The sequence below is a fragment of the Sphingobium abikonense NBRC 16140 genome, from assembly GCF_001598335.1.
GTDB classification, from domain to species: domain Bacteria; phylum Pseudomonadota; class Alphaproteobacteria; order Sphingomonadales; family Sphingomonadaceae; genus Sphingobium; species Sphingobium abikonense.
This window is the reverse complement of record NZ_BCYT01000004.1, coordinates 57017-169367: the sequence shown is the minus strand read 5'-3', so window position 1 is coordinate 169367 and position 112351 is coordinate 57017. Positions and strand designations below refer to the sequence as shown.

The window sequence follows — 112351 nt, the reverse complement described above, 5'->3', positions numbered from 1 at the left end:
CTCTTCCGCACCCCGATAGGCCTCCTGCCAGCGCGCGCTCCAATATTTCAGGTCATGCAAATCGATTCGCTCGCCCGAAACGGCGCAGAGCACAAACTGCCCCGGCCGAACGATCGCGAAATCCGCCGCATCATATTCCAGCACAGCCAGGCCGGGCACGTCGCCGATCATCGGACTCAATCGCCCGTCAGGATGCGGTCAACCAACTGCTTGACGGTCGGAACGAAGCCGTTGGAATAAAAGGGGTCCTGCTTAAATTTGTAAGCGGCATGACCGGCAAACAGCAGGTTCTTGTCCAGATCACCGCCATGAACCGATTCCTGGAGCGACTTTTGAATGCAGAAACTGCGTGGATCAGCCAAGCGACCGGTCGAGTTGGTTTCGCTGTCCATCCAGCTGGAAAAGGCGCACTGGCTGAGGCAACCCATACAGTCGGTCTGATCCTTGCGAATTTCCGCCTTTTCTTCTTCCGTCACGAACACCAGCGTATTGTCGGGCGTCTTGAGCGCGGACGTGAAGCCGGCGCCGAACCATTGGCGCGCCCGCTGGAGATCGCCCAGTGTCACCCAGAAATTCTTGCCCTTCACGCCGACATCAAGCTGATGCGTGTGATCGCCAGCCTGTTCGGTGCTGAACGGTATCTGCCGTTCGGACCGTGCTTCGAGCGAGCGGAGGAAAGGGTTGCGGATGGCCGAGCTGTAGAAGCCGGTCGGCGAAAATTTGTGGAGCAGAACGTCGCCCGGCTCCAGTTGCAACAACCGGTCCTTCCATTCTTGGGGAATGGGACTTTCCTGCGTCAGCAACGGCCGCGTGCCGAACTGGAACATGATGGAGCCGAGTTCAGGATTGTCGATCCAGTCGTTCCAGTCCTTGAGCGCCCAGACGCCCCCGGCCATGACGATGGGCACGTCGTCCGAAATGCCGCCTTCGCGCATGGTGTCGCGCAGCGCCTTGACGCGAGGATAGGGATCCTGCGGCGCGCGGGGATCTTCAGCGTTCGACAGGCCATTATGGCCACCCGCCAGCCACGGGTCTTCATAAACCACCGCCGCCAGCCATTCCGACGCCTTGGAATAAGCGCGCTTCCACAGCGCGCGGAAGGCGCGACCCGACGACACGATGGGGAGGTAGGATACGCCATAGGAGGCCGCGATTTCGGACAGCTTATAGGGCATGCCCGCGCCGCAGGTGACACCCGCGACCATGCCGCGCGTCTTTTCCAGCACGCCATGCAGCACGCGCTGCGCTCCGCCCATTTCCCACAGGACGTTGATATTGATTGCGCCCTTACCGCCTGCAATCTCGAACGCGCGCTTCACCTGCTCGACCGCGCCGTCGATCGCATAGGCGATCAATTCCTCATGCCGGTCGCGCCGGGTGCGGCCATGGTAGATTTGGGGGATGATGTTGCCGAAACTGTCATAGCTGTCGGCGTTGACCGCTGACACTGTTCCGATGCCGCCGGCGGCCGCCCATGCGCCCGAACTGGCGTGGTTGGACACGGCAACACCCTTGCCGCCTTCGACCAGCGGCCAGACTTCGCGGCCGCCATAGACGATGGGCTTCAACCCCTTGAACAACGACATCTCCTGCACATGCGCCCGGTTCATGACCGGGTAAAAGCGACCTTATAGCAGCATCGGCTGCCCATGACGAATTTCGCGCGCCCTAGCGCAAAATCATGGGGCTGGCCAGAGCTTCGCCGTAGAGAGACGCATAAGCATTTACCATGGTTTCCTCGGCGAAATCGCGGGCGGCGCGCGCCTGATTGGCGGCGCCCAGACGGCCACGCAAGCCGGCATCCGCAGCCAGTTGCCCCAGGGCGTGGGAAAGAGCTTGCTCGTCGCCTACGACGAAGGGGCGATTTTCCGGCGCGACCATGTTGGCGACGTCGCCCACATCCATCGAAGCGGCAGGCAGGCCAGCGGCCATTGCCTCCACCAGCGAAATCGGAAATTGCTCGCTGTCCGACGACAAGGCGAACATGTCGAACAAGCCGACAAAGCGCCACGGGCGGTCCAGAAAGCCGGCCATGTGCATGTCTTGCAGCCCATGTGCCTCTGCTTCGGCAAGGATCGCCGCTCGTTCCGGCCCTTCGCCCACGACCACCAGTTGCAGCCGGTCCTTATGCGCGGCGACCGCGCGGACAAGGCGGGGGATATTCTTTACCGCCCGCAATCCGGCAAGCGTGCCGACCAGCAGTTTTCCGGGCGTTCGCACCAGACCGGGGATCGCATCCGTCATGGGCGGGGCCGTGTAGCGCGCCACGTCTATGCCGTTGCGGATGAGGTGCAGCCTGTCGGCAGGCTGGCGCCACACCGTGCGGGCAATGCCCTCCAGCACCACGGACGGCACCACCAGGCCATAAGCACGCTGTAGCGCGATGCGGCGGAACAGGTTGCGCTTGGTCTTCAGCCCTTCTGCCTCGTCCGCGTTGAAGCCATCTTCGTGGTGGATGAGCGGCGGCAGCCCCTTGGCCGTGCCGCCGCCAAGCCGATGCGCCATCCCCGCATCCATCGCCCCCCAATTATAGGTGAGGACAAGATCAAAGCCTTTGAGGAAGGCGCGAATCTCGCGATAGCGGGCAAGGCCCGGCTTGCCTGCGAAGGATGGGCCATCGGGATAGGTGACATCGATTCCTGGATCGATCGCGTCGCGCGCCCCCATGGCGGATGGATCGGCGCTCATGATGCTGTGGCGCGCCTTGGCGCCCCAGATGTTCATCAATCGCGTGGCGCGCGCTTCCTTGCCGCCCAGGGAAAAACTGCCATGGACATGGAGGATGTGCGGTCGTTCAGCCACGCAGCACCCGGTCGAGCAGCCGGTCGATCGCCGCGACACTGTCCGGTTCGTCCAGCGCCGGCGCATGACCCACATCGGGCACGGTGACGAGTTCAGCGCTTGAGCCGATGTCGCGCGCCATGCGAAGCGCATTGTCCGCACTCAGCAAATCGGACCGCTCACCGCGCAGCAACAGAGTGGGGATGCCGGCGAAGGCGGGCATGACCGGCCACATATCCACGCCGGCCTCACTGCCCATCGCGCGAATGGGTTCGGCGATCTTCATGTCATAGTCCAGCACGATGCGCCCGCCGCTGTTGAGGCGATAGAGGCGCTTGGCCATGGCGATCCATTGTTCCAGGCCATAGCCGGGGTAAACGTCGCCGTTGGAATCCGCGAGCGCGCGAGCGGCATGGACCCAGGTGGGATGGGACTGGCCGACGCCGACATAGGAACGGATGCGGTCCAGCCCCGCCGGGTCGAGCGCCGGGCCGACATCATTGAGCAGCGCGCCCGCAAGCCATTCGCGATGGGTGGCGGCGATCAGCATGGTCAGGAGGCCGCCCAGTGACGTTCCGATCGCGACAAATCGCGTAATCGCCAGGTCCGCGAGCAGGCGGCTGATATCCTGAAGATAGGTCAGCGGCACATAGCTCATCGCGTCCTTGGCATAGGCGCTTTCCGCACGGCCACGCATGTCGGGGCAGATGAGCCGCCACTGGCCGGCCAGACGCTCGGCCAGCGGCTCAAAATCCCGCGCATTGCGCGTCAGGCCGGGCAGGCAGAGCAAAGGCGGGCGACCATCATCGTCCCCGGCCCTGATATAATCCCGATAATGGAGCCGCAGCCCGTCGGGTGACCACCAATATCCATCCGTATAGCCGGTCAAACTTGATCCTTCCGCCCTGACACCCCCATATCGCCGCATGAGCCAGACGCCGCAAGCCGCCAAATATCGTCCCGCGACCCAAATCGACGCGTTGATGCCCGATATCGCCGATCCGGTGGCCGCCGCCGACTTTCCGCAGACGATCCTGCGCTACCGCAATGACCGGGCGGCGGCGGACGTCGGATTGGATTATCTGTCAGATGATGCCTGGATAGCGCATTTCGGTCGCTTCGCGCCGCTGGAAGACAGCCTGCCAAGGCCGTTGGCGATGCGCTATCATGGGCATCAGTTCCGCCATTATAATCCCGACATCGGCGATGGCCGCGGTTTCCTGTTCGCCCAGTTGCGCGACGGATATGGCAGATTGCTTGACCTTGGCACCAAAGGATCGGGGCAAACGCCCTATAGCCGCTTTGGCGACGGACGGCTGACGCTGAAGGGTGGCGTGCGCGAGATTTTGGCCACGGAAATGTTGGAGGCGCTGGGCGTGGATACGTCCCGCACGCTGTCCATCATCGAGACGGGCGAGGCATTGGAGCGCAATGATGAGCCATCGCCGACACGTGGCGCCGTCATGGTGCGCCTCAGCCATTCGCATATCCGCATCGGCACGTTCCAGCGGGCGGCATATCTGGATGACAAGGCGCTGCTGGAAAGATTGACCGACTATGCGCTGCGGCATCTTTACGACGAAGCGCCGGGCACCGATCCTGCCGCCCAGTTGCTCGGCCGGGTTGTCGAACGGACAGCCGATCTGGCGGCGAGCTATATGGTGGCGGGCTTTGTCCACGGCGTGCTCAATAGCGACAATATCAACGTCACGGGGGAAAGTTTCGACTATGGCCCCTGGCGCTTCGCCCCATATTGGGACCCGGCCTTTACCGCCGCCTATTTCGACCATGGCGGACTATATGCCTTTGGCCGGCAGGCCGAAGCCATCCATTGGGATGTGGCGCAATTGGCCGTGTCGCTCCGGGCGATCACAGAGACAGAGCCGCTTGTCGCGCAACTGGAACGTTTCCCCGACCTCTATGGCGCTGCGGTCCAGCGGCGTTTCTGCTGGCGGCTTGGCGTGAAGGAAAGCGCCCAGTCCGGATCGATGATCGAGGCAGCCGTCCGCGGGATGACGCAAACCGGCACGTCGATCGACCAATTCTTCCATGATTGGCGCGGCGGCATATCGGCGCGCCCCGCCCACTATGACGACGCGGCATGGGGGCCGTTCCGGGACAGCATCGCCCTGTGCGAGCCGGAACCAGACGCGCGGACTCATGATTATTGGCGGGATGCACAGCCATGCTCCATGCACATCGATGAAGTTGAGGCAATCTGGAGCGCGATCGACCAGCATGATGACTGGGAACCGCTGCATCATAAGGTGGCCGCCATCCGTCGCATGGGCGCGGCGCATGGTTAAGTGGCGGTGGCGTGACCATGTCACCCTCTCATTTCATTAACCAATTTCCGGCATAGCCTTCACCAAATGGTCGCGTCGCTTACCTCCCATGAACCCGCCACAGGCGTCCTGCTCTGGCAAGGACAGACGGGCGATGTCGAAGCGGAAGTCGCTGCGGCGCGCGCGGCCTGGCCCCGATGGGCGGCGCAACCCATCGCCTATCGCATCGAAACGCTGCGTCGCTTCGTCAATGTCGTGCGGCGGGAAGAAGATGCGCTGGCGGACCTGATCGCGCGCGAAACCGGCAAGCCGCTCTGGGATGCCCGGGACGAAGTCGCAGCCCTGATGGGCAAGGTCGACATCAGCGTTGCGGCCTATTCGGACCGCACGGGGCAACGCCGGCTGGAAGCCAATATGGGCGCCCGCCAGTCGGTGCGGCACAAGCCTCATGGCGTGATGGCGGTATTGGGGCCTTACAACGCCCCCGCACATCTGCCAGCCGCGCATATCATCCCCGCGCTGCTCGCGGGCAATGCCGTTGTATTCAAACCTTCCGAGCGGACCCCGGCCGTGGGCGAGATGCTGGTGCGATTGCTGCACGAAGCGGGAATTCCCGCCGGCGCGATGCGGTTGCTGCAAGGCGGCGCCGACATTGGGAAGGCGCTGACAGCCCATGGCGATGTCGGCGGAATATTATTCACCGGATCGGCACAGACCGGGATCGCCATCAACCGGCAATTTGCCGCGCAACCTGCCAAGATCCTGGCTCTCGAAATGGGCGGCAACAACCCCATATTGGTGTGGGACACGCCAGAAATCCCGGCTGCTGCCGCCATTGTCGTGCAGTCCGCCTTCCTGACGAGCGGGCAACGATGTACGGCCGCCAGTCGCCTGATCGTGCGCGACGGCATTGCCGACACGCTGATCGCCGAAGTCAAGAAACTGGCCGATCGGCTGATCGTTGATCATCCCCATGCGACCCCCACGCCCTATATGGGACCGGTCATCGACAATCAGGTCGCGGACGGGCTGACCGAAAGCTTCTTGTGGCTGATGAGCAATGGCGGTCGCCCGATCAAGCATATGGTGCGCACCCGGCCCGGCCTCCCCTTCCTCAGCCCCGCGATCATCGATGTGACGAACATGAAGGAACGGCCTGACGTCGAACTGTTCGGCCCCTTGTTGCAGGTCATTCGCGTGGCGGATTTCGGCGAGGCGATCGCCGAGGCGAACAACAGCCGCTATGGACTGGCCGCGTCACTGGTCGGCGGATCGCCGGACCAATATAATCAATTCTGGTCCAATGTTCGCGCGGGGTTGATCCACTGGAATCGCCCGACAAATGGCGCTGCGTCCAACGCGCCGTTCGGGGGTGTCGGCATTTCCGGCAACCATCGGCCAGGCGCCTATTATGCCGCGGATTATTGCGCCTACCCCGTCGTGTCGGCGGAACTGGAAAAGCCCCGCGCCTCGATCGGCGTGGGCCTTAAGGACATAGACGTCAGCGCGATGGGCGACTGACGCGGTCGCTGGCGCAAAAACATTTCCTAATCCCCTGCATATCCATTCTGAATTGAAGTGCGGCGGGGCATTGGCCATCTGCAATGACATGGATGACAATATTCCCGCTACCGTCTTTCTGGTCGGCGCGGGTCCGGGCGATCCGGACCTGCTGACGATCAAGGCCGCGCGCCTGATCGGCGAGGCCGATGTCATCGTGCATGACGGGTTGGTGTCGGACGCCATATTGGCGCTGGCGTCGCCGGATGCCGACTATATTTCGGTCGCCAAGCAACGCAGCCGCCATTCCATGCCACAAGATGCGATCAACGCCTTGCTCGTCGAACTGGCGCGTGAAGGACGCAGGGTAGTGCGGTTGAAGGGAGGCGATCCCTTCATCTTCGGTCGAGGCGGCGAGGAAGTCGATGCCTGCCGTACAGCGGGCGTTCCGGTCGAAGTCGTCCCAGGCATCAGCGCAGCCATTGGCAGCGCGGCGCAGGCGCAGCTTCCCCTTACCCATCGCGCCGCGTCGAGCGCCGTCACCTTTGTCGCCGGGCAGTGCAAGGGCCTGTCGGACCAGGACTGGTCGGGACTGGCGGGAACCGGGCGCACGCTTGTCATCTATATGGGCGTAGCGACGGCTGCAGACATTGCCGAAAAGTTGATGGCGGACGGCGTTTCGCCTGCCCTGCCCGTGGCCGTGCTGGAAAATGGCACCCGCCCCGAAATGCGGACATTGCGGACTTTATTGGCCGACCTGGGCGACATGGTGGAGCGGGAAAAGGTTGTCAGCCCGGCGCTGATCGTGGTCGGCGACGTGGCGGCGCATGCGCTGGCGCAGGACATGCTGAACCGCGCCCAAGCACTGACGGTTATAGAACAGGGTCGGACCACCGGCGGGAAAAGGGTAGAATGAAGATATTGACGGGTAATGATCTGGTCAGCGGCGACGTCATCTGGTGGGCGGGCGATGGCTGGTCGCGGCAGGTTGGCGACAGCGTCGATGTCGGCCAGTCCGGTGACGACCTTGCCCGGACGGAGGAGGCGGCCCTGCGCGTCGTGGGCGCTTATGTGATCGACGCGACCGTGACCGAAGACGGGGTGCGCCCCGCGCATATCAAGGATCGCATTCGCGCGCTTGGCCCGACGGTGCGGCCTGACCTGACCCTGAAACCTAACGACGCCGATACCGGCAATTGGGTGATTTGAACCATGTATCGTTATGACAGCTATGACCAGTCCATGGTGGACGCGCGGGTGGAGGAATTTCGCGATCAGGTGCAGCGCCGGCTGTCTGGCGCCCTGACCGAGGACCAGTTCAAGCCGCTGCGCCTGATGAACGGCCTCTATCTGCAACTCCACGCCTATATGCTGCGGGTTGCCATCCCCTATGGCACGCTGTCGGCCAGGCAGATGCGCAAGCTGGGCGAGATCGCGGCGAAGTATGACCGAGGCTATGGCCATTTCACCACGCGCCAGAATCTGCAATATAACTGGATCAAGCTGGCGGATGCGCCCGACATCCTCGCCGAATTGGCGAGCGTCGAAATGCACGCCATCCAGACCAGCGGCAATTGCATCCGCAATATTTCTTCGGACCAATATGCCGGCGTGTCGCCGGACGAAGTGACGGACCCCCGCCCCTGGGCCGAATTGCTGCGCCAATGGTCGAGCTTCCATCCTGAATTCACCTATCTGCCGCGCAAGTTCAAGATCGCGGTGATCGCGTCGGACGAGGACCGAGCGGCCATGCGACTGCATGACATCGGGCTGAAGCTGGTCGAGCGCGACGGGCGCATCGGCGCGGAAGTCTATGCCGGCGGCGGCATGGGCCGCACGCCCATGGTCGCGCCGCTGATCCGCGATTTTGTTTCGGAAGACGAGATCGTCTCCTATCTGGAGGCCTGCCTGCGCGTCTACAATCGCTATGGCCGCCGCGACAACAAATATAAGGCGCGGATCAAGATCCTGGTCCATGAACTGGGCGTCGAGGAATATAAGCGGCAGGTGGAGGAAGAGTTTGCGCATATGCGCACGCTCGGCCTCAATCCCCCGGTCGAAGAACTGGATCGCATCCGCGCCTTCTTCGCTCCGCCAGCCTATGAAAGCGACCTGAGCGAAGACATCGATCGCAGCGATCCGGCCTTCGCCCTGTGGGTCGACCGGCAAGTGGCGGCGCACAAGGCGCCTAGCTATGCCATCGTCAATATCAGTCTGAAGCCGTTGACCGGTATTCCGGGCGACGCGTCGGCCGAGCAAATCGAATTGGTCGCGTCGCTGGCTGACCAGTATAGCCTGGATGAAATCCGCGTCACCCATGCGCAGAACCTAGTCTTGCCGCATGTGAAGAAAGCGGACCTGTACGCCATCTGGCAGAAGCTGGACGAGGCGGGCCTTGCCGAGGCCAATCTCGACCTCATCACTGATATCATCGCCTGCCCCGGCCTGGATTATTGCGCGCTCGCCAATGCCCGGTCGATCCCGCTAGCACAGAAAATCGCGCAGCGGTTCGCCAATGCCGAGCGGCAGGCGGAACTGGGCGAATTGAAGCTCAAGATTTCGGGCTGCATCAACGCCTGTGGCCATCATCATGCGGGGCATATCGGTATATTGGGCGTCGACCGGAAGGGCGTGGAGAATTTCCAGCTGCTTCTGGGCGGTTCGGGTGCCGGCGATGCATCACTGGGGCAGATTACCGGGCCGGGTTTTTCCGAAGATGGCGTCGTCGATGCGATCGAGAAGGTGACGGACATTTATCTGGCAGAGCGGACGCAAGGCGAACGCTTCCTCGATACCTATCGCCGCATCGGCATGAAGCCCTTCAAGGAGGCGATCTATGGTTGAATTCCTGTCCTTCCGTGAGGATGACGCCACGCAGGAACCGACCGTGACGGTCGAAGCCTTCACCGGCCAGTCCAACTCCACCGCGGTGCGGATCGAGGCAAGCGAGGATGCGCGCGAATTGCTGCCGCATCTCGGCAGGCTTTCGCTGGTGGAAGTGAACTTCCCCGCTTTTGGCGATGGGCGCGGCTATTCCGCCGCGCGCATCCTGCGCGAAGCAGGCTATGGGGGGGAACTGCGTGCGGTAGGCGATGTGCTGGTCGATCAGATCGTCGCCATGCGCCGCTGCGGCTTTGACAGTTTTCACCCCGCCAAAGCGCTGGATGACGCAGCGGTCGAACGCGCGCTCACCCGTTACGCCAACGCGTACCAGAAATCGGTCGATGGCCGTGCGCCCATCTGGGCAAAGCGGCATCCGGAGAATCTAGATGGCTGAACCTGCTCGTCATATCGACATTATCGACGCGCGCCCTGCCTTCACGCAGGCCGATGCCGACGCGCTCAATACACGGTTTGAAGGTGTCGATACGCTGTCGATGCTGAAAATGGTGTTTGCCGAAGGTCTTGCCGGCCATGTCGCGGTCGTCTCCTCCTTCGGGACGGAAAGCGCTGTTCTGCTCGATCTGGTAGCCAGGGCGGACCGGACCGTGCCGGTGATCTTCGTCGATACGCTCAAGATGTTCGCGGAAACGCTGAACTATCGCGACACCCTCATCAAGCGGCTGGGCTTTACCGACAGCCGAACCGTCGCGCCGCTGCCCGAGGTCATCGCCGCCAAGGATGAGACCGGCCTGCGCTGGTCCTATGATCCCGACGGCTGCTGCGACATTCGCAAGGTCGAGCCGATGAAGCGCGCCAAGGATGGTCTCGACGCGTGGATTTCCGGCCGCAAGGCCTTTCAGTCCGTCACTCGCCAGAACCTGCCCCGGTTCGAGGTCGAGGATGGCCGATTGAAGATCAATCCGCTGGGCGACTGGAGCAAGACCGACCTGGAAGCCTATTTTGCCGAGCGCAACCTGCCCCGACACCCGCTGGAGGCGCAGGGCTATCTATCGATCGGTTGCGAACCCTGCACGTCCAAGGTGCTGCCGGGCGAAGACCCGCGCGCGGGGCGCTGGCGCGGCTGGGACAAGGTGGAATGCGGCATCCATTCGCCGGTATCGCCGATCCCGGCGCCCGTGGCCGATCCGGACGATCCGGCAAACATGCCGGTCTTCTAAGGCGGCAGTTCGATGCACCGCAGGAAAAGGTCGCCATTGGCGGCCTTTTTCTTCCGCGCGTCTGCCGGCTTAAATCCAGATTTGCGTCGATGCGTCTCGCTGCGACGAAGGCGCCCTATCCCGCCGCCTTGACGATGTCCGCCCATGCCTCTTCGGTAATGACTTCGATACCAAGCGCCGTCGCCTGTTTAAGCTTGGCCCCTGCTCCCGGCCCGGCCACTACCAAGTCGGTCTTGGCGCTGACCGATCCGGCCGCCTTTGCGCCCAACCGCTCGGCCTGCGCCTTGGCCTCGTCTCGGCTCATCGTCTCCAGCTTGCCGGTGAACACCACCGTCTTGCCGGTGACGGCGCTGGCGGTGGTTTCGACGATATAGTCGGTGGGCGATACTTCCGAGAGCAGGTCGTCCCATGCCGCGACATTATGCGGTTCGTGGAAGAAATCCGCGAGCGCATGACCGACGGCCGCGCCGACATTTTCGACGCCGATATGTTCGGCAATCGCCTTGTCCCTTTTCGCCTGCGTCTCATGGTCCTGATCGCGCAAGGTGATGATGTCCTGCGCCAGCGCGCGGATCGCCGGGAGGGTCGTATAACGCTTCATCAGGTCGCGCGCCGTCACCGCGCCGACATGACGAATGCCCAGGCCAAAGAGCAGGCGGGCACTATCGGGCTGGCGCTTGGCCTCGATCGCGGCGAGGAGATTGTCGACCGATTTCTCTTTCCAGCCTTCACGACCGAGCAACTCCGCGCGATGGTCCTTGAGGCGGAAAATATCCGCCGGTTCGGCAATCCAGCCGAGATCGAGAAATTCCTGGATCGTCTTTTCGCCCAGCCCCTCAATGTCGAGCGCCCCGCGGCTGACGAAGTGGCGGAGGCGCTCGAAACGCTGCGCCGGGCAGATAAGGCCGCCGGTGCAGCGGATGTCGACCTCCCCCTCCTCGCGCACCGCTTCCGATCCGCAGACGGGGCAATGATCGGGATAGACGAAGGGCGGGCGATCCTCGTCCCGCGTCAGATTCTCCACCACCTGTGGAATGACGTCGCCGGCGCGCTGGACGATGATGCGGTCGCCGGGGCGGACACCAAGACGGGCAATCTCGTCGGCATTGTGCAGCGTGACGTTGGAGACGACGACTCCGCCAACGGTGACGGGTGTGAGACGCCCTACCGGCGTAAGCTTGCCGGTGCGGCCGACCTGGATGTCTATCGCCTCAAGCGTGGTCTGCGCACGTTCGGCCGGGAATTTATGCGCGATCGCCCAGCGTGGCGCTTTCGCGACGAAACCCAGCCGTTGCTGCCAGTCGAGGCGGTCGACCTTGTAGACCACGCCGTCAATGTCGAACGGCAGGTCGGCGCGGCGGCGTTCGATGTCTCGATAATGGGCGAGTATGGCGTCGAGCGTGTCGACGCAAACCAGCATATCCGACACCGGCACGCCCCAGCCCGCGATCGCCTGCATGACGCCAAGTTGCGTGTCGGCGGGCAGCGCGCTGTGCGCCCCCCATCCATGGGCGAGGAAGCGCAGCGGGCGGGCGGCGGTCACGGCCGCGTCCTTCTGGCGCAGCGAACCTGCGGCGGCGTTGCGGGGGTTGGCGAACTGGCGCGCCTTTTCGGGGTCTTCGGCGTCGGCGATGAGGCGCTCGTTCAAGGCCACGAAATCACCCTTGGCCATATAGACCTCCCCGCGAATCTCGAACAGGTCGGGAATGTCGGTACCGGCCAGTCGCTCGGGAATATCGCCGATGGTGCGGACATTGGCGGTGACGTCCTCGCCAGTTGTCCCGTCCCCGCGCGTGGCGGCCAGCACTAGTTCGCCCTTCTCATAGCGCAGCGAGCAGGACAGGCCGTCGATCTTCGGCTCGGCAGTGACCGCCACCGGCGCATCGTCTGACAGCGCCAGAAAGCGGCGAACACGCGCGACGAAGTCAGCAATATCCTCGTCCGAAAACCCGTTGTCGAGGCTCATCATGCGGACGGCGTGTGGCACCTTCTTCAATGTCGACGTCGCGGCCGCACCGATCTGCGCGTTAGGCGAATCCGCGCGGATCAGGTGCGGGAAGGCAGCTTCGAGCGCGTTGTTCTCGCGGATCAGCGCATCATAGTCCGCATCGCTAATCTCCGGCGCGTCCAGATCATGATAGAGCCGGTTATGCCGCGCGACCTCCTTGGCGAGGCGCATCAGGCGGTTGGCGGCTTCAGCTTCGGCAAGGGTCGCGGGGTCGTTCATCGGGCTGCCTTAGCGTTAGTCGGGCGCACACGGAAGCACGCGGCGGCGCGGCCCTACATCTTCTCCTTGATGCCCGTTCGGACAAGCCACCAATTGACGGGATAGGCTGTGCAAAATCCAGCGAGCATGGAGAGTTGCATGAGAAACCAGAATTCCGGGCTCGCGACTGGGGCTAACCCACCATAAGCGTGCCGGAACCACAGGAATTGTCCCGCGGCCATGACACCATACATGCCGACCTGCCAACTGGTGATCGAGGCTGCGTCCGCCTTCACCGCTTGTACTATGGCTGTGCCAACGGACAGGTCCCGCATCGGCTTGATCGTGCAATATTGAAATAGCACGCCGATCAGAAAGGCCAGGAGATAATCGAATATCCAGACGGCAAAGAGCTTTTCAGCGAAAAGCGTCCGCCAGCCAAACCATAGAGCAACACCGGGAAAAACGAAGGCAACCCATTCAGCGATGATGTCGCCCAGCGTACACCCTGCCCCGCAATGGCTTGCTCCCTTGGCCACAGCCACCGCCATAGGCGTATCGCGTTCCGCATCACCCGCCCGCCGAGCCGCCTTCAGGTAGAAGCAAAGCCAGATCACGCTGCCGAACAGCGCTGTCAGCGGCCACACCCAATTCATGATGGCCATTTTCTGCGGCCGCCGCATGATATCAGCCAGGATGGCCACCGCGCACATAATTGCAAGGGTTAACGAAGCAATGGAAAGCCCATGCAGCCAATCTGGAAAGTGCGCTGGCGCCATGATGTGTCAACGGCGACGAACCCAACTGTTTCCATGGAAATGATCTAGGCCCGCTCCAGCAACCGCTCGGCCTGCGCCCGCGCTTCCGCGGTGATTTCGGCGCCGGAGAGCATCCGGGCGATTTCCTCGCGGCGTTCGGTGTCGTCCAGCGCGTGGACGCCGGTGCGGGTGACGGTGCCGTTGCTCGACTTGGCGATGAGCATATGACCCGCGCCGCGCGCCGCGACCTGCGGGCTGTGGGTGACGACGAGAATCTGGTTGCTTTGCGCAAGCCGGGAAAGCCGCTCGCCAATTGCATCGGCCACCGCGCCGCCCACGCCCCGGTCGATTTCGTCGAAGATCAGCGTATCCGCCCCGCCCCGCTCGGCTAGCGCGACCTTGAGTGCCAGGATGAAGCGGGAGAGTTCGCCGCCCGATGCGATCTTGGCCAATGGAGCAAAGGGCGCGCCGGGGTTCGTGGAGATTTCAAACTCGACGCGGTCCATGCCCTGGGCGCTCCATTGCCCTTCGTCCAACGGAGCGACGACGGTGCGGAAACGCGCGGCATCGAGCTTGAGCGGCGCCAATTCCCCTACGACTGCTGCGTCGAGGCGCCCTGCCGCCAACTGACGCTCCGCAGACAGCGCCTGCGCGGCGGACCGATAGGCGTCCGCTTTGGCGACAACAGCCTTTTCCAGTGCCGCGATATGCTCCTCGCCGACCTCAATCGCCGCAAGCTTTTCCGCCATGTCATCGCGCAGCGCGGCGAGATCGTCAGGTTGCACCTGATGCTTGCGGGCAAGGCCGCGCAGATCGAACAGGCGGGTTTCGATGGCATCGAGACGGGCCGGATCAAAACTCAATGCCTCGGCGGCTTCCGCAAGCCGATCCTCCGCCTCCCCCGCCTCGACAACCGCACGATCGAGGGATTCCAGCACGGCGGCGAGCAGCGGCTCTTCCCCCGCGATCCGATCCAGCCGACGCGCAGCCTGCCGCAATAAGGCAAGGCCGCCGTCCGACCCCGTCAGGCATTCATTAATCGTCGCCAGATCGTCGGTCAGGCGCGCGCCCCTCTGCATGGCGGCGCGTTCTTCGGCCAGGGTCGCTTCTTCACCGGGTTGCGGCGCGAAGGCGCGCAGCTCCTCCACCGCGTGGGTCAGATAATCCCGATCCCGCGCGGCGGAGTCCACCGTTTCGCACGCCTGGCTCAATGCATTGGCAGCGGCGCGCCAGTCAGCATGCGCTTTCGCCACGGCGGCGGCGTCGCATCGGCCATAGGTGTCGAGCATGGCGCGATGACCGCGCGGATTGAGCAGGCCCCGGTCATCATGCTGGCCATGAATTTCCACCAGCGACGCACCCAGGTCACGCAACAGAGCGGCCGAGCAGGGCTGGTCATTGATGAACGCCCGGCTGCCGCCGTCGGCCTTCACCATGCGGCGAATGAGCAGCGGTTCGCCCGGCTCCATATCGATGCCGTTTTCCGCTAATAGAGCGGCGGCCGGATGATCGGGCGCGGGCGGGTTGAAGGCCGCGATGACGCTTGCCTGATGCTCGCCCGCACGGACAAGCCCGCTATCGGCGCGCGCGCCAAGGGCCAGGCCGAGCGAGTCGAGCAGGATCGACTTGCCCGCGCCGGTTTCGCCGGTCAGCACGGAAAGGCCAGCGCCAAACTCCAAGTCCAGCGCCTCGATCAGCACGACGTTGCGGATCGCTAGGCTTGTCAGCATGACGTGGTCCTACCCGTCAATGCACAAAAGGGGAACAGGGAAAGCGGCAGCTCAGGCCGCGCCGCCATGTTCCTGCATCAGCTTGTAGCTGCGCTCATACCATTTGGTGCCCGGATAATTGCGGCCGAGCACGGCGGCGGCCTTTTGCGCTTCGGTCGGGATGCCCAGCGACAGATAGGATTCGACCAGGCGCTCCAGTGCTTCGGGCGTATGGGTCGTGGTCTGATATTTGTCGATGACCGTGCGGAACCGCAGCGTGGCGGCAAGCCACTGGCCGCGCCGCTGATAGAAACGACCAACCTCCATTTCCTTGCCGGCCAGATGGTCGTTGACCAGATCGACCTTCAATCGCGCATCGGCGGCATAACGGGTCTGGGGATAGCGACGGATCAGTTCGCCGAGCGAATCAAGCGCCTGCTGCGTGATCTTCTGATCGCGGGTGACGTCGGCGATCTGCTCATAATAGCAGATGGCGATCAGATAATAAGCGTAAGGCGCATCCTTGTTGCCGGTGTGAATCGACAGGAAGCGCTGCGCCGCCGAAATGGATTCGGCATAATCGCGGTTCATATAGTAGCTGAACGCCGACATAAGCTGCGCGCGGCGCGCCCAGGGTGAATAGGGATGCTGACGCTCCACCTCATCGAACAGCGCAGCCGCCAGCTTATACTGGCCGCGATCAAGACGATCCTTGCCGCTATTATATAATGTCGACACGTCGCGGGCGACATAGAGCGTGTCCGCCTTGTTCTTCGATGTCGAACAGCCGGTCAGGACGGGCGAGGCGATCAGGACCAGAGCGGTGGCCGCGCCGATGCGCGTCAGGGTTTTCGTCAGCATGCGGCGGGTCATAGCCGAGCGACGCGCCGCCGCCAAGCGCCAGAATGGTGCGCCCTCTTCAACAGGTCGCAGCCAGTGGCAGGTCCAAGCGCGCGATGGTGCCGCCCGTTGCGGCGGGCTGTAGCGCGAAGCGGCCGCCAAGCTGCGTCGCCAAGGCATTGGCGATGCGCAGACCCAATGACTGCCCCGCAATCGCGTCGAAATCTTGCGGAACGCCCTTGCCATTGTCCATGATGCGTAGCGTGAGTTCGCCATCTGCGCTCTCCAACGTCACATGGATAATGCCGGGCCGGTCAGGCAGACCATGTTCGATCGCATTGCTGACCGATTCCGCCACGACCAAAGCCAGGGGCACCGTGACATCCGATGCCAGGACCAAGGCTTCCGGCGCAGACACCTGAACATTGACATCGCTGCGGCCCGATGCGTCCAGAATGTCAGCGGTCAGGGTATGAAGAAAGGCGTTCATGTCCTGCCCGCGCCCCGACGGATCATAGAGGGCGCGACTGATCCTACCGATCAAGGCCAGCCGGGCCGAGGCATCGTCCAACGCACGCCGCGCCACGTCATGATCGACATGCCGCCGCTGGAGCGACAGCATCGCCGCGACCACCTGAAGATTATTGGACACGCGATGTTGCAACTCGCGAAACAGCAACTCGCGATTTTCCGCCAGCGCGCGGCTGCGTTCGCGCTCCACCGCAAGGTTGAAATTGGCGCGTTGCATGAAATGGATGAGGATGATGTCCACCGTGACGACGCCGATATAGAATAGCATGGCCGTCGCCACCGCCGGATTCAGGGTAAAACTGTGGATCGGATTGATGAAGAAATACCAGGAGGCAAAACCCCCGATCGTGGCCCCGAAAATTCCCGGCCGAACACCGAACAGGAAGGAGGACAGGATGACAGCCGGGAAGAAGGTTACGAACGGATAGCCCTGCGGCAGCAAGGGTTCCGCCGCAAAACGCAGCATTAGCCCCGCCGCGCAGAAGAGGAAGGTCAGCAGATAGGCATATACCGGTCGATCGAGGACAAGCGGCAGGCGTTCGACAAAGCGCTCGTTGCTCCGCTGCATGATGATCCCCGTTTGGCTTGTCGGCACAATATCGAATCCTTACGGAAGCGCATTGATTGAGATCAGTCAATCGCTTCCTTCACCAAAAAAGGCGTCCGAAACCGGACGCCTTCTTCAGTTGCAAAGCGTCCCTTTTCAGGGACAGCCTATCAGTCCTGGGTCAGGAAGTCGGGCAGGCCGGCGCTGGAGCCGTCATCATCGCCCTTGCCGCCGCCTTCGCCGCGGGGTCCACGATCCCGGCGCGGGCCACGGTCGCCGCGACCACCACGGTCACCACCGCGATCGCGACGGTTGCGATCACCACGGCCCTCGCCCCGGTCACCACGCGGCTCGCGCGGCTCACGGGCGGGACGGGTGTCTTCCAGTTCCTCGCCGGTTTCCTGATCGACGACGCGCATCGACAGGCGAACCTTGCCACGCGGGTCGATTTCGAGAACCTTGACCTTCACTTCCTGGCCTTCCGACACGACGTCGGTGGGCTTTTCCACGCGCTCATTCTTCATTTCGGACACGTGGACGAGACCGTCCTTGCCACCCATGAAGTTCACGAACGCGCCAAAATCGACGATGTTGACGACCTTGCCTGTGTAGATTTTGCCGACTTCGGCTTCCTCGACGATGCCGAGAATCCACTTCTTGGCGGCTTCGATCTGGGCCGTGTCGGACGAGCTGATCTTGATGATGCCTTCGTCGTCGATGTCGACCTTCGCACCGGTTTCCGCAACGATCTCACGGATGACCTTGCCGCCCGTGCCGATGACGTCGCGGATCTTCGACTTGTCGATCTGGATCGTCTCGATGCGGGGCGCGTGCGCCGACAATTCGGTGCGGGTCGAGGACAGCGCCTTGCTCATTTCACCCAGGATATGGGCGCGGCCTTCCTTCGCCTGACGCAGCGCGACTTCAAAGATCTCCTGCGTGATGCCGGCGACCTTGATGTCCATCTGCATGGTGGTGATGCCGTTTTCCGTGCCGGCGACCTTGAAGTCCATGTCGCCCAGATGATCCTCGTCGCCCAGGATGTCGCTGATGACCGCGTAGTCCTTGCCTTCCAAGATCAGGCCCATGGCAATACCCGACACCGGACGCTTCAAGGGAACGCCCGCGTCCATCATTGAGAGCGAACCGCCGCAGACGGTCGCCATCGAGGATGAGCCGTTGGACTCGGTGATGTCGGAGAGAACGCGGATCGTGTAGGGGAACTCGTCCTTGCTGGGCAGCACGGGGTGCAGCGCGCGCCAAGCGAGCTTGCCATGCCCCACTTCGCGACGACCCGGCGCGCCGAAGCGGCCGACTTCACCGACCGAATAGGGCGGGAAGTTATAGTGCAGCATGAAGTTTTCATAGTGCAGCCCGGTGAGGCCGTCGATCATCTGCTCGGCGTCCTTGGTGCCGAGCGTGGTGGTGCAGATCGCCTGCGTTTCGCCGCGGGTAAACAGCGCCGAACCATGGGTGCGCGGCAGGAAGCCGACCATCGCCTCGATCGGACGGATCTGCGTCGTGGTGCGGCCGTCGATGCGCTGCCCGTCCTTGAGGATGGCGGTACGCACGATTTCGGCTTCCAGTTTCTTGGTCAGCTTGATGCCGGCCATGACAGTCTGGGCGTCCAGTTCTTCCTCAGCGAAGAAGGCCTTCGCCTTGGCGCGCGCTTCGTTGAGCGCATTGGAGCGCGCCGACTTGTCGGTCAGCTTGTAAGCAGCGGCAATATCCTTGCCAATGAGCTTGGTCAGCTTCTTCTTGAGACCGCCAAGATCATCCTGCGCGGCCATTTCCCACGGGTCCTTGGCTGCCTGCTCGGCAAGGTCGATGATCGCGTTGACGACCTTCTTGGACGCGTCATGCGCAAACATGACAGCGCCCAGCATGACGTCTTCCGACAATTCCTTGGCTTCGGATTCGACCATCATCACTGCGTTGCCGGTGGCGGCGACGACCAGGTCGAGTTCGCCTTCCTTCACCTCTTCCAGCGACGGGTTCAGCTGATATTCGCCATCCTTGTAGCCGACGCGCGCGGCACCGATCGGCCCCATGAAGGGCACGCCCGACAGCGTCAGCGCAGCCGAGGCGGCGATCATCGCGACGATGTCGGGCTCGCTTTCGCCGTCAAAGCTCAGCACCTGGGCAATGACGTTGATTTCGTTGTAGAAACCTTCGGGGAAGAGCGGGCGGATCGGGCGGTCGATCAGGCGGGAAACCAGCGTTTCCTTTTCCGTCGCGCCGCGTTCGCGCTTGAAAAAGCCGCCGGGGATGCGGCCGGCAGCGGAATATTTTTCCTGATAATGGACGGTGAGCGGGAAGAAGTCCTGCCCGTCCTTCACCGACTTGGCGGCGGTCACGGCGCACAGCACCACCGTCTCACCATAGGTCGCCAGCACGGCGGCATCGGCCTGACGCGCAATGCGACCGGTTTCGAGAGTCAGGGTCTTGCCTGCCAGCTCGATCGAAACTTTCTTTACATCAAACATGCTTTTTCCTTCGCCCGCCATGGCCCTATTGCCCGGCGGGGCCTCATCTGCGGGCTAACCGGCCCGCTGCGGTGTCGGAGCATCGTGTGGCTCCGTGTTCGGGGATCGCACCGGATTGCGCGATCTCCCTCTTGCATGCCCCTGCCACAGGAAGGGGCGAAATCCCGGAATCGGAAACGGCCCCGCGGGGGGCCGTTCCTTTGTATAGCAGACTTACTTGCGCAGGCCCAGCTTTGCGATGAGGTCGCTGTAGCGGCCTTCATCCTTCTTCTTGAGATAATCCAGCAGCGAACGACGCTTGTTGACCAGCATCAGCAGGCCGCGACGGCTGTGGTTATCCTTGTGATGACCCTTGAAATGCTCGGTCAGGTTCGAAATGCGTTCCGACAGGATCGCAACCTGGACTTCGGGCGAACCGGTGTCGCCTTCGGCGCGGGCATGTTCCTTGATCAGCGCTTCCTTGCGCTCTGCAGTGATCGACATCGGGCTTCCTTTCGTATCTAGAGATTGAAGCCGCGCACCACCCGGATGTCCGGGCCACTGGACTCCACCAGCGCGATGGGCGTTTCGCCCAGCATGGCCAGCAGGAGACCGGTGTGCGGTTTCCCGATCAGCATCTTCCCCTGACGGAGAGCCAATGCTTCATCGGGACTGACGGAAAGGGCCGGGATGTCGTCCAGCCCCGCCGTCAACGGCAGCATATACTGGCCGATGCCGTGCCCCGTAGCAGCGTCATTCAAAATGTCCAGCGAAATTGCCGAATCCAGCGTGAACGGCCCGGCCTTTACCCGGCGCAGCATGGTGACATGGCCGACCGTGCCGAGCGCCAGCGCGATATCGCGGGCGAGAGAACGGATATAAGTACCTTTGGAAACATGGGCGCGAAACGTGAATTTGTCCAGATACTCCGCGCCTCCGCATCTCGGCGCGAACCCGTTTTTTCCGCGCGGAGGCGCGGAGGCGCGGAGAGAATATATAGTGACACTTCGCGTCTTCATCTCCACCGCCTCCCCTTTGCGGGCGAGATCATAAGCGCGCTGGCCGTCGATCAGGATGGCGCTGTAGGCGGGCGGGATCTGTTCGATCGGGCCGGTGAAACGGGGCAGGATCGCCTCCACCTCCGACCATGTCGGGCGATGGTCGCTCTTCGCAATCACCTTCCCTTCCAGGTCGAGCGTATCGGTCTGGACGCCGAAAGCGACAGTGAAATCGTAGATCTTGTCGCTGTCGAGCATGCGCCCGGCAAGCTTGGTCGCTTCGCCAATCGCGATCGGCAGAACGCCTGTCGCCAGCGGATCGAGCGTACCGCCATGGCCGACCTTCCACTTGCCCGCCCCACTTTGGCGCAGGACGCGCTTGACCGCGCTGACCGCCTGGGTCGAGCCAAGGCCATGGGGTTTGTCGAGAATGATCCAGCCGTGCATGGCGGCCGCCCTTATCTGCCTGATATTGTCCTGTCAGCCTTTAATCCGCTAACGCCTGAGGCATGACGATAGACCTGATCTGCCTCGATGCCGACGATACGCTCTGGCACAATATGCGCCACTTCAACGCGACCGAGGACGCGCTGCTCGACATGCTGCGCCCCTTCGCGCAGGCGCAGGTCACGCGTGAGCGGCTGATTGCGTGCGAAACTCGCAACCTCCCGCTCTACGGCTATGGCGCGAAGGGCTTTACGCTTTCGATGATCGAAACCGCCGTCGAACTTGCCGGTGACGCGGTGACTGGCGCGATGATCGAAAGGATATTGGCCGCTGGTCGCGCGCTGCTGGCGCATCCGGTCGAGCTGTTCGACGGGGTCGAGGATACGCTGCGCGCGCTGGCGACTAAGGCGCCTCTGGTGCTGGTTACAAAGGGCGACCTTTTGCATCAGGAAAGCAAGCTCGCGGCGTCGGGCCTGGGCGACCTGTTTTCCGGCATAGAGATTGTCAGCGACAAGAAAGCGGACACATTCCGGGCGTTGTTCGACCGGCATGGCATCACCGCGGATCGGGCCATCATGGCTGGCGATTCGATGCGGTCCGATATTCTTCCTGCGCTGGAGGCGGGAGCATGGGCGGCCTTCATTCCGCAAGACGGCGCCTGGTCGCATGAAATAGCGGCCGCGCCCGACACGCACCCGCGTTTCGTGCAATTGGAGCGGCTTGGCCAGCTACCCGATTGGATCGCAACGTTGCGCTGACGATCAGCCGTTGAGCGCGGCCAGGAAATGCCGGCGACACAGCGCGACATAACGGTCATTGCCGCCAATGTCAGTCTGATCCCCGTGCTGGATCGCCCTGCCCTGCGTATCGACGCGCAGGTTCATCGTCGCCTTGCGCCCGCAGTCGCACACGGTCTTGATCTCTGTGAGCGTGTCGGCAAGGCCAAGAAGATGCGCGCTCCCTTCGAACAGGTCACCGCGAAAATCGGTGCGTAGGCCATAACAGAGCACCGGAATGCCCAAGGCATCGGCGACCGCCGCCAGCTGCCACACCTGATCACGGGTCAGGAACTGCGCTTCGTCCACCAGAACGCAGGACAGCGGCGTCGCTTCATGCTGGCGCGCAACCGCCGCGTAAAGATCGACCCCCGGTTCAAACAGGCGCGCCTGCGCCTCCAATCCGATGCGCGATGCGATACGACCGCTGCCATAACGGGTGTCGACAGCGGCGGTCCACAGCATCGTCGCCATGCCGCGCTCGCGATAGTTGAAGTCGGATTGCAAAAGGGTGGTCGATTTCCCCGCATTCATCGAACTATAGTAGAAATAAAGCTTCGCCATGGCCGCGGGTTTAGCGGATCGTGGGCGCTACGCCAGCCAGGAAGCGGACGAGGGCGTCGGCCAGCGCGATTCGCTTGTCGGAAAAACTATGGTCGGTGGGCCAGACCATCAGCCGCGCCGACGGATTGGCGCCTTGGGCGTCGGCGGCAGCCTTGCGCGCCATGTCGCCGATACCGCGTTCTGCGCCGATGATGCTGAGCGGCCGGCGGCCATAGCCGGCCAGGCGGCGGCCCAGGTCGAACTTGCTTGCATCCGCCTTGATCTCGCCGGTCAGGCTTTCATAGCTTGCACCCGCAAGAGGCGGCAGGTCGCTTTCCACTTCTGCCTTCCAGGCTGCTTCGCCATCGGGAGTCGCGAGCGTCGCGACTGTCTGCGCCGGGTCCCATGGGTCGATCAGGAACAGGCCCGCGACATGCGGCTCTGCTGCCGCCGCATCCGCCGCCATGAAACCGCCCATGCTGTGTCCGGCCACCACGATCGCGCTGGTATCAATGCGATAGCGGGCGACGTTGGCTGGCTGTTGCAGGAATTGAAGCGCGGTAAAGGCATCTTCCGACGCATGGTTGAAGGAAAATACGCCGGGACTGCCCCAGCTGCCGCGATAATGGAGCGTCAGCACGTTCCAGCCCGCACGGCGCGCTGCCTGCGCCAGATCGAGATTCTGCTCGTTGCCCGGAAATCCGTGCAGCAGCAATAAGGTTGGGTGCAGCCCGCCGCCCTGCGCGGTATACATCACTGCATTCATCGCCCCATCCCGTGCGGGAATGACAAAGACGCTCATGCCGGCGGGATGCGTGGCGTCAGGCTTGGGATCGGTCGTGACAGCGGGGTGAATGGCGGCATCGCGCGCCTGCGCATGACCCATGCCAGCCACCAAGATGGCAGCTGCCGTTGCCAAGGCCATCATCTTCATACGCCATCCCCTGTTCCTGCCTGACAAAACGACAGTAGCGACAGGAAGCCGTCACGTCGAAGCTATTCCGAGTCCTCCTGCGGCGCATCCAGATCGCGCGCGACCTTGGGATCGCGCAGCAGCTTGTCGATATGGCTGCCCTCGTCGAAACTTTCGTCCGCCAGGAATTTGAGCCTGGCGGCATATTTCAGGCGGATGCGATGCGCGACTTCGCGCTGGAGATAGGCGGTGTTGGTGCGCAATGCCTTGAGCACCGCGTCTTCATCCTGACCCAGCAGCGACTTGATGAATACGGTTGCATGACGCAGGTCCGGCGACATGCGCACTTCGGTTACGCTGACGACATGGCTGGCGAGCACGTCATCATGCACGTCGCCGCGTTGCAGGATTTCGGACAGGACATGGCGCACTTGCTCGCCGACGCGAAGCAAGCGAACCGACGGTCCTTCGTTCTGCTGTTGAACCATGATCTAAAAAACCTCCTCCCTCCCGGCGGAGGGAGGGGCTTTTCCTACAGTTACAGCGTGCGCTGGCGTTCCTCGACTTCAAACAACTCGAGCATGTCGCCCGCCTTGATGTCGTTGGTGTCCTGCAGCACCGCGCCGCATTCCATGCCGGCGCGCACTTCGGAGACATCGTCCTTGAAGCGACGCAGCGAGGCGATGTTGGTGCGCGACACGATGACATCGTCGCGGGTAAGGCGCGCGGCCAGACCCTTGCGGATGATGCCGTCGAGGACGAGCAGGCCAGCGGCCTTGTCCTTCTTGCCCGCCGGGAACACCTGAAGCACCTCGGCACGGCCGACGACCGTTTCGATGCGCTCGGGCGCCAGCTGGCCTGCCATTTCGCCGCGGACTTCCTCAAGGAGGTCGTAGATCACGTCATAATAGCGGAGCGAGATTTTCTCGCGCTCGGCCAGTTGACGCGCCTTGGCGTTGGGACGGACGTTGAAGCCGATCAGCGGCGCGCGGCTGGCGGCGGCCAGCGTAACGTCGCTTTCGGTGATCGCGCCGACGCCCGAATGCAGGATGCGGACCTTGATCTCGTCGGTCGAAATCTTGTTGAGCGAGGAAACGATCGCTTCGACCGAGCCCTGCACGTCGCCCTTCACCACCACCGGATATTCGATAACCTGGGTGTTGAGCGCAGAGAACATATGTTCAAAGCTGGTCGGCGCGGCGGTCGTGCGCTTCTTGGTCGCCTGTTCCTGACGATAGGCGGCCACTTCACGGGCGCGGGCTTCATTTTCGACGACCGTCATCTGATCGCCCGCCATCGGAACGCCCGACAGGCCCAGCACCTCGACAGGGGTCGAAGGACCGGCGGATTTCACCTGCTGGCCCTGGTCGTTGATCATGGCGCGCACCTTGCCGCTTTCGGCGCCGACGACGAAGGTGTCGCCGACCTTGAGCGTGCCGCGACGGACAAGGATGGTGGCGACGGCGCCGCGTCCCTTGTCCAGTTGCGCCTCGACCACCGTACCTTCGGCATCGCGGTCAGGATTGGCGGACAGTTCGAGCAATTCGGCCTGAAGCAGAATCTTGTCGATCAGGGTGTCCAGACCGGTCTTCTTGAGCGCGGAGACTTCGACGTCCTGCGTCTCGCCGCCCATATCCTCGACGATCACCTCATGCTCCAGAAGGCGCTCGCGCACCTTCTGCGGGTTGGCATCGGGCTTGTCGGTCTTGTTGATCGCCACAATCATCGGCACGCCGGCCGCCTTGGTGTGGTTGATCGCTTCGATCGTCTGCGGCATCAGCCCGTCGTCGGCCGCCACCACAAGGATGACGATGTCGGTGACGTTGGCGCCGCGCGCACGCATCTCCGAGAAAGCCTCGTGACCCGGCGTATCGAGGAAGGTGATGAGATCGCCGCCCTTCGTCTTGATCTGATAGGCGCCGATATGCTGCGTGATCCCGCCGCTTTCGCCCTGCACGACGCTCGTGCCGCGCAGCGCGTCGAGCAGCGAGGTCTTGCCATGATCGACATGGCCCATGATCGTGACGACCGGGGGACGGCTTTTCAGCGTTTCAGGCGCATCTTCTTCGCCCTGCATGCCGATTTCGACGTCGGCGTCAGACACGCGCTGGATGCGGTGGCCGAATTCCTCGACGAGCAGCTCCGCCGTATCCTGATCGATCGGCTGATTGAGCGTGACGGCAGTGCCCATCTTGAACAGGGCCTTGACCAGATCCGCGCCCTTTTCGGCCATGCGGTTGGCGAGTTCCTGCACCGTGATGCTTTCGGGCACGACGACATCGCGCGACTGCTTCTCGCGCGGCTGGCTGCCGCCCGAATAATGGGCGCGGCGTTCTTTCTCACGGGCGCGCTTCAGCGCGGCAAGGCTGCGGGCGCGCGCGCTGTCGTCATCGGCCAGTGCACGGGTGACGGTCAGCTTACCCGACTGGCGACGATTATCGTCGCCCCGCTTGGCGCGCTCGGGCTTAGCCGGCTCGGGTCGCTTGGCCGGCGTAACCGGCGTGAAGCGGCGCGGCGGAGGCATGGTCGACGCCGGAGCAGCGGGTGCGACCGGCGCTGCTTCGGGCGCGGCCTCGGCCGCAGGCGCGGAAGCCTCTGCCTGGGGCTCTTCGGCAGCGGGCTGAGGCGCAGGCTGTGACGCTTCCTCGGCCTCGCGCTGCGATTCCGCTTCGGCGGCGAGGCGATTTTCCTCGGCCCGACGCTTTTCTTCCTCACTGGCGGCCTGGCGCGCGGCATCCTCACGGCGGCGCGCATCCTCCAGCGCGGCCATGCGGGCCTCCTCCGCCTCGCGCAGCAGCTTTTCCTGCAATTCCTTGCGCGACAGCATGGAATTTTGCGCAACCGGGCGGGGCGGCGGCGGCGGCGCGGGCCGTTGCGGCGCGGGCGCGGCGGGCTTGGGATTCGCTTCGGGCGCAGCCGCAGGCGCCGCACCGGTCGTCTCACCGGGCTTGCCCATGGGGACGCGGCGCCGCTTCACTTCAACCACGACCGTATTCTTGCGGCCATGGCTGAACTGCTGCTGCACCTGACCGGATTCGACGGTCCGCTTGATGCCCAGCGGCTTGCGGCCCAGAACCGGCTTGTCTTCCTTGCTGTCACTCATATGTTCGAACTTAACCCTTCACTTCCGCTCCGGCCGGATAGGCCCGCCGGCGCCTTCAATCCTGATGCCCAATCCCGATGCCTAGCCGACGCCCGGCGCGTCGGTGGAGGCAGGCTCCCCATGCGCGGGCGCTTCGGTAGCGCAACCCAGATAGCTTTCCAAGCGGCCGATAGCGCCGCGAAGACGCGCCGCCGCACGCGAGTCGGTAATCGCGATGTGGACGACATTGTCGCGCCCCATTGCCATAGATAGTGCGTCGCGGTCCACAGGCAAGGTGATGCCCGCAAGATCCGTGCCTTCCGCATCCTGGCCGACGCGCAGCGCCTGGTCCAGTTTGCGATTGCCATCGGCCGCCGCATCGGACGCGTGCAACAGCAATCTCACATCGCCCTTGCGGCAGGCGACGTCGATCTTTTCCGACCCCGTCAGCAGCATGGACGCGCGCGCCTCCAGCCCCAGCCGATCCAGCAGCGCCTTGCGCAATCCCTGCTCGATGAGGTCGGGCAGCGTATCGGGTATCTGCAATTCCCCGGTCTTGAAAGCGCGCGCGAGCGCTGCCTTCAGCTTACCCTTGGCCAAGGCGGATTCCAGTTCGGGTCGGCTGACGCCGATCCACGCGCCGCGCCCCGGCGCCTTGGCGCGCAGATCGGGCAAAATCTGTCCCTCCGGCCCGACGGCCAGACGGATGAGCATGGCAGGATCGGCGCGATCGCCGGTCAATATGCATTTGCGTTCGGTCATGGGCGCTCCTCCGCCAGAACGGAAAGCAGGGCAAGTCCAACGCTATGAAATGCGCTTATTCTCTCATCGGGGAGTGTCCGCAACATGGGCGTCCTCCCTGGATAGAGGAACCGCGCGGTCGGCGATCAACTGACCGCCGGCCGCGTAATTTTCAGGAGACACTTCCGAAATGACGATCTGAACGGCAGCCGCCGGCTTCCCCAGCCGCTCGACGAGCGACTGAGTGACGTCGGCAGCAATCGCGGCTTTCTGCTCGCGAGTGGCGCTACCGGCCAGGCGGATGTCGACAAAGGGCATGGGGGTTTCAGGCTTCCTCTTCGAACCAATGCGCACGGGCGGCCATGATGATCTCATTGCCCTGCTCTTCATTGAGACCATAGGCCGACAGGATGCCGCCCTTGTCCTCACTCGTTTCCGACTTACGGCGACGCTGATCGACACGCTTTTTCGCGATCAGTTCGTCGGTGGCAAGATCGGCAAGGTCGTCCAGTGTCTTGATGCCAGCCTTCCCCAGCGTGACGAGCATCGCTTCGGTAAGGTGGGGCATGTCCGCCAGTGCGTCCTCGACGCCCAGCGCCTGACGCTCTTCGCGCGCAGCCGCTTCGCGACGGTCCAGCGCTTCCTGCGCGCGGCTTTGCAGTTCGGCGGCCAGATCCTCGTCAAAGCCTTCGATCGAGGCCAGCTCCTCGACGCTGACATAGGCGACTTCTTCCAGCTCGCCAAAGCCTTCGGCCACCAGAAGCTGCGAGAGGGTTTCGTCGACGTCCAGCTCGTTCTGGAACATTTCGGAACGGGCGACGAATTCCTTCTGACGCTTTTCGCTGGCGTCGGCCTCCGTCATGATGTCGATCGCCTTGCCGGTCAGCTGGCTGGCGAGACGGACATTCTGGCCGCGACGACCGATGGCGAGCGACAGCTGATCGTCGGGAACAACGACCTCGATACGCTCTTCTTCCTCATCGATGACGACGCGGGCGACCTGCGCGGGCTGAAGCGCGTTGACGACGAAGGTCGCGGTGTCTTCCGACCAGGGAATGATGTCGATCTTTTCGCCCTGCATTTCCTGCACGACGGCCTGCACGCGGCTACCCTTCATGCCGACGCAGGCGCCGACGGGGTCGATGCTGCTGTCGCGGCTGATGACGCCGATCTTGGCGCGGCTGCCCGGATCACGCGCCGCGGCCATGATGGTGATGACGCCATCGTAGATTTCGGGAACTTCCTGCGCGAACAGCTTCTTCATGAATTCGGGATGCGCGCGGCTGAGGAAAATCTGCGGCCCGCGATTTTCGCGACGCACGTTCAGCACGACCGAACGGATGCGGTCGCCAACGCGGACGACTTCGCGCGGGATCTGCTGGTCGCGGCGGATGACACCTTCGGCGCGGCCTAGGTTGACGACGACATGGCCGAATTCGACGGACTTGACGACGCCGGTGATGATCTCACCCACGCGGTCCTTATATTCCTCATATTGGCGCTCACGCTCGGCGTCGCGGACCTTCTGGAAGATCACCTGCTTGGCCGACTGCGCGTCGATGCGGCCCAGGTCGATCGCGGGCAGCGGGTCGACGATGAAGTCGCCAATCACCGCGTCCTTCTTCAGCTTTTGCGCCTGCTTCAAGTCGACCTGCTTGAAATAGTCCTCGACCGTTTCGACCACTTCGACGACGCGCCACAGGCGCAGGTCGCCGCTGTCGGGGTCCAGCTTGGCGCGAATGTCGTTTTCCGCGCCATAACGGGCACGCGCGGCGCGCTGGATCGCATCCTCCATCGCCTCGATGACGATGGCCTTGTCGATCATCTTTTCGCTGGCCACCGAATTGGCGATGGCGATCAGTTCGGCCTTGTTGGCGGAAATGGCGTTGGCCATGACTTTATGAACCCTTATTCTTCGGTTTCAAATTCGTCCGCCCCATCGGAGGAGAGCGGCATACTAGCAGCAATCAATGCGTCGGTCAGCAGCAGCTTGGCTTCGTCGACCAGTGCGAAAGGGATTCGGACGGCGCCGGACTTGGCGTCGGTGAAGAGTATCTCCTCCCCGTCCACGCCGTTGACCACACCGCGGAAGCTCTTGTGGCCCGACACGATTTCGCGCGCGGCGATCTTCGCCTCATGCCCGGCCCATTCCTGGAAATCGTGGAGGCGCGTCAACGGCCGGTCGATGCCGGGCGAACTGACTTCCAGACGGTAGGCCTCCTCGATCGGGTCGGCTTCATCCAGCACATCCGAGAGGCGGCGGGAGATGGTGGCGCAATCCTCGATAACCAGCTGTTTGGTCCTGGGATTTTCCGCCATGATCTGCAGCGTATAATCGTCGCCCGACCCGAACAGCTTGATGCGCACAAGGTCAAAGCCCAGGGCCCTTACCTCGGGTTCGATCAAAGCGGTCAATGCGGCGATGTCCGCCATGCGATCTCCAGAAACTATCATGCGCGCTTCCGCGTCGCCGCGAGCATCCGCCCGCGACCCCGACATGTTTGACGATGTAAGGAAGCATTGCTGATATAGGCGGAGCGTCGAATATCTGCAACATTATTCGTGATGGCTCATTCTAGCAGCCATATCGATCGCCCTGTCGACATTGGAGACAATGATGCGCCGCCTTCCGCTTGCTGCCCTGCCCTTCGTCCTGATCGCCTGCTCGGCGGACAATGCAACGGGCCAGAATTCCACCAATTCGGCCGACAAGCCGTTCAAGACATCGATCATCGCCGATTTCGATTCGCCCTGGGCCATGACCTTCCTGCCGGACGGCCGCGCGCTGGTCACGGAAAAGGCGGGAGACATGATCCTGTTCGATCCAAAGAACGGGACGAAAATCCCCGTGTCCGGAATTCCCGCCGTCGACAGCGCCGGTCAAGGCGGGCTGATGGACGTGGTCCTGTCGCCCGAATTCGGGCAGGACAAGACGGTCTATTTCAGCTTTTCCGAAGCCCGCAACGGCGCCAAGGGCGTCGCGCTGGCCAGAGGACAGTTCAATCAGGCGAGCGACGGGACGACGGCGCTGGATGACGTAACGGTGATTTTCCGCGCCAGCCCCTATGTCGAGGGCAATGGCCATTATTCGGGGCGGATCGCCTTTTCACCCGATGGCCAATATCTGTTCTTCACCAATGGCGAACGACAGAAGTTTGATCCAGCGCAGGACCCCAAGGCGACGCTCGGCAAGGTGCTGCGCCTCAATCCCGACGGTACGCCGGCAGCCGGCAACCCGCTCGCCGCGCAGGGATTTGATCCTGCCATCTGGTCCTATGGCCACCGCAATCTGCTGGGGATCGCGTTCGACAAGGGCGGGCGGCTCTGGGAACAGGAAATGGGGCCGAAGGGCGGCGACGAGGTGAACCTGATCAAGCCGGGCCTCAATTATGGCTATCCCAAAGTGTCGAACGGCGACCATTATGATGGCAGACCGATCCCCGATCATGCGCCCGGCGATGGCTTCGAAGCGCCGAAGGTCAGCTGGAACCCGGTCATTTCGCCGGCCGGATTGCTTTACTATTCGGCTGATATGTTCCCGCAATGGAAGAACAGCCTGTTCATAGGCGGCCTGTCCAGCCAAAGCCTGGTGAGGGTCAAGCTGGACGGCGAAAAGGCGTCGAAGGCGGACCAGTGGGACATGGGTGCCCGCATCCGCGAAGTCGAACAGGGGCCGGACGGCGCATTGTGGCTGTTGGAAGATGGCGGCCAGGGATCGCAAGGGCGCATGCTGAAACTGACGCCGACAGGCTAAACAGTTACCCCAGCCGCGGCTGGGGTGACGTTTCGTATCAGACCAACCGGCTCTGCTTGACCGCCGCTTCGATGAAGCTGGCGAAGAGCGGGTGCGGGTCGAAGGGCTTGGACTTGAGTTCCGGATGGAACTGCACACCGACGAACCAGGGATGATCGGGTCGCTCGACGATTTCGGGCAGCGTGCCGTCCGGCGACATACCCGAGAAAATCAGGCCGCCCTTTTCCAGCCGCTCGCGATAGCCCGCATTGACTTCATAGCGGTGGCGATGCCGTTCGCTGATGTCATCGACGCCGTAAATGCCTGCGACCACGCTGTTGCCGGTCAGCTTGGCGGGATAGGCCCCCAGCCGCATCGTGCCGCCCAGATCGGTCTCGGCGGTGCGCTTCTGCAAACCTTCCGCGCTCATCCATTCGGTGATGAGGCCGACGACCGGTTCTGACGTCTCGCCAAATTCGGTGGTGGACGCGTCGGGAATGCCGGCCGTGTTCCGCGCCCCTTCGATGCAGGCCATCTGCATGCCAAGGCAAATGCCGAAGAAGGGCACATTGCGTTCACGCGCGAACTTGACCGATGCGATCTTGCCTTCCGAGCCGCGCACGCCAAAGCCGCCGGGCACGAGAATGCCGTGCATGGGTTCCAGACTGGCCGCAAGGTCGTCGCCCTTCTCGAACAGTTCCGCGTCGATCCACTTGACGTTGACCTTCACCCGGTTGGCAAGGCCGCCATGGTTGAGCGCCTCATAGAGCGATTTGTAGGCGTCGAGCAGGCCGACATATTTGCCGACAACGCCAATCGTCACTTCCCCTTCGGGATTGAGCTGGCGGTCCATGATATCGACCCAACGATCGAGCTTGGGCGGCGGCGCGTCCTGAATACCAAAGGCGCGCAGGACTTCGCGGTCCAGCCCTTCGGCATGATATTGTTCGGGCACCGCATAGATGCTTTTGGCATCACGCGCGGGGATGACCGCTTCGGGGCGGACATTGCAGAAGAGCGCGATCTTCTTGCGCTCGCTGTCGGGCAAAGGATGCTCACAGCGGCACAGCAAAATATCGGGCTGGATGCCAAGCGAGGTGAGGTCGCGCACGCTGCGCTGCGTCGGCTTCGTCTTCAGTTCGCCGGCCGCGGCGATATAAGGCACCAGCGTCACATGGACGAAAATCGACTGGCCACGATCCAGGTCGTTATGCAGCTGGCGAATCGCTTCCATGAAGGGCAGCGATTCGATGTCGCCAACGGTGCCGCCAATTTCGCACAGTACAAAGTCCAGGTCGTCGGTATCGGCCGTCGCGAACGCCTTGATCTCGTCCGTGACGTGCGGGATCACCTGCACCGTCGCGCCCAGATAATCGCCGCGCCGTTCGCGCTGGATGATCGTCTGATAGACGCGCCCCTGCGTCACATTGTCCGACTGGCGCGCGGACACGCCGGTGAACCGCTCATAATGGCCAAGGTCGAGATCCGTCTCCGCCCCGTCGTCGGTGACATAGACTTCGCCATGCTGGTAGGGGCTCATCGTGCCCGGATCGACGTTGAGATAGGGGTCGAATTTCCGGATTCGCACACGGAAACCTCGCGCTTGCAGAAGGGCTGCGAGCGAAGCGGCCATCAGGCCCTTGCCAAGCGAGGAAACCACGCCGCCGGTGATGAAAATATACCGCGTCATGGGAGGAGAGGCTTAGCCTTTCGAAACAACAAAGGGCAAGCGCGCGAATCCACGCGCGCTCAAAAAAAGATCGGAAGATCGGCGGAAGGTTTAGTTGGCGAGCGGAACCGCGTCGTTGGACGCGGGCGCGGACGCCGCATTGGCGGCAGCGCCAGCCAGCGGATCGGTGGTCGTCGGCGCGCTCTGCGTTGCGGGCGCCTGCTTCACCAGCGAGGTATCAATGTCGCTGGGGGCGTGACGCACCGATGCGATCACCGCCATGACGATCGACAACAGCACGAAGATGCTGGCGAGGATCGTGGTCGAGCGCGTCAGGAAATCCGCCGCGCCGCGTGCCGACATAAAACCCGCGGGACTGCCGCCGACGCCCAGGCCACCGCCTTCCGATTTCTGCATCAGGATGACGGTAACCAGCAAGGCGGCGATGATCGCCTGCACGACGAGGAGGAAGGTGAACATGCGACAGGTGTCCGGGACAAGAAAATTGCGTTGGCGGGCACATAGCGACGAAGGCGCGCGGGGGCAACCTGTGAGGGAATCTGCTTACCATCCTCTTGTTTCAAGCGCAGGCGGGAAACGCTGGTAAGGCGCTTCCCGCTTCTCGATTTTGCTCCAAGTAGACGGACCTTATAAGGTCAGGCGGCCGCCTTCATCCGCTGGTCGGCCGCTTCGATGATCGGCGCGAATTTGGCGGCCGATAGGCTTGCGCCGCCGACCAGTCCGCCATCCACATCCGCCAGCCCCATCAGGTCGGCCGCATTGTCGCCATTCATCGACCCGCCATAAAGAATGCGCATCTTGTCAGCCTCCGCACCGATCCGGCTCGCCAGCGCCTTGCGCAAGGCGGCATGCATGGTCGCAACAGCCTCCATGGTCGGGATGCGGCCGGTGCCGATCGCCCAGATCGGCTCATAGGCGACCGCGAGCCAGTCCGCCGCCGCGCCTTCGGGCAGGGAGGCGAGCAACTGATCCGCGACCACCTGTTCGGCGCGACCGGCATCGCGAACGGCCAGCGTTTCGCCGACGCACAGGATGACATTGATGCCCGCCTTGTGCGCAGCCACCGATTTGGCCGCGATGTCGGCATTGGTTTCGCCCCGCGCCTCACGCCGCTCGCTATGACCTGTGATGACCCATGTCGCGCCGGCTTCGGCCAGCATGTCGGCAGACAGCGAGCCGGTATAGGCGCCGCTGATATCCATATGGCAATTTTGCGCACCGATGAAGGCCGCGCCGCGCCGTTCGGACCCCGCCATGATGAGAGTCGCCGGCAGGCAAAGCCCCACTTCGACGTCAGGATGCGCCGCCGCGACACGGCCGATCGCTTCCACTTCATCCAGATGCGCGCGCATCCCGTTCATCTTCCAGTTGCCGACAACCAGCTTGCGCCTGTTCATCCGCCAAGTCCCCTATGTTTATTGCTGCACGCAGCGCCCCCGCACGTCATCGCCGCATCGGGATGCGGCGCCTCCAAGACATGCGCGGGCGCCAGGCAAATGCGATGGACGGGCATCGCGCATTTGTCCAGCCCAAGCCTTGCCGCCGCGCCGTTCCGCCCTTAAAGCGGGCCGCCATACCGCCTGTAGTTCGGACATTTTCATGCTTTCTGTCTTTCGCCGCATCATCCATTCCAAGTTCGGCGCGATCTTCGCGATCCTGTTCCTGGGCGTCATCGCCGCCGCCTTCATCCTGGGCGATGTGACCAGTGGCCAGTTTGGCGGCGCGAGCCTGTCGGGCGGCGGAACAGCGGCCAAGGCCAAGGGATACAAGCTGACCACCGCCGAATTGCAGGACCGGGTGCAGCGCGTGTTTGAAAATGCGCGCCGCTCGAACCCCGAGCTGCAGATCGGCGAATTTTTCGCGCAAGGCGGCGGCGCGCAGGTGTTCGACCAGCTGGTGCAATCACTGGCGCTGCGCGCCTATGCCGATGATCAGGGCATTCATATTTCCAAGCGCCTGGTCGACGCCCAGATTGCGCAGATCCCTGCGTTTCAGGATGCGGCTGGCAATTTCAGCAATGATAATTTCCGCGCCCTCCTGGCGCGCGAGCGGCTGAGCGAACAGGCGTTGCGCGACGATATCAGCCGCGAAATCCTGCAGCGCCAGTTGCTGGCGCCCATCGGCATCGGCGCGCGTCCGTCGGAAAATCTGGTGCTGCCCTATGCCTCGCTGCTGCTCGAAGCGCGGCAGGGCCAGGTTGCCGCCATTCCGGCCGTCGCGTTCCTGGACGACAAGGACCCGACCGACGCGCAGCTGGCTGACTTTTACAAGAAGAACAGCGACCGCTTCACCATCCCCGAACAGCGCCGCATCCGCTATGCCGTGATTGACGCAGACCGTTTCGCGCAGGCCTCGGCGCCGAGCGACGCGGAGATCAGCGCCTACTATAATCAGAACAAGGCGAATTATGCGGCGAGCGAGAACCGCAGTGTCGAACAGCTTGTGCTGCCGACGGAGGCGGGCGCGAAGGCGATCGCCGCGCAGGTGAAGGCGGGCAAGTCCCTGCCGCAGGCGGCCCAGGGCGCCGGCCTGTCGGTATCCTCGCTGGACGCGCAAAGCCGCGCCCAGTTGACCAGCGCGACGAGCAAGGCCGTGGCCGACGCGGTTTTCGCCGCCAAGCAGGGCGAACTGGTCGGGCCAGTGCGTGGTCCGCTTGGCTGGCTGCTGCTGCGCGTGACCGCCGTGCAGGACAAGCCTGCCCGGCCGCTGACCACCGTGCGTGACGAAATCGTCAAGGTGCTGCGCGTGCAGAAGGAAAAGCAGCTGCTTGACGATTTCACCGCCAAGCTGGAGGATCAGATCGCAGATGGCGGGACCTTCGATGAAGTGGCCAAGGATAACGGCCTGACGCTTGAGACCACCCCGCCGCTGCTGGCGACCGGCAAGCAGGTGAAGGACATGGCCTATGTCGCCCCTGCGGATGTTCAGCCGCTGCTTGCCCCGGCTTTCGCCATGAGCGCGGATGATGACGCGCAACTGGTGCCGATCACGCCCGACAAGCGCTATGCGCTGATCGCGCCCGGGCAGATCATCGCCGCGGCCCCGCCGCCGCTGGCCGAGGTCAAGCCGCTGGTGCAGGCGCAATATAAGCTGAATGCCGGCAACCAGAAGGCCAAGGCGCTGGCGGAACAGATCCGCGCCAAGGTGGCGAAGGGCACGAAGCTGGCGGACGCGATCAGCCAGGCGGGCGTCAAGCTGCCCGCGCCGCAGACGCTGGGCGGCCGCCGCGCCGACATCATGCGCGCCGAACAGCGCCCGCCGGCGGAAGTGTCGATCCTGTTCGCCATGGCGGAAAACAGCGTCAAGACGCTGCCGATCAGCGAAGGCCGCGGCTATTTCGTGGTCCAGTTGACCAAGATCGAGCGCGGCGACGCGAAGGACAATCCCCAGTTGCTGGCGCAGGTGCGCGACCAGATGGGTGAGGTGATTGGCCAGGAATATGGCGAGCAGTTCGAACGCGCGGTCGAAAAGGAACTGGGCGTGACGCGGAACCCCAAGGCCGTCGAGCAGGTGCGCGCTGCACTGGCTGCAAACAATAGCGGCGGCCAGTAAATATGGCGGATGGGGGGAATGACGGCATTGCCGCTGCACGCGCGGCCTTATCGCGCGGTGAGTCGGCGCTGATCTGGCGGCGGCAGATTGCGGATACCGACACGCCTATTTCCGCCGCGCTCAAATTGTTCGAACCCGATCGCGGCGATTATCTGCTGGAATCGGTCGAAGGCGGTTCCGTGCGCGGACGACATAGCCTGATCGGCCTTGCCCCTGACCTGGTTTTCAGGGCCAATGGCCAGCAGGCCGAAATCAATCGGCAATGGGCGACGGATCGTGATGCGTTCGTACCGCAAACGGACAGCGCGCTCGACGCGCTACGCGCCCTTGTCGCCGAATGCCGGGCGGAGATGGACCCCGCGCTGCCGCCAGCGCTGGCCTGCCTGGTCGGATATTTTGGTTATGAGACGGTGGGGCTGGTCGAAAAACTGCCCCGTCCGACTCCGAACCCGATCGGTGTGCCCGACATGTTGTTCGTGCGGCCAACGGTAATCCTAGTGTTCGACCGGCTGGCCGACGCCCTCTACATCGTCGCGCCCGTTTGGAGGGGCAGCTTCACTGACGTCGATCGCGCCATCTCCGACGCGCTCGAGCGGATCGACGCGACCGCCGCGCGGCTCGCGGCCCCCATCCCTGCCGACTCGTCCGCAAACGAGATCGCCGATATTGCCGTTACGCCCATCTTGCCCCCCGAACGTTACGCGCAGATGGTGGAAGCGGCGAAGGACTATATCGTCGCCGGGGACATATTTCAGGTCGTGCTGGCGCAACGCTTCACCAGCCCCTTCACCTTGCCGCCGATCGCCCTGTATCGCGCGTTGCGGCGTATCAATCCGTCTCCCTTCCTCTATTATCTCGACCTGCCCGGATTTGCACTGATCGGGTCCAGCCCCGAAATATTGGTGCGCGCGCGCGATGGCGAAGTGACGATCCGTCCGATCGCCGGGACGCGCCCCCGCGGCAAAAATGCGGTCGAGGACGCGGCCAACCGAGAAAGCCTGCTTGCGGACCCCAAGGAGCGGGCCGAGCATCTGATGCTGCTGGACCTGGGCCGAAACGACGTCGGGCGCGTGGCGGCCGCCGGGTCGGTCACGGTGACGGAAAGCTACAGCGTCGAATTTTACAGCCATGTCATGCACATCGTATCCAACGTCGTCGGGCAACTGGCCGATGGCAAGGACGCCATTGATGCGCTGTTCGCCGGATTCCCCGCGGGCACGGTATCGGGCGCGCCCAAGGTGCGGGCTTGCGAGATCATCGCGGAACTGGAACATGAGACGCGTGGCGCCTACGCCGGCGGCGTCGGCTATTTCGGGCCGGACGGCAATATGGACAGTTGCATCGTGCTGCGCACGGCCGTGCTGAAGGACGGCGTCATGCATGTACAGGCGGGCGCGGGGATCGTCGCGGATTCCAACGCCGAATATGAGCAGCGCGAATGCGAAGCGAAAAGCGGGGCGCTATTGGCTGCAGCACGCGAGGCGGTCGCTCTGGCGCGCCAGTGCAACTTCGGGCAATGACCTGTCGTTATCGGCAGGCGCGCCCGCCCATCGCGCCGCGTTCGGCCTGATCGAGGTGAAAATGATCGCGATGCGCGGCGTTATAGTCCGGTGACAGGACGGTCGAGAAAAGATTGCAGGCGCCGTCCCGCACCTCATGCAGAAACGCGGCGTCGTCCCCCTCCCCTTTCCAGTCACCCAGCACGCTGACCTGCCGGCCATCCTTCAACTGAAAGGCCGCAATATCGATCGCGTCGGCGGTTGCGTGTTCGCTGAAATCCCCTTGGCTGCGCCCATAAAGCCGGCGGCAGCTATAGCTGCCAAAATGCCGGATCGACCGGACGGGCTGGCCATAGATACGCTGAGCGGCCGGCTGCACCACTTGCCATTCCCACAGCTTCAAGGCCGCAACCACCGGGCAGGATGGGGCCACAGCGGCCGGGGCCAGCAGGATGGCGTCATCGTCGGCGCGCAGACGCACGGCATCGGCATAGGCGCACTGGTCCGCGCCGCCCGGCTCCAAAGCGACATAATCGACGCCCGCCCGGTCCAGCAGCGCCTTGCAGGCAGCGGCATCCCCGGTCAGCGCGGCCAGCTTGCGCCCGGTGAACAGGCCGATCGGCTGCGCCAGGTCAAGCTCTGTCCAGGGCAAGTCCTGCGGTCGCTGCCGTAGCCAGGCATAGGCCAGCAGCGCCAGGGCAAGCAGACAGCCCATCACAAGGAAAGCGCGCAGCGTCAGGTGCAGTTTTCGCATATCCTAAGCACGCTGAACCCTGTCCGTTGGTTCCGCGGTCACGGGATAGCCCAGATGATCGGGGATACACAGATGCGGCACGCCGTCGCGATCTTCGTGCCAGGGTTGGATCTTCTCGACGGGAAATGCGGCCGCGTGGGAGAGCAAATCGACGAAGTTCCGATGCGCGGCCAGCCGCTCGAGATTGCGGCGGGTCGGGTAGATGACGCGGCCCTTCCCCGCATCGCAGAGCGCCAGCGTATCGGCCGCACTGCTCCAGAACAGGCGGACATTTTCGCTGCTGTCCACCGTCGCAAATTGTCCTTCGGGCGCGCCGGCCAGATAAAAGCGAGCGTCGAACACCCGCGTCGCGTAATCGAATGGCGACGGATGCCAGCGCGCAAAGGGCGTAAGCGCCCCCAGATCAAGGCCCAGATTATGGCGATCCAGCAGATCCCCCAGGAGCGCGCCATCCTGCAATCCATCGCGCAGGCGCAGGATCATCGCCTGGTCCACATCGCCGGTGATGGCGATGGCAAGGCCGGCCTCTTCTATCGTTTCGCGAACGGCGGCAATTCGCGCGGCCGCTTCGTCCAATGGCAGCCCTGTCTCATATCGCGCGGCAAGCAGCTGGTCCGCTTCGTCGACCGCTCCGCCCGGAAAGACCAGCGCGCCGGCCGCGAAGGACATGGTGGAGGCGCGCTCCATCATCAGCAGTTCCGCCGCCTTGCCGGGGCGATCGCGCACGATCACGACCGTAGCCGCCGGCCGGGTCAAAATATCATGGTCTGTCATGGATATGCTCTAGGCCCATAGCCCCAAGCCGGTAAAGTCCTTCCCAACCAGCCCGATTAAGGGGTTGGTGGAGCCTAGGGGGATCGAACCCCTGACCTCGTCATTGCGAACGACGCGCTCTCCCAGCTGAGCTAAGGCCCCTTGAAGGAGCGCTGCCTATAAGCGACCGATTTGAGCCGCGCAATGGTATTTTGCGCAAAATGACGAACCGGCTTTCATGGTGGACCGTGCGCCGAAATGCACTGGTGGCAGGACATTACTCGTCCGTAACGCCCGGAACGTTGGCGTGGGCTGCTCATTGATAGCAGCGACGGCGCCCCCTGCGTCGCCTGATACGCATAAGGAGATAGACCATGGGTTACCAAGGCGGAGGCCGCTACGGTGATGATCGCTATTCCTCCAACTGGGACCGCGGCGAACGCTATCGCGGGCAGCGGGATTATCGACGCGACGACAACTATCGCTATGGCACGCGCGGCCAGTTCGGCGGACCGGACATGCGCCGCCGTCCCGACGACTATGATCCCGAAGAGCGGGGCTTTTTCGATCGCGCGGGTGATGAAGTCCGCAGCTGGTTCGGTGACGAGGAAGCGGAACGTCGCCGCGAATATGACGAATATTATAATCGCCCCTATGGCGACCCGCGCGACCAGTCGAGCCGGATAGGCTTCGCGTCGGCCGGGCGCAGTGATTATCTGCCGGGTCGGGGTTATGCCCCCTATACCAATGAGCGCAGCGGCTTTGGCAGCGAGGATCATGGCTATCGCACCCGCGCCTTCGGCCCGCAGCGCGATCAGAATGCCCATCATGACAGCAACTATCACGCCTGGCGGCAGCAGCGGATCGACGAACTAGACCGTGACTATGCCGAATATCAGCGGGAGAATCGCGATCGCTTCGATAACGAGTTCGGCACTTGGCGGGCACGCCGAGGCGAGCAGCGGCAAGCGGTCACGCAGGTCAAGGAGCATATGGAGGTCGTCGGCAGCGATGGCGAGCATGTCGGCACCGTCGACAAATGCCGGGGCGACCGCATCATCCTGACCAAGAATGACGAGGATGCCGGTGGCGTACACCATTCGATCCCGTCGAGCTGGATCAAGTCGGTGGACGCCACGCGAGTCACCCTCGAAAAAACCGCCGAGCAGACACAGGACGCATGGCGGACGGAGCGCGAGCAAAGCGCAATGTTCGGCGATCGCGCCGAAGGTCTTGACGGCGGCTGGAGCAGCGAAGGCTTTGCCAGCAGCAACAGCGGCTATGGCAACCGCTATCGCTAAGCCAGATTGAATGTGAGGAAAGGCCCGGCGCGATTGCCGGGCCTTTTTCTGTGGTCCGATCACCGGCGGCAATGGGGCCGAAGCGGCTTTGCCCTTGCCCCCAAAGCTGCGATGCCCGACATAGGACCTGTCATGGTTTCCTTTGCCCGATCGCCCGTCACTGCCGTCCTCGGGCCAACCAACACCGGCAAGACGCATCTCGCGGTGGAGCGGATGTGCGGCCATTCCAGCGGAATGATGGGCTTTCCCCTGCGGTTGCTGGCGCGCGAAGTCTATGACCGGGTCGTCGCGATCAAGGGCGAAAAGCTGGTGGCGCTTGTCACGGGCGAAGAGAAAATCATTCCGCCTGGCGCACGCTATTTCCTCTGCACGGCCGAATCCATGCCCATTTCCGGCAGCCGTGGAGCCGGCGCTAAGGAGGATTTCGCTTTCGTGGCGCTGGATGAGGCGCAACTGGGCGCGGACCCTGAACGCGGGCATATTTTCACCGACCGATTGCTGCGCGCGCGCGGTCGGGAAGAAACGATGATCCTGGGGTCGGCCAGCATCAGCCGGGTCGTCAAGGCCCTGATCCCGGACGTGGACATCATCAGCCGCCCGCGTTTTTCGACTTTGAGCTATGCGGGCGCGAAAAAATTATCCCGCCTGCCCCGCCGGTCCGCCATCGTCGCCTTTTCTGCCGAAGAGGTCTACGCCGTCGCCGAAATGCTGCGCCGCTTTCGCGGTGGTGCGGCCGTTGTCATGGGCGCATTGTCGCCCCGCACGCGAAACGCGCAGGTACAGATGTTTCTGAATGGCGACGTCGATTATCTGGTGGCGACCGATGCGATCGGCATGGGATTGAACCTGGATGTGGCGCATGTGGCCTTTGCCTCGCTGCGCAAGTTCGATGGACGGCGAAGCCGACGTCTGACGGTCAGCGAAATGGCGCAGATTGCCGGACGCGCCGGCCGCCATCACAAGGATGGCACATTCGGCAGCCTGGGGCACGAAGATGGCGACGCGGCCTTCACCCCGGAGGAAATAGACGCGATCGAGGCGCATCATTTTCCAGCGGTCGATCACCTCTTCTGGCGCAACGGAACGCCGCGCACGGACCGGCTAGACCATCTGCTGTCCGATCTGGAGCAGAAGCCCGAGCGCCCCGAACTGCGCGCCGCGCCCGAAGCGGTCGACCTTGCCGTTTTGCGACGGCTGGCGGATGATCCGACCGTCATCGAGCGCGCGCGGGGCAAGCGCCAGGTCGAACGGCTGTGGGCGGCCTGCGGCCTGCCCGATTTCCAGAAGCTGGGGGCGGATCATCATGCCCGGTTGGTATCGCGTATCTGGCGTTTCCTGTCAGAAGGCAGCGGCCACATTCCGCGCGACTGGTTCGCGCAACAGGTCGCGCGGCTCGATTCGGTGCAGGGCGACATCGACATATTGTCCGGCCGGATCGCGGCGGCCCGCACCTGGTCCTACATCGCGCACCGCGCCGACTGGCTGGCCCACCCCTCTGAAATGGCCGAGCGCACCCGCGCGCTGGAGGAGAAACTGTCCGATGCGCTCCACGCGGCGCTGACGCAGCGTTTCGTTGATCGAAGAACGTCCGTACTGTTGCGCGACATCGGGCAGAATGCGAGCAATCTGCCCGTTACGGTGGAGAGTGACGGCAGCGTCTGCGTCGATGGGGAAATGATCGGACGACTTGACGGCTTCCGATTCTCGGTCGATCCCGCTACGCGGCATCAGGACCGAAAGATGCTGTTGGCGGCCGCGGAACGGCGCCTTGGAAAGGTATTGCGAGTGAAGGCTGACGAACTGATCGCTGCGACGGATGCGGATTTTGCCCTGCTGGACGAGGCGGGGCAGGCCCCCGGCATTGCCTGGGGTGAAACGCCGGTAGCGATCCTGATGGCCGGCACGACATTGCTAACGCCGGAAATTCGGCTTGATCGCGCTCTTTTGGCGTTGGGCCAGGATGTGCAGAAGCAGATCACCGCGCGACTGTCCACATGGTTCGACGGGCAAAAGCAGAAGCATCTGCTGCCGCTCGTCAAGATGAACGAAAGCGCCGCCGATCCGCAGGTGCCCGCCGTGGTGCGAGCGGTATTTGCGCAACTGGGCGATGCCGGCGGCGTCGTGGCGCGAACTGATCTCGATTCGGCGCTGGGGCATCTAGACAAGGAACAGCGGCATCTGCTGCGCAAGGCCGGCATCGATATCGGTGTTCTCGACATCTATCATCCCGGCCTGCTGAAGCCGGGCGCGGCGCGTTGGCGTTCGGCGCTGCTGGCGGCGCGAATCGCCAAACCCTGCCTGCCGCTGCCGGGGCCAGGGCTGACGCTGATCCCCGCTGGCGAACGTCCCGCGCAGATGGGCGCGCGCATCGCGGGCTTTCGTGGGTTTGGCGACCAGATGCTGCGCATCGACATGGCCGAACGCATGGCGCGCACCGCGCATGAGACCATCGCCAGGAATGAGGCCTTCACGGCGCTCAGCCCGCAGATCGTGTCGCTGGGCCTGAGCGAAGACTCCTTCCTGCAATTGATGCGGGCGGCAGGCTTCCGCCCGGTCGATGCGCCGCCTGCTCCGCCGGTCGAGGACGGGGCGGAGGCGGTCGCGCCCGTCCCGGCCGCGAATTGGGCATTCAAGGGCCGGCAGAAAGCGCGGAGCGACAGGCCGCAGACCCAGCGCGGGCGGGGAGGAAAGCCGGGTGGCGGCAAGCCGCAGCGAGGCGACGGACAGCGCCCGTCCAACAATGGCGGAGGCGCCAGTCCCGCGCCGGTCAATAACGCCTTTGCGGGCCTTGCCGACCTGCTGGGCCGCAATGGCTGACGCGAGCGCAGGCGCCGGTCATGGCCCGAGCTTGCGTATCGACAAATATCTCTGGTTCGTGCGCCTGTCGAAAAGCCGGTCGATCGCGCAAAAGCTAGCCGAAGACGGGCATATGCGCCTGAATGGCCGGCGGATCGACCGCGCTCATGCCCCGGTAAGGGCGGGCGACCTCATCACCTTTCCGCATATCGGCGGCGTGCGCGTCGTGCGCGTACTCGCCCTGCCCGTCCGGCGCGGACCTGCCCCCGAAGCACAATCCTGTTATGAGGAACTGACCATCGGGGGCTAAGGGATCAGCCCGGCGCACTATCCCAGGATGAAGTCGACGCCGGCCTGCGCGTGGATGCTGGTGCAGTCGTAGATGGGCAGGACATTCGCCCTGACATCGACGATCATCTCCAATTCGGTGCAGGCCAGCACGACGGCCTGCACATCCTGTTTGGCAATGTCCGTCAGTTCCGACTTCATGAAACGCTGAGATTCCCGGTTGATCTTGCCTAGCGTCAGTTCCTCGTAGAAGATGCGATCCACCTGCTCCGCCAGCGCCATGTCCGGCGGCAGAAGCGACACGCCATGCGCCACCAAGCGCTGACGATAGAATTTCTCGGTCATGACCCGGCGTGTGCCGATGAGCGCGGCCTTCTCGACCCCGTCGGCCTGCATCGCTTTTCCGACCTCTTCGGCGATGTGAAGGATCGGGATAGAGACGGCCGCCTGTACCTGGTCATAGACCCGGTGCATGGAATTGGCGCAGATGAGCAACGCGCCTGCCCCCGCCCCTTCCAGGCGGCGGGCCGCGTCGATCAATTGCGTGGCCGCGCAGTCCCAGTCGTCGTCGCTGACGCAACTGGCCACCGCTGCGAAATCGAGGCTTTCGATTAGCAGCTGCGCGCTGTGCTGTCCGCCCAATTTGCGCTGAACCAGCTTGTTGATGATCTCATAATAGCGAGCGGTCGACGTCCAGCTAAGGCCGCCGACAAGGCCGAGCTTGCGCATGATGTTCGCTGTCTCCCCCGATTTGGCATGTGACAGCACAGGGTTAGGGGAAGCCACCGCAGCCGGTCAAAGGCTTAATCGCCCCTGGCACGAACGGGCATGGCGCAAAGGGTGAAGCCGCCGGCGCCGACGATGGTGGCGATGACCGCCATGCCGGGTTCATTGAGCAGCAGGGCGATCGCCAGACCGCCCCAGCCGGCAAGGCCCGCCAGTGCAGCGAGCCATCGCTCAACCCCTCGCCTTCCCCCAGACACTGCCCTGCACAGTGGCGCTGCCGCAATCGCCATGGCGGCTCCGATCAGTTCGGCACCTGTCAGCAGCCACCAACTCAAGGACGCCAGCGTGGCGTCATCAGGCCGGAGAATGTCGAAGGCGATAGGATTGCGATCAATGGCGAGCGCTGTCAGCAGCAGGCACAGGCCAATGGGAAGCAGGAGCAGAGCCAATATTGGCAGGACGGACCGGATGGTCGGCCAGCGGACGACCAGATAGCCGATCCCCGCCCCCAGCGCGGCGAGGCTGACCATTTCCGGCAGGTTTACCACATCATGGGTGTAGAGGCTGGCGCCGATCGCCAGCGCCATTCCCCCAATCCCCAGCCGCAGCGCGAGCTCCGATCTTGATCTGACCAGACCCAGGAGCATCAGCAGCGCGGAGCCGACCCAGGCGATTGCCGCAACCCCTGATAACGCCGTCAACCGGCATCCTCCCCGGATCGGGACAATCGCTCCAGCAATCCGAAACCAGCGACCAGCGCGATGCTGCCCAGCAAAATCGCCAGCAGGCCAAGCAGGCGCGCGCCGGCGCCCCCAACCTCCGCAGCGACGATCAGCGCGCCCATGACCGGGAAAGCCGCCAAGGCGCACAATAGGTCTAGGACCGGACGGCTATGGCGCCGGGCCGCAGCCCGCGTCCCCAGAACGGTAAGCAGGGCCACCGTCGGCAACAGGACGGCGAGCGCCGTTGCATGGGTCATGAAGACACGTCGTTTCTGACGGAAGGACCGTCGAAGGGCGTCACGTCGCGATCAGCAGCACCACCAAGGCCGCGACGCCCACGCTGGCGATCGTACCCCATTTCATCAGCCCGACGAAGCTGTGATAGGTCTGGTTCGCGCTTTTCATATTGCCGTTCGACGCCATGCCATGTCCCCTTCCTGATGCAGTTGACCCGTCCTTATCCCGTCCCCGCGCGCCCCTCAATCCTCCAGACAGAAAATCCACGCGGTTAAGTGTGCCTTTACCGCAGGCAGCTAGGGTCCAACGCCTGATCAAGACAAGCGGATCATGACAAGGGGTTGGAATGGCACGCGACGGCGTACCCATAATGATGCTGATCGACGACGAACCGGCCCAGCGCCGGCTCGTTTCGGCCCTCGCCTCGCGCGCGGGATGGCGCACCATTTTCGCGGCCGATGCGGAAGCGGCGCTAGCAATGCTGGGGACGCAGGACGGCATGTTGCTGGACGCGGTCATTCTGGACCAATGGAGCCCGGACTATGAGCCGTCCGGCCTGATCCGCGATTTGCGCGCGCAGCGGCCCGCCCTGCCGATCCTCGTTCTGACGGCGCATAATAATGTGGCGGTGGCGGTAGAGGCGATGCGCGCGGGCGCAAGCGACTATCTGTCGAAACCGATCGCGCCCGAACGCCTGCTTGCCGCGCTCAATGCCACGCTGGCAGACGGGGCGGCGGCGGGAGAATTGCGGCCGTTGACGGAAAAGATCACCGCGCCGCTTTCCTTTGAGGATGTGGTCGGCTCCGCACCGCAATTCCGCGCCGCTCTCGCGATTGCCGCCAAGGCAGCACGAGCGCGCGTCCCCGTGCTGATCGAAGGCGAAAGCGGGGTCGGCAAGGACGTTATCGCCCGTGCGGTGCACGCCGCGTCGCCGCGCCACAAACAGGCGATGGTGACGGTCAATTGCGGGGCCATTCCCGCCAACCTGGTCGAATCAGAACTGTTTGGACATGAACGCGGCGCTTTTACCGGAGCGTTCGACCGCCATGTCGGCAAGTTCGTCTCCGCCGACATGGGCACAATCTTTCTGGATGAAGTGAGCGAAATGCCGCTCGACGCTCAGGTCAAGCTGCTGCGGGTGCTGCAGGATGGCGAGGTGCAGCCGATCGGCGCACGCCGGCCGATCCACGTCGACGTGCGCGTCATCGCCGCGACCAACAAGCGGCTGAGCGAGGAAATCGAAGCGGGCCGATTCCGGGAGGATCTTTATTATCGGCTGAATGTCGTTCAATTGACCGTGCCGCCCCTGCGCGAACGGATGGGCGACATTCCCGCGCTATGCCGGCATTTGCTCGCCCGCATCGCAGGGCAACCGGGGCTTCGCAGCCTGGGCCTGACGGACGATGCCCTGTCGCTGCTGATGCAGCATCCCTGGCCCGGCAATGTGCGCCAGTTGCAAAATGCCCTCTTCCGCGCGGCGGTCCTGTGCGATGGCGACGCGCTGACGCCCCAGGATTTTCCGCAGATCGCAGCGCAGATTCGTGCTGGCGATGGAATCGGGCGGTTGACGCCACAGGTACGTTCGATCAGCCAGCCGCATCGTGAAGGCGCGGGCATCACCCTGTTCGAACTGGACGGGCATGTCCGCCAGCTGGCGGAGATCGAAGCCGACGTGATCCGGCTGGCCATCGGCCATTATCGCGGACGCATGACGGAGGTGGCGCGAAGGCTGGGCATCGGTAGATCCACCCTCTATCGCAAGCTTGCCGAACTGGGCATTGATAGCGCCGCCTGAACCGGCCGTCGTCCGCTCCTTCCCTGCGGCGTTGAAATCCGCGCGTGGCTATGCTTTGGACGCAGGATGAAACATGCTCCGCTCATCGCCTGCCTGCCCATCCTCCTGCTCGCCGCCTGCGGCCGGACCGAGCCGGTCGCCGACATGCCGAGCCAGGAGGAACTGGCCGCGGCCGCCAATGCCGCGGCCGCCAACGCGCTCGAAAGCCAGCAGGCCGACGACAGCGCGGACAGCCGCAATTATGTGAACCTGGATCGCGGCTTTTCCGTCACCCTTCCAGAAGGCTGGGTGATGGACAAGGGCGCGAGCAATGACGATGGCATCGTTTATGAAGATCCGGGTGCGGGCGCCGACGTGCGCGTCTTCTGGCAGAAAAACGAGGGTGACGAGACGCTGCAGCAGACGGTCGAAGCGCTCAACAGCAGCGCCGAAGGCGTCGATGGCGATTTTGTCGGCGACAATGAATATCGCGGCACAGCCAATGATGGCGAAGGCAATAATGTCGCCGTCCGCCTGTTGCGGCAACCGGGCGGCGCGATCGTTACGGCGACCTTCGTCTATCCCGAAATGCTGAGCGAACAATATCAGGGCATTGCCGAAAAGCTGCTGGACAGCCTGCGCGTCTTTGCGCCGCGCGGCGCGAGCGATGAAACCCAAATGCCGGCTACCGCAGCCAACGCCGCCCAGCCCTCCTGACCCGGTTCAAGGCGCCGGGCGCAACACCCGCTCTTCCGTCAGTGTCCGCGTGCCGACGGTCAGCGTCCGAACCTGTCGCGTGACAAGCCCGGTCACTGGCGAGACTTTATAGTCCATCCGAACGTCCACGCCCGGCCCGGTCAAGGTTTCGCTCAGGGAAAGCCCGTCTGTTGCTCGGCCTTTCAAGGTCAGGATCCCCTCGACCGGCACGGGGCGACCCAGGGGTGATCCTGCCATCGTCTTGACGCCCCTTCCATCCGCGCCATCTTCCACCTCGCTGCCGGCAAAGAGGAGCAAAGGCTGATATTCCCCGGCCAGCAGGGCAAGCCGTCCTTCGCGCGACAATCCGTCGAACAAGGTCTTGACGCCTTGCGCGGCGCGATGGCGTGGCGTGTCAGGTCCAAACTGCGCCATCATCATGTCCAGCCCATGCTCTACGGCGGACCACACGGCTTCGTCATCGTCGAGGCTGACAATCTTTCCCTGGGGGTCCAGGTGAAAGCGCATCTCCACCCCGATGAGCGGTGTCAGGGCGGCGCGAAAGGAGGCTGCGGCGGCATCGGTCGCATCGCTGTCGAGCGAACGCAGAACCGCGTTTAGCTGATAGCCGTCGCCCGCGCGTTCAAATCGCACCGTGCGATGCGCGCTGAACCGGCTGTCCTGTCCTGCAATGGGCCGATGTTGGTCAATGTCGTAGGCCAGGTCCTGACCGACAGGCGGCGTGAAGGGGATGGCGATCCGTTCCGCCGCCGCCGGGTGCGCGATGGCGGCCAGAAGGAAGGCCGCAAGCCCGCCAAGCGACTTCACGCGCGCGTCTGCCCCGATGCGTGCGCTGCCCAGGTCGCCGCCGCGACGACGATCGCGCCTACGGCCTGATGCAGCACCGCGAGCGGCAGGGCGATCCCTGTGACAACGGTCGCGATGCCGAGCAATATCTGCGTTCCGACGGCAGCGTTCAGCGCGATCGAGGCGCCGCGGCATCTCGCCGACTTCGCGCGGCGCGCCAGCAGCACCAGCATGCCCGCAGCGATCCAGGCCCACCAGCGATGGAAGAAATGGACGAGATAGGGGTCAGAAGACAGCGTCGCCCAGACAGATCCCGACCAATCGATGCCCTGCGGCACCAGATGATCGTTCATGAGCGGCCAGGTGCTCGAGACATAGCCCGCGTCCAGCCCGGCCGTGAAAGCACCGAACATGAGTTGCACGCCAAGCGCCACCAGCGCCGCAAGGGCAAAGGGCCGCAGGCGCGCCGGCCGGGCGGCAGGGTGCCGCGCCAGGGCGCGCAGGTCGAGCGCGGTCCAGATCAACCCGCCCATGATGAACAGCGCGGTCAGCAAATGCACCGCCAGCCGATAATGGCTGACGTCGGTGCGCACGGACAGGCCCGACGTCACCATCCACCAGCCGATCGCGCCCTGCAATCCGCCAAGCGCCAGCAGCGCCACCAGACGCCAGCCATAGCCGGCCGGTATCATGCGTTTCCACGCAAACCAGAGCATTGGCACCGCGAAGGCAATGCCGATCACGCGGCCAAGCAGGCGGTGCACCCATTCCCAGAAAAAGATGAACTGGAACTGCGACAGGGACATGCCGCGATTGATTTCCTGATATTCGGGAATCTGCTGATACAGGCGAAACGCCTCCATCCACTGGGCATGCGTCAGGGGCGGAATGGCGCCGGTGATTGGCTTCCATTGCGTGATGGACAGGCCTGATTCGGTCAGGCGCGTGATACCGCCCACCACCACCATGCAAAAAACGAGTACCGCGACCACTACCAACCATCTGGCAATGGCGCGCGGCGCCGAATGGTGATCCATGATTGTCATGGCGCGATCCTTGCGCCCAACCCTGGCGCAATTCAAGGCTGGTCTGTTCAACCAATTGCCAGGGCCAAACGCCATCGTTTGAGCAAGAATTACTGTTCTATTTTCGGTTGCCCTTGATATCGTATTTGTCTGAGTATATAAGTCGGCCAAGCGCGAAAAAAGCGCCTCTTCTCTTTTCAGGATGCCTTCATGAGCGATTCGTCCAAGTCCGCCCCAAAGCTGCGCAGCCGTGCCTGGTTCGACAACCCCGACAATATCGACATGACGTCGCTCTATCTTGAGCGGTACCTGAATTATGGCCTGTCGCTGGAGGAATTGCGCAGCGGCAAGCCCATCATCGGCATCGCCCAGACCGGCAGCGACCTGTCGCCCTGCAACCGCCACCATATCGTGCTGGCCGAACGCATGCGGGAGGGCATCCGCGAAATGGGCGGCATCGCCATCGAATTTCCCGTCCACCCGATTCAGGAAACCGGCAAGCGTCCGACCGCCGGGCTTGATCGCAACCTGACCTATTTGGGCCTGGTCGAGGCCCTGTATGGCTACCCCCTCGATGGCGTCATTCTGACGACAGGGTGCGACAAAACGACGCCCGCGCTGCTGATGGCGGCCGCGACCGTCAACATCCCGGCGATCGCCCTGTCCGTGGGGCCGATGCTCAATGGCTGGCACAAGGGCGAGCGAACGGGTTCGGGTACGATCGTCTGGCATGGCCGCCAGTTGCTTGCAGCGGGCAAGATCGACGACGAAGGCTTTATCAAGCTGGTCGCCTCCTCCGCTCCGTCCACAGGCTTCTGCAACACCATGGGCACCGCCAGCACCATGAACGCACTGGCCGAAGCGCTGGGCATGATGCTGCCCGGCAGCGCGGCGATCCCTGCGCCCTATCGCGATCGTCAGGAGGCCGCCTATCATACCGGCAAGCGCATCGTGGCGATGGTGCATGAGGATTTGAAGCCTTCCGACATCATGACGCTGGACGCTTTCCACAATGCCATCGTCGCCAATTCGGCGATCGGCGGATCGACCAATGCGCCCATCCACCTGACCGCGATCGCGCGGCATATGGGCGTGGACCTGCCGCTCAAGGATTGGGAGACGGTCGGCCACAAGGTGCCGTTGCTGGTGAACATGCAACCGGCCGGCGAATATCTGGGCGAGGATTATTATCGCGCCGGCGGCTTGCCTGCCGTGATCGGCCAGTTGATCGAGCAAGGGCTGATCCGCGAAAATGCCATGACCGTCAATGGCAAGACCATGGGCGAAAATTGCCGCGGCGTTCAGATTGAGGATGAAAAGGTCATTCGGCCCTTCCATCAGCCGCTCAAGGAAGAAGCGGGCTTCCTGGTCCTGTCGGGCAATCTGTTCGACGCGGCGGTCATGAAGACCAGCGTCATCAGCGAGGAGTTTCGCCAGCGTTATTTGTCCAACCCCGACGATCCCGAAGCCTTTGAGGGGCCCGCGATCGTGTTCGATGGTCCGGAGGATTACCACCATCGCATCGACGATCCGGCGACCGGCATCACGCCCGATACGCTGCTCTTCATGCGCGGGGCGGGGCCGATCGGCTATCCGGGCGCGGCCGAGGTGGTGAACATGCGCCCGCCCGCCTATCTCATCACCGAAGGCGTGTCGGCGCTGCCCTGCATTGGCGATGGTCGCCAGTCGGGCACATCGGGAAGCCCCTCCATCCTCAACGCCTCGCCTGAAGCGGCGGCGATGGGCGGCCTGGCGCTGCTCAAGGATGGGGACCGGGTGCGGATGGACCTGAAAAGCGGGACGGTGAATGTCCTGATTTCCGACGAGGAACTGGAAGCGCGCCGCGCCAAGCTGGCGGCCGAGGGCGGCTATCCCTACCCCGCCTCGCAAACCCCGTGGCAGGAAATCCAGCGCTCGGTCGTTGGCCAGATGAACACCGGCGCCATCCTGGAAGGCGCGGAAAAATATCAGCGGATTGCCCAGACCAAGGGGCTGCCCCGCGACAACCATTAAGCATTGAAAGCGGTCTGGCGGCTTTCCATCTCCGCCGCCATCCCCGCAACCCCATTCGCGTCGCGATCGCCAAACCATACTGGCGACGCAATTGACCAGCAGCCCCCCTCTTCAAGGAGACAGCCATGTTCAACGGAGCCATCCTCATCGGTGCGAGCGAGCGCACCGGCGGCCAGCCTTTCCATGCGATCAACCCGGCGACAGGCGAAAAGGGCGACGTCGCCTTTTCCAGCGCCATGCCTGCTGAGGTCGAGCAAGCCACGAAGCTGGCCGACGAAGCCTTTGAAAGCTTTTCCACCCTGTCCCCCGATGCCCGCGCCACCTTCCTGGAAAGCGTGGCGGACAATATCATGGGCATCGGCGACCTGCTGATCGAAACCGCGATGGCAGAATCCGGCCTGCCGCGCGCGCGCCTGGAGGGTGAGCGCGGCCGGACCGTTGGCCAGTTGCGCCTGTTTGCCTCCTATGTCCGCCTGGGCGACTGGCTCGACGCCACGATCGACCGCGCCATGCCGGACCGCGCGCCCCTGCCCCGCGCCGACCTGCGCCGCGTCAATCATTCGGTCGGCCCGGTCGCCGTGTTCGGCGCGTCTAACTTCCCCCTCGCTTTCTCGGTCGCAGGGGGCGACACCGCAGCGGCCTTCGCGGCCGGTTCCCCCGTCGTGGTCAAGGGGCATAGCGCCCATCCCGGCACCGGCGAACTGGTCGCGCGCGCCATTCAGGCGGCAGTGAAAAGCTGTGGCCTGCATGAAGGCGTCTTTTCCTACCTGCCGGGCGCAGATCGCGCGCTTGGCGGCGCTCTGGTCGCTGATCCGCGCATCAAGGCGGTCGGCTTTACCGGATCGCGTGGCGGCGGCACGGCGCTGATGAAGATTGCCGCCGAACGGCCCGAGCCGATCCCGGTCTATGCCGAAATGTCGTCGATCAACCCCGTCGTGCTGCTGCCCGGCGCGCTGGCCGATCGCGCCGAAGCCATGGGCGCCGCCTTTGTCGGTTCGCTGACCATGGGTTCGGGCCAGTTCTGCACCAATCCCGGCCTGGTCATCGCGCTCGACGGCCCGGATCTCGATACGTTCGTGGCGTCGGCCGCCGCCGCCATGTCGGGCGCAGCGCCGCAGGTCATGCTGACGCCGGGCATCCATGAAGCCTATGAAAAGGGCGTTGCCGCGCTGGCCAGCGCCGATGGCGTCACCACCGTGGCGCGCGGCACCGAGGCTGAAGGCGTCAATCGTGGGCAAGCCGCCTTTTTCGCGACCGACAGCGCGACGTTCCAATCGAACCCGGTTCTGTCAGAGGAAGTGTTCGGCTCCTCCTCCGTCCTCATTCGCTGTTCCAGCATCGAGGAAGTCGTCGCCACGATCGCCGGTCTGGAAGGCCAACTGACCGCCACGCTGCAAATCGGCGAGGGCGATGAGGGGCATGCCGCAACGCTGCTGCCGACGCTGTCACGCAAGGTTGGCCGTATCCTCACCAATGGATGGCCGACCGGCGTCGAAGTGACCCATGCCATGGTGCATGGCGGCCCCTTCCCTTCGACCGCCGATGGCCGATCGACCTCGGTCGGCACACTGGCGATGATGCGCTTCCTGCGTCCCGTCTGTTATCAAGATGTGCCCGATGTGTTGCTGCCTGCCGCGTTGCAGGACGCCAATCCCTGGGGCCTGACGCGCCGCGTCGAAGGCAAGCTGGAAGTGGCTGCCTGATGATCCGGGCAGGTCTCGTCGGCCTGGGCAAGATCGCGCGCGACCAGCATTTGCCGGCGATCGACATGATCGACGGTATCGCGCTGGTCGCGGTCGCCAGCCGCAATGCAAAGGGCGAAGGGGTGCATAATTATCCCGACCTCGGCGCGATGCTGGCCGGGGAGCCGGACCTGGATGCCGTCATCCTGTGCCAGCCGCCGCAGGTCCGCTACGCCGCAGCGCGGCAGGCGCTGCTGGCGGGCAAGCATGTGTTCCTGGAAAAGCCCCCTGGCGCAACCGTGTCGGAAGTGGACGCGCTCATTGCACTGGCGCGCCAGCAGGGCGTCACGCTCTATGCCAGTTGGCACAGCCGCTACGCTGCGGCGGTAGCGCGGGCCAAGGCCTGGATCGCGGAGCGCACGGTCAAACGGATCGACATTCAGTGGCGCGAGGATGTCCGTCACTGGCATCCGGGACAACCCTGGATCTGGGAGGCGGGCGGCTTCGGAGTTTTCGATCCCGGCATCAATGCGCTGTCGATCCTGACCGAAATCGTCGCAGAGCCGATCACCATGCTGTCGGCCTCGCTGGAAGTGCCGTCAAACAAGCAGGCGCCGATCGGCGCGACGCTGGGCATGGCGACGGCGTCGGGCGCGACAATCGATGCTGTGTTCGACTGGCGACAGACCGGCCCGCAGACCTGGGATATCGCGGTCGAGACGGATAAAGGCACCCTGTTGCTGTCGGAAGGCGGCAATATGCTGCGGCTCGATGGCGATGTGCAGGTGAAGGCCCCGGACGAAGAATATCCCACCATGTATCGGCGCTTCGTCGACCTGGTGGCAAGCCGCGCGATCGATGCCGACACCGCGCCGCTGCGATTGGTGGCGGACGCCTTCCTTTGCGGGCGGCATTGTCCTACGGCGGAATTCAAGGATTAACCTAGAAGGAAAGAGCCATGGGGAGCGTGCGCAAGGAGGGCCAGTTCGGAACCGACGAGGGCGCGCTCCGCATCCACCAGGCCATCGCCCGGGACTTGGGCACCGCCATTTTGACCGGCAAGCACAAGCCTGGCGATTTGTTCGAAGGCGAAATCGAGGCCGCCGAACGGCTTGGCGTATCGCGCACCGCCTATCGCGAAGCGGTCCGCATCCTCATCGCCAAGGGCATGCTGGAAAGCCGGCCAAAAGCGGGAACGCGCGTGCTTCCGCGTGCGCGCTGGAACGTGCTCGATCCCGAAATGCTCGCCTGGATGTTTGCCGGCGAACCCGACCGCGCCTTCATTCGCGACCTGTTCGAACTGCGTGGCGTCATCGAGCCGGCCGCTGCGGAATTTGCCGCCCGGCGGCGCACGGACGACCAATTGGCGGTCATGGATACGGCATTAGGTGAAATGCGGCGCTATGGCCTCTCCACGCCCGAAGGTCGCGCCGCCGACCAGCGCTTTCACCATGCGATATTGTCTGCGGCCCATAATGACGCTCTGGCCGCGCTGGCCAGTTCGGTCGGCGCGGCGGTCAGCTGGACCACCACCTTCAAGCATCGCAAGAAGCTATTGCCGCGCGATCCCCTGCCGGATCACCAAGCGGTCCGTAAAGCCATAGCCGCGCGCGATACGGCGGCAGCGCGCGACGCCATGGCGGAACTGCTCCGCCTCGCGCTGGCAGACATGGATATCGCGCTGTCGGAGTGAACGGACCTTGCCGTCGCGCCGTTGGCCAGGGAACCCCTTCTCCGGTTCGCGCGCTTGCCTTCCAATATCGGCAAGCAGGGGATCGGGATGACGGATATTGTAGCGCAGCAGGTCCACGCCGACGCGCCATGGCGGATACCGCCGCGCGGCTGGTGGGAAATCCTCAAACGCGTTTACGGCAAATTGTCGGCCAATCATATCAGCCTGTTGTCCGCAGGCGTCGCCTATTACGCCTTTCTGTCCATTGCTCCGCTGCTGCTTGCTGTCGTGCTGACCTATGGCCTGATCGGCGACCCGCAACTGGTGGCAGACAATGTCCGCTCCCTCATCACCGTCGTGCCGCAGGAAGCCGCGAAGCTCATCTACGAACAGCTCATGGCGATCGTGACCACCACCAAGCCTGCGGTTGGCCTAGGGCTGCTCGTTGCCCTCGCCTTTGCGGTCTATGGCGCGACGCGCGCGTCCTCCGCCACGATCGAAGCGCTCAACATCATCTATGAGCAGACCGAAGCACGATCCATTTTCGCCTTCTACCGTGTGTCCCTCGGCATCACATTTTCCGCCGTTCTGGTCGTCGTCGTCGGCGTATTGACCGCTTCGGTCATCGGCTTTCTGGAAACACTGACCAATGGCTGGGGCCAGATCGCCATTTTTCTGACCAAGGCGATCACCTGGGTGGTAGCGGGCATGTTCGCCAGCCTGATTTTTGCGCTCATCTACCGGTTCGGTCCGCACCGGCGCAAGGCGCGCTGGCGCTGGCTGACGGCGGGGTCGGTCACGGCGACCATCCTTTGGCTGCTCGCGACGCTGGCCGTCTCCTTCTACGTGTCGAAATTCGGCAATTATAATGAAACCTACGGCTCGCTCGGTGCGGTCGTCGTTCTGCAGCTGTGGCTGTACGTATCCGCCTTCGTCGTCCTGCTGGGTGCGCAGCTCAACCAGGAAGCCGAGCGTCAAACGACTGCCGACACGCAGATTGACGAGCCGCCGCCGCAATGACGATGGCGCGATAATCGCGCTTGCCCTGCCCGCTTCGCCACGCTAAAGCGCCCTCCTTCGCCGGCACAGGAGTGTAGCTCAGCTGGTAGAGCGTCGGTCTCCAAAACCGAATGCCGGGGGTTCGAGTCCCTCCACTCCTGCCAAGCGAACTGGCCGCGATCCCTTGATAATCCATGGGCTCGCGGCTAAGTGCGCAGGCGAAACAAGGTCGCGGAGCAGGCGGCCGCACCCCCGGACGCTGAAACAGGCGGGGTCGGGAGGGGCGGGCTGTTGCTTCGCGAATTGGCGTTGATACGAAGGTGAAAAGGCAAGCGATGGCGAAGGTTTCCCCCGGCGAATTCGTCAATCAGGTGAAGACCGAAGCGTCGAAAATCGTGTGGCCGACCGGTCGCGAAACGGTGATGACCGGCGTGATGGTCGTCATCATGACGTCGCTGCTGGGCATTTTCTTCTTTGGCATCGACACCTTCTTCGGCGCGATCGTCCAGTGGCTGCTGAGCCTCGCGGCCGGCCGGGCCTGATTGGGAGTATGAAAGAGTAACATGGCGCGCTGGTACATCATCCACGCCTATTCGGGCTTCGAAAGCAAGGTAAAGGAATCGATCCTGGCCGAAGCTGAGCGCATGGGCCTCTCCCAATTGGTCGAGCAGGTCGAGGTGCCCACCGAAACCGTGACCGAAGTCAAGCGTGGCAAGAAGGTTCAGGTCGAGCGCAAGTTCATGCCCGGCTATGTCCTCGCCAAGCTCAGCATGAACGACGACATCTATCACCTGGTGAAGAACACGCCCAAGGTGACGGGCTTCCTGGGTTCGTCGGGTAAGCCCCAGGCGATCAGCGAGAACGAGGCCGCCCGCTATTTTGGCGCCCAGAAGGAAGCCGAGGCCGCGCCCAAGCACAAGGTCAATGTCGATTACGAAATCGGCGACAGCGTCAAGGTGCTGGACGGTCCCTTCGCCAGCTTCAACGGCGTGGTCGAGGAACTGGATTTCGAAAAGAACCGGGTCAAGGTGTCGGTGTCGATCTTCGGCCGCGCTACCCCGGTCGAACTGGATTTCGAACAGGTCGAACTGTCGAAATAAGGACCATGCCCGTCCCTGGCGTAATCGCATGGGGACGAGCGACGTAATTTCCGGGCAACCGGAAATATCTGCGGGAGGGTTGCCTGTTGCAGCCTGCTTGACCGCTAAACTTGAAAGAGAGTGACAATGGCCAAGAAGATTACGGGCTATATCAAACTCCAGGTGCCCGCTGGAGCCGCCAACCCTTCACCGCCGATCGGCCCTGCTTTGGGTCAGCGCGGCGTGAACATCATGGAATTCTGCAAGGCGTTCAACGCCTCGACCGACAAGATGGACAAGGGCACGCCGCTGCCGACCATCATCACCGTCTATGCGGACCGTTCGTTCAGCTTCGTCACGAAGATGCCGCCGGCGACCTACCTGATCAAGAAGGCGATCAACCTGAAGTCGGGTTCCAAGGAGCCGGGCAAGGCCGTCGCTGGCAAGATCACTCGCGCGCAGCTTGCTGAAATCGCGCAGGTCAAGATGCCCGATCTCAACGCGAACGACATCGACGCTGCAACGAAGATCATCGAAGGCTCCGCTCGCGCGATGGGCCTCGACGTGGTGGAGGGCTGAAATCATGGCAAAGCTGACGAAGAAGGCGAAGGCTCTCGCCGCTGCCGTTGACCGCGAAAAGCTGCACGGCGTTGACGAGGCACTGGGCCTCATCAAAACTCATGCGACCGCCAAGTTCGACGAAAGCGTCGAAATCGCGATCAACCTGGGCGTCGACCCGCGTCACGCCGACCAGATGGTGCGGGGCGTCGTCACCCTGCCCGCCGGCACCGGCAAGGACGTTCGCGTCGCCGTGTTCGCCCGTGGCGACAAGGCCGAAGCCGCCAAGGCAGCCGGCGCCGAAGTCGTGGGTGCCGAAGACCTGCTGGAATCGATCCAGGGCGGCAATATCGATTTCGAACGCGTCATCGCGACCCCGGACATGATGGGCCTGGTCGGCCGCTTGGGTAAGGTTCTGGGTCCCAAGGGCCTGATGCCGAACCCCAAGCTGGGCACCGTGACCCCGAACGTCGCCGAAGCCGTGAAGGCCGCCAAGGGTGGTCAGATCGAATTCCGCGTCGAAAAGGCGGGCATCATCCACGCCGGTCTTGGCAAGGCGAGCTTCGCCGCCGAAGACCTGCGCAAGAATTTCGACGCCTTCGTTGACGCGATCGTCAAGGCGAAGCCGTCGGGTTCGAAGGGCAAATATGTCCGCAAGATCGCCCTGTCGTCCTCGATGGGCCCGGGCGTGAAGGTCGACGTGGCGGAAGTCGCTTCGGTCTGATCGGACGCCGATAATGCATGAAGGGGCCGCCTTCCCTCCTTGCGGGGGAAGGCGGCCTTCTTATTTTATGGGCGGAGAGGCAGCGAAACATCGCACGCCGCCTGCAAAAAGGGGGACACCCCTCCACCGGCCAACAAAAAGGCCGGTCCCCCTCCCCCGGCATGACGGGCGAGGATTTTGGAATCAGGGCTGCGACCAATCCCTGAGCGTTTCGAATGGGACGGAGCGCATGAAAGGTCTTGATGTATCCGTCGGGAATGGCGGGTCGCTATTTTTACCGATGGAATAACAAACATATGGCTTTTGAAACTCTCCCCGCGATCCTGTCCCAGGCGCTCGTCGCCAAGGGCTATGAGGCGCTGACCCCCGTTCAGTCCGAAGTGACGCAGGAGGAAGCGCATGGTCGCGACCTGCTCGTGTCGGCGCAAACCGGGTCGGGCAAGACGGTCGCCTTCGGCCTTGCCATGGCCAGCGAATTGCTGGGCGCCGAAGAGCGTCTGCCTGTCGCGGGCCTGCCGCTGGCGCTGGTGATCGCGCCCACCCGCGAATTGGCCTTGCAGGTCAGCCGCGAACTGGAATGGCTTTATGGCGCGGCGCGTGCGCGCATCGCGACCTGCGTGGGTGGCATGGACGCCGCGAAGGAGCGCCGGAACCTTAGCCATGGCGCGCATATCGTTGTCGGCACGCCGGGCCGCCTGCGCGACCATCTGGAGCGCGGGGCGCTGGACCTCAGCGCGATGCGCACCGCGGTCTTGGACGAAGCCGACGAAATGCTCGACATGGGTTTTCGCGAGGATCTGGAAGGCATTCTCGACAGCGCGCCGCAGGAACGGCGCACGCTGCTCTTTTCGGCCACCATGCCCAAGCCCATCGTGGCGATGGCCAAGCGCTATCAGAAGGACGCGCTGCGCATCTCGACGATGAGCGAGGAACGCGGCCATGGCGACATCAGCTACCAAGCGCTGACCGTCGCGCCGTCCGACATCGAGAATGCGGTGGTGAACCTGTTGCGCTTTCATGAGGCGGAGACGGCGATCCTCTTCTGCGCCACCCGCGACAATGTGCGCCACCTGCACGCGAGCCTCACCGAGCGCGGCTTTGCCGTCGTGGCTTTGTCGGGCGAGCATAGCCAGAATGAGCGTAACCACGCGCTTCAGGCGCTGCGCGACAAGCGGGCGCGCGTGTGCGTGGCGACCGACGTGGCGGCGCGCGGGATCGACCTGCCCTCGCTCAGCCTTGTCGTCCATGTCGAACTGCCGCGCGACGCGGAGACGATGCAGCATCGCTCGGGTCGCACGGGCCGCGCCGGCAAGAAGGGCACGGCCGTTCTGATCGTCCCCTACCCACGCCGCCGCCGCGTCGAATCTATGCTGCGGGGCGCGAAGATCCCCGTCGAATGGGGCACGCCGCCGAGCAAGGAAGCAATTCTGGAGCAGGACAATGCGCGCCTGCGCGCCAGCCTGATGGAACGCGCCGAACTGGACGAGGCCGACTGGGCGCTGGGGGCGGAACTATTGGCCGAAAAGAGCGCCAAGGAAATCGCCGCAATGCTGGTGAAGAGCGCGCGCGCATCCCTGCCAGCGCCCGAGGAATTGCTCGACCGCAGCGAGGCGCCTGCGCGCAACGACGGGCCGCGTCCGGGCTTTGAAGACACCCAGTGGTTCCGCATGGACATTGGCCGTCGCCAGAATGCCGATCCGCGCTGGATCCTGCCGCTGATCTGTCGCCGCGGCCATGTGTCGCGGCAGGACATCGGCGCGATCCGCATCACGACGAACGAAACGATGTTCGAGATTCCCAAAGCGATCGTCAGCCGCTTTACCTCCGCTCTGAAGCGCACCGGCGAGGCGAATGACGAGGGCGCCGATGTCGCCTTCGAGATGATCGAGGGCAGCCCGCGCGAGGAAGCGCGCCAGCATAAGCGCGCCGGTCGTTCCAATGATCGCGGACCGCGCAGCAATGATCGTGGCCCGCGTCCGGGCGGCTATGCGCCGCGTCCATTCAAGGGCGGCCGCAAAGGGCCGTCGCGCAGCCGCTGATCGACGCCATACCCTGTTCCTTAGGGCAGGATGGGATATTGAAGGGCCGTCGGTCATTCCATCGGGATGACCGACGGCCCTTTGCTTATCCCGATACTGGGCGACCAGTTGACACCTGACATCGCCGCCCTGCGCGTGGCCGACAAGGACGACAGCATCGTCCTGATGATGGAGGTGGCGGACGAGACGGTCTATGTGAAGCATCACAAGGCCAAGATCGCCTTCATCCTGTCCGCCATGCGTCATCATGCCGAACGGCTGCGCGCGCTTGGCTGGACGGTCGATTATGTGACGCTCGATGCGCCGGACAATAGTGGCTCTTTTACAGGCGAGGTTGCGCGCGCGATCGAACGCCACGCGCCGCGGGCTATCCACGTGACCGAAGCGGGCGAATGGCGGGTGCGGTCCATGCTGGAAAGCTGGGAAACCCGCTTCGCCATTCCTGTCACCATTCATGAGGATGACCGGTTCCTCTGTTCGCACGCCGAATTCGACAGTTGGGCGGCGGCGCGAAAGCAAATGCGTATGGAGTTTTTCTATCGCGACATGCGGCGCAAGACCGGCCTGCTGCTGACCGAGGCGGGCGAACCGGAGGGCGGGCAATGGAATTATGATGCGGACAATCGCAAGCCGGCCCCCGATCGCGACCTGCTGATGCCGCATCCGATCCGGTTTCGTCCCGATGGCGTGACGCAGGCGGTGCTGGAGATGGTTGCCGATCGCTTCGCCGACCATATTGGCAGCCTCGACCATTTTCATTTCGCGGTGACGCATGAGGAAGCGCTGCGCCAGCGCAAGCGGTTTCTGGACGAGGCCCTGCCGCGCTTCGGCGATTATCAGGACGCGATGCTGACTGACGAGCCGTTTCTGTGGCACTCGATCCTGTCACCCTATATCAACGCGGGCCTGCTCGACCCGCGGGAACTATGCCAAGAGGTCGAAGCGCGCTATCGGGCGGGCAAGGTGCCGCTCAATTGTGCGGAGGGTTTCATCCGCCAGATCATTGGATGGCGCGAATATGTGCGCGGTGTGTACTGGCATGAGGGGCCGGATTACGGGAAGCGCAACGCGCTGAAGGCACAGCGGGACTTGCCCGACTTCTACTGGACCGGTGGGACCGACATGCATTGCCTGGCCCAGGCGATCGGCCAGACCATCGACCATGGCTATGCCCATCATATCCAGCGATTGATGATCACCGGCAATTTCGCCCTGATCGCGGGACTGGACCCGCATCAAGTGCATGTCTGGTATCTGGAGGTCTACGCCGATGCCTATGAATGGGTGGAGATGCCCAATACCATCGGGATGGCGCTGTCCGCCGATGGCGGCTTGCTGGGCAGCAAGCCCTATGCCGCCGGGGGCGCCTATATCAATCGCATGTCCAATTACTGCGGGACATGCCGCTATGACGTGAAGAAGCGGGTGGGCGACGATGCCTGCCCCTTTAATGCGCTCTATTGGGACTTCATCGCGCGGAACGAGCGCACGTTTTCCCGCAATCCGCGCATGGCCATGCCCTATCGCAACTGGCAAAGAATGAAGCCCGAGGATCGCGAAGCGACCCGGGCGCAGGCGGCAAAATTCCTCGACCATCTGGCGTGATTCCCGGTCGCCTTGGTTGACAGCGGCGAGTCATTCCACTAACGGGCCACATTCCCGCGCGGGTCGACAGGATTTCCTCCTCGATGATCTGCGTAAAGCAGATTTGAACGAGAAGAGACAAGCCATGTTCGCTATCGTGCGCACGGGCGGCAAGCAGTATCGCGTCGCCGCCGGAGACAAGATCGTCGTTGAAAAGCTGGCTGGCGAAGCCGGCGACAAGGTCACGCTGGACGACGTCCTGCTGGCTGGTGACGGCGGCGACCTGAAGGACGCCGCCAAGATGACGGTCGCGGCCGAAATCATCGCGCAGGCGAAGGGCGAGAAGGTCATCGTCTTCAAGAAGCGCCGCCGCCACAATTATCGTCGCAAGAACGGCCACCGCCAGAATCACACGATCCTAAAGATCGTGTCGATCGGCGCCTGAGCCACAGCGTAGAATTTCGAGGAGTTTAGGTCATGGCACATAAGAAAGCTGGCGGTTCGTCGCGCAATGGTCGCGATTCGGAGTCGAAGCGCCTTGGCGTGAAGAAGTTCGGCGGTCAGGACGTGATCGGCGGCAACATCATCATTCGCCAGCGCGGCACCCGCGTCTATCCCGGCCGCAATGTGGGCATGGGCAAGGACCATACCCTTTTCGCGCTCGGCGAAGGCAAGGTGGTGTTCCACACCGGCAAGCTCGGCCGCAAATATGTGTCGGTCGACGCAATGGCCGAAGCGGCGGAATAACGGACGACTGATGACGGGTCGTCCTTGAAAAAGGGGCGATCCTTCCGGTGCAAAGGCCATTTGGCCTGACCCGGTGTCCAAGGGAATAAGGGGCGCTCCTGATTGGCAGGATGCGCCCCTTTTCCATGGGGCGAAACCTTCTTCAAAATTCCCTTAAACCTCTGGAACTCAACGCCTTCTCACGCGTCATGCGGGCGGGGAAATCAACCGGAGGAGACCGTCGTCAAGCCGTCATCATAGGCGGCTAGCGACGCGCACGAGAGGAGAGACGAGAATGTTCGCCCGCACCCCCCGGCTGTTGCTGCGGCCCGGCTGGATGGAAGATGCGCCGGCCTTGGCTGGAGCGATCAACGACCCTGCGGTCCTGCGCAATTTATCGCATGTGCCCAACCCGTATGGCGTGGAGGATGCACAGCGCTTCCTGGCCCTGCCCCACCACCCCCTGATGCCGCGGCTGCTGGCCTTTTCGCGCACGCGCGGCGCGCCTCGCCTGATCGGCGGCTGCGGCCTGCACAGGGGTGAAGATGGCGTGCCTGAACTGGGCTATTGGATTGCCCGCCCCTATTGGGGCCTAGGCTTTGCCACCGAAGCAGCGCGCGCCGTCGTCGGCATGGCGCGGGCCAGCGGCGTTGGCACCCTGCGCGCGGTCCATTGCGCCGACAATCCCGCGTCCGGCAATGTGCTGCGCAAGCTCGGCTTCCGTTTTACCGGCGAGACCCAGAGGCGGCACAGCCTGGGCCGAGGCACCATGGTCGATTGCCTGATCTTCGAACAAGATGAAGGCGGAGGCATGAATGATGATCCGGTAATGGCCGATTATGGAGACGACCTGCCGGTCGCCGCCTGACCCGACCGACAATGATTAAGCCGGGTGGCGATGTGACCGATTGCCACCTGCATCAAGCGACCGAGCGCATGGGGCGATCAAAAACGCGGGTGGGCGTTCCAGCAAGATGGGTGTCGACCAGGGGGGCGAAACCCAGCTTTTCCGCTACCTTGATAGAAGCGGCATTGTCGGGATGGATGATGCAGCGGACCGATGGCGCGTCGACATGCGCATCGGCCCATGTCAGCACCGCCGTCATTGCCTCCAGTGCGATCCCCCGGCCCCAGGCCTCGGGCGTCAGCACCCAACCAGCCTCCGGCACGCCGTCGAGTTCCGGCAGTGCCCGCGCGGCGCTCAGTAATCCCGCCTCCCCCAGAAAGGCGCCGGTTTCGCCATCCTCGATCGCCCACATGCCATAGCCCAGCATCGACCACATGCCGGCATAGCGCAGCAGTCGGAACCACACGGCCTGCGCATCCTGGGGCACGCCACCGATATGCCGTACCACCCCTGCATCGGCCCAGAGCGCACGGCAGTCGGCATAGTCCGCCACCATATGCGGGCGAAGGCAGAGGCGGGCGGTTTTCAGCGTGGGCGCGATCGTCATTGCAGGATTAAGATCGGAACCAGGCGCAGGGTCAAGTAGCCGTTGCCGACAGGTCGTCCATTTGGGCCGCTGCATAAGGCGTTTCTGCGCGGGCAATCAGATGCCGATCATCCACGGCCCAGGGATGGAAACCGGGTTGGAAATAGCGGAGCCATGGCAAGGCGACCCGCCGCATGATGCCCGGACGCAGCAACGCGTAGTGAAGCAACCCGCCCCATGCGGCAAGCCCTGTCACCCCGTCCTGCCGCAATAAATCCATCATGCCGCGAGCACGATGGTGCAAGAAATGGCGCGTCACGATCAGCATCATCACCGCCCTGACCCACCAGCGCCGGAAGCGCGGCCAGTCGCGGGTCGCGTGGCCCCAGATATCATGCGCCACCCCTTTATGCTCGATCTCCTCGACGGTGTGCCAGCGCCAGAGGGCGGCGACATCGGGATCGGCACCGTTTAGATAGCGCGGGTCGCGCAGCAGCTCATGCGCCAATATTGCGGTGAAATGCTCCAATGCCATGGTGGCGGCGAGCCGGATGATCGGCGGCCGCTGCTTTGCAAGGTTCAAAACCATCGTCACGTCAGCGTCCAGCCGTGAAACGTCATAGCCATGATCCGTCACCTGGGCATTGAACGCAATATGCTCCCGGCTGTGCGCGACCTCCTGCCGTGTAAATGCCGCAACTTCCCGCGCAAGCTGTTCAGGCGCGCCATCGCGAAATGCGCGCACGGATTCGATGAAAAAGGCTTCGCCGCGTGGGAAGGTGATCGACAGGGCATTGAAGAAAGCCGTGGCGATCGGATCGCCGTTCAGCCAATGTCGCTTCGTCCCGCGGTCCCGGCGAAAACGACGGTCGCGCGGGGTGATGATGAGATCGGCGGGTGTCACGGGACGCCTCCGTTACTTACTTACTGACATTTATGTAATTAAGAGTAACTGACACCCATGTCAATAAAACGCACCCGCCTCAGCCCGGACGAAAGCCGCCTCGCCGCCATGGAGGCAGCACGCGCGCTGCTGATCGAGGCGGGGCCGCAGGCAGTGACTTTGAAGGCAGTGGCCAGCCGGATCGATCGCACTCATGCCAACCTTCTCCACCATTTCGGGTCGGCGTCCGGGCTGCAAAAGGCGCTGGCGGCACATCTGGCCGAAACCATCACCGCCAGTATAGGCGAAACCGTGGACGCCGCCCGACGCGGCGAAGTGGGGCCGCGCGCTATCGTCGATATGACCTTCGATGCCTTTGACGCGCAGGGCGCCGGCGCGCTGGCGAGTTGGATGCTCGCATCGGGGAACGAAGATGCGCTCGACCCGGTGGTGGAGGCGATTCATCGGCTGGTCGATCGGCTCGCCGGCAGCGCGCTGAGCACGGATCTGGCGCATCTGATACGTGAACATACGCTGATGCTGGTCCTGCTCGCACTGGGCGATTCGCAATTGGGGGGGCCGATGGCCGCTGCGATCGGATTGCCGCGGTCCAAGGCGCGCGAGATAGCGACCCGCAGCCTTACCTCTGCCCTGATGCAGGAGGCCGCGACGATCGCAGAGCAAGCCAAGGTTTAACTTTCGCGCCAATGGGGCTATGGGCGCGCCATGCATTTCCTCGATCAAGCGAAAATCTATATCAAGTCCGGCTGGGGCGGTCCCGGCGCGGTCAGCTTTCGGCGCGAAAAATATGTCGAATATGGCGGCCCGGACGGCGGCAATGGCGGCAAGGGCGGCGACATCATCTTTGAAGCGGTGGCCGGCCTCAACACGCTGATCGACTTTCGCTACACGCAGCATTTCAAGGCGCAGCGCGGCCAGCCCGGCATGGGCAAGAATCGCTATGGCGCGGGCGGAGACGACCTGGTCATCAAGGTCCCTGTCGGCACGCAAATCCTGTCCGATCCCACCCCGATCGAGGGGACGGAGGATGAAGAAGACGGGTCGATGGAATATGAGCAGGAATTGCTCGCCGACTTCACCGAAGTGGGCCAGCGCATCACCCTGCTGCGCGGCGGCGATGGCGGCCGCGGCAACCTGTCGTACAAGACCAGCACCAATCGCGCCCCGCGTCAGCATGGCACCGGCTGGCCGGGCCAGGAAATGTGGGTATGGCTGCGGTTGAAGCTGCTGGCCGATGTGGGCCTCGTCGGCATGCCCAATGCCGGCAAGTCGACGCTCATCAATCAGGTGACGAATACCAAGGCGAAGGTCGGCGCCTATGCCTTCACCACCACAAAGCCGCAACTGGGCGTCGTGTTGCATCGTGATCGCGAATTCGTGCTGGCGGATATCCCCGGCCTGATCGAAGGCGCCGCCGAAGGCACGGGAATTGGCGATCGGTTCCTTGGCCATATCGAGCGCTGCCGGGTGCTGTTGCATCTTATCGACGCGACCGGAGACGATCCTGTCGACGCCTTCCGCATCGTGACCGATGAACTGGCGGCCTATGGCGGCGGCCTGGATGAAAAGCCGCAACTGGTGGCGCTCAACAAGGGCGATCTGCTCGGCCAGGAACTGATGGAAGACATTGCCAGCCAGTTGCGCGAGGAAGCCGGCGTCGAGGATGTGTTCATCATTTCGGGCGCGACCGGCGACGGCGTCGGCGCGCTGCTGGATGCAGTGCTGCCGATGTTGGATGCGCCGGCCCAAGGCGAGGAAGAAGACGCGCCCGAGGCCGAGAAACCCTGGTCGCCGATTTGATGGCCCCATAGCCCGCCTCCGTTCGGTTCAAGCTTGTCGAGAACGGTGCGCGGGGGTTCTCGACAAACCCGAACCGAACGGATTGTATTCCAGATCGCCATGTCATCCCTCTCCGGCTTCCCCCCTGCCCTGGTCCGCCGCCTCGTCATAAAGATTGGCTCAGCGCTGCTCGTCGATCCGGCAGGGCAGGTGCGCGTGGATTGGTTGCGCACGCTGGTCGCGGACATCGCGGCACGAAAGGCGGCGGGGCAGCAGGTCATCATCGTATCCTCCGGCGCCATTGCGCTGGGCGCCAGGCGGCTCAATCTGCCCAAAGGTGGACGCGGGTCGCTGGAAGACGCGCAGGCCGCCGCCGCCACCGGACAGATCGCACTGTCACAATGCTGGGCAAGCCTGCTCGATCAGCAAGGCATCACGGCCGCGCAGATGCTGGTGACACTGGACGACCTGGAAAACCGGCGGCGCTACCTTAATGCGTCAGCAACGCTGGAGCGGCTGATGACGCTTGATGTCGTGCCCGTGGTCAATGAAAATGACAGCGTGGCGACGGCCGAAATCCGGTTCGGCGACAATGATCGGCTGGCGGCGCGTATCGGACAGGCGGCACGGGCTGACGCGGTTGTCCTGCTTTCCGATGTCGACGGGCTTTACACCGCCAACCCGCAGGTCGATGCGACCGCCATGTTGATTGAAACGATCGAGACGATCGACGCGCGGATCGCGGCGATGGCGGACGGTGGCTCTGCGTCGGGTATGGGATCAGGGGGCATGGTGTCCAAGATCCAGGCCGCCCGCATCGCAACCGGGGCGGGCGCGCATCTGGCGATCATCTCCGGCAAGGTCGACGCACCGCTATCGCATTGGGCGAATGGCGGCCGTGGCTCCATCTTTCTGGCCGCACAGGGCAAGGGCGCGCGCAAGGGCTGGCTGGCAGGCCGGTTGACGACGCAGGGACGGGTCATCGTGGACGCGGGTGCCGAACAGGCGCTGGCCAAGGGCAACAGCCTGCTGCCGGCCGGGGTCGCGCGCGTCGAGGGCTTCTTCGACCGTGGGGATGTCATCGACATCGTGGCGCAGGACGGTCGCGTGATCGCTCGCGGGCTGATCGAATATGACAGCGCAGCAGCCGCGAGGATTGCCGGTCGCCGCAGTGAGGATATTCCCGCACTGCTGGGCGAAATGCCCCGGTCGGTGCTGGTCCATCGCGATCATCTGGCGATGATCTGAGCCATGGCACCGTTTCGCATCGCCATGACCGGCGCGACCGGATTTGTCGGCAAGGACGTGCTGGAACAGGCCTTGGGCGAGGGCCTGCGCGTCAACGCCTTGACGCGACGCGCGCAACCGCCCCGCGCCAGGCTGAAATGGGTGCCGGGATCGCTGGATGATGCGGCCGCTCTCGACACGCTGGTGCGCGATGCCGACGCCGTCATTCACATCGCTGGCGTCGTCAACGCGCCCGGCCGAGCCGGTTTCGAAGCCGGCAATGCACGCGGCACAGTGGCGGTCATCGACGCCATGCGTCGGCGCGGCATCCGCCGCCTGGTGCATATATCCTCCCTTGCCGCGCGCGAACCCGAATTATCGGATTATGGCTGGTCGAAGGCGCTGGCCGAACGCCATGTGAAGGCGAGCGCGCTCGATTGGACGATCGTGCGTCCTCCCGCCATTTATGGCCCCAATGATCGCGAAATGCTGGAACTGTTCCGCATGGCCAAGCGCGGGATCATGATGCTGCCCCCCGGCGGGCGGTTGTCGGTCATCCATGTCGGTGATCTTGCGCGGCTGTTGCTGGCCGCGGCGAAGGAAACCGAAAACAGCCTCGCCCGCACCTACGAAGTTGATGACGGCACGCCGGGCGGATGGGATCATCACGACTTTGGCGCAGCGATTGGCCGAGCGGTCGGACGGCAGGTGCGAACTGTGGCGACGCCGCGCTGGGCATTGGGCATGGCGGCACAGGTGGACCGGATGATCCGCGGGGGCAAGGCAAAGCTGACCCCCGATCGCGTGGCATATTTCTGCCATCCCGACTGGGTGGTCGCGCCGAAGATGCAGCCGCCTCGCCGCTTGTGGATGCCTCAAGTCCCGACCGAGGATGGCCTGAAGGCAACGGCCACGGCCTATCGGGAAAAGGGCTGGCTCTGATCTTGGGTTAACAGATAGCGGAACCGTTACGGTCAGCGGACGCTTGGGTTCCCATGACCGAACGCATGCCCCCTTCCGAACAGCCCAGTGCCCGCCGCCTGCAACGCGCGGGATGCTGGGTCGTCGGCCTGATCCTGGCGATCGTCATCGTCATCTTCCTGGCCCGCAACATCTGGCATGGCGAGGAATTGCATCAGGATCAGGTCACTGGCGACGCCAACGTCACCCAGCATACCGGCAAAAGCTACGACTGAAGCCTCAGCGATCCTCGGGCGCGGGCTGCTTGGCGCGCTGTTCGGCAAGAAAGGCGCTGATCGCCTGCCCGCTGGCATTGAGCAGCGGATAGGTGCGCGCGTCGCTCAGCCAGTCGGGCCGGCGCGCGCCGCTGCCATAGAATGTGTCGTAGACGAGGCTGAAGGCGAGGAAGATCAGCGTCGCGCCGATCAGGCCCTTTACCGCGCCGAAGCCTGCGCCCAACACCCGGTCGACCGGCCCTAGTATCGATTGGCGCGTCCGTCGACCGATCGCGTGGGCGAGCAGCTTGCCCGCACCGAAGGTCACGCCGAACACCAATATGAGCGCCAGAACGGCCGCGCCGCTGGGCGAACCGACGAAGGCGCTGAGCAGCTCGGCGGCCGACGCATGAAAGAGACGGATCGCGAAGATCGCCAGCACCCAGGCGATCAGCGACAGCGTTTCCAGCACGAAACCGCGCAACAGGCCCAGCACGGCACAGCCGCCGATGGCCAGCAGAACAAGAATATCGACGGCGTTCATCGCCTGCGTGGCTATCCGCGTCCCAGCATCTGGTCAACCAGCTGCGCGAGCGTCCGAAAACCGCTCACCGCTATACCCTTGACGCCATCGCTGGCGGACGCCGGCACGAAGGCGCGGTTGAACCCCAGTTTGGCGGCTTCGCGCAGGCGCAGCGGCGCATGTGCGACGGGCCGGATCTCGCTGGACAGGGCCACCTCGCCGAACAACACGATATCGGCGGGCACCGGCCGCTCCGACAGCGCAGAAATCAGCGCGGCCGCGACGGCGAGGTCAGCCGCCGGATCGGACAGGCGATAGCCACCCGCGACATTGAGATAGACTTCGGCCGTCGAAAAGCTGAGGCCACAGCGCGCCTCCAGTACGGCCAGGATCATCGCCAGCCGGCCGTTATCCCAGCCAACGACCGCGCGGCGCGGCGTTGCGCCACTGGAAAGGCGCACCACCAGCGCCTGTATCTCCACCAGCACCGGCCGCGTTCCTTCCAGCGCGGGAAAGACGGTGGCGCCCGTTACGGTCTCGTCCCGGTTGGTGAGGAACAAGGCGGACGGGTTGGCGACCTCCTCCAGCCCCTCGGCCACCATCGCAAAGACCCCGATTTCATCCGTGCCGCCAAAGCGGTTCTTGACCGCGCGCAGGATGCGATATTGGTGGCTGCGCTCGCCTTCGAACGCCAGCACGGTATCGACCATATGTTCCAGCACGCGCGGCCCGGCGATGCTGCCATCCTTGGTGACATGCCCGACCAGAATGAGCGCGGTGCCGCGTTGCTTGGCGAATTTGATCAGTTCCTGGGACGAGGCGCGCACCTGGCTGACGGTGCCGGGCGCGCCCTCGATCAGGTCGCTGTGCATCGTCTGAATGGAATCGATGATGAGCAGCGCGGGTGGCGGCCCTTCCCCCAGCGTGGTCAATATGTCGCGCACGGATGTCGCGCTCGCCAGTTGGACCGGCGCGGTGCCAAGGCCCAGCCGCTGCGCCCGCAGCCGCACCTGATCGGCCGCTTCCTCGCCGCTGATATAGGCGACCGACAGACCGCGCATGGCGATGCGCGCCGCCGCCTGGAGCAGCAGGGTCGATTTGCCGATGCCCGGATCGCCGCCGATCAGCGTTGCGGAGCCATGGACGATGCCGCCCCCCAACGCCCGGTCGAACTCGGCAATGCCGGTGCTGGTGCGCGGAGGCAGTTCGACCGCACTGTCGAGGCCCACCAGCGTGATCGCCCGGCCGCCATTTTGCAGGTCATGGCGCGCGGAAAAGACCGTCTCCGCCGCCTCCTCGACAATGCTGTTCCATTCGCCGCAATCTTCGCACTGCCCCTGCCATCGGCTGGTGACAGTACCGCATTGCTGACAGACGAATTTGCGCTTTGCCTTGGCCATGGCCTGTCATGGCGAAACACACGGAACAATTCAAGAACGATTGCCTGTCCCATGGAAACATCGCGCACGCTCGGGCATTTGAAACGGCATGAAAACGATCCGCGTCGCTAGTTACAATATCCGCAAGGCCATTGGCACCGATCGGCGACGCGTCCCGGAACGGGTGCTCGAAGTTTTGGGCGAGGTGGACGCCGACATCGTCGCATTGCAGGAAGCGGACCGGCGTTTCGGCGTGCGATCGGCCGCCATTCCGCCGCTGCTGCTCGACACGTTGAGCGGCTATAAACCCGTGCCGCTCAACATCCAGACCGACTCCATGGGCTGGCATGGCAATGCCATACTGGTGCGCAAGGAGGCGGAGATCGGCGCGCATGACGTGTTGCATCTCCCCTATCTGGAGCCGCGTGGCGCGACCATGGCCGAAGTCACGGCAAAGGGCATGACAGTACGCGTGTTCGGGATGCATCTCGACCTGTCGGGACTGTGGCGGCGGCGGCAGGCGGCGGCGGTCATCCACGCCGCTGCACAGGGCGACCGCTTGCCCACCATCCTGATGGGCGACCTTAACGAATGGAGCGCGAATGGCGGGTGCCTAGCCGATTTCAGCCGGCATTATAATTTCGCTCCGTGCGGCCGAAGCTTCCACGCCCGCCGCCCCGTGGCGCGGCTGGATCGCATCATGCATTGCGACCGGCTAACTTTGAAAAGTTGCGGCGTCCACGAAAGCGCCGCCGCGCGCAAGGCGTCCGATCATCTGCCGATCTGGGCGGAACTCACAATTGACTGACGTCACTGGACGGGATGGCGGCCGATCATCGCCCTCGACAATAGCCTTTGCCTCTGCGACCCTGACGCCATGAAGGAGCGGGAATTGCGGCTTGCGCTGGTCTGCTACGGCGGCATCAGCCTGGCCATCTACATGCACGGCATCACCAAGGAAGTGTGGCGGCTCGCCCGCGCCAGCCGCGCCTATCACGATGACGCCGCCCCCAGCAGCGGCAGCGAGGCCGTCTATCGCGCCTTGATCGGGGCGATCGAGGCGCAGAGCGGCATTCGTCTGCGGATCATGCCCGACATCATCGCAGGCGCCAGCGCGGGCGGCATCAACGGCATATTCCTGGCGCAGGCGATCGAGACAGGCCAGTCGCTGGAGCCTTTGACGGACCTGTGGCTTCAAAATGCCGATGTCGACCAGTTGCTCGACCCTGACGCCCGCCCGGCCCGCGCCTTCACTAAATTCTGGGCGACCCCGCTCGTCTGGATGGCGGCGCGGCATCCGGGCGATGCGGTAGAACGCACCGTGGCCCCCGGCACCCGCGAAGAGGTGCGGATGAAATTGTCGCGCTTCATCCGGTCACGCTGGTTCGAACCCCCGTTCGGCGGCGAAATCTTCACAACCATGCTGCTCGATGCCTTCGACGCGATGGCGGCGGCCGACCGTGGGCCGCCGCTGCTGCCAGACGGGCACCCGCTCGACCTGTTCGTTACCGTCACCGATTTTGAAGGCCATCCCCAAAGTCTCAACCTCAACAGCCCGCCCCAGGTGATCGAGACAGAGCATCGGCTTTCGATCGGCTTTCGCGCGCGCGGGCGGGGCGAAAGGCTGTTCGTCGATGCGTCCGAACTGGTGTTCGCGGCGCGGGCGACGGCCAGCTTCCCCGGCGCCTTCCCCCCCTTTACCGTGCGGGAACTGGACCGGGTGCTCATGCGCAAACATCGCAACTGGCCGACCCGCGACACGTTCCTGTCGCGTGCCCTGCCCCGCCATGCCGCGCGTGGCACGGCCGAGGATGCGGTGCTGATCGACGGATCGGTGCTGGCCAATGCCCCTTTTGCGCAGGCGATCGGCGCGCTGCGCAACCGACCGTCCCGGCGCGAGGTGGACCGGCGTTTCGTCTATATCGATCCAAAGCCCGGGCATCGCTCCATTCGCCTGAACAAGGAAGGGCTGCAGGAAGAGTTGCCCAGCGGATCAACCCCGCCCCTCCCCGGTTTTTTCCGGACCATCTTTGGCGCGCTGTCCGACATTCCGCGTGAACAACCCATTCGCGACAATCTGGATGTCATTGACCGTCATTCCGCGCGCATCCGTCGGATGCGACGGATTTTCGACGCACTGCGTCCCGGGATCGAGGCGGATGTGGAGAGCGCGGTCGGGCGCATGCTGTTTCTGGACCGGCCGACGCCCGCGCGCCTGTCAGCCTGGCGCGCCAAGGCGCAGCAGCGCGCGGCGGGGGCCGCCGGCTTCGCCTACCCCGCTTATGGCCATCTCAAATTGTCGGGCATCGTCGAATCGCTTTGCGCGCTCCTCTTCCAGCTGAGCGGGGAAGACAGCGCCATGATGCGTGAAGCCTATCGCCAGGCGATCTGGGCCGCAGTGCGCGGCCAAGGCGCTGACCAACTGAGCGACAATGGCGGATCGGCGGCGGCGCCCGTTGCCTTCTTCCGCGCCCATGACCTGGCGTTTCGCATTCGCCGCTTGCGCTTCCTGGCCCGCCGCTTGGCCGAAACGCTGGAGATCGAAGCTGAGGCCGAAGATGCCGCGGTGCTCGCCATGCATGACGCCATTTACGGTGCGCTGTCGCTCTATGCCGAATGCGAGGACCATGATTTTTACGGCGACAGCGTCATAGCGGCGGCGAAAGCCGTCCCCACGGATGCAGCCGCCGCGCTGGAGGCGGTGGCGGCGGCGCGCGACCTCAAGGCCCGTGACGAATCGGCCGACGAGATGCTGGCAGAGGCTCTCGCCGGACTGCCAAAGGCGGGTCGCCGCACCATGCTGCTGGCCTATCTCGGCTTCCCCTTCACCGACATTGCCTCGCTACCGTTGCTTCAGGGTGACACTCTGGATGAATATGATCCCGTCAAGGTCGACCGCATTTCGCCCGAAGATTGCGCCGCCATTCGCCCAGGCGGGGCGGAAGCCACGTTGAAAGGAATAGAATTCAACAACTTCGGCGCCTTTTTCAGCCGCGTCTATCGGGAAAATGATTATCTGTGGGGGCGGCTGCACGGTATCGAACGGCTTCTGGACATCGTGAATTCGAGTGTGCCTGCGGCAAGTCGGCTTCCGCACGAGATGCTGGCCGACTATAGGCGGGCGGCGTTTCTGGCGATCCTCGACGAGGAAGAGTCGCGCTTGCCGCATGTCGCGGATTTGATCGCCAGCTTGCGGGAGGAAATCGGGTGAGCAGGCCTATTGTGCTGGTTCCGATGGCTATGATGCTGGCGCTGACCGCCGGCTGCGGCGCGTCTGATGACAGCGCGCAGGCGGGCAATGACGCCCAGCCGCCCCAGCCGCCTGCCGCGCAGGCTGCTCCTCCCGAGCCGCCAGCGCCCCAGCCCGTCGAACCGCCGAAGCCCGCACCGACCAAGGTGGCCGCAGCTCCCATGCCGGCCAGCCCTGTCGTCACCGTGCGGACGCAGCCCGCTCCCTATTTCCCGCTCGACCTGCCCCCTTCGGACGTCGCCGCCAGCGCCGCGCCCTTCCCGCGGGAGGTGACGGAATTCATGGTGGCGCGCGATGGCTGCGACCATTTTCGCGGCGAAGACCCCTATGACGCGGAACGCCGTGCCTTCATTCAGGAAAATATCGACGAGCTTTGCCGGGGCACGGACGCGCGCCTCGCCATGTTGCGCCGGCGCTATGCCAATGATCCGTCGGTCATCGCCGCCCTGAAGGGCTATGACGACCGGATCGAAACGCAGCTCAGCTATCGCTGATCACTCGATCAACGCGTCAATCGCCTGCGCCAGGTCCACATCACGCTGTGACAAGCCCCCTGCGTCATGCGTGGTCAGCACAATGTCGACGCGATTATAGACGTTCGACCATTCGGGATGATGGTCCGCCTTTTCCGCCAATATGGCCACCCGCGTCATGAAGCCGAAAGCGGCATTGAAGTCGGCAAAGGTGAAGCGGCGGGACAGGCCATCCGGATCGGCAATAGCGGTCCATAGCGGCAATCGGGCGAGCGCTGCGGCGCGCTCTTCCTCGGTCAATCTGGCAATCATGTCTCTATCCCTTGGCGACGCTTTGCGCTTATGTGGCAGTCATGTCGCAGACCCGTCAACCGCCGCGCTTTGCGCCTAGCGCGCAGGAGATTGAAACGCTTGCGCTGGAGGCGCTGAGCCGCCTGCCCGATCCCTTTCGGGCGCACCTGGCCAATGTCGTGCTGTTCGTCGAGGACTTCGCCGACGCGGACACGCTACGAGAGATGGACATTGACGATCCTTTCGGCCTGACCGGGCTCTACACCGGGCGTCCGGTCGGGCAGGAGGCGCAGACGGGCGACACGCCACCCACTGTTCATTTGTTCCGCCGGCCCCTGCTCGACGAATGGGTCGAAACCGGCGTGCCGCTCGACGCGCTCATAACCCATGTCGTCGTGCATGAGATCGGCCATCATTTCGGTCTGTCGGACATCGACATGCATGTGCTGGAGGATATGGTCGCATCATGACCGGCGCGGCGCTGCGGCTGGACGACGTCGCCTGCGTGCGCGGCGGGCGGATGCTGTTTCGCGGGGTCAGCCTCTCCCTCACATCGGGGGGCGGCGCGATGCTCACCGGCGCCAATGGCGCGGGCAAGTCCAGCCTGCTGCGTCTGTGCGCCGGTCTGCTCCCGGCATTCAGCGGATCAGTGGTGCGCAGCGGCGGCGTTGCGCTGTGCGATGAAAAGCTGGCGCTGGACAATGAAGCGCCGCTGCATAGGGCACTGTCCTTCTGGGCGGCAATCGACAGGGCAGACGCAGCGCAGGTGGACGCGGCGATGGATGCGATGGCGCTTACCCCCCTCGCGGAGGTCCCGGTGCGGATGCTTTCCACCGGTCAGCGCAAGCGCGCCATGCTGGCAAGGATCATTGCCAGCGGCGCTGCCATCTGGCTGCTGGACGAACCGGGCAATGGCCTCGACACCGTCTCGCTCGACCTGCTCGGCCAGGCCGTCGGTCGCCATTTGAGTGCCGGAGGTATCGTCGTTGCCGCGTCCCACCAGCCGCTGCCTATCGTGGCGCCCGTCACGATTCACCTTCCCGATCATCAGGCAGATGCCGCATGAGGCTCTTGTGGCTGCTCATTCGCCGCGACCTGCGCTTGGCCTGGGCGTCGGGGGGGATGTGGCTTCCCGTCGCCTTCCTGCTGCTCGTTGCCAGCCTGTTCCCTTTTGCCGTTGGCCCCGATGCCGCGCTGCTCGCACGGACAGGAGGCGGCATGCTCTGGATCGCCGCGCTGCTGGCCAGCCTGCTGCCGGTCGATCGGCTGGTCGCCCCGGATGTGCAAGCCGGCGTGCTGGATCAGTTGGCCGCGCGTGGCATTGGCGAGGAGTGGATCGTGCTGGCCCGCTTGCTGGCGCATTGGATCGGCTTTGGTCCGCCGTTGATGCTGGCGACCGTGCCTGCCGCCACGCTGCTGAAACTCGACGCGGCAGCTATGGCTCGCCTTGAGCTTGGGCTGCTGATCGGCACGCCGGCGCTGGCGGCGCTTGGGCTGCTTGTCGCCACGCTAACGGCAGGCTTGCGCTCCAGTGGCGCGTTGGCTGGATTGCTTGCGCTGCCACTTGCCGTGCCGCTGCTCATTTTTGGCGCCGGCACGATGAGCGATGGCAGCGGGGCGGCGTTCAAATTCCTGGCGGCAGCGTCGCTGCTGCTGGTCGCGATCACCCCTTTTGCCGGCGGCGCGGCGCTGCGAGCAGGGCGGGATTAGCCATCGGGCCACGCCAAACCGTCTCTTGATGCACGCCAATAATATCCTCATTGACGTTCGCGCGTGGCGGGCATAGCAGGGCGGCGCTTTTCCCAAGGACAAGAGTGCCCGAACAATGACCTATGTCGTGACCGACAATTGCATCCGCTGCAAATTCATGGATTGCGTCGAGGTCTGCCCCGTGGACTGCTTCTACGAGGGGGAAAATATGCTGGTCATCAACCCCAATGAATGCATCGACTGCGGCGTGTGCGAGCCGGAATGCCCTGCAGAGGCGATCCTGCCGGACACTGAGAACGGCCTTGAGAAGTGGCTGGAGCTCAACACCAAATATTCCGCCGAATGGCCCAACATCACGGTGAAGGGCGATGCCCCGGCGGATGCCGAAGCCATGAATGGCGTTGAAAACAAGCTGGAGCAGTTTTTCTCGCCCGAACCGGGCAAGGGCGACTAAGCCCTTCTCTGCGCTGCCAAGTCCCGAAACATGCCACACCCCCGGCGATTATGTCTGGGGGTGGTAATTTTGTTACGAATCTGCTAAAAGCGGCCGCAACGGTCGGATTTCCCTGAATGCGGCCCTGGAGAATGAACTTCATGTCTTGACGGGTCGCGCCGGGCACATTGTGGCATTCCGCTTTGTCTCGCTGCTTCGCGACGGCCCGCCTCCCGTTAGAATTGGAAAGGTATCAAATGGCTGCCAAGGCGCTGTCCTTTGACGTTGGTGATTATGTCGTTTACCCCAAGCATGGCGTCGGCCGTGTGATCGAGCTTCAGAAGGAGCAGATCGCGGGCATGGAATTGGAGCTGTATGTGCTTCGGTTCGAAAAGGAGCGCATGACGCTTCGCGTGCCGACCAACAAGGCCGAAGGCGTGGGGATGCGCAAGCTGTCGTCCAACAAGACGCTGGAAGAGGCCATGGAGACGCTCAAGGGCAAGCCCAAGGTCAAGCGCACCATGTGGTCGCGCCGCGCGCAGGAATATGAGGCGAAGATCAATTCGGGCGATCTCGTGTCGATCGCCGAAGTGACCCGCGATCTGTTGCGGGCCGACGATCAGCCGGAACAGAGCTATTCCGAGCGCCAGATTTTCGAAGCTGCCTCGAGCCGGCTTGCGCGCGAACTGGCCGCTATGGAAGAAACGGACGAGCCGAGCGCGCTGCAGAAGATCCTGCGCATCCTGAATGAAGCCGCGCCCAAATATGCAAAGGTCGATGGCTGATTCCTCGTCATTCTGAGACATAAAAAGGAGCGCTTCGACCCTGTCGATGCGCTCCTTTTTTTCGCCCTTGTCGCGGCGACTGAAGCTTACTGATCCTTCACGGCGCCCGCAGCATCCTGGGCCGCATCACCCACGCTGCTGGCTGCTTCACCGACCTGTGAGGCTGCGCTGGACACGGCATTGTCCTTGTTGGTTTCGCTGCTGATCAGGAAAAAGGCAGCGACAGCCACCACGACGACCAGCAAAAGGATCGCCAGCGTCATGCCGCCGCCACCACTGCGACGCTCAATCACCGTGGTCGTCGTTGCCGGGCGTTCCTGTTCGACCTGATAATCAGCCATAATCTCGTCCTCCTCCTCATCGTCGTGCCACCCGGCAGGATCAATGCCAAATGGGACAAGGAGGTTCCCGGTCGGCCCCTAATTGCCGCGATAGCTGCTATAGCCATAGGGGCTCATGACGACAGGCACATGATAATGGGCGCTGTCGTCATCAGCGCGGAAAACAATGTCGATTTCAGGGAAAAAGGGCTTGGGCCCCGCGTCCTTGTAGCGGCTGACATCGAAGCGGATGCGGTAGACGCCAGGCGGCGTCACCACGCCTGGCCCGAAGTCGCGCACGCGACCATTGGCATCGGTCGTCGCGCTGCCGACAGCAACCCAGTCCCCAGCGTCATTTTTGCGCTCCAGCGTGGCAGGGATGCCCGCGCCGCCGGTGCCTGTCGCTAGGTCGAGCACATGGGTCGAAATCTCCGATGCTGCGGCGGGCATCGGCAGGGCGGCAAGAGCGCCAAGCATCAAGCTAGAAAATGCGTAAACGACCTTCATGTCGGCACTCCGCGACGTTGAACAACATGTAAAACGCATGGTCAGGCCGCCCCGTCCTCGACCGGGACGAAAGCGCCCTTGGCGCGATCCTTGACCACCTTGTCCGCGCGGAAGACTGATCCACTCATGGTGATATAGACGCCGGGATCAGCGACCTGCGCCGTCGCAAAGGCCATGCCCAGATTGAAGCTGGCGTCGCTTTCGCCAAAGCGCGCAGGGGCCAGCGCGCCGACGAGCACGATCGTCTTGCCCTCTATGCCTTTCAGCATCTTGGCCGTTTCGGTCATGGTGTCGGTGCCATGGGTGATGACGATGTGCCGCTCTCGCGCGGCGGCGACGCGGGCGGCAATCAGCGCGCGGTCGTTATCGTCCAGTTCCAGGCTATCCTTGCGCGTCACTTCCTCGATCCGGAAGGGTCGTTTGACGCGGGCCACATCGAGCAGCTTCGCCATGACGGTTTCACCCACCTGATAATCAGACAGGGCGTCGAAATAGATTTTGTCGATAGTGCCGCCAGTCGTCAGCAGCAGGATCGGGGCATCGGGGGACAGCATGGCGCACTCCACAATTTAATCGCGGAGCCTTTAGCGTAACGCCCTGCGAAGGGAAACCGACCTTCAATGTCCGCGCGCCATCGCCTCCCCGCGATCCCGGGCCGCTTCCAGCGTGTCGGTCAAAAGCGTCAGCAGCCGGTCATCGGCATCAAGGACGTTCAGACCTTCGCGCGTCATGCCGCCAGGACTTGCCACCTGATCGGCCAGCGTAGCGGGCTTCACCTGCGCTGCCGCCGCCATGGTGGCTGCCCCTTGCACCGTCGCCATCGCCATGCGGGCCGCCTGCTCAGCGGGAATGCCGATCGCTTCGCCGGCCCGCGCCAGCGCGTCGATAAAGCGGAAGAGAAAGGCCGGGCCGCAGCCCGACAGCGCCGTCACCCGATTGAACAGCGCCTCATCGGCTATCCATTCGCAAAGACCCAGCGGCGCCATCAGGGCGCCGGCGTCAGCCCTACCAGCCGACGGCGCCTGGTCATCGGTATAGAGGGCGACCACGCCCTGCCCGATCCCCACGGGCAGATTGGGCATGGCGCGCACGATGTCGCGCGCGGACGGGAAGTGCGCGCGCAGGTCGGCCAGCGTCGTGCCGGCCAGGATCGACAGGATCATGGTATCGGTGGTGCAAAGCGGCGCCAGCTGCGCCGCCGCGTCAGCGACCTGATGGGGCTTCATGCCCAGCATCACGGTCGTACCTTGCGGCAGGGCGTCGGGATAAGACGTCACGACCCGCACGCCATCCGCGACGGGCCGACCGCTAGGCCGCAAAATCGTGACGCGATCGGAGTCCAGTCCGCAGGCCAGCCAGCGATGCAGCATCTGTCCGGCCATATTGCCGCAGCCAACGAGGAACAGATGCGCGGGCCAGCCTGTCGCCATGAATCAGGCCTCGCCCCGGGTTTCGATCAGGCTCGCGGAAATCGCCTCCGACGGCGACTTGCCCCCCCACAGCACGAATTGAAAGACAGGATAGAAGCGTTCGCATTCGTCGATCGCGGTTTCGACCAGCAATTGCGCCTGATCGAGCGTCAGCGTGCCGCCCGCGCCCAGCAACGCGCCATGACGAAACAGCACGATGCCGCTGGACGACCATAGCTCGAAATGACCGATCCAGAGCTGTTCGTTGATAAGCCCCAGCGTTTCGTAGATCGCCCCGCGCTTGTCCTCCGCCACGCGGACGTCGGGCAACACCAGCAGTTGCAGCACCTGATCCTCATCACGCCAGATGCCGCGCAATTCATATTGCGCCCAGGACCCCTGCGTGTTGCCGACGATCTCATCCTCGCCGACCTGATCGAAACTCCATCCGTGCGCCTCGAAATAGGCGGCAAGCATGTCAATCGGCGCGGCTTCCTGGCCGCCCTGTTCAAATTCGTCGCTATCCATCATCGGCGCGCCTTAACACCGCAGGACGGCAAAGGACAGTCGCTCAGTTGGCGTCGTCCGGCAACGGGGCGACACCCTCGATGCTGCGGTCCAGCGTTTCGCTCGCCTTGGGCTTGACCGTCTTCACGCTCTTGGTGACGGGTTCGCCCGCCTTCCCCTCCAGCGCGTCGATCCGGGCCTTGAGCGCTTCAACTTCTTCGCGCGCCGCCTGAGCCATGGCCTTGACCGTATCGAATTCTTCGCGCGACACGAAGTCCATGCCGCCAATCCATTCCTTGGCCCGTTCCCGCGCGTTGGATTCAAATTCGCGGGTCATGCCGGCCATGGTGCCGGCCGCGCCGTTGACCAGCTTGGCCAGATCGTCGAAAAAGCGGTTCTCGCTCTGCATTGCTCTTGTCCTTCCTGCGGCGCGACCGGCGCCATCGTCTATCTTACTTGGGTCCTGAGCGCCGGAGCGACAAGGGTTTCCGCATCAGGATTGAGGCGGCCAATTTCATAATTGAGATATGAGGCGAAACACAGCCAGGCCAGATAGGGCAGCAGCAACAGGCCCGCCAGCCGCCGAATGCGCCAGAAGTAGCGGATGGTCAGGCTGACGACCACGATCAGCGCGATGATCAGGACCAGCGCGGCGCTTACCTGATGCAGGCGAAAGAAAAGCGGCGACCAGGCAAGGTTCATCACCAGTTGCAGCAGAAACAGGCCGATGGCCACGCCCCGCCCCTGCGCCCCCCGCGCATGCAGGACGATCGCGAACGCCAGCGCCATCAGCACATAAAGGATCGTCCAGGCGACACCGAACGCCCAGCCCGGCGGCATCAGCCCCGGCTTGTCGAGCGCATCGAACCAGCGATTGCCATAGCCGCTATTGGCGAGCTGGCCCGACAGAAACCCCAGAAACACGATGGCGGGCACGGTCACGAGCGCCCACCGCAGATAGGACAGGCGCAACTGACCCTGTGACGCAATTCCGTTCATCGGCAACAACACCCCCGCGCTTGTCACTCATTCGGCTGGTTCGGGCGAATCCTTGAGCGCCGATTCCAGCTTGCGGCTGACGGTTTGCGGAGAAACCGTGCGCTTGGCAACGCGCGAATAGAAGATGGGGATCAGGAACAGCGTGATCAGCGTGGCCAGGCTGACGCCGAATACCACGACCACGCCGATCGACTGGCGCGCCGCCGCCCCCGCGCCGCCCCGGATCACCAACGGCAGCGCACCGATGACGGTGGCGATCGACGTCATGAGGATCGGGCGCAGACGGCGCTGCGCGGCTTCCCGGATCGCGCGTCCGATTTCCAGCCCCTCATCGCGCAACTGGTTGGCGAATTCGACGATCAGAATGCCGTTCTTCGCCGCCAGCCCGACCAGCATGACGATGCCGATCTGGCTGTAGAGATTGACCGAGCCGCCAGTCAGCGCCAGCCCCAGCACACCGCCCGCCACCGCGAGCGGCACGGTCGCGATGATGACGCCGGGATGGACGAAACTTTCAAATTGCGCCGCCAGCAACAGGAACACCACGACGATGGTGAGGCCGAACACCAGCCAGATCGCGCCGCCGGTTTCACGCAGTGACTGGCTTTCCCCGCGATAGCCGAGCGCGATGACCTCGGGCGACTGACGCGCCTGCCCTTCCAGCCAGGTGAGCGCATCGCCCAGCGACGTTCCCGGCGCCAGCGCGGCGGTCAGCGTGATCGCGCGCAATTTATTGTAGCGGTTGAGCTGACGTGGCCCGGCCACTTCCTTCACCGTCACCAGCGAGGACAAGGGCACCAAAGCGCCGGTCCGGCTGCGCACATTGATGCGCTCCAAATCGGCAACGGTTTCCCGCCCTTCATCCTCCGCCTGCACCAGCACGCGATATTCCTCGCCCCGGTCGACATAGGTGGTGACGCGGCGGGACCCGAGCAGACTTTGCAGCGCCTGGCTGACGTCATTGACCGATACGCCGAGGTCGCCTGCCCGTTGCAGATCGGTTTCGATCCGCATCTGCGGCTTGGATTCCTTGTAATCGCTGTCGAGGTTGATGAGGCCGGGATAATTGGCCGCCGCCGCCATGATCCGGTCACGCGCCGCCGCCAGCCCTTCATAGGTCGCGCCGGCCAGCACCAGATTGACCGGCAGACCGCGTCCTCGGCCCAGCCCCGATCGCGGCGCCGCATTACCGCGCACGCCGGGCTGGTCGGCGATCACCTTGTTGATGATGGTCGCGACTTCTGCGGTGGTGATGCTGCGATCTTCCCACGGGCGCAGGAAGGCGATGACATTGCCGCTGTTGAAATCGTCCGTCGTGCCAAAACCGCCGGGCGCACGTACAACCAGATTTTGCAGCGTGCCATCCTTGCGCAGGAAATTGAGATCCTTCTCGATCTTGAGCATATAGGCCAGCATCTGGTCATAGCCCGTGCCTTCGGGCGCACTGATGCTGGATTCGACGACGCCGGTGTCTTCAGCTGGCGCCAGTTCGGTGGGCAGGCGCGTGAAGAAGAAGCCCGCGACCCCCAGGAACAGCAGCACGCCCAGAACCGGCAGCACGGGTTTGCGCAGCACATGGTCGAGCCAGCGGGCATAGCCGCCCTCAATTCGCTGGAAGCGGTCATCGACCCAGCGCGCGAGCCGCCCGCGTTCGGCGGTCTTGAGCAGCTTGGAACAGAGCATCGGCGCAAGGCTCAAGGAAATGAAGCCGGAAAAGCCGATCGCCGCGATCATCGCAATGGCGAGTTCGCGGAACAGCAGCCCGGTTTGCCCCGCCAGGAACATGATCGGCACGAACACCGCGCATACCACCAATGTCGTGGAGATGATCGCGAAGCCCACCTGGCGTGATCCCAAATAGGCCGCGACCAGCGGATCGTCGCCCTGCTCGACGCGGTGATAGACATTTTCGAGGACGACGATCGCGTCGTCGACCACCAGGCCGATCGCCAGCACGAATGCCAGCAGTGTCAACAAATTGATCGACAGGCCCAACAGCCACATCACCGCGCAGGTCGCCAACAGGCAGATCGGCACAGTGACGGCCGGGACCAGAGTCGCACGCACCGACCCCAGGAACAGGAAGATGACCAAGATGACGAGCAGCGCTGCTTCCAGCAGCGTGTCGTAGACATTCTCGATCGCGCGCTCGATGAACAGGCTTTCGTCAGTGCCGATGGCGATCGACATGCCCGCCGGCAGCGTGGGTTCCAGATCCTTGATCAGCGCCTTGGCCTTTTGCGCCACTTCCAGCGTGTTGGCGCCCGACTGGCGAATGATACCCAGGCCGATCGCGGTGCCGCCATTGGAACGGAAACTGCTATAGGGATTTTCCGGCCCCTCTTCGATCCGCGCGACATCGCCCAGCTTCACCTGGTAGCCATCCGCCCCGCGCCCGATCACCAGGTCGGCAAATTGCTGTGGCGTGGCGAAGGGTCGTTCGACACGCAGGGTCTGATTCTGCTGTTTTGATTCGAAACGACCGGCGGGCAATTCGACATTCTGCGTGCGCAGCGCATTTTCGACATCCGCAGGCGTCAGCCCGAACGCAGCCAGCTTTTCCGCGTTGAACCAGATGCGGGTGGACGGACGCGCCTCGCCGCCGATGAAGACGCGGGCGACGCCGTCGATGGCGGAAAAGCGATCGACGATATTACGGTCGATATAATCGCTGATCTGGATGGAGCTCCAGCCGGGGCGGGAGATGGAGAGGAAGAGGATGGAGCGCGCGTCGGAATCCACTTTGCGGATTTCGGGCGCTAGCGCGTCTTCGGGCAGATCCTCGACCACGGACCCAACCCGGTCGCGCACGTCATTGGCGGCGCTGTCGATATCGCGAGACGGATCAAATTCGATATTGATGTCGGACTGGCCATCTTCCGACGTGGACGTGATCGTCTGGATGCCCTGCACGCCCGCCACCGCATCCTCGATCAGCTGCGTGATGCGGGTTTCCACGACCGACGCGGCGGCGCCGGTATAGATGGTTTCGACCGAAACAATGGGCGGGTCGGTGTCGGGATATTCACGCACCGAGAGGCTGAGATAGCCGACCACCCCGACGATGCAGAGAAGGACGGCGACGACCGCGGCGAATACCGGGCGGCGGACGGACAGGTCGGACAACTGCATGGCGTCGCGTCCTCAGCCCTTGGCCTTGGCGGTGCCGGATTGCGGCTTGTCGCCGGCCAGCCGCACTTTTGCTCCGTCGCTCAATTTGACGACACCTTCGGTCACGATGGGCTGACCGGCTTTCACGCCGCCCAAAATCTCGACCATGCCGTTCTGGCGCATCCCGGTCTTGACCTTGACCCGCTTGGCGGTGCGGCCGTCAAGCGCAAAGACGTAACGATCCTCGCCATCGCCCACCACGGCCAACTCCGGCACCGCCAGCGACTCTCGCTGGCTCGCCTGGACGCTGACGGTTAGCAACATGCCGGGCTTCAGTTTCTTTTCCCCATTGGGCAGGATAGCCCGGACCCTGACCGCGCGCGTGGCCGGATCGATCACAGGATCGATGGTGGCGATCGTGCCCCTGAACGGCTGGTCGGGCCAGGCGGCGGACACGGCGTCGATCGGCATGCCTTCGCGGATCATCGACAGCTGGGTTTCGGGAATGGTGAAGTCCAGCTTGATGCGACTGATGTCACTGACGGTCGCTATCGCCGTGCCGGCCGGGATGATCGCGCCCGGCGATATGGTGCGCAGGCTGACCCAGCCGCCGAAGGGCGCACGGATCACCCGGTCGCTGATCGCGGCGCGCGACTGGTCGGCCGCGGCCTTCGCCGCATTGGCGAGCGCCAGCTGCTGGTCGAGCGATGCGGCCGTGGCAAAGCCGCGCGCCTTCAGCGCCTCGATGCGCTCCAGCTGCTGGCTGGCCTGGCGCGCCTGCGCCTGCGCAGCGGCCAGTTCCGCTTTTTCCTGCGCGACCGCCATGGTGGCGATCACCTGGCCACGGCTGACGAAGCCGCCATCGGCAAAGTTCACGGACTCAATGCGTTCCGTCACGGGCGCGGACAGCACGACCTGTTCATTGGCGAGCGCCGTTCCGACCGCTTCGACCCGATCGGTGAAAGTAGCCTTGGCGATCGGCTTGACCGTGACGAGCGGCGCGGCGCGTTGGGGCTTTTGTTCTTCGCCGCTGCAACCGGCAAGACAAAGGGCGCTGAGAAATAGGGGCAAAATAAGGCGCATGATGAGGGGCTATCGGGCCTTTCCTCGCGACACAAGCTGACCCTTGGTCGCGGTCTGTATCATTATGTATCGACGGCGGGAACGAAGCTGGCGCGATTATCCGCCAAGCCTGGCATGCAGAAGAAATTCGATATTGCCCTGCGGACCGGTAATGGGACTTTGCGTCAGTCCTGCGACGGTCCATCCCTGCGTCGTCACCCACTCCTGCACCTCCGTGCAGACGCGATCATGAACGGTGGGATCGCGCACGACGCCATTCTTGCCAACCTCCTCCCGGCGCGCTTCGAACTGCGGTTTGATGAGCGCGACGAGGTGCGCGCCGGGGCGGGCAAAACCGATGGGCTTTTCCAGCACCTTGGCCAGGCTGATGAAGCTGGCGTCGCATACGATGATATCGACGGGCTCTGGAATATGGGCATCGGTCAGGATGCGGGCGCTGGTCTGTTCATGCACGATGACGCGGTCATCGCTGCGCAATTTCCAGGCGAGCTGGTTGGTCCCGCTGTCGACGGCATAGACCTTGGCCGCGCCCTGCGTCAGCAGCACGTCGGTAAAGCCGCCGGTGGACGACCCGACATCGATCGCGACAAAAGCCGTCACGTCGATCGCGAACGCCTTCAGCGCGTGGGCGAGCTTGACACCGCCGCGCGATACCCAGGGATGATCGCGCCCGCGCACGTCCAGCGCCGCATCCGCCGGCACCTGCTGCCCTGCCTTTTCCACCTTGCGACCGCCCAGAAAAACCAGCCCAGCCAGGATCAGCGCCTGCGCCCGCGCCCGGCTTTCCGCAAGGCCGTTATCGACAAGCAGCTGATCGGCGCGAACCTTGGCCATCAGCGCACCAGCCCGGTGAGCGTCGCAGGCGTCAGCAGCTGCGGCAGCACGACGGCCTCTTTCCCCGGCGCATACCAGAGATAGAGCGGCACACCCGAACGCCCCTGGCTTTCGAGGAAACGGGTGATGGCGGGATCGGCATTGGTCCAGTCGCCGACCATGACAGTGACGCCAGCCTTGTCGAACGCCGCGCGCACCTCCGCCCGGTCGATGGCGGCGGCCTCATTGGCCTTGCATGTCAGGCACCAGTCGGCGGTGAAATAGAGGAAGACCGGCTTGTTCGCGGCGCGCAGCCCATCCAGTTTCTCGACGGCGAAGGCGACAGAAGTGGCGCTGTTTTCAGCCCTTGGCGGGGCGGTGGCGGGCAAGGCGATCGCGGCCCCGGCCAGCAATGCCAGCGCGCCGATTCCGGCGATCAGACCGCCGCCTTTCCCCCCATGCTGCCGCGCGCCCAGCCACCAGAGGAGCAGCGCCAGCAGCAGCGCCGCGCCAAGGCCAATGGTCATGCCCGAAACGCCGCGTTGCTGGCCCAATAGCCATGCAAGGCCGAGCGCCGTCAGGAACATCGGCACCGACAGCAGCTTCTGGAACCGGCCCATCCAGGCGCCGGGGCGCGGCAGGCGGCTGCGCAGCGCCGGGATATAGGCCAGCAGCAGGAAGGGCAGCGCCAGGCCAAGGCCAAAACCTGCGAAAATGGCGAGAGCTGCGGCCAGCGGCAGCAGCAGCGCGGCGCCCATCGCAGCCGCCATGAATGGCCCGGTGCAGGGCGTCGCCACGAAGGCGACCAAGACGCCGGTCCAGAAGGCGCCCATTGCTCCGCCCTTGCCCGCCAGGCCGTCGCCGCCGCCAAAGGGCCGCAACTCAAACAGGCCAGCGAGGTTGAACGCGATGGCGCTGACGAGCAGCAGCAGCGCCAGAATGACGCGGGGGTCCTGCAACTGGAACGCCCACCCAACGGCAGTTCCCGCCGCGCGCAGGGCAAGCAGCAGGCCCCCCAGCGCAAGGCAGGTGAGGACGACGCCAGCCGCATAGGCCAGTGCCTCCCGCCGGACGCTGCGTTCGTCACCGCCCGCTTTGGCCAAGCTCATCGCCTTCAGCCCCAGAATCGGAAAGACACAGGGCATGATGTTGAGCAGCAGGCCGCCAAGCAAAGCGCCGCCCAGCGCCGCCAATATGGCGCCGGCCTGCCCTGCGGCTTGCGGGTCTTCGACCGCCCCCGGAACCGCCGTGAGCAGGAAGCCGACATGGTCGCCGGTCCGCAGCACCGCCTGCACCTGTTCGCCCCTGATGCCTTCGCCCGCCGGCATTTCGATAACCATCTGGTTATTCGTTCGGGTTACGGTCTGCTCGGCGGCATAAGGGGCCAGCCCTTCGGTCAGGGCGAACAGATGCACGTCCTGCGCCGCCGCCTCTGCCGGGAAGGGAACTGCGATGCGCAGCTGGCCGTCCTTGACCTCGTAGTGCGCCTGTGGCCCCAACGGCCGGGGCAGGTGCGTCCGCCAAGTATCGAATCGCGCCCGCTGTGCAGGCGCGACTGCGCCATCGCCTGCGACCAGATCGAGCCGTAGCATCCCGCTTTCGGGCACGCACACCTTGTCGGTGCAGGCCAGCCACTGTGCCCTGGCCACGACCGGCAGGCGGGTGCCGGGCTGCACGTCACGGGCGACCTTCAGATCGGCCAGGATCGCATAGGGCCCTTCATAGACATGGTTCATCAGGCCCGAAATCAGCAGCGTCTCGGGCACCGGATAGCGCAGCGGGCCGACCGTCACCCCCTTGGGCAAGGTCCATTGCACGGTCATGCCAAGGCCTGCGTCCCCGGGATTTTCCCAATAGCCATGCCAGCCCGGTTCGGGCGTCATGGCAAAGGCAATCGCAGTCGCGCCGCCAGGCGCGGGACTGTCGCTTTCACTGTCCAGCTGCGCCGCGATATGAGCGGGACCGCCCCCGAACGCGCCCTGCGCCCATGCGGCGGGATGGAGCGCCAGCAGCGCAAGCGTCATGACGATGACTTGAAAAATCCGCATCGGGCCTCTGGTCGGGTGGGTGCTTGGGGGCTAGGTCGCTCCCTATCCGCCGTCAAGGCAAGAGAAGGTTACAGCTGATGTTGAAAAGAGTCGCCGCCGCTTTGTTGCTCGCCACCGCCATCCCCGTAATGGCGCAAGGCCCTGCCCCGGCGCCCGCAAGCACCGTGCCTGCGGCCCCGCCCAAGCTGATCGTCGCCATATCCGTCGACCAGTTTTCGGCTGACCTCTTCAGCGAATATCGCCAATATTATGCCGGCGGTCTCAAGCGGCTGACGGAAGGCGCGGTTTTCCCACGCGGCTATCAAAGCCATGCCGCGACCGAGACATGCCCCGGCCATTCGACCATTCTGACTGGCAGTCGCCCGTCGCGCACCGGCATCGTCGCCAACAACTGGATCGACCTGGGCACCGCGCGCGCCGACAAGACGGTCTATTGCGCGGAGGATGAAAGCCAGCCGGGCAGCAGCAGCGACAATTATGTCGCCTCGCCCATGCACCTCAAGGTCCCGACGCTCGGCGGTCGCATGAAGCTGGCCAATCCCGCGACCCGTGTCGTGTCAATCGCCGGCAAGGATCGGGCCGCGATCATGATGGGTGGCCCGACCGCCGATCAGGTCTGGTGGCTGGGCGGTCCGCAGGGCTATGTCAGCTACAAGGGCATCGCCACGCCCCCGTTAGTGGCCAAGGTCAACGAGGCCATGGCGCAGCGCCTGGCGCAGGCCAATCCGGGCTTTGAATTGCCACAGCAATGCGTGTCCAAGGATTTCGCGGTCCGGGCGGGCGACCGCAGCGTCGGTACAGGCCGCTTTGCGCGCGAGGCCGGCGATTTCAAGGCATTCCGCGTTTCGCCGGAACAGGACGCGATGACGCTGGCCTTTGCCGCCGCCGCGATCGAAAGCATGGACCTGGGCAAGCAGGCGCAGACCGACATCATTTCGATCGGCCTGTCGGCGACGGACTATATCGGTCACAGCTATGGCACCGAAGGCACCGAAAGCTGCATCCAGGTGGCGCGGCTGGACCAGGAACTGGGCGCCTTCTTCGACCGGCTGGACAAGGACGGAATCGACTATGCCGTCGTGCTAACCGCCGATCATGGCGGCCATGACCTGCCCGAGCGGCACCGGATGAACGCCATGCCGATGGAAAGCCGGGTCGACGCGGCGCTGACGCCCAAGGCGTTGAACGCCACGATCGCGCAGAAAGTCGGCATGCCGGGCCGCACGCTGATCTGGGCCGATGGCGCGGCCGGCGACCTCTATTTCGATCGGGGACTGTCCGCTGCCGAACGGACAAAGGTGGAAGCCGAAACGCTGAAGCTCCTGCGCGCCCATCCGCAGGTGCAGGCGGTCTTTACCAAGGCCGAGATCGCCGCGACGCCCTCCCCCACCGGACGCCCTGAAAATTGGGGCCTGATCCAGGAGGCGCGCGCCAGCTTCTATCCCGAACGGTCGGGCGACCTGCTGGTGCTGCTCAAGCCCAATATCATGTCGATCCCCGAACGGGCGGTGATGGGCGCGGTGGCGACCCATGGATCGCCATGGGACATGGATCGCCGCGTGCCGATCCTGTTCTGGCGCAAGGGGATGCGACATTTCGAACAGCCATTGGGCGTGGAAACGGTGGACATCCTGCCCAGCCTCGCCGCGCTGATCGCTCTGCCCGTGCCCCAGGGGGAGATTGACGGCCGCTGCCTCGACCTGATCGCTGGCGACGGCGACAGCTGCGCCAGGCGCTGATCGTGCGCCCTGCCCCGGTCAACCGCCGCGCGCGGCGGACCGGGGCAAATGCAGGCAGATTTCCGCGCGCAGGCCGCCGTCCGGGCGGTTTGCCAATATCAATTGACCGCCTTCGGCCGCCACCGCCTTTTGCACGATGGCAAGGCCCAGGCCCAATCCGCGCGTATTGCGCTGGCGCGCATCGTCCAGGCGGGAAAAGGGCCGCAACACTTCCTCCAGCCGCTCGCGCGGAATACCCGGCCCGTCATCGTCGACGCGGATCAGCACCTCCTGCCCCTTGCGCAGCAGCGTGACGCGCGCGCGATCCCCATAATGGAGCGCATTTTCAATGAGGTTGCGCACCGCCCGGCGCAGGGACAGGCCGCGCACTTCCATTTCCAGATGATCGGGTCCGTCATAGCTGACATCCTGATCATGATCCTGAAAGGCGTCTACAACCGTGGCGATGCTGACGGCGATATCGGTTCGCACGACGGGTTCCGGGTCTTTTTCTCCCCCCAGGAAGGCGAGGAGCGATTCCAGCATCGCGCCCATTTCCTCCAGGTCATCCGCCATGGCATCCCGCGTTTCGTCATCCCGGATGGCTTCGAGCCGCAATTGCAGGCGCGACAGGGGCGTGCGCAGGTCGTGGCCCACGGCGGCCAGCGTTTCGGTTCGTTCGTTGATGAGCCGATGCAAGCGTGATTGCATCGCGTTGAACGCGCTGATGAGGTTGCGCACATCGGCGGTGCCCGCTTCCGGCACGATGACTTCGGACCCAAAACCAATGCGATGGGTGGCATGGGTCAGGTCGCGCAGCGGCGCCAGCGTCCGGCGGATCAGCACCCATCCGGCAAGCAACAGCGCCAGCACCGGGATCAGCGCCAGACCCATACGCCCGATTGTGAAGGCCCATTTGCCGCCGCTATGCTGCATCCCGAAATAGAGCCAGCTGCCATCGGCAAGCCGCAGCCCGCCGTTGATTTCCGAGTGGCGGCCGGGGCTCAGCCGCAACCACAGCTGCGAGCGCTCCAAGCTGGGTTCCCAGGCGATGATCTGCCGCCGCATCCGTTCCAGTTCCGGCGACAATGGCGGCGGCGGCGGCGCGGCGGGCGACCAGTGGACGTCATAGCGATCTGTCGTCAGCTGGATGCCCAGCAGGCGACGGTCCTCTGGCGGTTGTTCGGTCAGCAGCTTGCGCGCGATCACCAGATGTTCGGCAAGGCGCCGCGCTTCATCATCCTGCAGATAAAGCTGGCTGGTCCGCTCATAAATCAGCGTGCCAACGGCAAATTCCAGCAGCACGGTCAGCAGCAGGATCGCAAAGAGCCGCCCCAGCAGCCCCAGCGATCCGCGCATATGCCGTTTCAAGCGCGGCTGACTTCGGCGTTGAACATATAGCCGACGCCGCGAACCGTGGTGATCGGCGCGCCCTTGTCCTGCGTGCTGAGCTTGCGGCGCAGGCGGCTGACCAGCACGTCAATGCTGCGGTCACTGCTATCGCCCATGCGCGTGCGGGACAGTTCGATCAGCCGTTCGCGCGCGATGACCCGCTGCGGATGGCTGAGAAAACTGCCCAGAAGGTCAAATTCCGCACCGGTCAGGTCTACGATCGCCCCTGTGGGGGACCGCAGTTCGCGGCGGGGAAAGTTGACGGACCAGCCGTCGAAATGCGCTTCGCTTTCGCGATGTTCGTCCGGCCCACGCTCCACGCCCACGCGGCGCAGGATGGCGCGGATGCGAGCGATGAGTTCGCGCGTACCAAAGGGCTTGGGCAGATAATCGTCGGCGCCAAGTTCAAGGCCGACAATGCGGTCGGTTTCGCTGCCCCGGGCGCTGATGAAAATGATCGGCACGTCGCTCTTGCGCCGGATCTGGCGGCACAGGTCGATGCCGTTGGTGCCGGGCAGCATGACGTCCAGTACGACAAGGTCTACCGGGCCAGCATCGAAGGCCACCCACATTTCGGGGCCGGACGAGGCGGGGCGCACCTGATAGCCATGTTCCTGAAGCGCGCGGGCGGTAAGGGTCCGCAGCGGCGGGTCGTCCTCGACCAGGATGATCGACGGAGCGGTCATGAAAGCGGCTGCTTGGGCAAGAACATGACCGGGAAATAAGCGGCGGCGGATCGACGGTCAACTGGCCCAAAGGGCAAGCCATGGACGATCATGGCCGCAGCAACAATTTGTCACGTCCCGCATACAGCAAAGACCGGACCCGACTGGGCGGGTCCGGCTTTTTTGGGTCAGAAAGCCGCAGTCAAAGAAAAGACGATCTTGCCACGGGCGATGGACGACCCATCGGCGTCCTGGAAATTGGGACGCAGATAATTTTCCTCAACCCGCGCGATATCGGTATCGACATAGGCGACACCGGCGGTCAGCGGCGTGCCGGGAATGGCGACGTCCGCGCCAACCAGCCAGTCGAGATATTTGCCGGTCGGCGCAATCGACGTGCCATTGGGGCCAAGGCCGCTATTACCCTTCGACCAGCCCAGATGCGCCTTGAGCGTGACCGGCGTATTGGGAAGCGCGCCGCTCACGTCGCCCCAGACGTAGAAATTGTCATTCTTCTTGCCGGGACGAAAGACCGTGCAGGCCGCGTCGCTGCATACTTTACCCAAAGCCTCCTGCTTGGGTGCATAGGCGACGCCGACCAGGCCCTTCACCGGGCCGATCTCATGCGACAACTTCACATAGGGTTCAGCGAAATCGGTGTTGTCGGCGCCCGAGGGATACATGTACCAGGTCAGCCCGACGTCAAGCGTCGTCCCTTCACCCAGTGGCACGGCGTAGCCTGCGAACAGGTCAAGCTCCATGTTCGCGCCACCAAAGGTGCCCCATCCCGAAAGATTGGATGCCCATGTGCCGGCATAGACGCCGCTTTCGTGCGAGACCGTGATCCCGCCCTGCACCGCCATACTCTTGTCTGTCTGAGACACGCCGCGGAAGCGATAATCGGAAACCAGGCCGACGCTGCCGGATACGGTGACGGGGCTGGTGGGCTCTTCCTGCGCGAAAGCCGGGGCGCTGGAAAGGAGCGCGAGGGCGGCACAGGCGATCTTGTAATTCATGAACATTCCCCTTTTACGTTGGAATGTTCCGTCCTGCATCCGCCGGTCCGGGAGTCTGTTCGGCGCCCCCGATATCAGCGGATGACGCTTCCCATACGCAATGCTGCTAGAATATTAAACCTATTTTTGCCGCATCTGCGAAAGGAATGGCATTGCTGTTGCGCCGCTGCAACATCCTTGATTGAGCCCTCAACCAAAAAAGTCGCCGCGTTCGGGGAAGAACGCGGCGACCCGGGAGCGTCGCCTGAGGGGGTTCAGCTCAGGCGGCGAACTGGCGCATCTTGCCGGTGGCGCCGAACAGCTCGACCGGATTGCCGGCCTTCCGACGGCGCTCCACCCATTCGCGGACCATTTCCGCGCAGGTGTGGTCGATATGGCCCAGACGCTCGACATTGAGAATCACAAGACCGGCGGCCGGGAGCGATTCCAGCTTCGCCGACAGCTTGGGCAGATTGAGGAAGGTCGCCGTGCCGCGCAGGGCGATTTCATGCGCCTCGCCCCGGCTTTCCTCTTCGACCTTTAGGCCCAGCTTGCGCGCTTGCGGCAGCAATTCGAGCAGCGACAGGCCGATACCGACCAGAACGCCGGTGAGCAGGTCGGTCGCCACGACGCAAATCAGCGTCGCGGCCCACACGATGGCAGGCAGCGGGCCATAGAGGTGGAAAAGATGCTTCACATGCGCGACGCTGACCAGCCGGACGCCCGTGATGACGAGGATGCCGGCCAGCGCGGCCATCGGAATTTCCCGCAGCAGCCAGGGCAGCAGCGCAACGAAGGCCAGAATCCAGATGCCGTGCAGGATGGTCGACAGTCGGGTCTTCGCCCCGGCCTGAACGTTGGCGGAAGACCGGACGATGACGCCGGTCATCGGCAACGCACCGGCAAAGCCGCAGAGCAGATTGCCCACGCCCTGCGCGCTCAATTCCTTGTTATAGTTGGTGCGCACGCCATCATGCATGCGATCGACCGCCGCGGCCGACAGCAATGTTTCGGCACTGGCGATGAAGGCGATGGCGATGGCGGTGGTGATGACGGTTGGGTTGAGCAACTGCGCCATCAGCCCGGCTTCGGGCGGGGTGATCGCGGACAGGATCGATTCGGGCACGACGACGCGCGCGACCGGGAGGCTGAGCGCAAAGGCGACGAGCGTCGCCAGCACGACGCCGACCAGCGCGCCGGGCACCAGCTTCATCGATGCCGGGCGAAACTTCTCCCAGCCCAGCATGCCAAGGATGGTCACCAGGCCCACGGCAAAGGCGGTCGCGGCGTCCTGATTTGTGAGGCCCAAAAGCTGTCCCGGCATTGCAATGAGGTTCGACAGACCACTCGACAAGGGCTTGTCATCGAACAGGACGTGGAACTGCCCCACGACGATGAGCACGCCGATCCCCGCCAGCATGCCGTGAACGACCGCCGGTGAAATGGCGCGAAACCAGCCGCCGACGCGCGCGACACCGGCAACGACCTGAATGGCGCCGGCCAGGATCAGGATCGGGCCGAGCGCGGACAGGCCTTGTTCCCGCACGATTTCGAAGACGATGACGGCAAGGCCCGCGGCAGGCCCGCTGACCTGGAGCGGCGAGCCTGCGAACAGGCCGACGATGATGCCGCCGATGATACCGGTAATGAGGCCCTTTTCCGGAGGCACGCCGGACGCGACGGCAATGCCCATGCAGAGCGGCATCGCCACCAGGAATACGACGATGGAGGCGGTGAAGTCGCGGCTGAACGAGCCGCCGGAAAGGGCTTTAAGCATGGATTACTCCGCGGCTTGCGCGAGGGGTTCGACGCCGGCGAGGCGACGACCGTGGGGCAGCGCGACGGGCAGCTTCTGCCCTTCGCGCAGCGGCATGAAGCGATTGGTTTCGCCATCGAGGCCCAGCACCTGGCCTGCATGAATGTCGACATACCAGCCGTGCAGCGCGATATCGCCACGCGCGATGCCGGACGCCACCGACGGATGCGTGCGCAGATGGGTCAGCTGGACGATGACATTTTCCAGCGCCATGTTGCGCAGCTTTTCCGCATCGCTGATGTCGCTGGGATAGCTGTCGCGGCAGACCTTCTGCGCGGCATGGCTATGACGCAGCCAGGCGGCCACATTGGGCATGGACGTCAGGTCAGCCTCGGTCGCCAGCGCCTTCATCGCGCCGCAGTCGCTATGACCGCACACGATGATGTCACGCACGCCCAGCACCATCACGGCATATTCGACCGTGGCGGTGACGCCGCCCAACTGGCTGGCATGGGGCGGCACGATGTTGCCGGCATTGCGGCAGACGAACAGATCGCCCGGCTGCGCCTGCATGATATGTTCGGGAACGATGCGCGAATCGGCGCAGGATATCATCAGCGCCTTGGGGCTTTGCCCCTGGCTCGCCAATTGATTGTAAAGCGCGTTTTCATTGGGAAACACTTGAGTTTCGAAATTGAAAACGCGGCCGATAAGCTCATTCATGGCGCTATCCTCTTATATCTCGCGGGGGCCGGCGGGGGACGGACCGGGATAGCGTGCACAATAGAGACAGGTTTTTGCTGCGTCGCAGCGGCTTTGTTAAAAACTGTGTCTGACTGTTGCGGTTAGTGCCGCTCGACATTGGCCGCGAACATATAGCCGACGCCCCGGACGGTGACGATCGGCGCAGGACGCCCGCCAGCCCCTAGTTTGCGCCGCAACCGGCTGACCAGCACATCCACGCTGCGATCGGAAGACGCGCCGTCGCGCACTCCGGCCAGTTCCATCAGGCGGCTGCGGGCGATGACGGCGCGCGGATGATCGAGAAAGATTGCCAGGAGCGCGAATTCCGCGGCGGTCAGCACGACCGGCTGCCCGCCCGGCTCCGTCACTTCCCGGCGGGCGAAGTCGACGGTCCAGCCGTCGAACATCGCCTGGCTATGTCGGCGCAGCCCGGTGTTGCGATCGCCGCCGCGGCGCAGAACCGCGCGCAGGCGCGCCGCCAGTTCGCGCGCGGAATAGGGTTTGGCCATATAATCGTCCGCGCCCAGTTCCAGGCCGACGACACGATCCACTTCCGAACTATTGTCGCCTACCAATATGATCGGAACGTGACTGCGTTCACGCACATCGCGGCACAGATCCAGGCCGTCGGCGCCACGCAAGGCCGAATCGAGTACGACGGCGCGCACCGGCGTGGTCGACAGCGCACTGAAAATATCGTTTGCGGTAAGCGCGGGCAACACCCGGAAGCCGCTATGTTCCAGATGGTCACGCGTCGCGCTGCGCAAGTCCTGCCGGGTTTCAGCGATCAGGATGAGTGGTGAATGCATTCGGTCTGCACGGTCAGTTCGTCCTGCCCTGCGGGCATCAATGGCGATGAGGGCCGGCTCTAAATTCCGCGAATGTCTGGCGCATGGGTCGAATGTGACAAAATATTGCTGCGTTGCAAAAACTATGAAGCGGCAGCAACCAACAGCGGAAATGAGGGCGCTGCATTTGACGTCTGTATAAGGTCATCGATCAGTGCAAACAGCCATTGGGCATCCCCTTCCGCCCGATGCCGCACCAGCCCCAGCGAGTCCGCATAAGCCACCGCATTTGCAATCCGGGTGTCATCCGCGCGCTGCTCATCAAACAACATGGTGATATGGTCTATGGCAAAGGGCGTCGACACAGCAGCCGCTGCGGCGAGTTCACCCAGCCAATAGGAATCGAGAAGGCTGTCCGCGATGACCCGTCGCCCCTGCACATGATCGACAAGTTCGGCCAGCACCCGGGCGGCGGGCAGCCCATCGCGCATGATGCGATCGAAGGTCAGGCCATGGACGGCCTCCGCTTCGCGCGTCCAGTCCCAGCCGGCCCAGCGATCGTCGGGGCGGATCAACCAGCTTCGCGACAGACCGCCTCCGGCCACGCCGACCTCGATCGGAAAGGAGCGCCCGTGGCGCGGCAGGCACGACGCCTCGAAATCAAGTGTCAGGATGGTCACGGTACGGCTCCACGAACATCGCGCGACCCGCCCCACCCCAAGCCGGACGTCGCATCCATCATTGCCCGTCGCGCCTTTCCATCTTTCTGTGTCAGGAAAAAGTCAGCGACTGGCGCAAGTCGTCGGCCGGTGCAAAAAAATGGACCGGAAACGGCGGCTCGCGCTTTTCCGTTCAGGCCGCGACACATAAGGACAACAGACGCCCATGACCGTGATAGCCGCCTTTCTCTACCGCAACGGGCAGCGCGTGCGCCGCGTGGCGATCGACGAGCGGATCGACTGCCCCGCCGATAAGTCGGAATTTGTCTGGATCGGCGTGGCCGACCCCACCGCCAAGGAAATGCACACGCTGGCGCGCACCTATAATCTCCATCCGCTTGCCGTGGAGGACGCCCTGAAGGCCAATCAATTGCCCAAGGTCGACCTGTATGGCGACCAGCTGTTTGTGGTCGCGCGCACCGCGCATCTGGAGGAGGAGACAATTTGCTACGGCGAAACGGCGCTGTTCGTCGGCCAGGACCATATCATCAGCGTACGGCACGGGTCAGCGCGCGGCCATGGCATGCTGCGCCAGGAACTGGAGGCCGTGCCGCAGCGGCTGGCGCAGGGCACCGACTATGTGTTGCATGCGATTCTGGACTTCATCGTCGATGGCTATCTGCCGATTGTCGAGGGGATAGAGGACGAAGTGCTGACCATGGAGCAGCAGATGATCGACCATTTCCTGGGCCGGGATGACGTCACGCGTATCTTCAGCCTGCGCCGTCAGCTGATCTGGTTCCAGCGCATCCTCGTGCCAATGCATGAGGTCGCGACCAAGTTCGTGAAGATCGACCTGCCCTGTATCGACGCAGAAGCCCGTCCCTATTTCAGTGACGTGCGCGACCATGTTCGCCGGGTGCAGGTGATGGTGGAGGATCTGCGGGAGATATTGAGCAGCGTGTTCGAATCGTCGAACCTGCTGGAACAGCAGCGCACCGGCGACATCACGCGCCAGCTTGCCGCCTGGGCCGCCATTCTGGCGGTGCCGACCGCCATCGCAGGCATTTACGGCATGAATTTCGAACATATGCCCGAATTGCGCACCCGCTATGGCTATCCGGTCGTGCTGGTCGTGATCGCCTCGCTTTGCACCCTGCTCTATGCCCGCTTCAAGAAATTGAAATGGCTGTGACGGGGCGTCGTCCGTCCGCCATTTAGCCTTGCCATGTTCCCTATATATGGTTCATCGTCCCGCCTGATGATTAACAGGGAGAGTGGGATGCGAGGACTATGGATGATGGGGCTCGGCTGGGCGCTGGCAAGTGCGCCGATCGCAACCTCCGCCCAGCCGGCGCAATGGACCGACGCCACGACCGGGCATCGCATCGTGCGTGTGGATGACAGGCCTGGCAATTATGCCCTATATTTCAATTACAACCCCTTCACGCCCGATGGCCGGCGGATGGTTTATCTGACGCCGGAAGGGATCCGCGTCGCCAGCGTCAGCGACTGGAGCACGAAGTTGGTGCTGAAGGAAAAGATCGACCGGCTGTTGTTCGTCGGCAATCGCGAGCCGGTGGCTTATTATACCACCAACCCAACGGGCGCGGCGGAGAATGAAGGCTCTTCCATCGTCTGGTCCGTCAACCTCGACACCGGAAAGCGGAAGCGCATTGCCGACCTGCCGGGCGGGCGGATCGAATCAATCAACGCGGACGACACGCGTCTTGCCGGCCATGTCGAACTGGAACCCCCGCCACCTGCCATCGCTGCGCAGGGACGCCGGGACCCGAAGACCGGGTCGCCGAGCTATAGCGGCACAGGCCCTGATGGTCGCCCCCTTAGCTTTGCCCAGGCCAAGTCACAGTGGATGGCGGCGCGGCTTGCCGCCGGCGTGCCCATGGAAATCTTTACCATCGACATTCGCACGGGGGAGCGCCGCAGCGTCACCCGGTCGAAGGACTGGCTGAACCATGTGCAATTTTCTCCCAAGGACCCCGACCTGCTGATGTATTGTCACGAAGGGCCATGGGAAAAGGTGGATCGCATCTGGACCATTCGCACTGATGGCAGCGCAAAGACCAAGGTGCATCAACGCCGCTTCCGAGGGGAAATCGCCGGGCATGAATATTGGGCGCCGGACGGCCGCACCATCTGGTACGACCTCATCCAGCCGCAGGGCGTGCGATGGCTGGCAGGTCATGACGTGGTGAACGGCACGCGTCGCTGGCTGCGGATCGCGCCGGGACAGGGAAGCTATCATTATAGTTCGTCCCCGAACGATGCCAGCTTTTCAGGCGATGGCAATGATCAGGGAAAATATATCAGCCTCTTCCACCCTCGGATGGATGACGGCGCGCGGGCGCGCGAGACGTTGGACGGCGGAGCACTGATCGCAACAGGCGCACTGGAAACCGACAGGCTCGCAGACCTGTCGCGTCATGATTACACGCTGGAGCCCAACCAGCATTTCACGCCCGATGGCAAGTGGCTGGTGTTCCGCAGCAATATGGAAGGCAGCCCGGCCATCTATGCGGTGGAGGTCGCTAAGGCGCAATAAGGGATCAAATCCGCCGCTGGCCCGTTCGCCCTTGATGCAAGCCATTGGGGAAGCGAAATGACCGCGATCGATATTCTCGCCAAGCAATTATGGGGCATGTGGGCGGGCTTTGTCGCGCTGGTGCCCAATATGGTGATCGCGCTTGTCATCCTGCTCATCACCTGGGTGGTGTCGCGCATCGCCCGCCGGATCGTTGATCGTGTCACCGGCAAGGCATCGATCCGCGAAAGCCTGAAACAATTGATCCATACAGTCGTGTCGATCGGCGTATGGGTGATCGGCCTTGTCATCGCGGCAACCGTCGTGCTGCCCGGCCTGACGCCGGCCAGCCTGGTCGCGGGTCTGGGCATCGGCACCATCGCGATCGGCTTTGCCTTCCAGGATTTTTTCCAGAATTTCCTGGCCGGCATCCTGATCATGGTCCGCAAGAAGATGCGCATCGGCGACATTATCGAGTGCGAAGGGATCATCGGCCGTGTCGAGCATGTGTCGCTGCGCGAAACCCATGTCCGCAAACTCTCGAACGAACTGACGATCGTTCCCAATTCCACCCTGTTCAAGAACCCGGTGGAGATATTGACCGACGGCGCCCAGCGCCGGCATGAAATCGTCGTAGGCGTATCCTACGACACGGATCTGGAGCAGGCGCGCGACGTCATTCGCTCTGCTATGGAAGGCATCGATATCATCGACCAGGATCGTCGCATCGATATCTTCGCGCGCGAATTCAATTCCAGTTCGATCGATTTTCTGGTCCGCTGGTGGGCAGGGTCAAAGCCCTATGACATGCATGACAGCCGCGACCGCGTGGTGCGCGCAATCAAGGCCGCGCTGGACAAGGCGGGGATCGAAATCCCCTTCCCCTATGTCACGCACACCTTCAAGGCTCCCGTCCCGTTGCAAGGCCAGGCCGAAGACGGCGCCGCCCAGGCCTGAGCCTGGGCGACCGGTTCCAAAAGGGGCATTGATTGCAGCGGCATGCACCGCGCGCCCGGCTTAGACCGTCAGTGCGAATTGAGCGTGCGGAAGACGTCTTCCAATTCCCCGCGTTGGGCCGCTTCGCTCAGATATTTGACGCGCTCGACATGGATTTCGGGCGGCGTGGGCTGCTGCCGGAGCAGCGCCATGGTTTCAGCGATATAGTCCGCCAGCGGCAGGGCGTCGGGATTTTCCGCATGGCCGGGCATCAGGTCTGTCTGAACTGCCGGCGGCACGATTTCGATCACCTCTACGCTGCTGTCATGCAACTGCGCCCGCAAAGACATGGACCAGCTGTGAATGGCCGCCTTCGTAGCACTGTAGGTCGGCGTCGCGGCCAACGGGACGAAGGCAAGGCCCGACGATACCGTCAAGATAGCGGAGGCCGCCTGCGCTTGCAGATGCGGCAGCAGCGCGTGGGCAAGCCTGATCGGGCCAAGCAGATTGGTGGCGATCGTTGCTTCCGCTATGTCGAGGTCGATCCGCTGCTCCGCCACCATGATGCCCGCATTCAGCACCACCGCGTTCAGTTCCGGGAAATCAGCAATCAGCTTTTGCGCGAAGGCGGGAATCGACGCTGCATCTTCCATATCGAGCGTCACCGCCGCCATGCCCGGATGATCGGCAACGACGGCATCGAGCGCGGCTTGACGGCGTCCGGCAATGATGACCTGATTGCCTGCTTCATGAAATTCATGCGCCAAGGCTGCGCCGATGCCCGATCCACCGCCGGTGATGAGAATAGTGTTGCCTGTCGATTGCATGGCTGGCTCCTTCCAATTGGTCTGGAGCCAAATTGCGCGCTACGCTCTCTTTTGGGAAGAAGGCACCGTATGGTGCGGTAGTCACCGGAAGGTTAGAAATGGCAAAATCTTTGGAAAGTCGGTTCGATGCAGCGGAAATTTCTGAGGCGAAGCGCTATCTGGATGCCGTTCCGCCCAGCGATATCGATCCGCGGGTGGAGCGACTCGTCAACCAATTGATCGGCCGAGTCGCCGACAAATGGACCATGTTGATCCTAGAACTGCTCGAGGAAAAAGGCACGCTGCGCTTCACGCAGATCGGGCGGGCGGTCGACGGCATCAGCCAGAAGATGCTGACCCAGACGTTGCGTCAGATGGAACGGGACGGACTGCTCACCCGAACCGTTCACCCCGTGGTGCCCCCGCGCGTTGATTATGCGCTGACGCCGCTTGGCAATAGCCTGAGCGCAGCCTTTTGCGGCGTCTGGGTCTGGGCCGAGCGCAATCTCGACATGGTGGAAGCCGCGCGCGTCCGGTTCGACGCGCGCGGCTGATACCCCTACTCGCCGGTCGTCGGCAAGGGCTGGACTTCCAGACGTGGCGGAGCGCTATTCTCCGGCAAGGTCCGCGCGGGCGCGGGCGGCCCGCTGATCGCGCTAGATGAGGACGGCGGCAGAGGCTGCACGGTCGCTGAGGACGGAACCTCCGCACCAGTGGCGCCCGGCAAAGGCTGCACGGTTGAGGACGACGGGACAGTCCCCGCCGCGTCATCAGGTGGCGGCGCTGTCGCTTCGAGCGCGCTTGTATAGCTCGGCTGCCATCCCGGCGGCGGCGCTTCCCCCGGCGGCTTGGGCGGTGGGGGCAAAGGCGTCGGCGACACGATGACCGTCACCGTCGCGCCAAAGCGCGACTGCCATTCAGCCAGCCGCCGCAGATAATCCTCATAGGCGGCGTAAAATTCCTGAAACGGCTTTTCCAGTTCCTCCAGCCATTTCGGCGCCATTAGCAGCAATTGCGAAGAGGGCGTCGAAAGCACCTTCGCGCCTACGGTCACGGCGACCGGACAAAAATGCTTGATGACCGGCGGCAGGGCGAAGAAATTATACACGACGGTGTTGAGCCGCTCGCGCGATCCGATCGCCGCATTGCCATAGGCGACCTTGTAGTTGCGATCCACGGCCGCGTTGGCGGTCTTGAGCACCTGACCATGGACCGACAATATCTGGTTATACTGGTTGCGCGCGGTCGCCCCATATTTGTCGCAGTTGAGCGCCGCGACGTTAAGCGCCATGCGGACATGCCAAAGCGCGGTGTTGGACGTGACGCCCCGGTTGGCGGTCAGATATTTTCCGTCTTCATCCTTGGTCGGGATAGACATGCCTTCCGCGGCATTGTCCGGTGGCACAGGACGCACGGTCGGCACCACGACGGGAGGCGGTGTGGGTGGCGGCGGTGGCGGCGGTGTCGAACAGGCGGCAAGAACCGCCAGCGACACCAGCGAAATCCGGCCTAATAGTCGGCGCGAGACGAACATCACATTCTCCGAGAGGAAGACAGGCCGGTCATGCCGGGCAGTGGACTTGAGGGGAATATGCCCAACACTCGGTTTACCGCAAGGTTTCAGGCAGTTCGCCGCGCCAGTGCCCGCGCGGCCTCTTCCATCAGTTGCGCGATGATGCTGGCTACGGGTTCCTCCTTCGTCACCATCCCGACCGATTGACCCGCCATCAGCGACCCCCCTTCGACATCGCCATCGATCACCGCGCGGCGCAAGGCGCCCGCCCAATAATGTTCGATCTGCAATTGCGCCTCCATCATTTCGATGGTGCCGCTGTCGAGCAGGTTCGCCACTTCCCGCTGCTTGGCGGTGAAGCTTTCCGTGCCGGCATTTTTGAGCGCGCGGACCGGGATGACGGGCAGCCGGGCGTCAATCTGGACGCTGGCCACTGCGTCGCGCGCGGAAGCGCGGAAAAAGGCTTTCTTGAAATTGGGGTGCGCGATGCTTTCGGTCGCGCAGGCGAAACGGGTGCCAAGCTGCACGCCCGCCGCCCCCATTTCCAGATAGGCGGCAATCGCCTCGCCCCGACCGATGCCGCCCGCGACAAAGACGGGCACCTGCCCTGCCATGTCTGGCAGGATTTCCTGCGCCAGCACACTGGTGGAAACAGGGCCGATATGACCGCCGGCCTCCATGCCTTCGACCACGAGCGCGTCGACGCCCGATCGCACCAGCTTCTTGGCCAGGCTGAGCGCGGGCGCGAAGCAGATCAGTTTCGCGCCCTTTTGCTTGATCGCCTCGACGCTGCCCTTGGGCGGCAAGCCGCCGGCCAGCACGACATGGCCGACATCATGGCGCGCGCAAACGTCGATCAGGTCGAACAGCTGGGGATGCATGGTGATGAGGTTGACGCCGAATGGACGGTCGGTCAGCGCCTTGGTCGCCGCGATCTCCGCATCCAGAAGCTCCGGGGTCATCGCCCCGCAGGCGATCACGCCAAAGCCGCCGGCATTGGATATCGCCGCGACCAGATTGCGTTCGCTGACCCAGCTCATCGCGCCGCAAAGGATAGCGGTTTCGCAGCCCAGAAAATCCGTGCCGCGAGCCATGAGGGAGGCGAGTTTGGCGGTGGTCATGTCTCTATACTTCTTGTCGTCATCCCCACGCACGCAGGGATCCACCTCCCGGCGCTGCGACCGGGGATGGGATGTGAGATGGAAACCCGCCTTCGCGGGAATGACGCGTTTAGTAAAGGGGGAAGATCAGGCCGCAGCGGCATCGAGCCCGTAGGCGGTGTGCAGGACACGCACCGCCAGTTCAGTTTCATCCTCGTCGATCAGCACGCTGACCTTGATCTCGCTGGTGGAGATCGCCTCGATATTGATGCCACGATCGGCCAGCGTCTTGAACATCGTGGCCGCGACGCCCGCATGGCTGCGCATGCCGACGCCCACGACGCTGATCTTGGCGACTTCGGTGTCGGTGATGATGCGGCGAAAGCCGATCTCTTCCTGGCGCGCCTCCAGAATGTCGACGCTGCGCGCCAGGTCGGCGCGCGGCACGGTGAAGGTCACGTCGGTTTCTTCCGTGTCCTTGCTGTCATTCTGGATGATCATGTCGACATTGATCGCCGCATCCGCCAGCGGCGTGAAGATGCTCGCCACCGCACCCGGCTTGTCGGGAACGCGCGTGACGATGATCTTCGCCTCATTCTTGTCATGAGCGATGCCGGTGATGAGCTGACGTTCCATCTTCGTTTCCTTGAGCTTGGCTTCCAGGTCCTCGTCGCTCACGATCAGCGTGCCGGGAAGGTCATCCTGGGTGGGTTCATCGAAGGAAGAAAGCACCTGCACGACCACGCCTTCCTTCATGGCGAGGCCGACCGAGCGGGTCTGGAGCACCTTTGCGCCGACCGAAGCCAGTTCCAGCATCTCCTCATAGGTGACAAGGTCGAGCTTGCGGGCGCGAGCGACGATGCGCGGGTCGGTGGTGTAGACGCCGTCCACGTCGGTATAAATGTCGCAGCGATCGGCCTTGATCGCCGCCGCCACCGCGACCGCCGACGTGTCGGACCCGCCACGCCCCAGCGTCGATACCCGGCCATCGCCCATCATACCCTGAAATCCGGGGATGACCGCGACCTGCCCAGCCTGCATCGCAGCCACCAGCGCGTCGGTTTCGATAGTCGAAATGCGCGCCTTGGCATGCGCCTCGATCGTGCGGATTGGCAATTGCCAGCCCAGCCAACTGCGCGCGTCCACGCCCATCGCCTTCAACGTCATCGCAAGGAGGCCGCTCGTCACCTGCTCGCCCGAGGCCACGACGACGTCATATTCGGCCGGGTCGTAAAGGGCTGAGGCTTCCTTGCAAAAGCCGACAAGGCGATCCGTTTCACCAGCCATGGCGGAGACGACGACCGCGACCTCATGCCCCTGGCTCGCGACATATTTGACGCGCGCGGCAACATTGCGAATTCGCTCCATCCCCGCCATGGAGGTGCCGCCGAATTTCATCACGATGCGCGCCATTTGTGTGCCGAACCTTGCCGTAAATGTGAAAGAATATGTCCCAAAGGGGCAAAACGGCGCCTCTATTAGCAGTCGCGGCGGATATGGCAAGTAATCCCCAAGATCGTCGAGCCGCCCATGACATTCGCCCGATCAAACGCCAGCCTCGCTACGGCCAACCGTCGCTTTGCCGCTGGCGCGCCGGCTGCTAGAAGCGCGTTGTCCGCAGATGAAGGTAGATATGGCTGACGGTATTCAAGCGACGATCGATCCAAAGGAAGCGGCGCATTTCGGGGCGATGGCCGCCGATTGGTGGGACCCGCGGGGATCGAGCGCGATGCTTCATAAGCTCAATCCCGTGCGGCTGCGCTATATTCGCGCTGCCATCGACCAGCATTGGCCAGGGCAGGAAAAGGCCTTCCGACCATTGGAAGGCAAATCTGCCCTGGATGTCGGGTGCGGTGCCGGGCTGCTGACGGAACCGCTTGCCCGGCTGGGCGCGTCGGTCACGGGGCTGGATGCGGCGCCGGAAAATATCGCGGCGGCGCTGGGTCATGCCAAAGGGCATGGGCTGACCATCGACTATCGCGCCACGCCGGTGGAAGAGCTGGCGGAAAGCGGTTTTGACCTGGTGACGTCGATGGAGGTTATCGAGCATGTCGCCGATCCGGCCGCGTTCGTGCGCGCGCTGGCGAGCAAGGTTTCGCCTGACGGGCTGCTCATCCTGTCCACGCCCAACCGGACGCCATTGTCGCGCATCGCCATGATTACCGTGGGCGAAAGCATTGGCGGGATTCCGAAAGGGACACATGACTGGGACAAATTTCTGACCCCCGACGAACTGACCGCATTGCTGGACGACGCGGGGCTGGAGGTCATCGACAGCAGCGGATTGAGTTTCGATCCCGCGCGCGGCTTTGCCCTGTCCGCGAACAAGGCGATCAATTATCTGCTAACCGCGCGGCACAAGGGCTGATCAGCGGAAACGCTGGGGCCGGTACAGGTCGACAGGCAGGCTGGAAATTGCGGGCGGCAATGGCGACTGCGTGATTAGCGCCTGCCCCAGAAGCGCGGCGGCCGGTGCAGTCTGGATGCCAAACCCCCCCTGCCCGGCGAACCAGAAAAAGTTAGGCTGCGCGGGGTCGGCCCCATAAACCGGCGCGCGATCGGGCGCAAAGCTGCGCAGACCCGCCCAGCGATGCTCAATCCGTTCGACCGGCCAGTCCACCACCTCCTCGAACCGGGCGACCGCCTGCGCCACTGCCAATTCCTCGGGCGCGGCGTCGCATGGCGGCGACGGAGCTTCATCATGCGGGGTCAGCCAGACGCGACCCGGTCCTTCCGGCTTGAAATAGAATCCTGCCCGCAAATCCATGATGAGCGGCAGGTCGGCCGATGGCATGGCGGGCACGCTCAATTGCACCACAGTGCGGCGCAGGGGCGTGATGCCGATGGGTGCGACGCCGCTGCGGATGGCGACATCATCCGCCCAAGCGCCGGCAGCATTGACCAGCAGCCCACATTGCACGACGCCCTGAGACGTCCGGATACACCAGCCGCCTTCATCGGGTCGCGCCGATTCAAGCCTCGCATTCAGCCATATGTCGCCACCGTTTGCGGCGAAGCGGCGCAGATAGGCCTGATGCAGCGCGGCCACGTCGATGTCGCGGCAACTCTCCTCCATCACGCCGATGGTCCAATCCGGCCGCAGGCCCGGCACCAGCGGCGCTGGATCGACGGAGTCCAGCTCGACCTTGCCAGCGAATCGGGTCAGCAGGGCGTTGCGCAGTGCTTCGTCGCCAGCGCGCCCCACATGCAGCGTCCGCCGCGGCGAGAGGAAGCTGCGATCGTGAAAACCGGGATCAGGAGACGCCAGCAACGGCCCGGACGCGGTGGTCAGCGGCTGCACTGCCGCGCCGCCATAGGTTTCTTCCCAGAACGCCACGGACCGACCGGTGGCATGATAGCCCGGCTGCGGCTCCATCTCCACAATCAGGACGCTGGCATCGGCCGCAAGATACGCGCCCAGGCTCGCGCCCGCCATGCCGCCACCGATAATGACGATATCATAGGTCTTCAACGTGCCGTCTCGTCCAGAAACGCCTCGATCCGGGCGAACGCATCAAGCCGCACCGGGTCCAGCTCCCGCAGAATTTCATGCGCCGCCTCGCGGCCATAGACATGCAGGCGCGCGGTGGGCAATCGGGCGGCAAAGCGGCGGATCGCAGCCGTCGACACCAGCTGGTCGGTTTGCGCCGCCAAGATCAGCATGGGGCATTGAATGCGCGACAGTCCATCGCCCTGCTCCAAGGCGCGCGTCGATTCGAGCGCCTGGTTGACCCAGGACCAACTGGGCGGTCCCAAGGCGATCTCCCGGCTATGGTCGCGCCACCAGATTTCGTCGGCATAGCGTTCGGGATCGTGAGTCAGCCGCTTCTGGCGCATGCGGCGCTGGCGTTCGGATTCCTCCTTTTGCGTCCAGGCGCGCCTGTCTCCCAGGCCGCGCCACAGCATCAGGCGCGTCAGGGCGACCGCCAGCCAGCGCGGCATCGGCCCTGTCTGCAACCCGAGCATCGGCGCGGTCAAAATGGCGGCGTCGGGCTGCGTCATGCCTTCGTTGAGCGCGCGCAGCAGCATATGCCCGCCCATCGAATGCCCCAGCATCGCGGTCGGCCCTTCGCCATCCGCACGCCAGTCCCGTGCAAGGTCGCGCAGGTCCGTGATATAGTCGGCGAAGTCGGGAATATGCCCGCATAGCGGATCGTCCGTCAGCCGGCCCGACCCGCCCTGCCCGCGCCAGTCGAACGCGGTGACGGCCCAGCCACGCCGCGCCATATGGTCGATCAGTTCAAGATATTTCTCGATCATGTCGCCACGGCCATTGATGACCAGCAGTCGACCGCGCGCACCATCGCCCAGACGATAGCGACGGATCGGCCAGCCGTCCCGCGCATGCCAGAAGTCCAGCCGCCCGTTCATCGGCCAGGCCCGCCGGTCGAACGGCTGGGAAGCGGGGAATAGCGGCGAATCCATCGCGCGCATGGTTACGGTTTGGTAAGCCATGCGGTCTAGGGAATAGTGCGCATGTCGGGGCAATATTTCCAGTGGGCGCTGATGATCGCTCTTTGCGCGCTGCTGATCGCTGCGGCGATCACCGACATGCGCGCGCGCATCATTTCCAATCGCCTGAACCTGGCTGTCGCCTTGCTCGCGCCTCTGTGGTGGCTGGCATGCGGGCTGGACATCTGGCCGGGCATGGCAACCCAGCTGTTGCTTGGCCTGATCGTCTTCGCGCTGTTTGCTGCCTTGTTTGCGCTCGGCATGATGGGCGGGGGCGACGTCAAGCTGCTCGGCGCCCTGGCGCTGTGGTTTCCTTGGCAGGCGCTGCTGGCGCTGGTGATGCTGATGGCGGTGCTGGGCGGCGCGGTAACGCTTGTGGTCCTGATCCACCATCGGATCGCCAAAAAGCCGGGACAACCGGAGATTCCTTACGGTGTCGCCATATCACTCGCAGGATTGTGGGTAATTGGCGAACGATATCTTAACCAATTTGCGTGATGAGTGGGGCAATGGGGGCATGGCACCCGCTCGAGGGAGGCGTTTTTCGTCATGGATGCTAAGAAGATCGTGCTGCTTGTTGGCGCGCTGATCATAGCCGTTACAACAGCGCTGCTCGCGCGCAACATGCTGAGTTCGTCGAGCACGCCATCTGTCAATGCTGCGAATATGCCGGTCGAGCCCGATCAGCCGCATGTGCTGGTGGCCGTCAAGGCGTTGCCGGTGGGGACCATCCTCGATGCGGAAAGCTTCCGCTTCCAGCCCTGGCCCAAGGATCTGGTCGAGCAGGCCTATTATCTGCGCGGCCAGGCGGATCCGACCAAGCTGGCGGGCAGCGTCGTGCGCACCGCCATCACGGCCGGTCAGCCCTTGACGCAAGGCGCACTGGTGAAGCCCGGCGATCGTGGTTTCCTGGCGGCTGCACTGGCGCCGGGCATGCGCGCGGTCACGGTGCCGGTGTCGGCCCAAACCTCGGTTGCCGGCTTCGTCTTTCCAGGCGACCGCATCGACCTGGTCCTGACGCAAAGCGTGGCAGGCGGCGGCGATGGCGAACCGCTCAAGGTGTCGGAAACCATCCTTCGCAACCTGCGCGTGCTGGCGACCGATCAGCGGATGGATGCGCTTGGCCCTGACGGAAAACCCGTTGTCCAGACCTATTCCAACGTCACGCTGGAAGTCACACCCAAGATCGCCGAGAAAATCGCGGTGGCACAGACGGTAGGTTCACTGTCGATGTCGCTGCGGTCCATGGCGGACACGCCATCGGATCTGGACGCCGCCATCGCCGGCGCTGACGTCGACCTGCCCGAGGGCGCGAGTCCGGCCGCTGAAAAGGCCATCCTCGCCAAGCTCGCGGCGCGGCCGGTCGATCGGGGCAGCACCTATTCCACGGGCGCCGACGTATCACGCTATCAGCGCAGCTCCGTGCCCGCCAAGGCCGAGGCACCCGTGCCGCCCGCCATGGCCGCCAATGGCGCACCGGTCGGCACCGTCGCCTTCAAGGGGCCGACGATCCGCGTGGCGCGTGGCACCACAGTGACCGAAGTTCCGGTCGGGGGGAAGTAAGATGAAGCCTATGCACAAGCTTGCCGGTCCCGCGATCGCGATCGGCCTGGCGGTCGCCTGCGCCGCCGCACCCACCAGCGCGCTCAATGCCGCGACCTCCAGCATGCAGGACAATGCGATCCTCCTGTCCGTGGGCGGCAGCCGCGTCATCAACCTGCCGGCCAAGATGTCGGACGTGGTGATCGCCGACCCCGAAGTGGTCGACGTCCATGTCCGCTCGCAGAACCAGCTGTATCTGATCGCCAAGAAGGCGGGTGAAACCACGGTCTTCGCTACCGCTCCCAACGGCAAGGTGCTGTTTTCAGGCACCGTCCGGGTCGGCAACAACATCACCAGCATCGACGACATGCTGCGCATCGCCATGCCTGGCGCAAATATCGCCGTGAACACGATGAACGGCATGGTGCTGCTCACCGGCACGATCCAGGCGCCCGAGGATGCCGCCGAGGTCGAAAGGCTGACCCAGGCCTTTGTCGGCAAGGATGTGACGGTCGTCAGCCGGCTGCGCATGGCGACGCCCCTGCAGGTCATGCTCCAGGTCAAGATCGCCGAAGTCGCCAAGGATGTCGGCCACAAGATCGGCACCAATTTCGCGAGCATTGATCGAAGCGGCGGCAAGGTGGCTGGCAATGTCGGCGGCGGCCTGCGCGACTTCGCGCAATTCAACGCCGACAACAACACTTGGGAATTCACAAACCCGACCGATGGCGGCTACAGCCTGGGCGGCGTCGCCCGTATCCTGGGCATGGACATTGCCGGGGCGCTGGACCTTGCCGAATCGAGCGGGCTTGCTTCCACGCTGGCACAGCCCAACCTGACCGCATTGTCGGGCGAAACCGCCAGCTTCCTGGCAGGCGGCGAATATCCCTACACTGTTTCCAACGGGCTTCAGGGCAACAGCATCGAATTCAAGCAATATGGCGTGCAGCTGGCCTTCACGCCAACGGTGCTGGCCGATGGCCGCATTTCGCTGCGCGTCCGCCCGACTGTGTCCAGCCTCGACTTCTCGATCAACGCCAATGTGCCTGCGCTCAAGAGCCGCACAGCTGAAACGACGGTTGAGCTGGGTTCGGGGCAGGCCTTCATGATCGCGGGCCTGCTGAACAACGAAGCGTCGAACAACGTCAACAAGATCCCTGGTCTTGGCAACCTGCCGATCCTGGGCAGCCTGTTCAAGTCGCGCCAGTTCCAGCGCAATGAAACCGAGCTGGTCATCGTCGTCACCCCCTATCTGGTGAAGCCGATGAACGCGTCGGACGTGCGCCTGCCGACCGACGGCTATCGCAACGCCGACCTTGGCGAAGGCCTGTTCCTGCAACGCAGCCATAGCGGCACCAGCGGCGCGCGCCGCCCGATGCCCAGCCGCGCGCCCGGCGCTCCGATGCCGACACCCGGCCCGGAAGCATCGGCCGCATCGCCGCCGGTCGTCGCCCGCAAGGATGGCGATGCCGCTCCCGGCTTCAGTTTCTGACGGAAGGACCAAGGAAATGACCTCTCTGTCCCTCAAGACCCTGGGCGCCCTCGCCGTGCTGGCGCTGCCGTTGGCGGCCTGCACGTCCGACAGCTCCAATCGCGGCGTCGAATCGGTGCATCAGCCGGTGGTGAGCCACGCCGCCTATACCTTCGACGTGATGGCGGGGTCCGGCGATACGCTACCCCCGGCCGAAGCTGCACGCCTCAACGACTGGTTCGTGTCGATCGGCCTTGGCTATGGCGATCAGGTCGCCATTGTGAATGACGGCTATTATGGCCCGGCGCTGCGCGAAGGCATCGCCAATGTCGTGGCGCGCCACGGCCTGCTGGTCGGTGAGGACAGCTCGGCCGTTGCTGGTGCAGCGCCACAGGGGAGCATCCGCCTGATCGTGCGCCGCGCCACCGCCAGCGTGCCTGGCTGCCCCGACTGGAGCGCCAAGCAGGAAAGCGAAATGACGCTGGGCACCTCGTCGAACTT

113 protein-coding genes and 2 tRNA genes (2 of these 115 cut by a window edge) are annotated in these 112351 nt (G+C 63.7%); 54 read left to right on the top strand and 61 right to left on the bottom strand.

Annotated features, from left to right (window positions below):
• The 4 genes from SAB01S_RS06395 to SAB01S_RS06380 form a co-directional block, all read right to left on the bottom strand.
• On the bottom strand, nt 1-171 hold the 5' portion of the coding sequence (locus SAB01S_RS06395; RefSeq protein ID WP_062732252.1) for a DUF2093 domain-containing protein. 66 nt of this gene lie to the left of the window's left edge; 171 of the gene's 237 nt are visible here — the first part of the coding sequence; it begins with the start codon at nt 169-171; its stop codon lies off the left edge, out of view.
• Between the two features lie 5 nt (nt 172-176).
• The gene (locus SAB01S_RS06390; protein ID WP_031298484.1) at nt 177-1580 is read right to left on the bottom strand and encodes an NAD(P)H-dependent flavin oxidoreductase; all 1404 of its coding nucleotides are present in this window, start codon (nt 1578-1580) and stop codon (nt 177-179) included.
• Nucleotides 1581-1668: 88 nt separating this feature from the next.
• Nucleotides 1669-2802, bottom strand: a complete 1134-nt coding sequence (locus SAB01S_RS06385) for a glycosyltransferase family 4 protein (protein ID WP_062732251.1) — start codon at nt 2800-2802, stop codon at nt 1669-1671.
• On the bottom strand, nt 2795-3670 hold the full coding sequence (locus tag SAB01S_RS06380) for an alpha/beta fold hydrolase (RefSeq protein WP_062732368.1): 876 nt from the start codon (nt 3668-3670) through the stop codon (nt 2795-2797). Before SAB01S_RS06380 ends, SAB01S_RS06385 begins: the two co-directional genes overlap by 8 nt.
• 37 nt (nt 3671-3707) lie before the next feature.
• Between SAB01S_RS06380 and SAB01S_RS06375 the strand changes: the two genes are divergently transcribed.
• The 7 genes from SAB01S_RS06375 to SAB01S_RS06345 all read left to right on the top strand — a co-directional run bounded on the left by SAB01S_RS06375 (nt 3708) and on the right by SAB01S_RS06345 (nt 10627).
• Nucleotides 3708-5087, top strand: coding sequence for a protein adenylyltransferase SelO (locus tag SAB01S_RS06375; RefSeq protein WP_062732250.1), 1380 nt, complete (start codon nt 3708-3710; stop codon nt 5085-5087).
• Nucleotides 5088-5153: 66 nt separating this feature from the next.
• A complete protein-coding gene (gene astD / locus SAB01S_RS06370; RefSeq protein WP_062732249.1) occupies nt 5154-6587 on the top strand; it encodes a succinylglutamate-semialdehyde dehydrogenase in 1434 nt (477 codons plus the stop codon).
• Between the two features lie 88 nt (nt 6588-6675).
• Nucleotides 6676-7482 carry a uroporphyrinogen-III C-methyltransferase gene (gene cobA / locus SAB01S_RS06365; protein ID WP_062732367.1) on the top strand — a complete coding sequence of 269 codons (807 nt, stop codon included), beginning with the start codon at nt 6676-6678 and terminating at the stop codon, nt 7480-7482.
• Nucleotides 7479-7775, top strand: a complete 297-nt coding sequence (locus SAB01S_RS06360; RefSeq protein WP_062732248.1) for a DUF2849 domain-containing protein — start codon at nt 7479-7481, stop codon at nt 7773-7775. Before cobA ends, SAB01S_RS06360 begins: the two co-directional genes overlap by 4 nt.
• Before the next feature lie 3 nt (nt 7776-7778).
• Nucleotides 7779-9410, top strand: a complete 1632-nt coding sequence (locus SAB01S_RS06355; RefSeq protein WP_062732247.1) for a nitrite/sulfite reductase — start codon at nt 7779-7781, stop codon at nt 9408-9410.
• Complete coding sequence (locus tag SAB01S_RS06350) at nt 9403-9843, top strand: DUF934 domain-containing protein (protein WP_062732246.1); 441 nt, start codon at nt 9403-9405, stop codon at nt 9841-9843. The genes SAB01S_RS06355 and SAB01S_RS06350 overlap by 8 nt, the downstream gene beginning before the upstream one ends.
• A complete protein-coding gene (locus SAB01S_RS06345) occupies nt 9836-10627 on the top strand; it encodes a phosphoadenylyl-sulfate reductase (RefSeq protein ID WP_062732245.1) in 792 nt (263 codons plus the stop codon). Before SAB01S_RS06350 ends, SAB01S_RS06345 begins: the two co-directional genes overlap by 8 nt.
• A 115-nt stretch (nt 10628-10742) precedes the next feature.
• Here the strand turns inward: SAB01S_RS06345 and ligA are convergent, their stop codons facing one another.
• The 8 genes from ligA to truB form a co-directional block, all read right to left on the bottom strand.
• Nucleotides 10743-12854 (bottom strand): NAD-dependent DNA ligase LigA, encoded by a 2112-nt coding sequence (gene ligA, locus SAB01S_RS06340; protein WP_062732244.1) that lies wholly within the window; start codon nt 12852-12854, stop codon nt 10743-10745.
• Between the two features lie 53 nt (nt 12855-12907).
• The gene (locus SAB01S_RS06335; RefSeq protein ID WP_062732243.1) at nt 12908-13612 is read right to left on the bottom strand and encodes a DUF4396 domain-containing protein; all 705 of its coding nucleotides are present in this window, start codon (nt 13610-13612) and stop codon (nt 12908-12910) included.
• Between the two features lie 44 nt (nt 13613-13656).
• Entirely contained in the window at nt 13657-15321 is a 1665-nt protein-coding gene (gene recN / locus SAB01S_RS06330; protein ID WP_062732242.1) for a DNA repair protein RecN, read from the bottom strand.
• A 51-nt stretch (nt 15322-15372) separates the two neighbouring features.
• Nucleotides 15373-16161, bottom strand: a complete 789-nt coding sequence (locus SAB01S_RS06325; RefSeq protein WP_021226942.1) for an outer membrane protein assembly factor BamD — start codon at nt 16159-16161, stop codon at nt 15373-15375.
• Nucleotides 16162-16219: 58 nt separating this feature from the next.
• Nucleotides 16220-17239: a sensor histidine kinase gene (locus tag SAB01S_RS06320; RefSeq protein WP_062732241.1), complete on the bottom strand. Its 1020-nt coding sequence runs from the start codon at nt 17237-17239 to the stop codon at nt 16220-16222.
• 149 nt (nt 17240-17388) lie between these two features.
• Nucleotides 17389-19704, bottom strand: a complete 2316-nt coding sequence (gene pnp, locus SAB01S_RS06315) for a polyribonucleotide nucleotidyltransferase (RefSeq protein WP_062732366.1) — start codon at nt 19702-19704, stop codon at nt 17389-17391.
• A gap of 213 nt (nt 19705-19917) precedes the next feature.
• Entirely contained in the window at nt 19918-20187 is a 270-nt protein-coding gene (rpsO, locus tag SAB01S_RS06310) for a 30S ribosomal protein S15 (RefSeq protein ID WP_009822385.1), read from the bottom strand.
• Nucleotides 20188-20204: 17 nt separating this feature from the next.
• Nucleotides 20205-21128 (bottom strand): tRNA pseudouridine(55) synthase TruB, encoded by a 924-nt coding sequence (gene truB / locus SAB01S_RS06305; protein ID WP_062732240.1) that lies wholly within the window; start codon nt 21126-21128, stop codon nt 20205-20207.
• A gap of 62 nt (nt 21129-21190) precedes the next feature.
• Between truB and SAB01S_RS06300 the strand changes: the two genes are divergently transcribed.
• The gene (locus tag SAB01S_RS06300; protein ID WP_062732239.1) at nt 21191-21886 is read left to right on the top strand and encodes an HAD family hydrolase; all 696 of its coding nucleotides are present in this window, start codon (nt 21191-21193) and stop codon (nt 21884-21886) included.
• A gap of 3 nt (nt 21887-21889) precedes the next feature.
• On the opposite strand, the gene SAB01S_RS06295 is transcribed toward SAB01S_RS06300, so the two are convergent.
• From SAB01S_RS06295 to rimP, 8 genes are all read right to left on the bottom strand, one after another.
• Nucleotides 21890-22468, bottom strand: coding sequence for a thymidine kinase (locus tag SAB01S_RS06295; protein ID WP_062732238.1), 579 nt, complete (start codon nt 22466-22468; stop codon nt 21890-21892).
• Nucleotides 22469-22478: 10 nt separating this feature from the next.
• On the bottom strand, nt 22479-23372 hold the full coding sequence (locus tag SAB01S_RS06290; protein ID WP_439646659.1) for an alpha/beta hydrolase family protein: 894 nt from the start codon (nt 23370-23372) through the stop codon (nt 22479-22481).
• Between the two features lie 71 nt (nt 23373-23443).
• Nucleotides 23444-23848: a 30S ribosome-binding factor RbfA gene (gene rbfA, locus SAB01S_RS06285; protein ID WP_062732236.1), complete on the bottom strand. Its 405-nt coding sequence runs from the start codon at nt 23846-23848 to the stop codon at nt 23444-23446.
• A 50-nt stretch (nt 23849-23898) separates the two neighbouring features.
• A complete protein-coding gene (gene infB, locus SAB01S_RS06280) occupies nt 23899-26463 on the bottom strand; it encodes a translation initiation factor IF-2 (RefSeq protein WP_062732235.1) in 2565 nt (854 codons plus the stop codon).
• 81 nt (nt 26464-26544) lie between these two features.
• Nucleotides 26545-27204, bottom strand: a complete 660-nt coding sequence (locus SAB01S_RS06275; RefSeq protein WP_021226933.1) for a DUF448 domain-containing protein — start codon at nt 27202-27204, stop codon at nt 26545-26547.
• Between the two features lie 63 nt (nt 27205-27267).
• Nucleotides 27268-27501 carry a tautomerase family protein gene (locus SAB01S_RS06270; protein ID WP_062732234.1) on the bottom strand — a complete coding sequence of 78 codons (234 nt, stop codon included), beginning with the start codon at nt 27499-27501 and terminating at the stop codon, nt 27268-27270.
• Nucleotides 27502-27508: 7 nt separating this feature from the next.
• Nucleotides 27509-29077, bottom strand: coding sequence for a transcription termination factor NusA (nusA, locus tag SAB01S_RS06265; RefSeq protein WP_062732233.1), 1569 nt, complete (start codon nt 29075-29077; stop codon nt 27509-27511).
• A gap of 14 nt (nt 29078-29091) precedes the next feature.
• The gene (gene rimP, locus SAB01S_RS06260; RefSeq protein WP_062732232.1) at nt 29092-29616 is read right to left on the bottom strand and encodes a ribosome maturation protein RimP; all 525 of its coding nucleotides are present in this window, start codon (nt 29614-29616) and stop codon (nt 29092-29094) included.
• Between the two features lie 184 nt (nt 29617-29800).
• On the opposite strand from rimP, the gene SAB01S_RS06255 reads away from it, so the two are divergent.
• Nucleotides 29801-30937, top strand: coding sequence for a PQQ-dependent sugar dehydrogenase (locus tag SAB01S_RS06255; RefSeq protein WP_062732365.1), 1137 nt, complete (start codon nt 29801-29803; stop codon nt 30935-30937).
• Between the two features lie 37 nt (nt 30938-30974).
• On the opposite strand, the gene pyrG is transcribed toward SAB01S_RS06255, so the two are convergent.
• The 3 genes from pyrG to tpiA all read right to left on the bottom strand — a co-directional run bounded on the left by pyrG (nt 30975) and on the right by tpiA (nt 34003).
• The gene (pyrG, locus tag SAB01S_RS06250; RefSeq protein ID WP_062732231.1) at nt 30975-32606 is read right to left on the bottom strand and encodes a CTP synthase; all 1632 of its coding nucleotides are present in this window, start codon (nt 32604-32606) and stop codon (nt 30975-30977) included.
• Nucleotides 32607-32696: 90 nt separating this feature from the next.
• The gene (gene secG, locus SAB01S_RS06245; protein ID WP_062732230.1) at nt 32697-33065 is read right to left on the bottom strand and encodes a preprotein translocase subunit SecG; all 369 of its coding nucleotides are present in this window, start codon (nt 33063-33065) and stop codon (nt 32697-32699) included.
• A gap of 176 nt (nt 33066-33241) precedes the next feature.
• On the bottom strand, nt 33242-34003 hold the full coding sequence (gene tpiA, locus SAB01S_RS06240; protein ID WP_062732229.1) for a triose-phosphate isomerase: 762 nt from the start codon (nt 34001-34003) through the stop codon (nt 33242-33244).
• A 202-nt stretch (nt 34004-34205) separates the two neighbouring features.
• Between tpiA and SAB01S_RS06235 the strand changes: the two genes are divergently transcribed.
• Nucleotides 34206-36158, top strand: a complete 1953-nt coding sequence (locus SAB01S_RS06235; protein WP_062732228.1) for a peptidyl-prolyl cis-trans isomerase — start codon at nt 34206-34208, stop codon at nt 36156-36158.
• 2 nt (nt 36159-36160) lie between these two features.
• A complete protein-coding gene (gene trpE, locus SAB01S_RS06230) occupies nt 36161-37678 on the top strand; it encodes an anthranilate synthase component I (protein WP_062732227.1) in 1518 nt (505 codons plus the stop codon).
• Between the two features lie 7 nt (nt 37679-37685).
• Here the strand turns inward: trpE and SAB01S_RS06225 are convergent, their stop codons facing one another.
• The 3 genes from SAB01S_RS06225 to SAB01S_RS06215 all read right to left on the bottom strand — a co-directional run bounded on the left by SAB01S_RS06225 (nt 37686) and on the right by SAB01S_RS06215 (nt 39326).
• The gene (locus SAB01S_RS06225; protein WP_062732226.1) at nt 37686-38411 is read right to left on the bottom strand and encodes an extensin-like domain-containing protein; all 726 of its coding nucleotides are present in this window, start codon (nt 38409-38411) and stop codon (nt 37686-37688) included.
• Nucleotides 38412-38414: 3 nt separating this feature from the next.
• On the bottom strand, nt 38415-39185 hold the full coding sequence (locus tag SAB01S_RS06220) for an NUDIX hydrolase (RefSeq protein WP_062732225.1): 771 nt from the start codon (nt 39183-39185) through the stop codon (nt 38415-38417).
• A gap of 65 nt (nt 39186-39250) precedes the next feature.
• Nucleotides 39251-39326, bottom strand: a tRNA-Ala gene (locus tag SAB01S_RS06215).
• A 212-nt stretch (nt 39327-39538) separates the two neighbouring features.
• Here SAB01S_RS06215 and SAB01S_RS06210 point away from each other — a divergent pair.
• The 3 genes from SAB01S_RS06210 to SAB01S_RS06200 all read left to right on the top strand — a co-directional run bounded on the left by SAB01S_RS06210 (nt 39539) and on the right by SAB01S_RS06200 (nt 43571).
• A complete protein-coding gene (locus SAB01S_RS06210; protein ID WP_062732224.1) occupies nt 39539-40465 on the top strand; it encodes a DUF2171 domain-containing protein in 927 nt (308 codons plus the stop codon).
• A gap of 132 nt (nt 40466-40597) precedes the next feature.
• Nucleotides 40598-43282, top strand: coding sequence for a helicase-related protein (locus SAB01S_RS06205; protein ID WP_245646418.1), 2685 nt, complete (start codon nt 40598-40600; stop codon nt 43280-43282).
• A complete protein-coding gene (locus SAB01S_RS06200) occupies nt 43275-43571 on the top strand; it encodes an RNA-binding S4 domain-containing protein (protein ID WP_062732222.1) in 297 nt (98 codons plus the stop codon). Before SAB01S_RS06205 ends, SAB01S_RS06200 begins: the two co-directional genes overlap by 8 nt.
• 17 nt (nt 43572-43588) lie before the next feature.
• Here the strand turns inward: SAB01S_RS06200 and SAB01S_RS06195 are convergent, their stop codons facing one another.
• From SAB01S_RS06195 to SAB01S_RS18595, 4 genes are all read right to left on the bottom strand, one after another.
• A complete protein-coding gene (locus tag SAB01S_RS06195) occupies nt 43589-44278 on the bottom strand; it encodes an aspartate/glutamate racemase family protein (protein ID WP_062732364.1) in 690 nt (229 codons plus the stop codon).
• A gap of 74 nt (nt 44279-44352) precedes the next feature.
• Nucleotides 44353-44862 carry a hypothetical protein gene (locus SAB01S_RS06190; protein WP_062732221.1) on the bottom strand — a complete coding sequence of 170 codons (510 nt, stop codon included), beginning with the start codon at nt 44860-44862 and terminating at the stop codon, nt 44353-44355.
• A gap of 110 nt (nt 44863-44972) precedes the next feature.
• Nucleotides 44973-45254, bottom strand: coding sequence for an NADP transhydrogenase subunit alpha (locus SAB01S_RS18415; protein ID WP_157078287.1), 282 nt, complete (start codon nt 45252-45254; stop codon nt 44973-44975).
• 40 nt (nt 45255-45294) lie between these two features.
• Nucleotides 45295-45420 (bottom strand): aa3-type cytochrome c oxidase subunit IV, encoded by a 126-nt coding sequence (locus SAB01S_RS18595; RefSeq protein ID WP_062732220.1) that lies wholly within the window; start codon nt 45418-45420, stop codon nt 45295-45297.
• A gap of 160 nt (nt 45421-45580) precedes the next feature.
• Between SAB01S_RS18595 and SAB01S_RS06180 the strand changes: the two genes are divergently transcribed.
• A complete protein-coding gene (locus SAB01S_RS06180) occupies nt 45581-47029 on the top strand; it encodes a sigma-54-dependent transcriptional regulator (protein ID WP_062732219.1) in 1449 nt (482 codons plus the stop codon).
• A 66-nt stretch (nt 47030-47095) separates the two neighbouring features.
• The gene (locus tag SAB01S_RS06175; RefSeq protein WP_062732218.1) at nt 47096-47725 is read left to right on the top strand and encodes a hypothetical protein; all 630 of its coding nucleotides are present in this window, start codon (nt 47096-47098) and stop codon (nt 47723-47725) included.
• 6 nt (nt 47726-47731) lie between these two features.
• Here SAB01S_RS06175 and SAB01S_RS06170 read toward each other — a convergent pair whose 3' ends face one another.
• The gene (locus SAB01S_RS06170) at nt 47732-48532 is read right to left on the bottom strand and encodes a hypothetical protein (protein ID WP_062732217.1); all 801 of its coding nucleotides are present in this window, start codon (nt 48530-48532) and stop codon (nt 47732-47734) included.
• Nucleotides 48529-49557, bottom strand: coding sequence for a COX15/CtaA family protein (locus SAB01S_RS06165; protein WP_062732216.1), 1029 nt, complete (start codon nt 49555-49557; stop codon nt 48529-48531). The genes SAB01S_RS06170 and SAB01S_RS06165 overlap by 4 nt, the downstream gene beginning before the upstream one ends.
• Nucleotides 49558-49746: 189 nt before the next feature.
• Between SAB01S_RS06165 and SAB01S_RS06160 the strand changes: the two genes are divergently transcribed.
• From SAB01S_RS06160 to SAB01S_RS06090, 15 genes are all read left to right on the top strand, one after another.
• A complete protein-coding gene (locus SAB01S_RS06160; protein ID WP_062732215.1) occupies nt 49747-51549 on the top strand; it encodes an IlvD/Edd family dehydratase in 1803 nt (600 codons plus the stop codon).
• Between the two features lie 125 nt (nt 51550-51674).
• A complete protein-coding gene (locus SAB01S_RS06155; protein ID WP_062732214.1) occupies nt 51675-53252 on the top strand; it encodes an aldehyde dehydrogenase (NADP(+)) in 1578 nt (525 codons plus the stop codon).
• Nucleotides 53249-54172, top strand: coding sequence for a Gfo/Idh/MocA family protein (locus SAB01S_RS06150; RefSeq protein WP_062732363.1), 924 nt, complete (start codon nt 53249-53251; stop codon nt 54170-54172). Before SAB01S_RS06155 ends, SAB01S_RS06150 begins: the two co-directional genes overlap by 4 nt.
• A gap of 17 nt (nt 54173-54189) precedes the next feature.
• Entirely contained in the window at nt 54190-54924 is a 735-nt protein-coding gene (locus SAB01S_RS06145) for a FadR/GntR family transcriptional regulator (protein ID WP_062732213.1), read from the top strand.
• An 87-nt stretch (nt 54925-55011) separates the two neighbouring features.
• Complete coding sequence (locus SAB01S_RS06140) at nt 55012-55923, top strand: YihY/virulence factor BrkB family protein (protein WP_062732362.1); 912 nt, start codon at nt 55012-55014, stop codon at nt 55921-55923.
• A gap of 67 nt (nt 55924-55990) precedes the next feature.
• Nucleotides 55991-56066: transfer RNA gene (locus tag SAB01S_RS06135), tRNA-Trp, on the top strand.
• Nucleotides 56067-56237: 171 nt separating this feature from the next.
• Nucleotides 56238-56444, top strand: coding sequence for a preprotein translocase subunit SecE (gene secE, locus SAB01S_RS06130; protein ID WP_021226905.1), 207 nt, complete (start codon nt 56238-56240; stop codon nt 56442-56444).
• A 21-nt stretch (nt 56445-56465) separates the two neighbouring features.
• A complete protein-coding gene (gene nusG, locus SAB01S_RS06125) occupies nt 56466-57002 on the top strand; it encodes a transcription termination/antitermination protein NusG (RefSeq protein ID WP_062732212.1) in 537 nt (178 codons plus the stop codon).
• Nucleotides 57003-57128: 126 nt separating this feature from the next.
• The gene (gene rplK, locus SAB01S_RS06120; RefSeq protein ID WP_009822423.1) at nt 57129-57560 is read left to right on the top strand and encodes a 50S ribosomal protein L11; all 432 of its coding nucleotides are present in this window, start codon (nt 57129-57131) and stop codon (nt 57558-57560) included.
• A gap of 4 nt (nt 57561-57564) precedes the next feature.
• A complete protein-coding gene (rplA, locus tag SAB01S_RS06115) occupies nt 57565-58263 on the top strand; it encodes a 50S ribosomal protein L1 (RefSeq protein ID WP_021226903.1) in 699 nt (232 codons plus the stop codon).
• A gap of 296 nt (nt 58264-58559) precedes the next feature.
• Entirely contained in the window at nt 58560-60302 is a 1743-nt protein-coding gene (locus SAB01S_RS06110) for a DEAD/DEAH box helicase (RefSeq protein ID WP_062732361.1), read from the top strand.
• Between the two features lie 66 nt (nt 60303-60368).
• On the top strand, nt 60369-61907 hold the full coding sequence (locus SAB01S_RS06105) for a cryptochrome/photolyase family protein (RefSeq protein ID WP_062732211.1): 1539 nt from the start codon (nt 60369-60371) through the stop codon (nt 61905-61907).
• Nucleotides 61908-62031: 124 nt separating this feature from the next.
• Nucleotides 62032-62331: a 50S ribosomal protein L21 gene (gene rplU, locus SAB01S_RS06100; protein ID WP_021226900.1), complete on the top strand. Its 300-nt coding sequence runs from the start codon at nt 62032-62034 to the stop codon at nt 62329-62331.
• 32 nt (nt 62332-62363) lie between these two features.
• Nucleotides 62364-62633: a 50S ribosomal protein L27 gene (gene rpmA, locus SAB01S_RS06095; RefSeq protein ID WP_009822431.1), complete on the top strand. Its 270-nt coding sequence runs from the start codon at nt 62364-62366 to the stop codon at nt 62631-62633.
• 274 nt (nt 62634-62907) lie between these two features.
• Nucleotides 62908-63480 carry a GNAT family N-acetyltransferase gene (locus SAB01S_RS06090; RefSeq protein ID WP_062732210.1) on the top strand — a complete coding sequence of 191 codons (573 nt, stop codon included), beginning with the start codon at nt 62908-62910 and terminating at the stop codon, nt 63478-63480.
• 52 nt (nt 63481-63532) lie between these two features.
• Here the strand turns inward: SAB01S_RS06090 and SAB01S_RS06085 are convergent, their stop codons facing one another.
• Together SAB01S_RS06085 and SAB01S_RS06080 are read right to left on the bottom strand one after the other, a co-directional pair.
• A complete protein-coding gene (locus SAB01S_RS06085) occupies nt 63533-64066 on the bottom strand; it encodes a GNAT family N-acetyltransferase (protein ID WP_062732209.1) in 534 nt (177 codons plus the stop codon).
• Between the two features lie 31 nt (nt 64067-64097).
• A complete protein-coding gene (locus SAB01S_RS06080) occupies nt 64098-64949 on the bottom strand; it encodes a metal-dependent hydrolase (protein WP_062732208.1) in 852 nt (283 codons plus the stop codon).
• A 57-nt stretch (nt 64950-65006) separates the two neighbouring features.
• On the opposite strand from SAB01S_RS06080, the gene SAB01S_RS06075 reads away from it, so the two are divergent.
• The 5 genes from SAB01S_RS06075 to SAB01S_RS06055 all read left to right on the top strand — a co-directional run bounded on the left by SAB01S_RS06075 (nt 65007) and on the right by SAB01S_RS06055 (nt 69151).
• Nucleotides 65007-65624, top strand: a complete 618-nt coding sequence (locus SAB01S_RS06075; RefSeq protein ID WP_062732207.1) for a TetR/AcrR family transcriptional regulator — start codon at nt 65007-65009, stop codon at nt 65622-65624.
• A gap of 30 nt (nt 65625-65654) precedes the next feature.
• Nucleotides 65655-66749 carry a GTPase ObgE gene (obgE, locus tag SAB01S_RS06070; protein ID WP_062732206.1) on the top strand — a complete coding sequence of 365 codons (1095 nt, stop codon included), beginning with the start codon at nt 65655-65657 and terminating at the stop codon, nt 66747-66749.
• Nucleotides 66750-66848: 99 nt separating this feature from the next.
• A complete protein-coding gene (proB, locus tag SAB01S_RS06065; protein WP_062732205.1) occupies nt 66849-67976 on the top strand; it encodes a glutamate 5-kinase in 1128 nt (375 codons plus the stop codon).
• A 24-nt stretch (nt 67977-68000) separates the two neighbouring features.
• Nucleotides 68001-68897 (top strand): NAD-dependent epimerase/dehydratase family protein, encoded by an 897-nt coding sequence (locus SAB01S_RS06060; protein WP_062732360.1) that lies wholly within the window; start codon nt 68001-68003, stop codon nt 68895-68897.
• Nucleotides 68898-68950: 53 nt separating this feature from the next.
• On the top strand, nt 68951-69151 hold the full coding sequence (locus SAB01S_RS06055) for a hypothetical protein (RefSeq protein ID WP_083951193.1): 201 nt from the start codon (nt 68951-68953) through the stop codon (nt 69149-69151).
• A 4-nt stretch (nt 69152-69155) separates the two neighbouring features.
• On the opposite strand, the gene SAB01S_RS06050 is transcribed toward SAB01S_RS06055, so the two are convergent.
• Entirely contained in the window at nt 69156-69674 is a 519-nt protein-coding gene (locus SAB01S_RS06050; protein WP_062732204.1) for a CvpA family protein, read from the bottom strand.
• Between the two features lie 11 nt (nt 69675-69685).
• A complete protein-coding gene (gene radA, locus SAB01S_RS06045) occupies nt 69686-71053 on the bottom strand; it encodes a DNA repair protein RadA (protein ID WP_062732203.1) in 1368 nt (455 codons plus the stop codon).
• A gap of 88 nt (nt 71054-71141) precedes the next feature.
• Here radA and SAB01S_RS06040 point away from each other — a divergent pair, with 88 nt between their 5' ends.
• The 3 genes from SAB01S_RS06040 (at nt 71142) to SAB01S_RS06030 (ending at nt 74776) form a co-directional block, all read left to right on the top strand.
• Nucleotides 71142-71840, top strand: coding sequence for an endonuclease/exonuclease/phosphatase family protein (locus SAB01S_RS06040; protein WP_062732202.1), 699 nt, complete (start codon nt 71142-71144; stop codon nt 71838-71840).
• A gap of 69 nt (nt 71841-71909) precedes the next feature.
• A complete protein-coding gene (locus tag SAB01S_RS06035; RefSeq protein ID WP_062732201.1) occupies nt 71910-74243 on the top strand; it encodes a patatin-like protein in 2334 nt (777 codons plus the stop codon).
• Nucleotides 74244-74272: 29 nt separating this feature from the next.
• Entirely contained in the window at nt 74273-74776 is a 504-nt protein-coding gene (locus SAB01S_RS06030) for a hypothetical protein (RefSeq protein WP_062732200.1), read from the top strand.
• On the opposite strand, the gene SAB01S_RS06025 is transcribed toward SAB01S_RS06030, so the two are convergent.
• Entirely contained in the window at nt 74777-75106 is a 330-nt protein-coding gene (locus tag SAB01S_RS06025; protein ID WP_281179039.1) for a 4a-hydroxytetrahydrobiopterin dehydratase, read from the bottom strand. It lies immediately after the preceding gene.
• Nucleotides 75107-75108: 2 nt separating this feature from the next.
• Between SAB01S_RS06025 and SAB01S_RS06020 the strand changes: the two genes are divergently transcribed.
• From SAB01S_RS06020 to SAB01S_RS06000, 5 genes are all read left to right on the top strand, one after another.
• Nucleotides 75109-75516, top strand: coding sequence for a metallopeptidase family protein (locus SAB01S_RS06020; RefSeq protein ID WP_062732198.1), 408 nt, complete (start codon nt 75109-75111; stop codon nt 75514-75516).
• Nucleotides 75513-76112 carry a heme ABC exporter ATP-binding protein CcmA gene (ccmA, locus tag SAB01S_RS06015; protein WP_062732197.1) on the top strand — a complete coding sequence of 200 codons (600 nt, stop codon included), beginning with the start codon at nt 75513-75515 and terminating at the stop codon, nt 76110-76112. The genes SAB01S_RS06020 and ccmA overlap by 4 nt, the downstream gene beginning before the upstream one ends.
• Nucleotides 76109-76756 (top strand): heme exporter protein CcmB, encoded by a 648-nt coding sequence (ccmB, locus tag SAB01S_RS06010; protein WP_062732196.1) that lies wholly within the window; start codon nt 76109-76111, stop codon nt 76754-76756. Before ccmA ends, ccmB begins: the two co-directional genes overlap by 4 nt.
• 115 nt (nt 76757-76871) lie before the next feature.
• Complete coding sequence (gene fdxA / locus SAB01S_RS06005) at nt 76872-77210, top strand: ferredoxin FdxA (RefSeq protein WP_021226882.1); 339 nt, start codon at nt 76872-76874, stop codon at nt 77208-77210.
• Between the two features lie 236 nt (nt 77211-77446).
• A complete protein-coding gene (locus tag SAB01S_RS06000; protein WP_062732195.1) occupies nt 77447-77974 on the top strand; it encodes a CarD family transcriptional regulator in 528 nt (175 codons plus the stop codon).
• 86 nt (nt 77975-78060) lie between these two features.
• Here SAB01S_RS06000 and SAB01S_RS05995 read toward each other — a convergent pair whose 3' ends face one another.
• From SAB01S_RS05995 to SAB01S_RS05945, 11 genes are all read right to left on the bottom strand, one after another.
• A complete protein-coding gene (locus SAB01S_RS05995) occupies nt 78061-78315 on the bottom strand; it encodes a hypothetical protein (protein ID WP_062732194.1) in 255 nt (84 codons plus the stop codon).
• A 78-nt stretch (nt 78316-78393) separates the two neighbouring features.
• Nucleotides 78394-78801 carry a hydroxyisourate hydrolase gene (gene uraH, locus SAB01S_RS05990; RefSeq protein ID WP_062732193.1) on the bottom strand — a complete coding sequence of 136 codons (408 nt, stop codon included), beginning with the start codon at nt 78799-78801 and terminating at the stop codon, nt 78394-78396.
• A 41-nt stretch (nt 78802-78842) separates the two neighbouring features.
• The gene (locus tag SAB01S_RS05985) at nt 78843-79355 is read right to left on the bottom strand and encodes an asparaginase domain-containing protein (protein ID WP_021226879.1); all 513 of its coding nucleotides are present in this window, start codon (nt 79353-79355) and stop codon (nt 78843-78845) included.
• A 63-nt stretch (nt 79356-79418) separates the two neighbouring features.
• Nucleotides 79419-80231 carry a pyrroline-5-carboxylate reductase gene (gene proC, locus SAB01S_RS05980; protein ID WP_062732192.1) on the bottom strand — a complete coding sequence of 271 codons (813 nt, stop codon included), beginning with the start codon at nt 80229-80231 and terminating at the stop codon, nt 79419-79421.
• A 3-nt stretch (nt 80232-80234) separates the two neighbouring features.
• On the bottom strand, nt 80235-80741 hold the full coding sequence (locus SAB01S_RS05975) for a type III secretion system chaperone family protein (RefSeq protein ID WP_021226877.1): 507 nt from the start codon (nt 80739-80741) through the stop codon (nt 80235-80237).
• A gap of 40 nt (nt 80742-80781) precedes the next feature.
• Nucleotides 80782-81126 (bottom strand): accessory factor UbiK family protein, encoded by a 345-nt coding sequence (locus SAB01S_RS05970; RefSeq protein WP_021226876.1) that lies wholly within the window; start codon nt 81124-81126, stop codon nt 80782-80784.
• A 38-nt stretch (nt 81127-81164) separates the two neighbouring features.
• Nucleotides 81165-81716, bottom strand: coding sequence for a TspO/MBR family protein (locus SAB01S_RS05965; protein ID WP_062732191.1), 552 nt, complete (start codon nt 81714-81716; stop codon nt 81165-81167).
• Nucleotides 81717-81743: 27 nt separating this feature from the next.
• Entirely contained in the window at nt 81744-84848 is a 3105-nt protein-coding gene (locus tag SAB01S_RS05960) for an efflux RND transporter permease subunit (protein ID WP_062732190.1), read from the bottom strand.
• Between the two features lie 12 nt (nt 84849-84860).
• Complete coding sequence (locus SAB01S_RS05955; RefSeq protein ID WP_062732189.1) at nt 84861-85910, bottom strand: efflux RND transporter periplasmic adaptor subunit; 1050 nt, start codon at nt 85908-85910, stop codon at nt 84861-84863.
• Between the two features lie 96 nt (nt 85911-86006).
• The gene (locus SAB01S_RS05950; RefSeq protein ID WP_062732188.1) at nt 86007-86744 is read right to left on the bottom strand and encodes a TlyA family RNA methyltransferase; all 738 of its coding nucleotides are present in this window, start codon (nt 86742-86744) and stop codon (nt 86007-86009) included.
• Entirely contained in the window at nt 86744-88771 is a 2028-nt protein-coding gene (locus SAB01S_RS05945; RefSeq protein WP_062732187.1) for a protein-disulfide reductase DsbD family protein, read from the bottom strand. The genes SAB01S_RS05950 and SAB01S_RS05945 overlap by 1 nt, the downstream gene beginning before the upstream one ends.
• 77 nt (nt 88772-88848) lie before the next feature.
• Between SAB01S_RS05945 and SAB01S_RS05940 the strand changes: the two genes are divergently transcribed.
• Nucleotides 88849-90510, top strand: a complete 1662-nt coding sequence (locus SAB01S_RS05940) for an alkaline phosphatase family protein (protein ID WP_062732186.1) — start codon at nt 88849-88851, stop codon at nt 90508-90510.
• A gap of 18 nt (nt 90511-90528) precedes the next feature.
• Here the strand turns inward: SAB01S_RS05940 and SAB01S_RS05935 are convergent, their stop codons facing one another.
• From SAB01S_RS05935 to SAB01S_RS05905, 7 genes are all read right to left on the bottom strand, one after another.
• Nucleotides 90529-91848, bottom strand: coding sequence for an ATP-binding protein (locus tag SAB01S_RS05935; protein WP_062732185.1), 1320 nt, complete (start codon nt 91846-91848; stop codon nt 90529-90531).
• An 8-nt stretch (nt 91849-91856) separates the two neighbouring features.
• On the bottom strand, nt 91857-92567 hold the full coding sequence (locus tag SAB01S_RS05930) for a response regulator (RefSeq protein ID WP_021226868.1): 711 nt from the start codon (nt 92565-92567) through the stop codon (nt 91857-91859).
• Between the two features lie 167 nt (nt 92568-92734).
• Entirely contained in the window at nt 92735-93568 is an 834-nt protein-coding gene (locus SAB01S_RS05925; protein ID WP_062732184.1) for a TorF family putative porin, read from the bottom strand.
• A 253-nt stretch (nt 93569-93821) separates the two neighbouring features.
• Nucleotides 93822-95318, bottom strand: coding sequence for a SulP family inorganic anion transporter (locus SAB01S_RS05920; RefSeq protein WP_062732183.1), 1497 nt, complete (start codon nt 95316-95318; stop codon nt 93822-93824).
• Nucleotides 95319-95321: 3 nt separating this feature from the next.
• Entirely contained in the window at nt 95322-96020 is a 699-nt protein-coding gene (locus SAB01S_RS05915; RefSeq protein WP_062732182.1) for a carbonic anhydrase, read from the bottom strand.
• Nucleotides 96021-96142: 122 nt separating this feature from the next.
• Nucleotides 96143-96850 carry a winged helix-turn-helix domain-containing protein gene (locus SAB01S_RS05910; RefSeq protein WP_062732181.1) on the bottom strand — a complete coding sequence of 236 codons (708 nt, stop codon included), beginning with the start codon at nt 96848-96850 and terminating at the stop codon, nt 96143-96145.
• Between the two features lie 122 nt (nt 96851-96972).
• Complete coding sequence (locus SAB01S_RS05905) at nt 96973-97509, bottom strand: 3'-5' exonuclease family protein (RefSeq protein WP_062732180.1); 537 nt, start codon at nt 97507-97509, stop codon at nt 96973-96975.
• A gap of 205 nt (nt 97510-97714) precedes the next feature.
• Here SAB01S_RS05905 and SAB01S_RS05900 point away from each other — a divergent pair, with 205 nt between their 5' ends.
• From SAB01S_RS05900 to SAB01S_RS05890, 3 genes are all read left to right on the top strand, one after another.
• Nucleotides 97715-98683, top strand: a complete 969-nt coding sequence (locus tag SAB01S_RS05900; protein ID WP_062732179.1) for a magnesium and cobalt transport protein CorA — start codon at nt 97715-97717, stop codon at nt 98681-98683.
• 102 nt (nt 98684-98785) lie between these two features.
• Complete coding sequence (locus SAB01S_RS05895) at nt 98786-100051, top strand: oligogalacturonate lyase family protein (protein WP_062732178.1); 1266 nt, start codon at nt 98786-98788, stop codon at nt 100049-100051.
• 57 nt (nt 100052-100108) lie between these two features.
• Entirely contained in the window at nt 100109-100987 is an 879-nt protein-coding gene (locus SAB01S_RS05890; protein ID WP_062732177.1) for a mechanosensitive ion channel family protein, read from the top strand.
• 68 nt (nt 100988-101055) lie between these two features.
• Here the strand turns inward: SAB01S_RS05890 and SAB01S_RS05885 are convergent, their stop codons facing one another.
• Nucleotides 101056-101793 carry an SDR family oxidoreductase gene (locus SAB01S_RS05885; RefSeq protein ID WP_062732176.1) on the bottom strand — a complete coding sequence of 246 codons (738 nt, stop codon included), beginning with the start codon at nt 101791-101793 and terminating at the stop codon, nt 101056-101058.
• Nucleotides 101794-101891: 98 nt separating this feature from the next.
• On the opposite strand from SAB01S_RS05885, the gene SAB01S_RS05880 reads away from it, so the two are divergent.
• Entirely contained in the window at nt 101892-102326 is a 435-nt protein-coding gene (locus SAB01S_RS05880; protein ID WP_062732175.1) for a winged helix-turn-helix transcriptional regulator, read from the top strand.
• A gap of 5 nt (nt 102327-102331) precedes the next feature.
• Here SAB01S_RS05880 and SAB01S_RS05875 read toward each other — a convergent pair whose 3' ends face one another.
• The 3 genes from SAB01S_RS05875 to SAB01S_RS05865 all read right to left on the bottom strand — a co-directional run bounded on the left by SAB01S_RS05875 (nt 102332) and on the right by SAB01S_RS05865 (nt 105798).
• Nucleotides 102332-103306 (bottom strand): hypothetical protein, encoded by a 975-nt coding sequence (locus SAB01S_RS05875; protein ID WP_083951191.1) that lies wholly within the window; start codon nt 103304-103306, stop codon nt 102332-102334.
• Nucleotides 103307-103392: 86 nt separating this feature from the next.
• Entirely contained in the window at nt 103393-104406 is a 1014-nt protein-coding gene (locus SAB01S_RS05870) for an NAD(P)H-dependent flavin oxidoreductase (protein WP_062732174.1), read from the bottom strand.
• 126 nt (nt 104407-104532) lie between these two features.
• On the bottom strand, nt 104533-105798 hold the full coding sequence (locus tag SAB01S_RS05865) for an aspartate kinase (RefSeq protein WP_062732173.1): 1266 nt from the start codon (nt 105796-105798) through the stop codon (nt 104533-104535).
• A 220-nt stretch (nt 105799-106018) separates the two neighbouring features.
• Here SAB01S_RS05865 and ubiG point away from each other — a divergent pair, with 220 nt between their 5' ends.
• Nucleotides 106019-106753 (top strand): bifunctional 2-polyprenyl-6-hydroxyphenol methylase/3-demethylubiquinol 3-O-methyltransferase UbiG, encoded by a 735-nt coding sequence (ubiG, locus tag SAB01S_RS05860; protein WP_062732172.1) that lies wholly within the window; start codon nt 106019-106021, stop codon nt 106751-106753.
• On the opposite strand, the gene SAB01S_RS05855 is transcribed toward ubiG, so the two are convergent.
• Nucleotides 106754-107857 carry an NAD(P)/FAD-dependent oxidoreductase gene (locus tag SAB01S_RS05855; RefSeq protein ID WP_083951190.1) on the bottom strand — a complete coding sequence of 368 codons (1104 nt, stop codon included), beginning with the start codon at nt 107855-107857 and terminating at the stop codon, nt 106754-106756.
• Complete coding sequence (locus tag SAB01S_RS05850; RefSeq protein WP_062732358.1) at nt 107854-108810, bottom strand: alpha/beta fold hydrolase; 957 nt, start codon at nt 108808-108810, stop codon at nt 107854-107856. The genes SAB01S_RS05855 and SAB01S_RS05850 overlap by 4 nt, the downstream gene beginning before the upstream one ends.
• A 51-nt stretch (nt 108811-108861) precedes the next feature.
• On the opposite strand from SAB01S_RS05850, the gene SAB01S_RS05845 reads away from it, so the two are divergent.
• The 4 genes in view from SAB01S_RS05845 to SAB01S_RS05830 are tightly spaced (at most 51 nt apart) and all read left to right on the top strand, a layout consistent with a single transcriptional unit that may run on beyond the window.
• Complete coding sequence (locus SAB01S_RS05845; RefSeq protein WP_062732171.1) at nt 108862-109335, top strand: A24 family peptidase; 474 nt, start codon at nt 108862-108864, stop codon at nt 109333-109335.
• 51 nt (nt 109336-109386) lie between these two features.
• Nucleotides 109387-110400, top strand: coding sequence for a Flp pilus assembly protein CpaB (gene cpaB, locus SAB01S_RS05840; protein WP_062732170.1), 1014 nt, complete (start codon nt 109387-109389; stop codon nt 110398-110400).
• 10 nt (nt 110401-110410) lie between these two features.
• Nucleotides 110411-111871: a type II and III secretion system protein family protein gene (locus SAB01S_RS05835; protein ID WP_174525625.1), complete on the top strand. Its 1461-nt coding sequence runs from the start codon at nt 110411-110413 to the stop codon at nt 111869-111871.
• Nucleotides 111872-111887: 16 nt separating this feature from the next.
• A protein-coding gene (locus SAB01S_RS05830; protein WP_062732168.1) for a CpaD family pilus assembly protein crosses the window boundary here: on the top strand, nt 111888-112351 show its 5' portion. The gene runs 184 nt beyond the window's last position; the window shows 464 of its 648 coding nt (coding positions 1-464); the start codon lies at nt 111888-111890; its stop codon lies beyond the right edge, outside the window.

Coding starts and splice junctions, on each gene's coding strand:
- SAB01S_RS06375 (WP_062732250.1), top strand. CDS start 3,708: ATGAGCCAGACGCCGCAAGCCGCCAAATATCGTCCCGCGACCCAAATC.
- astD (WP_062732249.1), top strand. CDS start 5,154: ATGGTCGCGTCGCTTACCTCCCATGAACCCGCCACAGGCGTCCTGCTC.
- cobA (WP_062732367.1), top strand. CDS start 6,676: ATGGATGACAATATTCCCGCTACCGTCTTTCTGGTCGGCGCGGGTCCG.
- SAB01S_RS06360 (WP_062732248.1), top strand. CDS start 7,479: ATGAAGATATTGACGGGTAATGATCTGGTCAGCGGCGACGTCATCTGG.
- SAB01S_RS06355 (WP_062732247.1), top strand. CDS start 7,779: ATGTATCGTTATGACAGCTATGACCAGTCCATGGTGGACGCGCGGGTG.
- SAB01S_RS06350 (WP_062732246.1), top strand. CDS start 9,403: ATGGTTGAATTCCTGTCCTTCCGTGAGGATGACGCCACGCAGGAACCG.
- SAB01S_RS06345 (WP_062732245.1), top strand. CDS start 9,836: ATGGCTGAACCTGCTCGTCATATCGACATTATCGACGCGCGCCCTGCC.
- ligA (WP_062732244.1), bottom strand. CDS start 12,854: ATGAACGACCCCGCGACCCTTGCCGAAGCTGAAGCCGCCAACCGCCTG.
- SAB01S_RS06335 (WP_062732243.1), bottom strand. CDS start 13,612: ATGGCGCCAGCGCACTTTCCAGATTGGCTGCATGGGCTTTCCATTGCT.
- recN (WP_062732242.1), bottom strand. CDS start 15,321: ATGCTGACAAGCCTAGCGATCCGCAACGTCGTGCTGATCGAGGCGCTG.
- SAB01S_RS06325 (WP_021226942.1), bottom strand. CDS start 16,161: ATGCTGACGAAAACCCTGACGCGCATCGGCGCGGCCACCGCTCTGGTC.
- SAB01S_RS06320 (WP_062732241.1), bottom strand. CDS start 17,239: ATGCAGCGGAGCAACGAGCGCTTTGTCGAACGCCTGCCGCTTGTCCTC.
- pnp (WP_062732366.1), bottom strand. CDS start 19,704: ATGTTTGATGTAAAGAAAGTTTCGATCGAGCTGGCAGGCAAGACCCTG.
- rpsO (WP_009822385.1), bottom strand. CDS start 20,187: ATGTCGATCACTGCAGAGCGCAAGGAAGCGCTGATCAAGGAACATGCC.
- truB (WP_062732240.1), bottom strand. CDS start 21,128: ATGCACGGCTGGATCATTCTCGACAAACCCCATGGCCTTGGCTCGACC.
- SAB01S_RS06300 (WP_062732239.1), top strand. CDS start 21,191: ATGACGATAGACCTGATCTGCCTCGATGCCGACGATACGCTCTGGCAC.
- SAB01S_RS06295 (WP_062732238.1), bottom strand. CDS start 22,468: ATGGCGAAGCTTTATTTCTACTATAGTTCGATGAATGCGGGGAAATCG.
- SAB01S_RS06290 (WP_439646659.1), bottom strand. CDS start 23,372: ATGGCCTTGGCAACGGCAGCTGCCATCTTGGTGGCTGGCATGGGTCAT.
- rbfA (WP_062732236.1), bottom strand. CDS start 23,848: ATGGTTCAACAGCAGAACGAAGGACCGTCGGTTCGCTTGCTTCGCGTC.
- infB (WP_062732235.1), bottom strand. CDS start 26,463: ATGAGTGACAGCAAGGAAGACAAGCCGGTTCTGGGCCGCAAGCCGCTG.
- SAB01S_RS06275 (WP_021226933.1), bottom strand. CDS start 27,204: ATGACCGAACGCAAATGCATATTGACCGGCGATCGCGCCGATCCTGCC.
- SAB01S_RS06270 (WP_062732234.1), bottom strand. CDS start 27,501: ATGCCCTTTGTCGACATCCGCCTGGCCGGTAGCGCCACTCGCGAGCAG.
- nusA (WP_062732233.1), bottom strand. CDS start 29,077: ATGGCCAACGCCATTTCCGCCAACAAGGCCGAACTGATCGCCATCGCC.
- rimP (WP_062732232.1), bottom strand. CDS start 29,616: ATGGCGGACATCGCCGCATTGACCGCTTTGATCGAACCCGAGGTAAGG.
- SAB01S_RS06255 (WP_062732365.1), top strand. CDS start 29,801: ATGCGCCGCCTTCCGCTTGCTGCCCTGCCCTTCGTCCTGATCGCCTGC.
- pyrG (WP_062732231.1), bottom strand. CDS start 32,606: ATGACGCGGTATATTTTCATCACCGGCGGCGTGGTTTCCTCGCTTGGC.
- secG (WP_062732230.1), bottom strand. CDS start 33,065: ATGTTCACCTTCCTCCTCGTCGTGCAGGCGATCATCGCCGCCTTGCTG.
- tpiA (WP_062732229.1), bottom strand. CDS start 34,003: ATGAACAGGCGCAAGCTGGTTGTCGGCAACTGGAAGATGAACGGGATG.
- SAB01S_RS06235 (WP_062732228.1), top strand. CDS start 34,206: ATGCTTTCTGTCTTTCGCCGCATCATCCATTCCAAGTTCGGCGCGATC.
- trpE (WP_062732227.1), top strand. CDS start 36,161: ATGGCGGATGGGGGGAATGACGGCATTGCCGCTGCACGCGCGGCCTTA.
- SAB01S_RS06225 (WP_062732226.1), bottom strand. CDS start 38,411: ATGCGAAAACTGCACCTGACGCTGCGCGCTTTCCTTGTGATGGGCTGT.
- SAB01S_RS06220 (WP_062732225.1), bottom strand. CDS start 39,185: ATGACAGACCATGATATTTTGACCCGGCCGGCGGCTACGGTCGTGATC.
- SAB01S_RS06210 (WP_062732224.1), top strand. CDS start 39,539: ATGGGTTACCAAGGCGGAGGCCGCTACGGTGATGATCGCTATTCCTCC.
- SAB01S_RS06205 (WP_245646418.1), top strand. CDS start 40,598: ATGGTTTCCTTTGCCCGATCGCCCGTCACTGCCGTCCTCGGGCCAACC.
- SAB01S_RS06200 (WP_062732222.1), top strand. CDS start 43,275: ATGGCTGACGCGAGCGCAGGCGCCGGTCATGGCCCGAGCTTGCGTATC.
- SAB01S_RS06195 (WP_062732364.1), bottom strand. CDS start 44,278: ATGCGCAAGCTCGGCCTTGTCGGCGGCCTTAGCTGGACGTCGACCGCT.
- SAB01S_RS06190 (WP_062732221.1), bottom strand. CDS start 44,862: ATGGCGCTGGCGATCGGCGCCAGCCTCTACACCCATGATGTGGTAAAC.
- SAB01S_RS18415 (WP_157078287.1), bottom strand. CDS start 45,254: ATGACCCATGCAACGGCGCTCGCCGTCCTGTTGCCGACGGTGGCCCTG.
- SAB01S_RS18595 (WP_062732220.1), bottom strand. CDS start 45,420: ATGGCGTCGAACGGCAATATGAAAAGCGCGAACCAGACCTATCACAGC.
- SAB01S_RS06180 (WP_062732219.1), top strand. CDS start 45,581: ATGGCACGCGACGGCGTACCCATAATGATGCTGATCGACGACGAACCG.
- SAB01S_RS06175 (WP_062732218.1), top strand. CDS start 47,096: ATGAAACATGCTCCGCTCATCGCCTGCCTGCCCATCCTCCTGCTCGCC.
- SAB01S_RS06165 (WP_062732216.1), bottom strand. CDS start 49,557: ATGACAATCATGGATCACCATTCGGCGCCGCGCGCCATTGCCAGATGG.
- SAB01S_RS06160 (WP_062732215.1), top strand. CDS start 49,747: ATGAGCGATTCGTCCAAGTCCGCCCCAAAGCTGCGCAGCCGTGCCTGG.
- SAB01S_RS06155 (WP_062732214.1), top strand. CDS start 51,675: ATGTTCAACGGAGCCATCCTCATCGGTGCGAGCGAGCGCACCGGCGGC.
- SAB01S_RS06145 (WP_062732213.1), top strand. CDS start 54,190: ATGGGGAGCGTGCGCAAGGAGGGCCAGTTCGGAACCGACGAGGGCGCG.
- SAB01S_RS06140 (WP_062732362.1), top strand. CDS start 55,012: ATGACGGATATTGTAGCGCAGCAGGTCCACGCCGACGCGCCATGGCGG.
- secE (WP_021226905.1), top strand. CDS start 56,238: ATGGCGAAGGTTTCCCCCGGCGAATTCGTCAATCAGGTGAAGACCGAA.
- nusG (WP_062732212.1), top strand. CDS start 56,466: ATGGCGCGCTGGTACATCATCCACGCCTATTCGGGCTTCGAAAGCAAG.
- rplK (WP_009822423.1), top strand. CDS start 57,129: ATGGCCAAGAAGATTACGGGCTATATCAAACTCCAGGTGCCCGCTGGA.
- rplA (WP_021226903.1), top strand. CDS start 57,565: ATGGCAAAGCTGACGAAGAAGGCGAAGGCTCTCGCCGCTGCCGTTGAC.
- SAB01S_RS06110 (WP_062732361.1), top strand. CDS start 58,560: ATGGCTTTTGAAACTCTCCCCGCGATCCTGTCCCAGGCGCTCGTCGCC.
- SAB01S_RS06105 (WP_062732211.1), top strand. CDS start 60,369: ATGACCGACGGCCCTTTGCTTATCCCGATACTGGGCGACCAGTTGACA.
- rplU (WP_021226900.1), top strand. CDS start 62,032: ATGTTCGCTATCGTGCGCACGGGCGGCAAGCAGTATCGCGTCGCCGCC.
- rpmA (WP_009822431.1), top strand. CDS start 62,364: ATGGCACATAAGAAAGCTGGCGGTTCGTCGCGCAATGGTCGCGATTCG.
- SAB01S_RS06090 (WP_062732210.1), top strand. CDS start 62,908: ATGTTCGCCCGCACCCCCCGGCTGTTGCTGCGGCCCGGCTGGATGGAA.
- SAB01S_RS06085 (WP_062732209.1), bottom strand. CDS start 64,066: ATGACGATCGCGCCCACGCTGAAAACCGCCCGCCTCTGCCTTCGCCCG.
- SAB01S_RS06075 (WP_062732207.1), top strand. CDS start 65,007: ATGTCAATAAAACGCACCCGCCTCAGCCCGGACGAAAGCCGCCTCGCC.
- obgE (WP_062732206.1), top strand. CDS start 65,655: ATGCATTTCCTCGATCAAGCGAAAATCTATATCAAGTCCGGCTGGGGC.
- proB (WP_062732205.1), top strand. CDS start 66,849: ATGTCATCCCTCTCCGGCTTCCCCCCTGCCCTGGTCCGCCGCCTCGTC.
- SAB01S_RS06060 (WP_062732360.1), top strand. CDS start 68,001: ATGACCGGCGCGACCGGATTTGTCGGCAAGGACGTGCTGGAACAGGCC.
- SAB01S_RS06055 (WP_083951193.1), top strand. CDS start 68,951: ATGACCGAACGCATGCCCCCTTCCGAACAGCCCAGTGCCCGCCGCCTG.
- SAB01S_RS06050 (WP_062732204.1), bottom strand. CDS start 69,674: ATGAACGCCGTCGATATTCTTGTTCTGCTGGCCATCGGCGGCTGTGCC.
- radA (WP_062732203.1), bottom strand. CDS start 71,053: ATGGCCAAGGCAAAGCGCAAATTCGTCTGTCAGCAATGCGGTACTGTC.
- SAB01S_RS06040 (WP_062732202.1), top strand. CDS start 71,142: ATGAAAACGATCCGCGTCGCTAGTTACAATATCCGCAAGGCCATTGGC.
- SAB01S_RS06035 (WP_062732201.1), top strand. CDS start 71,910: ATGAAGGAGCGGGAATTGCGGCTTGCGCTGGTCTGCTACGGCGGCATC.
- SAB01S_RS06030 (WP_062732200.1), top strand. CDS start 74,273: ATGATGCTGGCGCTGACCGCCGGCTGCGGCGCGTCTGATGACAGCGCG.
- SAB01S_RS06020 (WP_062732198.1), top strand. CDS start 75,109: ATGTCGCAGACCCGTCAACCGCCGCGCTTTGCGCCTAGCGCGCAGGAG.
- ccmA (WP_062732197.1), top strand. CDS start 75,513: ATGACCGGCGCGGCGCTGCGGCTGGACGACGTCGCCTGCGTGCGCGGC.
- ccmB (WP_062732196.1), top strand. CDS start 76,109: ATGAGGCTCTTGTGGCTGCTCATTCGCCGCGACCTGCGCTTGGCCTGG.
- fdxA (WP_021226882.1), top strand. CDS start 76,872: ATGACCTATGTCGTGACCGACAATTGCATCCGCTGCAAATTCATGGAT.
- SAB01S_RS06000 (WP_062732195.1), top strand. CDS start 77,447: ATGGCTGCCAAGGCGCTGTCCTTTGACGTTGGTGATTATGTCGTTTAC.
- SAB01S_RS05995 (WP_062732194.1), bottom strand. CDS start 78,315: ATGGCTGATTATCAGGTCGAACAGGAACGCCCGGCAACGACGACCACG.
- uraH (WP_062732193.1), bottom strand. CDS start 78,801: ATGAAGGTCGTTTACGCATTTTCTAGCTTGATGCTTGGCGCTCTTGCC.
- SAB01S_RS05985 (WP_021226879.1), bottom strand. CDS start 79,355: ATGCTGTCCCCCGATGCCCCGATCCTGCTGCTGACGACTGGCGGCACT.
- proC (WP_062732192.1), bottom strand. CDS start 80,231: ATGGCGACAGGCTGGCCCGCGCATCTGTTCCTCGTTGGCTGCGGCAAT.
- SAB01S_RS05975 (WP_021226877.1), bottom strand. CDS start 80,741: ATGATGGATAGCGACGAATTTGAACAGGGCGGCCAGGAAGCCGCGCCG.
- SAB01S_RS05970 (WP_021226876.1), bottom strand. CDS start 81,126: ATGCAGAGCGAGAACCGCTTTTTCGACGATCTGGCCAAGCTGGTCAAC.
- SAB01S_RS05965 (WP_062732191.1), bottom strand. CDS start 81,716: ATGAACGGAATTGCGTCACAGGGTCAGTTGCGCCTGTCCTATCTGCGG.
- SAB01S_RS05960 (WP_062732190.1), bottom strand. CDS start 84,848: ATGCAGTTGTCCGACCTGTCCGTCCGCCGCCCGGTATTCGCCGCGGTC.
- SAB01S_RS05955 (WP_062732189.1), bottom strand. CDS start 85,910: ATGCGCCTTATTTTGCCCCTATTTCTCAGCGCCCTTTGTCTTGCCGGT.
- SAB01S_RS05950 (WP_062732188.1), bottom strand. CDS start 86,744: ATGGCCAAGGTTCGCGCCGATCAGCTGCTTGTCGATAACGGCCTTGCG.
- SAB01S_RS05945 (WP_062732187.1), bottom strand. CDS start 88,771: ATGCGGATTTTTCAAGTCATCGTCATGACGCTTGCGCTGCTGGCGCTC.
- SAB01S_RS05940 (WP_062732186.1), top strand. CDS start 88,849: ATGTTGAAAAGAGTCGCCGCCGCTTTGTTGCTCGCCACCGCCATCCCC.
- SAB01S_RS05935 (WP_062732185.1), bottom strand. CDS start 91,848: ATGCGCGGATCGCTGGGGCTGCTGGGGCGGCTCTTTGCGATCCTGCTG.
- SAB01S_RS05930 (WP_021226868.1), bottom strand. CDS start 92,567: ATGACCGCTCCGTCGATCATCCTGGTCGAGGACGACCCGCCGCTGCGG.
- SAB01S_RS05925 (WP_062732184.1), bottom strand. CDS start 93,568: ATGTTCATGAATTACAAGATCGCCTGTGCCGCCCTCGCGCTCCTTTCC.
- SAB01S_RS05920 (WP_062732183.1), bottom strand. CDS start 95,318: ATGCTTAAAGCCCTTTCCGGCGGCTCGTTCAGCCGCGACTTCACCGCC.
- SAB01S_RS05915 (WP_062732182.1), bottom strand. CDS start 96,020: ATGAATGAGCTTATCGGCCGCGTTTTCAATTTCGAAACTCAAGTGTTT.
- SAB01S_RS05910 (WP_062732181.1), bottom strand. CDS start 96,850: ATGCATTCACCACTCATCCTGATCGCTGAAACCCGGCAGGACTTGCGC.
- SAB01S_RS05900 (WP_062732179.1), top strand. CDS start 97,715: ATGACCGTGATAGCCGCCTTTCTCTACCGCAACGGGCAGCGCGTGCGC.
- SAB01S_RS05895 (WP_062732178.1), top strand. CDS start 98,786: ATGATGGGGCTCGGCTGGGCGCTGGCAAGTGCGCCGATCGCAACCTCC.
- SAB01S_RS05890 (WP_062732177.1), top strand. CDS start 100,109: ATGACCGCGATCGATATTCTCGCCAAGCAATTATGGGGCATGTGGGCG.
- SAB01S_RS05885 (WP_062732176.1), bottom strand. CDS start 101,793: ATGCAATCGACAGGCAACACTATTCTCATCACCGGCGGTGGATCGGGC.
- SAB01S_RS05880 (WP_062732175.1), top strand. CDS start 101,892: ATGGCAAAATCTTTGGAAAGTCGGTTCGATGCAGCGGAAATTTCTGAG.
- SAB01S_RS05875 (WP_083951191.1), bottom strand. CDS start 103,306: ATGTTCGTCTCGCGCCGACTATTAGGCCGGATTTCGCTGGTGTCGCTG.
- SAB01S_RS05870 (WP_062732174.1), bottom strand. CDS start 104,406: ATGACCACCGCCAAACTCGCCTCCCTCATGGCTCGCGGCACGGATTTT.
- SAB01S_RS05865 (WP_062732173.1), bottom strand. CDS start 105,798: ATGGCGCGCATCGTGATGAAATTCGGCGGCACCTCCATGGCGGGGATG.
- ubiG (WP_062732172.1), top strand. CDS start 106,019: ATGGCTGACGGTATTCAAGCGACGATCGATCCAAAGGAAGCGGCGCAT.
- SAB01S_RS05850 (WP_062732358.1), bottom strand. CDS start 108,810: ATGGATTCGCCGCTATTCCCCGCTTCCCAGCCGTTCGACCGGCGGGCC.
- SAB01S_RS05845 (WP_062732171.1), top strand. CDS start 108,862: ATGTCGGGGCAATATTTCCAGTGGGCGCTGATGATCGCTCTTTGCGCG.
- cpaB (WP_062732170.1), top strand. CDS start 109,387: ATGGATGCTAAGAAGATCGTGCTGCTTGTTGGCGCGCTGATCATAGCC.
- SAB01S_RS05835 (WP_174525625.1), top strand. CDS start 110,411: ATGCACAAGCTTGCCGGTCCCGCGATCGCGATCGGCCTGGCGGTCGCC.